This is a genomic window from Arthrobacter sp. CC3, from assembly GCF_039907775.1.
In the GTDB taxonomy this organism is placed as follows: domain Bacteria; phylum Actinomycetota; class Actinomycetes; order Actinomycetales; family Micrococcaceae; genus Arthrobacter.
In genome coordinates this window covers 1-82,187 of the sequence record NZ_JARCCY010000021.1, presented here as the reverse complement: position 1 = coordinate 82,187, position 82,187 = coordinate 1, and the positions used below count along the sequence as shown (strand labels likewise).

The following is an 82,187-nucleotide window of genomic DNA, read 5'->3' as shown; positions in this document are numbered from 1 at the left end:
GGATGTTTCATCGCACATCACCCGCGCGTGCTGCCATGAAATGGTCCCTGCCCCCAGCGCAGCGAGCGTCAGCGGCAAGCCCTCGGTCAGGGTGGCTGAATCCGCCAGGAGCGCGGCCGCCGACCGTTCACTCACCGTCAGGACACACGCCACCTCTGCCGTCACCGCCATGTCCCGGGCGGTGCACTCCCGCGGGGAACCGGCCGGGGCCGCCAAGGCCGCAGCAGCGTGCGCGTACCCGGCAGCAAAATGCACCTTCAGCGCGGCAAGCATGGCCTCCAGGCCACCCACCTCAGCCATACCGTCCAGGCACGCGTCCGCCTCATCCTGGAGCGGGTCAGCACCGGCCGGGGCCACGTTCCCGGCAGCGTTTCCGTCCACGCGACCGGCACAGGCAGCCAGCGCAACAAAGGAGGCCCCCATGGCCTCCAACGTCGCCGCAACCGCACCGCTTTCCACACCCACAGCATGACAGCAGCCACCGACATTTAGGGGCCGGCATCAGGGTGCAAAGTCAGCCTTCCAGGATCTGGCTGATCCCGAACTCTCCCACGGCGAACATCCGCGGATTGTCGTCGGAGTTGCTCAGCATGGCCGTGGACAGGACCAGCGCCCAGCCGCGGGCCCTCATCCAGGTGTCCCCGTCGACTGCGGGGCCAAAGGCGCCCATGAAGCGGCGGCGGGCGCCGGCGTCGAACATCAGCCACGCCACTGCGAGGTCAACGGCGGGGTCCCCTGCCCCGACGTCGCCGAAATCGATGACGCCGGCCAGCGAGCCGCCGTCCGCCAGCAGGATATTGCCCGGGTGAAGGTCGCCGTGGAGCATCATCGCCGGACCAGCCCAGGCTTTAGCGGCACTGGCCTCCGCCCACACCGCACCCAGCGGTGCTGCCTGGGGGTAGCGTTCGCGGTCCCTGAGCCGTTCCACCACCGCTGACTCACGGTCCGTCAGCGGCACACCGCGGAAAGGATTCACCGGGACGCCGGATTCGGCGGGCACGTGCAGGGACAGGAGGAAATCGGCCAAGCCTTCAGCTGCCCGGCCGCGATCTGCCGGGCCGACGTCCGCCGCGGCGTCTCCGGGCACCCACCGCACGATGCTCCACGGCCAGGGAAAGTCCGACGTCGGCCGGCCGGCATGGACGGGGACAGGAACCGCAACCGGGGAGCGGCGGGCGATGTCCGGAAGGTAGCGCTGCTCGTGCAGTATCAGCGGAACGGCCTCGGCCCGGCGCGGCAGCCGGACGGCCAGGTCGTCGCCGAGCCGGAAGGTCGCGTTGTCCCAGCCGTTCTCAATCCGCACCAAAGGGCGATCGCCAAGATCGGGCCGCTGTTCCCTCACGAGACGTTGGACGGCGGCGTTACTCACTTCCAGCGTGGCGGGTGGCATTGACGCCATTCAGAGATCCGCCTCCCTTGATCCTGCGATGCGACCGGGTCGTTTCCTTGTCCGAATATACTTCAGATTCCGCCCGGCAAACCCCTGCGGGGACCTGGCCCTGGCGGGGTACGGCGATCCGGACTGGTTCGAAATCTGGGGACCCGGCATCACCACCTTCCCTCCGCCGCTGGCCGAAATGGGAGCGAGAGCGGCCGAAATCCTGTTGGACCTGATCAACGGCAACCACCCGGCAGCCTCTGTCCACCGGATCCCTTGAGAACTTCGCCTCCGCGGGACATTGGCCCAGGCAGATCCCGGCCACAAGCCCGGTCAGGCAGCCTCGGCTAGCGGCCGGTAGTCCCCGGCTGAACCGTCACGGCACGGCGGGAACGCGGTGGTCAGCGGATGCGGTGCGTATCCGGCTCAATGGCCCACGCAAGCCGGTGGAGCAGGCTGGCGATCCGGCCCCGCATGGCGGACCACCGCGACAACTCAAGCTTGGTTTTCCGGTGCACCCGCGGGGCATTCGGGAGCGCGCTCGTGGCGGTGTCGTCTGTCCCGGCAAGGAAAAGTGCCATGAAACCTGAACTGTCCATAGAGGTATATCCCTGAATTATTTGAAGGTGTTGCCTGCGAGCGAGGACCAGCGGCTCCGAGGCGAGCGGATTCTTGGGGCGGATGAACCGGCACACGCGGCCCAAGCCTTACTTTGATTATCAGACAACGTCGCCGGAATCCGCCAACCAGTTGACCAATTGTTACCGCCCGCGAAACGGCAGCGGACGACGGCGGAACCTCCCGCCGTCGTCCGCTCAACAGTCGCTCTGCTTGAGTTTCGGCCTAAGTGAAGCTGGGTGCCCGGGGCGCTTCAACGATGGCCATCTGGCCGGTTTCGGGAACGCCGGGAAACTGCACGTGCGGGACCTCGACGGCTGGGACCGGCGCCGCCTGCGTGGACCGCATGCGAAGAAGGGCCACTGCGGAAATGAGGAACCAGGCGATGTTCGTGACCACCGACGGCCATGCCTCGTGGAAGGCGCCGTTGACGATGAAGGCGCAGGAACCGAGGAGATTCGCGATCTGGAAGCCCTTTCCGGCCTTCAGCCACCCCATGGACACAGCCAGGTACGCACTGAGGATGGCGACAGCGCCTGCCCAGCCGGCAATTTCCCAGAGCAGTTCCATGATGTCCTTTCGGGGGTGATGCCCGGCTGCCCTCCGCAGGGCGGAGTGGACAGCTGGCGGGCTGAATTTTTGTGTTTGGGGCTGGTTCCGATTGGATCAGGCATCCCTGGATTTGGCTTTCAACTGCAATTATGAGGTCGACATGCCTGTAGATCAATTGCATTCCTCTGAAGATGTGGTTTAGAACTACTTAACATGGATATCGATCCGCGCCGGCTGCGAATTCTCCTTGCGGTTGCCCGCACCGGCGGAGTGCTCGCCGCGGCTGACGAACTGGGGATCACGGCGTCGGCCGTGTCCCAGCAGCTCAACAAACTGGAGGACGAGACGGGGCATGCGCTGGTGGTGCGCACACCCAAAGGCTCCGTTCTGACACCCGCAGGCCTGGCCTTTGCCGAAGCCGGCGAGGAGATCGAACGCGCACTCAGTGTCGCCCGCGCCCGGATGGAGAGCGGGGCCAAGGTCGCAGGGGTGGTGCGGGTGGGAGGATTCACCAGCTTTGTCCGCACGGTGGTGATCCCGCGCCTGCCCGAGTGGCGCACCCGCTACCCGCAATTGCAGATCCGGATAGTTGAAGACGACTTCCCCGACCTGGTCCGGATGCTCCGCCAGCGCGCGCTCGACGCCGTGGTGGTGGAGCTCGATTCGACGACGGCCGCCCAGGGCTCGCTGTCCGCCGGAATGATCGAGGAGCCCCTCCTGGACGAGCCGTGGAAACTGGTGGTTCCCGCCGGCGCCCTGCTCACCACCGAGAACATCGACCTTGGCAACCTGCCGATTCCCTGGCTCGGCGTCGACGCCTCCGCCGCCAACGCTTCGGTCCTCGGCCGGCTCCGTCAGGCAACGGGCGCCCGGATGGAGACGGTTCATCAGTACCAGGAGACGCTGACCGCGCTGGCACTGGTCGCGGCGGGCGAGGGCGTTGCGATCGTACCCACCCTCGCATTGAGCGGCGTCAGCCACGACGGGGTGGACGTCCTGGACGTCCCCGGCCTGGGCACGCGGCGCATCGTCCTGCGGCGGTTCGACCGGCGGCGGGCAGCCAGCACGCCCGTGGACACCGTCGCACGCCTTCTGCGGGAATCGGCGGCGGCATTCGACACACGGTCCACCTCCTGACCGCCTACACGCAAGGTCACGCGGCCCCTCAAAGTGCACTCGTGACGGGTTAGGCAATAGTCTGGCCAGATGGGGACCAAGGCCGTGAACTCCGGCGAACAGATGGACAGGCAGTCGCGCATTCTCGAGGCGGCGCTGGACCTGCTGTCCCGCCACGGGATCTCGGGGGTGAGCATGCGGGCCGTGGCCCGCGAAGCCGGCGTCGCGCTGGGCCTGGTGAACTACTACTACGACGACAAGACGAGCCTCATACGGGCAGCCCTCCGCCGGGTGGACGAGCACGACCTCCTGCTGGTGGCACCCGACCCCTCGTCAGACCCCGAGGAACAGCTGCGCAAGGCCCTGCGGCGAGTGGCGGCCGCTGATCTGCTGACCACCCGCTACCTGTCCCTGCGCCTCCACCTTTGGGCCCTCGCCCAGGCGGACGAGGGCTATGCGCAGATCAACGCCGAGGCCTTCGACCGCTATCTCGACGGCCTCGCGGCACTCGTTTCCAACGCGCAACCCGACCTGTCCTGGGAGGCCTGCCGGGACAGGGCAGCTGACATTGTGGTCATTCAAAACGGCATGTGGCTGACGGCGCTGCTCGGCGTTGATCCGGCCGCCATCCAGCGAAGCATCGCCCGCACGGAGGAAATCGCCTTCGCGCCGCTTCACGACCACACCGTCTAGGACCACACAAGGACCGCACCGTCCAGGACCCCGGGCAGCACAAGCCCTGAACTACCGGCACGGGCAGCGCGACCTCCCTACGTAGCATTGAACGAGTGTTCAAAAAACTATTGAACACTCGTTCAATCTGCATTACTGTCCTTCCTATGACTTACGCCACACCAGCCCATGACGTCATTCGAACCGCAACAACCGAGACAGCATCCACCCTGTTCATCAACGGTGCCTGGGAGCCGGCCGCCTCCGGCGCCGTGCGTGCAATCCGCAACCCCGCCGACGGCGAACTGGTGGCCACCGTGTCCGAGGCCGGCCGGGAGGACGCCGAACGCGCCATCGCCGCAGCCCGTGCAGCTTTCGACTCCGGAATCTGGTCGAATGTCCCGGCACCCGAGCGCGGCACCTTCCTGCTTAAGGTCGCAGCCGGACTGCGCGAACGCCGGGAAAAGTTCGCCCGCGCCGAGTCGCTGGACACGGGCAAGCGCATGGTCGAGAGCCGCATCGACATGGACGACATTGCCGCCTGCTTCGAGTACTTCGGCAGGCTCGCCGGGCAGCAGGCGGGCCGCATCGTCGACGCCGGAAACACCGCCGTCGTCAGCAAAATCGTCTACGAACCCGTGGGTGTCTGCGGCCTGATCACCCCGTGGAACTACCCCCTGCTCCAGGCGGCGTGGAAGATCGCGCCCGCGCTGGCCGCAGGCTGCACGTTCGTGCTCAAGCCCTCCGAACTGACCCCGTCCACCGCCATCCTGGCCATGCAGCTGCTGCAGGACCTCGGCCTGCCGGACGGCGTCGCCAATCTCGTGACCGGCGCCGGCGCGGAGGCGGGGGCCCCGCTCTCGGAACACCCCGCCGTCGACCTCGTCTCCTTCACGGGCGGGCTGGAAACCGGCAAGCGGATCGCGGCGGCCGCCGCCGGCACCGTCAAGAAGGTGGCACTGGAGCTTGGCGGGAAGAACCCCAACGTGGTGTTCGCGGACGCGGACTTCGACGCCGCCGTGGACAACGCCCTGAACGGCGCCTTCGTCCACTCCGGGCAGGTCTGCTCCGCCGGGGCCCGGCTGGTGGTGGAGGAATCGATCGCCGAACGGTTTGTGGACGAGCTGGTCCGCCGTGCCCGGGAGATCCGGATCGGCGGGCCGTTCGATGACGCCGCCGAAACCGGCCCGCTGATTTCCGCGGCCCACCGCGACAAGGTCCACGCCTACGTCCAGCGCGGCGTCCAGGAGGGTGCGCGGCTGCGGACCGGCGGTGCGGCGCCGGAAGGAGAAAAGTACGACGCCGGGTTCTACTACCAGCCCACTGTCCTGGACCGCGTCCGGCGGGGGATGTCCGTGGTCACCGACGAGGCGTTCGGCCCGGTGGTCACCGTGGAAACGTTCCGCACCGAGGACGAAGCGGTTGCCACCGCCAACGACACCATTTACGGCTTGGCCGGCGCGGTCTGGACCCAGGACGCCGGCAAGGCGCAGCGCGTGGCATCCCGGCTGCGGCACGGCACCATCTGGATCAACGACTACCACCCCTACCTCCCCCAGGCCGAGTGGGGCGGCTTCGGCCAGTCCGGCGTCGGCCGCGAGCTGGGTCCCACGGGCCTGGCCGAATACCAGGAAGCCAAGCACATCTACCAGAACACCAGCCCGCAGGTCACCGGCTGGTTTGCTGACCACGGCAAGGAGAACTAGATGCACTACGACAACATTGAGGACCTCACCGAGCGCGGGTTCGACTACGTCGTCATCGGCGGCGGATCCGCCGGTGCCGCAGTCGCCGCCCGGCTGAGCGAGGATCCGGACGTGACCGTGGCCCTCGTGGAGGCCGGCCCGGATGACCGCAACCTGCCCGAAATCCTGCAGCTGGACCGCTGGATGGAGCTGCTCGAATCCGGCTACGACTGGGACTACCCGGTGGAGCCGCAGGAAAACGGCAACTCCTTCATGCGCCACGCCCGTGCCAAGGTGATGGGCGGATGCTCGAGCCACAACTCGTGCATCGCCTTCTGGGCACCCCGCGAGGACCTGGACGAGTGGGAGTCCAAGTATGGAGCCGCCGGCTGGAACGCCGACGCCGCCTGGCCGCTCTACCAGCGGCTGGAAACCAATGAGGACGCCGGCCCGGACGCACCCCACCACGGGGACTCGGGCCCGGTGCACCTGATGAACGTCCCCCCGGTGGATCCTGCCGGCGTCGCCCTCCTGGACGCCTGTGAACAGACGGGTATTCCCCGGGCGAAGTTCAACTCCGGCACCACCGTGGTCAACGGCGCCAACTTCTTCCAGATCAACCGCCGCGCGGACGGCACCCGGGCCTCCAGCTCGGTCTCCTACATCCACCCCATCATCGACCGCCCCAACTTCACCCTGCTCACAGGCCTCCGCGCCCGCCAGCTGGTGTTCGACGCGGGCAAGCGCTGCACCGGCGTGGACGTGGTGGACTCCGCGTTCGGCCGGACCCACCGGCTCTCCGCGCACCGCGAGGTCATCCTGTCCACCGGCGCCATCGACTCCCCCAAGCTGCTGATGCTCTCCGGCATCGGCCCGGCAGCGCACCTGGCCCAGCACGGCATCGAGGTGCTGGCGGACTCCCCCGGCGTGGGCGAAAACCTCCAGGACCACCCCGAAGGCGTGGTCCAGTTTGAGGCCAGGCAACCCATGGTGCAGGCCTCCACCCAGTGGTGGGAGATCGGCATCTTCACTCCCACCGAGGACGGACTGGACCGCCCGGACCTGATGATGCACTACGGCTCCGTCCCGTTCGACATGAACACCCTGCGGCACGGCTACCCCACCACCGAGAACGGCTTCAGCCTCACCCCGAACGTCACGCACGCCCGGTCCCGCGGCACCGTCCGGCTGCGCAGCCGCGACTTCCGCGACAAGCCCATGGTGGACCCGCGCTACTTCACGGATCCCGAAGGCCACGACATGCGCGTTATGGTGGCCGGCATCCGCAAGGCCCGCGAAATCGCGGCCCAGCCGGCCATGGCCGAATGGACCGGCCGCGAGCTATCGCCCGGCGTCGAGGCGCAGACGGACGAGGAACTGCGGGAGTACATCCGCAAGACCCACAACACCGTGTACCACCCGGTGGGCACCGTCCGGATGGGCCCGGCCGACGACGATCTGTCACCGCTGGATCCCGAGCTGCGGGTCAAGGGCGTCACCGGCCTGCGCGTCGCGGATGCGTCCGTGATGCCGGAACACGTCACCGTCAACCCCAACATCACCGTCATGATGATCGGCGAGCGCTGCGCGGATTTGATCCGGGCGGACCTCATCCGCGCCGGACACACCGATGGCGCTGAGAGGGCCGCTGAAGAGAAAGAGGTGGAGCTCAGCCCGTCCTTCGCCTGAGAGGCAAGTTCCGGAGGCTAGTTGATTTCACCCGCGTCCAATGGCGGCCGCGGGGTGCATCGTGCGTACTTTTCTGACTTAGGAGTTCACGTCTTGGAACCCAGCAAGAGTATTGATTCAAGCGGCATGGATGAATTTGGCTACACCCAGACCCTGGACCGGAGCATCGGCAAGTTTGCCAGCTTCGCCGCAGGCGTCAGCTACATCTCCATCCTGACCGGCGTCTTCCAACTGTTCTACTTTGGTTTTTCCATGGCCGGCCCGGCGTACGCCTGGTCCTGGCCGATCGTCTTCGTCGGCCAGCTGATGGTGGCGCTCTGTTTCGCCGAGCTGGCCGGCCGCTACCCCGTGGCGGGATCGGTCTACAACTGGGCCAAGCGGCTCTCGTCGGGGACCTCGTCCTGGCTGGCGGGCTGGCTGCTGCTGCTCTCCTCCATCGTGGCGCTGGGCTCCGTGGCGCTGGCCCTGCAGCTCACCCTGCCGCAGCTCTGGTCCGGTTTCCAGTTCGTCGGTGACGGCACCGGACCCTACGACTTCGCCATGAACGGCGTGGTGCTGGCCACCATCATGATCACCATCTCCACCCTCATCAACGCCTTCGGTGTGAAGCTGATGACCAGGATCAACAGCATCGGCGTCTTCGTGGAGCTGACCGCGGCCGTGCTGCTGATCCTCGCGCTGGGCTGGCACGTGGTGCGGGGGCCCGAGGTCTTCTTCGACACTGCCGGCTTCGGCGAAGGGCACGACCTTGGCTTCTTCGGCGTCTTCCTCATCGGCGCCATGGCGTCCGGCTACGTCATGTACGGCTTCGACACCGCCAGCTCCCTCGGCGAGGAAACGAAGGATCCCAAGCGCACGGCACCCAAAGCCATCCTGCGGGCCATTACGGCCTCGTTCCTGCTGGGCGGCCTGATCCTGCTGTTTGGCATCCTGGCCGCACCGGACCTGGCCGATCCCAAGGTGGGAGCTGCCGACGGCGGCCTGCAGTACATTGTGCTCTCCGTCCTGGGCGGACCGTTCGGCAAGGCCTTCCTGGCCTGCATCGTGGTGGCCGTGGTGGTCTGCACCCTGGCTGTCCATGCCGCCGCCATCCGCATGATGTTCGCGATGGCCCGGGACAACAACCTGCCGCTCAGCCGGCAGCTCAGCAAGGTGGATCCGGTCCGCAGGACCCCCAAGATCGCGGCGATCGTGATCGGCGTTATGGCCGTCATTCCGCTGCTGGTCAACGTGATGCAGCCGGCCATCTTCACCATCATGTCCAGCATCAGCATCGTCCTGATCTACCTGTCCTACCTCCTGGTGACTGTTCCGTTGCTGCGCAACCGGCTCCTGAAGAAGTGGCCGCTCGCCGCAGACGGCACCGAGCCCGGATTCAGCCTTGGCAAATGGGGCCTGCCGGTGAACATCCTGGCGGTCTTCTGGGGCGGTGCCATGACACTGAATCTGGTCTGGCCCCGGCCGGAGATCTACAACTCGGTGCCGCCGTTCGAGTGGTACCTGCAGTGGGGCGGCGTGATCTTCGTGGCCGCTGTGATCATTGGCGGGACCCTGCTCTACCGCCTGAAGATCCGCCACCAGACCGGGGTGCTGGCCGAGCACGCCGCGGCGGTCGCCGCACATCCGTCGTCGGCTGGTGCCGCTCAGTACCGCGCAGCGCAGGACGAAGCAGCGCAGCACGAGGCAGCGCAGCGCAAAGCTCCGGAGGATGCGCTGGTAACCGCGTCGGAAGCGTCGTAACGCCCCCGGAAGGGTCGACGACGGCACTCACCTGAGCGCCGTCGTCGGCCCTTTTGCGTTGGTGACTCCCGCGCAGGTGAGTGACTTAACGTCACACAACGCGACGGCCTCCGGATCCGGACAAGCACGTCCTACCCTTGACAGGTGACTTTGACTAAGATCCGCACCGCCGCCGCGAGCTCCCTCGCCGCCGCCGGTCTCCTGTTTGCCCTTGCCGCCTGTTCCGCGCCGGCCGCCACCCAGCCCACCACCTCTGCCCCTGCCTCCACGGCAGCGGCTTCATCCAGCGCCGCCGCCGGGCCCTGCACCGGCGTGAAGGTCATCGTCGATTCCGGCTCCCTCAAGCAGGCTGCCGCTGACACGTCCGTTTGCGTGCCCGTGGACGCGCCGACTGCCGCCTCCAAGGTGCTGGACGAGGCAAAGGTGAAAACCGAGGGCACCGCGCAGTACCCCAAGGAACTGGTATGCCGGGTGAACGGCGTGCCCGCCGCCGACCTCGACATCACCCACAAGGGCGGCACGTACCGGGAAGACTGCAGCAAGATGCCCGCAGCCTTCGCCTACTGGGCCCTCTGGGTCAAGCCGGCCACCGGCGACTGGGCCTACGCACAGGAAGGCCTCGCCACCCTGCAGGTAAGCCCGGGCCAGAGCCTGGAACTGCTCTTCACGGTCGACGGCGAACCGGCCGCCCCCAAGGCATGACCTTTCGACCCGCGCCGTTACGAGCTGGGGCGGCCCTCGCCGTCGTCTTCATCGCGGCGCGGGTCATCTACCGCATCCTTTTCAATGGGGCGGGCCTCGGCGGACCGGTCCTGCTCGACCTGCCGGCAGTGCCGCTGCCTGCCCCGTACGCCCATGTGGTCCTCCTCGGTCCGGTCACGGCGCAGGGGCTGTGGGCGGCGGTCCTGTCCGCCCTGCCGATTGCCGGGATGATCCTCGCTTTCGGCATTCTCAACGCCTGGGTGGATGTGGCCCGCGGCTTTGTGCACCTGGCCCGCGGCGGCCCCATGCAGGGCCTGGCCCGGACCCTTGTGGTGGCCTGGGCGGCGCTCCCGGCACTTTCCGACGCCGTGACCTCCGTCCGCCTGGCCTTCCGGTTGCGGGGCGAACGGTTCGGGCCCCGGGCCCTGGTGCCCGTGTTGGAGCGCACCCTCGAGCATGCCAGCCGGGTGGCCGCAGCCCTGGAGCTGCGCGGTTTCGGGAGCCGGGCACCCCATTCATCCATCGGCGGTACCGACGCACCGCTTCTGGTCCGGGACGCACTGTTCCGCATTGGTGACGCGCAGGTGCGCATCACCGGGTTCACGCCGTCGAGCGGGTCCGTTACGGTGATCACCGGGCCGACGGGCTCCGGCAAATCCACCATCCTGCGGGGCGTCGCCGGCCTCCTCTCGCACGTTGACGGCGGAGAAATCTCCGGCACCGTGCGGGTCGCCGGAACGGACCGTGCCACCACACCCCCGCGCGATACCGCGCGCCTCATCGGCGTCGTCCTGCAGAATCCCCGCGCCGCCTTCGCCACCACCCGGGTCCGGGACGAAATCGGCCTCGCACTGGAGCTGCGCGGCATGGCATCCGGAACCGCCAAGGCCCGGGTGCTGGAGGTCGCTGAGCATATCGGAGTGTCGGCCCTGCTGGACCGGAACGTCAGCACCCTGTCCGCGGGTGAGGCAACGCTGGTAGCCATCGCCGCGGCAGTGGTGGAGCATCCGGCCCTGCTCCTGGTCGATGAGCCGCTGGCCGACCTTGACACCGCCGCGCGCGGACACGTGATCGCCGTGCTCAACGTCCTCGCCCGCCAAGACCGTGTCTGCGTCATCGCGGCGGAGCACCGGGCGGAACAGTTCGTCCCGGTTGCCGACTCGTGGTGGACCATCGACGACGGCGCCCTGGTGCCGGGTGCCTCACCCTCCGCGCCTCTGCCTCGTGTTCACGGCCCAGCCCCGGCCTCCTACGATGAGCACGCGCCGGTGCTGACCGCGCCGGTGCTGACCGCGGCAAATCTTGCGGTGCACCGCAAAGGCAAGACGCTGGTGCGCGACGCGTCCCTGACCCTGCACCGCGGCGAAGTGGTGGCCCTGGTGGGGCCGAACGGGGCCGGGAAGTCGTCCGTCCTCGTGGCGCTGGCCCTCGGTGAAGGCACGTTGGAAGGCAGGGACCGTCAAGGAACGGTCGACGGCGGCCGCGTCGCCCTTGTCCCGGACGCCTCGGACGACCTCTTCACCAGGGATACGGTGGCGGGAGAGCTCCGCGCGGCCGAGCGGCGCCAGGCGCGGGCTGCGCGTCAGGCCCGCACCGCGCGCCGCCCAAGCAATGCCCAACTTCCCCCAATGCCTGCGGCGTCACGCCTGGCCCGTTTGCGGGGAGACGTCCGGATCCCCATTGGGCATGAGCACCCCCGGGACCTCTCCGCGGGAGAGCGCCGGATCCTTGCCATCGCGCTGCAGACCATGGACGACCCCCAGGTCCTCCTGATCGATGAGCCCACCCGCGGGCTGGATCCCGCGGCCCGCACGGCAGTTTCGGCGGCGTTGCGGGCGGCGGCGGACTCCGGTGCTGCGGTCCTGATCGCCACGCACGACCTCGATTTTGCCCACGGCCTCGGGGCCCGGATCCTGCCGATGCGTGACGGCGTCGCGCCCTCTTCCGTGCCGGAAGCCGCGGCGGCCGCTGCACCTGAACCGCCCCTGCCGTTTTCCCGGCCAGCGGGTGCCGGACCGCGGCAACGGGTCATCGAACCAACGGATACCCAGGGCGCGGCAAAACAGCGCCACATCCGGATGCCGCGGGGCGTCGAACTGGCAGTGCTCACGGCCGCAAACCTTCTGGCCCTCGCAGCATTCTGCTGGCCGCTGCTCGCCGCGGCCTTCCCGGAGGATGCCGCCGCGGCCCTCCCCTACGCGGCGCTGGCCATCGCACCGATTGCCGCCGTCGCCGTCGTTGTGTCCGTGGACGGCTCGGTCCGCTCCGCTCATACGGTCGCGTTGCTCGGCGTCCTGGCCGCCGTCGGTTCGGCGGTGCGGGTGGCGAGCACCGGCGTCGGGGGCGTGGAGGCAGTCTTTATCCTGCTGATCCTGGCCGGCCGGGCCTTCGGTGCGCGTTTCGGCATGCTTCTCGGTGCCGCCACCATTGCCCTCTCCAGCGCCTTGTGGGGTGGGATCGGGCCGTGGACGCCGTTCCAGATCTTCGCCTGCGCATGGGTGGGCGCCGGGGCCGGCCTGCTCCCCCGCCGGGTGCGGGGCAAGGCCGAGCTGTGGATGCTGTGCGGCTACGGGGTTGTGGCGTCCTACCTGTTCGGCCTGCTGACCAACCTGTGGTTCTGGCCCTTCGCCGTGGGCGCCGGCACCGGCATCTCCTACATACCGGGCGCCCCGCTGGGCACCAACCTCAGCAGCTTCCTGCTCTACTCGCTGGTGACGTCGACGGCGGGCTGGGACACCCTGCGTGCCGTCACCACGATCGTCGGAATCGCCGTGGTGGGGCGGGCCATCCTCGCCGCACTGCGGCGGGTGAAGCCGGTGTACAACAACGGCGGGCAGGCCACCAAGGACCCACCCGCCGTCGTATCTGATCTGGAAGAGATCAGGCGTTAGTTTTCCGCTTGAACCAGCCCCACACGGCCGTGGCCACGAACAGGATCAGGCCGATGAATGCCAGCCACAGCAGGCCCTTCACCACGAAGCCGAGGATCGACAGGACAAGCCAGATGATAAGCAGTGTGATGATAATTCCCATAGGGGAAGCTTAGGCCTTTGTTCCTGCTGAAACCGGCTCCAACTCACACCTTGAAGTACTTCGCCTCCGGGTGGTGGAACACGAACGCGTCGGTGGACTGCTCGGGGTGCAGCATCAGCTCATCGCTGAGCACCACGCCCATCCGTTCGGGTTTCAGGAGCTCGGTGACCTTGCGGCGGTCCTCCATGTCCGGGCACGCGGGGTAGCCGAGCGAGAACCGGGCACCGCGGTAGTCGAGCTTGAACAGGCCGGCTTTGTCCTTCGGCTCCTCGGAAGCGAAGCCCAGCTCGGAGCGGATGCGCGCATGCCAGAATTCCGCGAGCGCCTCGGTGAGCTGCATGACCAGGCCGTTGAGCTCGTAGTAGTCGCGGTAGTGGTTTCCCTTGAACAGCTCGCCGGTCACCTCGTCGATCTTCGAGCCGGCGGTGACCAGCTGCACCGGCAGGACATCCACCTGCCCGGATTCGCGCGAGCGCACAAAGTCGGCAAGGCACAGGTGCCGGTCGCGGCGCTGGCGCGGGAAGTCGAAGCGGAGCCGCTCGGTGCCGATCGGGCCGCCTGAGCCGCCGTCGGGGGCGAGCAGGCCCGCGGTGCCGAGAACGCCGTCGGAATCCGTACCGTGGTGGAGCACCACCACCTGTTCCCCCTCGGAGACCACCGGGAAGTAGCCGTACGCCACGGACGCGTCGAGCATTCCCTCGCCGAGGATGCGGTCCAGCCAGTACCGCAGGCGCGGCCGGCCCTCGCGTTCCACGAGTTCCTCGTAGGAGGCGCCGTCCTCGCCACGGCCGGGCTTGAGTCCCCACTGCCCCATGAAGGTGGCTCGTTCGTCGAGGAAGGTGGCGTAGTCGTGGAGGGCGACACCGCGAACGATGCGGGTGCCCCAGAACGGCGGCGACGGCACGTGGTTGTCGGACGCGACGTCGGACCGGCCGGGCATCGCTTCCGGCTCGGTCACCGTAAACTTCGGGCCGCCTTTATGGATCCGCTTCTTCAGCGGCGGGAGGCCGACGGCGTCGGGGTCGGCGCCGCGGGCCACCTGCACCAGCGGTTCCATGAGTGAGAGGCCCTCGAACGCGTCCTTGGCGTACCGGACGGTTCCTTCAAACTGCTCCGCCAGGTCCTGCTCCACGTAGGCGCGGGTCAGGGCTGCGCCGCCGAGGATGATGGGCCACTTCTTCGCGAGGCCGCGGGACTGGAGTTCGGCGAGGTTCTCCTTCATCACCACGGTGGACTTCACCAGCAGGCCGGACATGCCGATCACGTCGGCGTTGTGTTCTTCGGCTGCGGCCATGATCTCGGCGATCCCCTGCTTGATGCCGATGTTGACCACTTTGTAGCCGTTGTTGGTGAGGATGATGTCCACCAGGTTCTTGCCGATGTCGTGCACGTCGCCGCGGACGGTGGCGATCACCATGGTGCCCTTGCCGGACGAATCCGACTTCTCCATGTGCGGCTCGAGCAGGGCCACCGCGTTCTTCATCACCTCGGCGGACTGCAGCACGAACGGCAGCTGCATCTCGCCGGCGCCGAAGCGCTCACCGACGACCTTCATGCCTTCGAGCAGCTGGTCGTTGATGATGCCGAGCGGGGTCATGCCCTCGCTGCGTGCGAGGTCGAGGTCCTCTTCGAGGCCTTTGCCTTCGCCGTCGATGATGCGCCGTTGCAGGCGTTCGCCCGTGGGCAGCGCCGCGAGTTCCGCGGCGCGCTGGTCCTTCAGTGCTGCTGTGTCGACGCCGGCGAACATGTCCAGCATGATGTTGAGGGGGTCGTAGGTGACGTTGCCGTCGGCGTCGTATTCGCGACGGTCCCAAACGAGGTCCAGGGCCACCTTGCGCTGCTCCTCCGGCAGGGAAGCGAGCGGCACGATCTTGGCGGCGTCGATGATGCCGCTGGTCAGGCCGGCCTGCACGGCCTCGTGCAGGAACACCGAGTTGAGGGCCATGCGCGCTGCCGGGTTCAGCCCGAAGGACACGTTGGAGACGCCGAGGGTGGTGTTGATGCCGGGGTACTTGGCGGTGATCTGGCGGATGGCCTCGATGGTTTCGATGCCGTCCCGGCGGGTTTCTTCCTGGCCGGTGGCGATCGGAAAGGTCAGGGCGTCGACGATGATGTCCTCGACGCGCATCCCCCATTCGCCCACCAGGGCGTCGACGAGGCGCGAGGCGATGGCCACTTTGCCCTCGGTGGTGCGTGCCTGGCCCTGCTCGTCGATGGTCAGGGCGATCACGGCGGTGCCGTGTTCCTTCACGAGCGGCATGATGCGCGCGAAGCGGCTGTCCGGGCCGTCGCCGTCCTCGTAGTTGACGGAGTTGACCACCGGGCGTCCGCCGATGAGTTCGAGCCCGGCCCGGAGGACGGGCGGTTCGGTGGAGTCGATGACGAGCGGGAGGGTGGAGGCCGACGCGAAACGTGAGACGACCTCCTTGATGTCGGCCACGCCGTCGCGCCCCACGTAGTCGATGCAGACGTCGAGCAGGTGCGCACCGACGCGGACCTGCTCGCGGGCGATGTCCACGCAGTCGTCCCAGCGCTCGTCCAGCATCGCCTGGCGGAACGCCTTGGAACCGTTCGCGTTGGTCCGCTCGCCGATGGCGAGGTAGGCGGACTCCTGGTCGAAGTTCACGTGGTGGTAGAGGGAAGCGATGCCGGCTTCACGCTCGGTGGGAAGGCGGCTGCCGTCGGCGCCCCTCCCGCCGCTGGTGACCGCGGCACTCTCGCGCAACGGCGCAAGGCGCTCGACGACGGCGGCCATGTGCTCCGGCGTCGTACCGCAGCAGCCGCCCACCAGGCCCAGGCCGAATTCGCGCACGAACTGCTCGTGCGCGGTGGCGAGTTCGGTAGGTGAGAGCGGATAGTGCGCGCCGTTGGGGCCAAGGACCGGGAGGCCGGCGTTGGGCATGCAGGCGATGGCGACGGAGGACTGCTTGGAGAGGTGGCGGAGGTGCTCGCTCATCTCGTCCGGCCCGGTGGCGCAGTTCAGGCCGATGGCGTCGACGCCGAGCGGCTCGAGGGCGGTGAGCGCGGCGCCGATCTCGGAGCCCATCAGCATGGTTCCGGTCGTTTCAACGGTCACCTCAACGAAGATGGGGAGCCTGACGCCGCGGGTGACGATGGCCTGCTTGCAGCCGTTGACTGCGGCTTTGGTCTGCAGGAGGTCCTGGCTGGTTTCGATGAGGAAGGCATCCGCTCCCCCGTCGATGAGGCCCTCGGCCTGCAGGGCGAAGGTCTGCTTGAGGTAGTCGTAGCTGGTGTGCCCGAGGCTGGGGAGCTTGGTGCCCGGCCCCATGGAGCCCAGGACCCAGCGCATGCGGCCGTCAGTTTTTTCTGCCGCTTCGGCGCGCTCCCGGGCGATCTCCGCGCCCTTGCGGGCGAGCTCTTCGATCCGGTCGTCGATGCCGTAGTCGGAGAGGTTGGACCAGTTCGCACCGAAGGTGTTGGTCTCGACGGCGTCGATGCCTGTGGCGAAGTACGCGTCGTGGATGTCCGCGAGGACATCCGGCCGGGTGTGGTTGAGGATCTCGTTGCAGCCCTCCAGGCCGAGGAAGTCGTCCTCGAGCGAAAGGTCCCTGCCCTGCAGCATGGTTCCCATCGCCCCGTCGGCGATAACGACCCGGTGGTTCACTGCGTCCAGCAGGGCCTGGGCACGGGCGGGGCGGGGGACGGACTCAATATCAAGCGCAAAACGAGGCATCTAAACAGACTACGGCGGGGGCCCGTGCAGTGCACTGTGTGTCTGTGTACTACGGCGGGGGGTGGGCGGTGCTGCCCTGCACCAGTTGCAGGGAAAGCGGACGACGGCGGACCGTCCGCCTTCGTGGGAGCCGTTGCCACTCGTTCCGCCGTCGCTGAGCGGGAATGCGCTTGAACGGTGCGGGTGTAGTCGAGGTGTCGAGCCGGGTTTTGGGATCGGGACAGCGTTGCTGGCGGGTCGGACGGCGACGGCCTGGCAGGGCTGCTACGCAGCTAAAACGCCGGAGTTGCTTTGCCTGACCACTGGGCGATGGACTATCGATCCCGGAGCCGCAAAGTGGGCCGTGAGCTGAATGCAATGAGCCTCAGTGAACTCCAGTGACACGATCTGAGCCGAGCATTGACAGCGCCTCATTCGTCCACCAATAGCGTAGCCTTACCCCAGCCAATCAAAGGGGGAGTTTTGGCCAACACCAGTGAGCTGCGAATGAGTCGGGCGCGCCTGTACGTCCTGATCGATGGGTTCGAGCAGGATATGCGCAGTGTTGTGGAGAGATATCTCTTGGATCATCAGGAAGAGAACCTTCTTCTCACAGCGGACGAATTCTCCAACGCAAAGCGGCGTCAAGAAGTCGATCCGAACGGCGAAGACGTTAGCGTGATTCACTATCTAGACATCCAAACTTGCTTCGACGTGATGGTTCGCAACAAGGGTGAACTACCCTACGAGCTGACGAGCGAACTGAGCTTGAACGCTGCCTCATTCTCACAGCTTGTGCCTATACGCCACCGCGTTATGCACGGTCGACCGCTTGGGTCAGACGACCCCAGCAAGACCATATCCCTGCTTAGCGCATTCGGCTCGCGACACTGGCAATCAACCCGCCAAACGTTGGGGCGCCTTAAGGATGACCCAACTTGGGAGCCTTATTTCGAAAAGCTACCTGCCCCATTTGAGAGAACCCTCCACAATTTGCCAGAACCCGATTGGGATGAGACAACATTCATTGGTCGGAAAGCGGAGGCCCAAAAACTCTTGGATAGTCTGCGAAACCGCAGAAATTCAGTGATTACAGTTACTGGCGAAGGTGGAATAGGAAAGACTGCATTAGCTCTTGACGTTGCGTACACCCTCGTCGATAGCGACGAGAATCCTTACGAAGCCGTTCTGTGGGTCTCCCTCAAAACCGAAAAGCTGACCGCCTACGGAGTTCAGGAACTCAAAGACGCCATCCAGGGTTTTGATCATACGATTGTTGCTCTAGGGCGGGGACTCGACTCGACTTTTTCGGGCAGTCTCACGGAACTGGCATCTGCCCTTACAGGCATTGAATGCCTAATTATTGTTGATAATCTCGAATCGGCTCAGGGGCAAGAAATCGTCGAGATGTATGATGCTTTACCTAACTCCGTGAACTACCTCTTCACAAGTCGACTCGGCATAGGCCAACTTGAGCGACGTTTTCCTCTCCCGCCACTGAGTGAGCAAGAAGCCAAACTACTACTCAGAAAATTTGCGGTTGCCCGACAGCAAAAACGCTTGGCAGGCTTGTCAGAGGTCACCATAACCAACGTCGTCCAACAACTACGAAACAGCCCACTGGCAATCCGGTGGTATGTGCTCGCTAGTGAAGCAGGACGCGTCCCGCTGGATACGCTGCGCGATCAAAGGGAGCTGCTCGATTTCTGCGTCAAGAACGTTTACGACAGCTTAAGTGAAAATTCCAAGGCCGTGCTCACCGTACTCCGAGCGCTGGACCGCGCGATTGGGTTCGATGAATTCGCCATCCTTACAGAGATGATGATCGACGAACTTAGGGTTGTCACTCAAGAACTCACGCGCGGGTCCCTTGTGGTAGTCGAGGCTGAAGCTGCCGGCGCGATAGCTGGCAGGCTTGCGCTTACACCAACCGCAAGATCCTTCTTAGCACGCCCAGACCATACGGGGAGTTTTATCGCAGCCGTCCTTCTGCGAGAACGTCAGTTTAAGGCGTCCATTGAAGAGGGCTACTCCCAAAAGCGAATGATCAGTCCACTACGCGTGAGGCCGCGTGATGCCAATGACTACCCAGCTATGTATCTTCTGCAAATGGCGTTGACGCTGGCAAAATCCAATAAGTTTGCCAAGGCATACGAACATCTCGAACGAGCAAAAAGCTTCAACCCAGAGTTCTCAGAGGTATATCGCGTCTCGGGTTATGTGCGGGCCCTTGAGGACCATAACGAGACCGCTGTTTCGGAATATCAAACTGCGCTTTCGTATGCCTCTGACCCACCATCGATTGCTTCAGCCAGCCATGCTCTAGCCGACGTCCTAGCGCGTCGCCTCCACAACGCAACACTGGCGCTCCCACACGCAAGAAGGGCCCATGAGTCTTATCCCTGCGGTGACACTGCGCTCCTCCTGGGCAAGGTCCTCATTTGGACAAGCCAGTATAAAGAAGGGCAAGAGTACCTCGAGGAAGCCCAGGATTCGGCGACGGGCAAGCACCATTTCATCATCTCCACGGTCCTAATAGACTCTTGGGCACGGTGGGCTGACGATGAGTACAAAGCGCGAAACTTCAGGGGCGCCTACGAAAAGGCAAAAACAGGCTTCTACAGCGGTCAGGTTCTTCTTAGCACTCCGCACCACGACAATAAACTGGTCAATGCCTTGGCAGAATGCACAATCAACTGTATTCGGGGGTGGGTGAAGGGTGATAGCGTGCTATCCGAACATGATCATCGATTGTTTCAACAAATCTCAGAATTCCTGCATACTCACTCAAGTGGAATTTCGTCACGGAAGAAGCACTACGTCCATGAGGCTTTAGGCACTATTCAGAGTCTTGATCGCATTCCCGACTTGCTAAAAACTGAGTTCAATAAAAGTTATGCCTTATTGAGCCTCTAGCTAGTGAATCAATCCATCTCTCTTTGCCACGCTAATCTTCAGTCTTCATAGATCTCGTCGGCGAGATGGCAACTGAATTATGCATGCTTTGCAAGCTTCAAGCATATTACAAAGTATCATCGCTGTTGACAAATATCCAATTTGAAACACTCATTCCGATCCAAATGATGTCTTGGGAGATACGACCCGCAGGGAAAGTTTATGACTGCGGCAGAACTTGCACAAATCATCTCGGCACTGGAGGTTGATTAGTTACCGAGAACGCTCGGTTGATAATTCCACTTCAAAAATAGATAAAACAGAATTATTGGGGGAAACTTGTGTCACAAAAGAAGAGTCGTTCACGTCAATGTGAAGTTGAACGATGAGCTCGACAGGATTTTGTATCCAGGGTCACATCTTGGAACGTATGACATTGGGGGAACATATTTCAAAGTTTCGTTCGATCCTGTCGATTTCAAGTATTCACGCCCCATTCACCACCATGTACGGAATAGGCTCACGGCCAGCACGCAGAAACGTCTAGACATCAAAGTGTGGCGTAACGAAGAAACGAAACCTGCCTCGCCGAACGAACGCAGAACTCCATTCATACTCGCGGCAGTGATTATCGTCTTGGTGGCATTTCTGTCGTGGCAGATACTTTCGTTGCAGCTGGCCCTAGGTACTCTGGAAGAATCAGTGCCGATAGCGCTATTGCTGAGCACCGCTGTGACCGGGGCCACAGCGGCGGGCCTTATCGGCTACAGGGGGCTAAGCCGGAGTGATCCCTTTGAGCCGGAGCTTCGTTGGCAGGCCCTTCATCTGGGAACCGTAATCATCATACTCGCCGGGAATTGCCTGCAACTCTGGATTGGGGACTGGTTCGCTGAGGTCCTTGCCACGCTTTGGGCTGATTGGGCCGATGCTAGAGCATTCGTCAAAGTCTCTATGGCGACCCTCAGTGTCACCGCCACCGTGGGGGTCGCCTTCTTCTCAGGCGTCCGAACAATCTGGTGGTGGACGGTCTTAGAGGAATTACAGCGGAAACGTCCAGCTTTGAGGAAGTGGGGCGATCGCCTCAATCGACGACGAGAAGCCACGGCTGCAGACTTAGTCTCAGGAGCCGCGTCGCTTTAGGTGGGGGGATGGAAATAGGTAGCAACGGGCTCGGGGAGCGCCTGACTGGCTTTTCCTGGTTTCGATGGCTTCTAAGACCGGGACTTTGCGGAAGTAGAACCAGCCATCAAACCTCCGCCACAGGAGCCGCGAACTGGGCCTCGTACAGCTGCTCGTAAGTCCCGCCCGCAGCCAGCAACAATGCAGGCACCATGCCCTTCCGCGAGCGCAGCTCGCGCCGGGAAACCGAGGTGACATCCACGCCGTCGAGCGCTATCCGCCCCGCATCAATCTCTTAGAACCGCATCACCACCAGCGTCCTCTTCCCGGCCCAGCTGGGAACCTAATCGCCGCGATCTTCTGCCGTACGCGGCGACGGTGAGCGACGCCGGGGACCTCCCGCCGTCGTCCGCCTGCGTTTCGGTGAGGTGCCTACTCACCGCTGCACAAGCGTCACGTCGAAGGTGTACGAGTCGGCCCGGTAGAGATGCCGGCCGGTTTCGATGGCGCGGCCGTTGTCGTCGGACGCTGTTCGCTGCATGGTGACGAGGGCGCTACCCGGGGTGACACCGAGGAGCCCGGCCTGCCGCGCGTCCGAGGTGGTGGCGCCGATGCTCTGGCTCGCGACTCGCAGGTTGATGCCGGCCCCGCGCAGCAGTCCGTACAGTCCATTCACCTCGAGGAGCGCCGGGGTGATGCCGGGGATGGTGCCGGCGATCCAGTTCTCCATCAGGGAAAGCGGCTCCCCGCCAACGGAGCGGAGCCTGATGACGTGGTAGACGGTGGACCGGGGCGGAAGCTGGAGGGTGTCCTGGATCTGTGGTGCGGCCGGTCCGTGCGAGAAGGAAGTGACTTCCGTCGCCGGTGTGCGCCCGCTGCCGGTAAGGTCATCGAAAAGGCTCGTGAGATCGATGGCGCGGCGGATGGGACCGGCAACCACCTGCGTTCCTACGCCGCGTTTGCGGACCAGCAGTCCCTGGCGGACAAGCTCGTCCATGGCCTGTCGCATGGTGGGCCGGGAAAGCCGCAGCGTTGCGGCGAGGGCGAGTTCGCTCTCCAGCCGCTGACCCCGGGCCAGGCGCCCGTCATGGATGGCGGCTTCTATGCCCGATGCCACCTGCCGGTAGAGCGGGACGGGCGAATTTCGGTCGACACGCAGGTCCAGGGACGGCATTGGGTGGCTCCTTGGTCCAGCGTTCCGGTGGGTTGGGAGAGGTGGCGCCGGCGGCCGTGCGGCCGCCGGCACCAGCGTGTTTAGTTCCGTTTGTTGAAGATGACGTCGACGGCGACCGCAAGGATGATGACTGCACCCTTGACCATGCCCTGCCAGTATGCCGCGACGCCGAGCAGCACCAGGCCGCTGGACAGCGACGCGAGGATGAGAACTCCGACGATGGTCCGCGGGACCGATCCGAAGCCTCCGCTGAGCCGGGTGCCGCCGATGATAACCGCAGCGATCGCATCCAGTTCGGCTCCCGGCAGGGCCACCGGGGAGGCAGTCTGGAGCCGGGCGGTCAGGAGGATGCCGGCGATTCCGGCGCACAAGGCGCAGACAATGTAGGCGATGGTCAGGACCTTGTTGACCTTGATGCCCGCCAGTCGGCTGGCCTCGAAGTTTCCGCCCACTGCGTAGATGTGGCGTCCGAAGCGCGTGTGGGCGAGGACGATGTGGGCTGCGATGGCGATGCCGATGAACCAGAACACTATGCTGGAAACGCCCATGATCTTCAGCGACGTCAAGCCGGCGAGCCAGCCCGGAAGCTTGCTGACGGAGCCGCCGTCGTTGATCAGCAGTGCCACGGACGTCAGGATCGTGTACATGCCCAGGGTGACGACGAACGGGTTGACCTTGGCCCTGGAGATCAGGGTGCCGCTGACCAGTCCGACAATGATGGAGGACAGTACGGCGAGGGCGATGGCCGGGAACATCCCGAGGGGGCTCACCAGACCAACCACCATTCCGGCGACGACGGCGGTGCGGGCGACGGCGAGGTCGAACCCGCCGGTGAGCATCACCACGGTCTGGCCGATGGCCAGGATGCCGATCACGGACGCGCTGAGGAGGATGTTGCGGATGTTGCCCTCGGACAGGAACTCCGGACGGACCGCTGCAAAGACCAGCAGCAGGACCCCGAAGAAGATGATGAGGCCGTTGCGGCGGAGAACGGGACGAAGCTGCTTGGTCCAGTTCGGCCGGGAGGACGACTTCGGCAGCTGCGCCCCGGTTGGTGTGGCAGCTGGTGCCGTGGATTGGATGGTCATTGGTTTGCTCCCTGCTTGAGGTGTTCCTCGGCCGCCATGCGGGCCCGGAGAACGGCTTCTTCCGTGGCGTCCTTGCCACTCATTTCCGCCACGACGCGGCCTTCGTCAAAGACGAGGACCCGGTGGCTCATGCCCTGCAGCTCGGCCTGATCCGCCGAGACGATGATGACGGCCATGCCCGTTGCGGTCAGCTCCACGATCTGGTCATAGATTTCCCGGCGGGCACCGACGTCGACGCCGAGCGTGGGCTCGTCCAGGATCAGCAGCTTCGGCGAGATGGCGGCCCAGCGTGCAAGTAGGGCCTTTTGCTGATTGCCGCCGCTGAGGGTGACGATCTCCTGGTTGGGGCTGGCCGACCGTACGTCGAATTTGCGGATCAGGTCCAGGCCGATCCTTTTCTCCGCCCGGGGGTTGATGATCCCCAGACGGCCGAGCCCGTGGGCCTTGACCAGGGTGGCGTTCCGCCAGACAGACAGGGACGGGATCAGTCCGTCCGTTTTGCGGTCTCCGGACACGTACCCGATCCCGGCCGCCGTCGCGAGGTCGGGCCGCCCGTGCGGGAGCGCCTTGCCCTTCAGCGTCATGGTTCCGCGGCCGTTGTCCGCACCGAAGATGATGCGTGCAATGTTCCGCTGGCCAGCGCCGATGGCGCCGGTAATGCCGAGGATTTCACCGGCGTGGACGGTGAAGCTGACATCGCGGGCCCGCTTCCCGGAAACACCCTTAACTTCCAGGACCGGCTCGGGACGGACTGCCGGCAGCTCGGGGAACAGGTCGGTGATCTGGCGGCCCACCAGCAGCGGGATGATTTCGTCCGGCACGGAGTGTTCCTTGTCCAGTTCACCGGCGTAGGACCCGTCACGCAGCACCACCACGCGGTCACAGATCCTGGGGATTTCATCAAGCCGGTGGCTCACATAAAGCACGGGGATCCCCTGGGCTTTGAGCTTGCGGATGACGTCGAACAGTTCGTCCACTTCGTCCGGGTTCAGGGCCGCCGTGGGCTCATCCAAGATGATCAGGGTTCCCGCTTCGCTGGAGGCCTTGAGGATCTCGACCCGCTGGCGCTGGGCAACGGTGAGGTCACCGGCCAGGGTTTTGAGGGGCAGCTCGATGCCGGAGCGGTCCACGAGTTCCTGGGCACGGCGCAGGGTTTCGCGCTTGCGGATCCAGAAGTTCGCGCCCTTGGTGCCGGGTTCCTTGCCCAGCACCAGGTTCTCGGCGACGGTGAGGTTGTCCGCCAGCATGGAGTGCTGGTGAACGGTGGCGATGCCGGCGGCGAGGGCCTCGGAGGGTTCCTTAAAGTGGGTGTCCGTGCCGTTGATGACGATAGTGCCGCCGTCGGGACGGTAGACGCCGGAGAGAACCTTGATGAGCGTCGACTTGCCTGCGCCGTTTTCGCCGAGCAGGCCGACTACTTCACCGGCGTACAGGTCAAGATCGATTCCCTTGAGGGCCGGCACGCCGGCGAAGAGCTTGCGGATGCCCTTCGCCGACACACGGGGTGTTTCTGTTGTGGCAGGCACTGGTGTCACCACTCGCCCGGGTACTGGCCGACGTTTTCCTTCGTCACCTTGACGGCGGAAACCTCAACGGTGGGGCGGTCGCCAAGGGTCGCCGTCGTGACCTGTTCCTTGCGGAGGATCTTCACCAGCGTTTCGACGGCGGCAGTGGCGTCCTGCTTCGCGGACACCCAGACGGTGCCGTACAGTTCACCGGCCTGCACTGCTGCGGTGCCTTCGATGCTTCCGCCGATGCCGATCACCTTGATGCCGTCCTGGCGGCCCTGTTCCTTGATGACGCGGGCGGCGGCGACGGCCTCCGGGTCAGTCTGGGCCAGCATGATGTCCACCTTGGGGTGCTTCTGCAGGAGGGTCTGGGTGACTTCGACCGCTTTGGTGGGGTCGAAGTCGTTGGACTGCTTGTCGATGATCTTGACGTTGGCTGCCCCCTTGATGCCTTCCATGAGGCCCGCCGACCGTTCGATCTGCGGGGTGGACCCCAGGGTTCCTTCCTGCAGCACTACCTGGCAGGGGTTGATGTCCTTGCAGGCCTGGACCACCAGTTCGCCCTGCATCTTGCCGATGGCGACGTCGTTGAAGCCGACGTGGACGCGGGGGTTGGCGCCCTCCAGCCCGCCGTACGGAACTTCCAGGGTGCGGTTGCCGGTGATCAGGACGGCGTCGGCGTCGGAGGCCGCCTGGGCCACCGAGGCGTTGGCCTTGGGGTCCACGGAAGCGATGATGATGCCCTTCGCGCCGCCGACGAGCAGGCTGTTGACCTGGTCGTTCTGGGTGTTGGCGTCACCCTTCGCGTCGGAGAAGGAGGCTTCCACCCCGAGCTTCGCGGCGGCGTCGCGGGCTGCGTTCTGCCATCCCGTCCAGAAGGTCTGGTTGCCGGCCGGGAGGGCAATGCCGATCTTTTCCTTGCCTCCGCTGGCCGATTCCGTGCCGGCCCCTGCTGCCGAGCAACCGGCGAGTGCGAGGGCGGCGACGGCGCTGATGGCGGCGGTCTTGGCGAGTTTGTTCATGTGCTTCTCCTGAAAGTTCTTCGTTGGACTGATGCAGGTGGAGTGACCAGAAATCCCTCATGTTCTGACGTACATATGTCAGTACAAACTAGGGCTGAGGAAAACTGTAGCGCTCCAATGACGCAGGTCACAAGCGTTTTGGACAAAAAATTGTTGCGCTACAATTTTGGGCGCGCTGATGTCGTCGCGGTCGTTGGAACCGGCCCGGGCCACGTGGATGGGCCCGCCAAGGGCCCGGGCAACCCGCGGGCGGCGGCGGGTGACAAGGCCCCGGGGGCGGGGGCGAAGAGGCTTAGACGTCCAGCACCAGGAGCGGGCACTTCGAGCGCGACACGCAGACCATCATGCAGTCATTGCGGCCTTGCTCCTCCTTGGTGAGCACGGAATCACGGTGGTCCACCTCGCCCTCGAGCACTGGCGTTTCGCACGTGCCGCAGGTGCCCTCGCCGCAGGACGAGAGGATGTGGATGCCGTTTTCCCCGAGGGTTTGGAGCGTGCTCTTGTCTGCGGGGACGGTAATCCGGCGCCCGCTCTTGGCGAGCTCGATCTCGAACGCTGTGTCAGTAGCGCCCTCGATCACCTTTGGCGCGAACCGCTCGTAGTGGAGGGCGCCTTCCGGCCAGGTGGCGTTGCAGATTCTTTCGACCGCGGCGAGCAACGGCTCGGGGCCGCAGGTGTAAACGACGGACCCATCATCGGGCGATCCGAGGATGGCGGCCAGGTCCATGAAGCCGTTCGTGTCCTCCGGCCAGACGGACACGTGCTCGCCGAGCGTCTCAAGTTCCTCGCGGAGCGCCATGGATCCGGCCGTGCGGCCGCCGTAGTACAGCTTCCACGGCTTGCCCTTCTTCTTGACCTCGCGGATCATCGCTGCGATCGGGGTGATTCCGATGCCGCCCGCGATGAACACGTACCGTGCCGCATCGACGAGCCCGAAGTGGTTCCGGGGTTCCCGGATGGTCAGGGCCGCTCCGATGTGTAGCGATTCGTGAACATAGCGGGATCCGCCGCGGCTGGCGGGTGCGTTGAGGATGCCGATTGTGTACGAGCTCAGGTCGCCGGGGTCGCCGCAGAGCGAGTACTGGCGCGTGATGCCGTTGCCGAGGAGCACATCGATGTGGGCACCCGGCGCCCAGGCAGGCAGTTCGGATCCATCGGCGGCCGCCAGGGTGAGGAGGACGACGTCGGTCGCGGCGTCGGTGCGCGCCACAACCGTTGTTTTGATCTCGCGCTCATCCTCCTCGAGGGCGGGCGTGGTGCTGTTGAGGGTCATGAGTCCGGTGGACATGTGGCTTCTTCTCTCTTCCTTGAGCTAGGCGAATCGTTGAGTTACGCGAACGCGACCGGGACACTGTCGAGGACGTAGGCGTTCGGGGTGGTGGTGTAGCGGCGTGGCTCAGCCGTCAGCTCGAAGGTGCCCTTGCGGGCCACGAGCTGTTCCAGGGCCACTGTCGTTTCGAGCCGGGCCAGCGGGTTGCCGAGGCAGCCGTGGAGGCCCTCCCCGAAGCCAAGGTGCGGCTTCGGCGTGCGCAGGATGTCGAACTTGTCCGCGTCTTCAAAGACGGATTCGTCGCGGTTGGCCGAGCCGAGGATCAGGAACACGCGCTTCCCTTCGGGTATCTCCACGCCGTTCACCTCGACGGGACGGGACGTGGTGCGGGCGGTGACCTGGAAAATGGTGCGGTACCGTAGCGACTCCTCGACCGCGCGCGGGATGAGTGCGGGGTCGTTGTGCAGTGCCTGCTGCTGCTCGGGGTTCAAAGCAAGCTGCTCGAAGAGGGTGGACATCGTGCCGGCGGTGGTTTCCACTCCCCCGAGATACAAAGCGAAGGCCAGGCCCGTGGCTTCCGCAGCGTAATCTATGTCCTCCGGAGCGAGCGGTGCGCCGTCGATCTCGGCTTGGACGATCGCCGTCAGAACGTCGTTTCGAGGATTCTCCCGGCGCTCACGCAGCAAATGGGCGAGGTATTCGCGAAGTTCCCGCGACGACTCGCGGGCAAAGTCAGTCAGGTCCGCGGAGCCGAGCTTCCGGTCCTTGATGCCATGCGTCCAGCGCACGAACTTATCGCGGATGTCCCCTTCCGGCATGCCGAGGAAGTTGTAGAACACCTCGAACGGGATGGGCCATGAGTAATCGGCGGAGATGTCCACGTTCCTCTGGTCGGCGAACTTGTCGATCAGCTGGTCGCAGACCTGGCGGACCTCGTCAGTCAGCGCCCTGATGCTGCGGGGCATGAAGGAGCGTTGCACGGCGGCGCGAAGCTGATCGTGGCGGGGATTGTCGATATTCGGCAGCATGCCGGGGTAGCCGCTCTGCTCCTGCTCGAAATCATCGATATCCACGCCTTGGAAGTTGAGGTACGTTCCGTGATCCTTCAGGGCAGCTCGCACATCATCGAAACGGCTAAGGGCGAAGAAGCCCCACTTCTCGTTGTAGTAGACCGGCGCTTCGCTGCGCAGCCGGCGATAGGAGGCAAACGGGTCGTTCTGAAACTCCGCCGTGAACGGATCGTAGAGGGGCGCGTACTCGCTCTCAACGTACGGCTTCTCAATGCTGGTGGACATCGGTGTCCCTTCCTCAAGTAGTGTTGGCGCGCGCTAATGTTGACGATATTAGCGCGCGCTAATATTCGCGTCAATAGGTCTCGGCGCGTCTGGCACGGGGCTCGGCGCTACTTTGCGCAGCCACCGGCCCGCCGCCGCGGCTACATCGATGGCGCGCGCCAAGATTGAGGTATTCTGCATCTATGCCAGCAGCTTCCGTGGGTGATGTCCGATCAGTGACGATGGCGGACGTCGCCCGCGAGGCCGGAGTTTCCCGGCAGCTCGTCTCGCTCGTCCTGCGAGAGGTGGGCTACGTTTCCGAAGAGAAGCGTGAGCTCGTACTGCGCACGGCTGAGCAGCTCGGCTATCGAAGGAACGCTCTCGCCACAAGCCTCGCGTCGCGCCGCACCAATTCGATCGGCCTGGCCATCTTTGACCTGCACAACCAGGTCTACGCCGACTTCGCAGATGGCGTTCTCGATGTCATCCAGCCAGCCGGATTCCAGCTTCTGCTCTCCACGAACACCCGGGACCAGAAGAGCGTCGCCGCTGCGGTCGAGTCCCTCATCGGCCTCCGCGCAGACGGCCTCCTGCTGGCGACCCACATTCCCGGCGAGCTTAATCTGGCCCGACTGCTGGCCGGCACACCGACCGTGACCATCGGCGAAGATCCGGACATCGAACGCGTCGACGCGGTGCACGGCGATGACCGCCTCGGTGCCTACCAGGCCACCAGGCACCTGCTCGGACAAGGGCATCGCGATATCGTCTATATCGCCGGTCCGCCCACCCAGCAGAACACAGGCCGCAGCTCCGGCTACGCCGAGGCCATGGCGGAAGCGTCGCTGCCGACGCGCGTCGTCGAAGGCGACGCGACGGAGGCCGGAGGAGAACGCGCCCTGCTGGAGATGCGACGCTCGGGAACCCTCCCCACAGCAGTGCTCTGCTACAACGATTCGACCGCATTCGGCGCACTGAGCTGCGCCCAGCGTGAGCGCCTGCATGTTCCCAACGACCTTGCCATTGTGGGCTACGACAACACCCGCGCCGCTTCCTACCCCGGCGTCGACCTCACCTCCATCGATCAACAGGCCCGGGCCATGGGCGCACACGCAGCAGAACTCCTGCTGGAGCGGATCGCCGACCCTGCGCGCGCCGTGGAAAAACTGACCCTCGCACCGCAACTGATCCTCCGCGGCTCCTCCAGCTTTTACCGAGGCACGTAACCCTTTCAACGAGTCGGAACGGAACCCTTTACAGCAATGTTGGCGCGCGCTAATATCAAACCTTAGAGCGCGCCAACACTGGCGTGCGGGACCACCCGATACCAATGGAGGTACCGTGTACAACCCGACCGAAGACGTTGTGGGCATCATCGCGTCCTACATGAATGAGAACCAGGCCGAGGCGCTCGATGACATCGCCCGGGCGCACGGTTTCACCGCCGACAACGCGAAGATCATCGATCTCACCAGCACCGAACTCGTGCTGCGCGTCTCTGACGCCGCCGATGCGGATACCGCCCGCATCGCCTGGCCCGCGCCGCTCACCCGGCGCGAGGACATCCGCTCCCACCTGCTCGAGATGCAGGAAGCTGCCCGATGGTCCTGAACGTCCACACGAACGCCGGGCCGCAGAGCCGGGCGGTCGACGGCTGGGAGGATCTGACCCATTCCCTGCCGGCGACGCAGGGCTGGATGCACTCCGGGATCGCCGTCGATGCCACCGGGACCATCTACTGCGCACACCCCGAGGGACACGCCCTCCTCGAAATCGCACCTGACCGTTCCACGCGGACTGTGCCGGTGCCCTTCCCTGAACTCCACGGCATCGCGCTGAGCGGCGTCAACGGACTGCTCGCGGTTGCGGACCCCGGATACCGGATGACCCGATTGGATGCCGCCGGCCACTACAAGGAGGAGTTCACGCCAGGGCACGCGGCCCTCATCGACATCGCCGATGGCCACGTTGTGGTCGAGTTCGCACAGCCGGACATCGAGGCCTACCGCCACGATGTGTGGCGTCCGACATCGATCACCACCGCGCTAACCGCCGCCGGCGATCATGACGTCTGGATCGCGGACGGCTACGGCGCCAACCTCGTCCACCGTTTTGCCGGCGACGGTACTTACCGGAGCACGGTCGACGGCTCCGAATCGGGGCGGGCGTTCGATTGCCCTCACGGGATCCTGCTGCGCCCGGCTGCCCAGGGCCTCGAGATCGTCGTCGCCGACCGCGGCAACCATCGGCTCGTGCGCCTGGACCGGGACGGCACCTATAAAGGCGCGTTCGGCGAGGACGACCTCGACAGTCCCTCATCCCTTGCCATGCTCGGCGGCCACCTTTACGTGACCGAACTCTTCGGCGGCATCGCCGAGTTCGACTCCGCCAACCACTTCGTCCGAACCCTCGAACCCCGTAGGGCCCGTTCAAACGAGGAACCGGGCTGGCCCAACGCAGTCGGTCCGGACGACACCCTGGCTTCCCCCGCCCTGGAGTCCGCGGTCCTCAACAGCCCCCACGGACTCGCCGCCCACGAGGATCACCTCTTCGTCACGGAGTGGTTCATCGGCGGCCGCCTCGCGCGCATCGCCCCGCGCCACATTAGGGAACGAGCGTGATGCGCAACGACAGCGTCGGCACGAGCACGGCCGCGCTGCCGGCACTCGGGAGCGGCGGCCACACGCGGCGGCTTCTGTGGATCACGTCCATCGCTACGATCGGCGGGCTGCTCTTCGGGTACGACACCGGCGTCACCAACGGCGCCCTCGCCTACATCGTCGATTACTTCCATCTCGACAGCTTCCAAGAGGGCTACATCACCTTCTTCCTCCTCATCGGCGCCGCGATCGGCGCCATGCTCGGCGGAAGGGCGGCCGACGCCGTCGGACGGAAGCGGCTCATCATGGTGATGGCCGCGGTGTTCATCATCGGCGCGGCCGGCTGCGTCACTGCGTTCAACCTCGAATCGCTCCTGTTCTTCCGCTTCACCCTCGGCCTCGCCGTCGGTGCCTCGTCCGTCGTCGTACCCACTTACCTCGCCGAGGTGGCCCCGCACGAGAAACGCGGAAGCCTCGTCTCCCGCAACGAGTTCATGCTCGTCGTCGGCCAGTTCCTGGCGTTCCTGCTCAACGCGATCATCGGAAACGTCTGGGGCTCCAACGAGCACGTCTGGCGGTACATGCTCGCCATCGCGGTCGTCCCCGCGGTCCTGCTCTTCCTGGGCATGCTCCCCCTGCCCGAAAGTCCCCGCTGGCTCGCCGGCCGCGGCCGTCACGAGGAAGCCCTCACCGTCCTCAAGACCATCCGCTCCGACGAGCGCGCACGCGCCGAGATCGCCGTCGTCGAGCACCTCGAAAGCATCCGAGCCCACGAACCCCGCACCAGCCTCCTCGACATTGTCCGCGAGACGTGGCTGCGCCGGCTGCTGCTCCTCGGCATCGGCATCGCCTGCTTCCAGCAGCTCACCGGCGTCAACTCCGTCATGTACTACGGCACTCAGGTCCTCGAGCAGGCCGGCTTCACGCGCAACACCGCCCTCACCTTCAACGTGCTCTCAGGCGTGATGGCGGTGATCGCCGTGGGGGTAGCCATGACGCTCGTCAACCGTTTCAACCGCCGGGCCTTCATGCTCACCGGCTACATCGGCACCACCACAGCGCACATCCTCATCGGCTGCGTCGGCATCATCCTGCCCCAGGACAACCCGCTCCGCCCCTGGCTTCTGCTCATCCTCATCCTCGGATTCATCGGCATCATGCAGGGCTGCCTCGGACCCATCCTGTTCGTGCTGCTCTCCGAGATCTTCCCCCTCAAAGTGCGTGGACTCATGGTAGGCGTAACCATGTTGGCCCTCTGGGTCACCAACGCGATCATCGCCCTGGTGTTCCCGACGCTCATCAACGCGCTCGGATTCGGCACCTTCTGGCTCTTCGCCGCCATCGGATTCTTCGCCATCTGGTTCGTCGCCGTCGCGCTGCCCGAGACGCGGGGCCGCAGTCTGGAAGAGATCGAGGACTCGTTCCGCACCCGCTTCGGACGCTAGGGGGCTACGGTTCGCTGAGAAGCTGCCCCCGAAGCGGAAGGGCTACGGTTCGCTCAGTTCGCCGGCTTGGCGTTTCTACCGATTCTGTATCCGGCCCAGAACGCCAGGACGAGCAGTCCGGTGACTGCGACCGCCAAGCCGATCTGCGTCCCTTGACTGACAAATGCGATGCCGTTCCCGGTGAAGACCTCGTTGCTCAGCGGAGCGTAGGCGAACCAGCCGAAAGTGGCATTGGCGTTGTTCCATGCGAGGAAGCAACCCACCAGCACCGCAACAAGCCCCACCAAGGGCAGGATGGCAGCAGAGACTCCGGCCGGCTTCGGTGTTTCGTGGTCCCCGGACGTGTTGTTTTCCCCCATGCAGGCGAGTCTAACGGGGCTTCTCCCTGCGGCACGAGACTGAGCGTACGACGGCGGGATGTCCCGCCGTCGTACGCTGGCGCTTGGGTGCCACTCCCCTACAGCGCCGACCAGCCGCCGTCGGACGCGAGGATGGCGCCGTTGACGTTGGTGCCGTCGTCACTGAGGAGGAAAGTGATGGAGGCGGCGAGCTGCGCCGCTGTGGCGGGCGTGGGGACGGTGGCCTGCATCAGCGGGCCGAGGCGTTCGGCCGCGAGCTGGGATCCCCAGTTCGCCACGATGTTGGTGATGGTGGGGCCGGGGGCCACGGCGTTGAAGCGCAGGCCTTTGGGCCCGTACATCACGGCCGAGTTCTTGGTCAGGCCGACGACGGCGTGCTTGGACGCGGTGTAGGCGGCACCGGCTGCGGAACCACGCAGGCCTGCCTCGGAGGCGACGTTGACCACGGAGCCGGTGCCGGCGTCGAGCATCAGCGGCACCACGGCGCGGGTGAGGCGCATGAGGGCGGTGACGTTGATCCGGAAGACGCGGTCCCAGAGGTCGTCGTCGATTTCGTGGATGGGGGCGAAGTTGTCCATGATGCCGGCGACGTTCGCCAGGGCGTCCACGCGTCGGCCGGCGGCAGCGACGACGGCGGCCACGGTCTCCTCGGTGGAGATGTCGCCGGCGACGGGAACCAGGTCCAGTCCGGCGTTCTCGGCCACCAGGGCGTCCAGGCGTTCCTTGCTGATGTCGGCGGCGATGACGCGGCCACCTTCCTTGGCGATGCGCAGGGCGGTGGCCTGGCCAATGCCCGAGGCTGCGCCGGTGACAATGACGGTTTTGCCGGCGAACCTGCCGCCGGTGGTGGCTTCCTGCCATGTAGCTTCGTTGCCCATGATGTCCTTCCAGACGTTGCTTGTTGAGGTGGAATCCACCTTATGACACTCTGTGTCATTATGTAAGGGTGAATACTGGTGGGATGCCTTCGGATGATGTGAAGACCGCCGTTCCTCGCTCCACCGGTCGCCCCGTAACGATTGATCCCGACGCCGTCGCCGCGATCGCGCTGCGGCTGTTCGCCGAGCGCGGCTACGAGCAGACCTCCATGGAGGACATCGCGCGCGAGGCCGGAATCGGACGCAAGAGCCTGTATCGCTACTTCTCCAGCAAGGCCGAGCTCATCTGGGGCGGCATGGAGCCGGTGGTTGAGGCTTCGGGGCGCGTTCTGGATTCAGCGCACGCTGGGAGCGCGTCCGCGGGCGCCACTGGCGGCGACGTCCTGGCCGGGCTACGCGAGGCGGCTGTCGCCGGGGTTGCTGTACTGCCAGACCTGGCGGTGACGCGCGGCCGACTGCGGCTGATTGCTGAACATCCCGAACTGGCGAGCCGGAGCTACGAGTCGCTGGCGCCGCAGCGGGAACGGGCACGGGCATATTTGGTTTCAGCCGGTCTTGGCGAGGACGTTGCCGGGTATCTGTGCGCCGCGTTCATGGGCACCACGTTCGAGGCCTGGATGCAGTGGGCCGCGGGGACGGATCCGGATCCCGTGCCGTATTTGGTGGCCGCGGTTGGGGTGCTGCGGGTGCCGGGCTCATAATCCTTCCCGGCGAAGACGGGAGCCGGGTGCTGCTCTCACCCGGCTCCCCTCATTCTGGCCTCGTTAGTGGGTGGCGACCCTGGGTTCGTCCTCGACGTCCTTTGGTGCCGTGAGATCCATCTCGAGCAGCGGCACTACTTTGGACTTGGTGATGTAGCGGTGACCCAGCCATAGAACGATGAAGACCGGCAACCCGATGTAGGAAGAAAGCACCTCCACGGACCGTCCGGCAAGCACAGCCTCGTAGTTCTGTCCCGCGATGACCAGTATGAGCAGGGCGAAGGCCAGCAGCGGGCCAATGGGGAACAGGGATGCCTTGTACGGCAGGTCACTGACTTTGTTTCCCTGGGCCAGGAAGCCGCGCCTGAAACGGTAGTGGGAGACCGCGATTCCCGCCCAGACGATGAAGCCGCATAGGCCCGACATGTTCAGCAGCCAGGAGTAGGCTGCACCCTGCCCGACGATCGCGGAGAGGAATCCGAAGAGTCCCACGGCCGCCGTCGCGAGCAACGCCGCGATCGGCACGCCACGCGTATTGGTTCGGCCGAAGATCTTCGGGGCCATGCCGTCATGGGCCATGGCGTAAAGCATCCGGGTGGAGGCATATAGTCCGGAGTTGCCCGCGGACAGGATTGCGGTCAGGATCACGGCGTTCATCAAGGCCGCCGCGAAGGCAATTCCGGCACGAGAGAAGACCAGGGTAAAGGGCGATGATGCAATATCGGACTCACCGGAGGCCAGCAGGCTCGGATCGGTGAACGGGATGAGGCAGCCGATGATAAAGATGGCGCCAATGTAGAAAAGCATGATGCGCCAGAAGACAGTGCGGATAGCTTTCGGCACCTCGCGGCGCGGGTCCTTCGCTTCGCCTGCGGCGACTCCTACGAGCTCGGTGCCCTGGAAGGAGAACCCGGCAACCATGAAGACCGAGATGATCGAGACCCAGCCCCCGTGGAACACGTCGTCGCGGTTTTCCCAGTTGCTCAGTCCCGGAGAGTTATCCCCGAGGATGCCGAAAATCATCAGCACGCCGGCGATCAGGAAGAGCACCACGGCGCTGACCTTGATCAGTGAGAGCCAGAACTCCGACTCACCAAAGGCCTTGGCCGAGAGGGCATTGAGCCCGGTCAGCACCAGCAGGAAGAACCCTGCCCACACCCACCCTGGTACCCCCGGGAACCAGAAGTCCATGATGATTCCGGCCGCGACCAGCTCTGCGGCCACCGTGATGGCCCAGTTGAACCAATAGTTCCAGCCGATCGCGAACCCAAAGGACGGGGAGACGAAACGGGTGGCAAAGGACTGGAACGAACCGGCAACCGGAATTTTGGCGGACATCTCGCCCAGTGACTGCATCAACAGGAATACCATCAGCCCAACCAGCGCGTAGCCGGCCAACGCCCCGCCGGGACCCGCCTGGGAAATGGTGCTGCCCGAGGCCACAAACAGCCCGGTACCGATCGCACCGCCGATGGCGATCATCTGCAGGTGGCGGTGGTTTAGCCCGCGCTTGAGTTCGTTGGTGGATTCGCCGGAACCGTGATCTGCCGCTATCGCAAGGGAAGACCCCTCTGTTCCATCGGGCTTGATTTCTTCTTCGAAATCAATAGCCCGATCACTTAATTGCGTTTGGGAGCCAAGTCCCATGGTGCCTCCGAAAAGGGTAGCTGCGGTGAATTTTGGGCCTTCCGAAGCCCTCGGGCCGGAAGGATGGTGATCAAGCTAACACAGGCAAAGGAGGCGCCATTTGGCGTCGCGAATGTTGCACGTCCGACGGGTCAAGTCCTTACGCATGGGCGGTGGCAACCCAATCTGAGCACAAGAGTTGCTGATTTGGCATCGCTCAGTGACTAAGCAGCCCTGATGATCTGCTATGGCGCGTCGATAAGCCGAGGACAGCCAATGCCACTGCTGGGACAAGTGGCCGGAGCCGAACCTCCGCTCGCCCCGATATCGCTACCTCGCCATCGTGATGCGCGGTATCTAGGATGCCGTAAAACAGCCCGAGCCAAAGGTCGGGCGGAGGCATAGCACTGAAGAACAATCGACAAGCAAAAGTATTTCTTATTCATACGGGAAGAATCCTTCACGGATGCTTACGCACTGCTAGCTTCTTCAGGAATCCCCTCAACGGAAGGAACGAGCATGTCTGTATTAGCAAACCCTGAAGTGACAACCATCCAGGCAGAAGACCTCAAGGCGCTCCCCGCATGGCAGGCCCTGAAGGCAGCCGTCGTCGGGCTGCAGCAAATTCAAGTGCAGGACGGTTCCGTTCCGGAATCCGCTGACCATGACCACGCCCGCCGGAATGTCTGCATCATCACGGACTCAATCAACGATCTGCGCCGCCACCTCCCCCACGATGCGGACTACCTTGAACTGCTCGTGCAGGACTTCCAGCGGTGGGCCTCCGAGGGCTTCGCCGTACCGGATTTCCTCGACTCATTGGTAGCCTTCCACCCCGAGCAGTGGCGCATCGACGGGCTGCCGCACCTGGTTCTGTTTCCCATGTACACGCAGAACGGCAGCACCAACCGCTACTTCGAGACTGTCCTCATCGAGGTCATTTGGCCTGCATTCGTGGCTGACCTGGAGGCAACAAACTACTCCAATAAGCTGTTCGTCCCCATCAGCTTCATTGATTTCACGCCCGGCTATGACACGAACTCCGCAGTTCTCTTCCCCGAGAGCGTAGCGGTCCGGAGCACCCCTTCCTTCACGTGGGGAGGCATCTTCGCGGACCGCGAAGCTGCCCGTTTCCGTCGCGTCCTCAAAGCCGCTGCCGACATCACTTCCCTGGACCTGCCGGCTGACGCCGCTGAACTGCTGGAGGACCAGCACCTCACGGAGAAGACCTTCGTGATGTGGGATCTGATCCATGACCGGACCCACATGCGCGGAGACCTGCCCTTTGACCCGTTCATGATCAAACAGCGCATGCCGTATTTCCTGTACTCCCTGGAGGAGCTCCGCTGCGACCTGACCGCCTTCCGCGAATCAGTCCTCATCGAGCGGGACGAAACGGCATCCGAGGACGCCCGCAAACACGCCAAGCTGGTCCAGTACGCCGTGATCTTCGACCGGGTTTTCCGCTTCGCGATCACCGGGAACCGGGTCCGTAACTACGACGCCGTGGGCGGCCAATTACTGTTCGCATGGATGCACCAGCACCGGGTCCTGCACTGGACTGATGGAAAGTTGAGCATCGACTGGAAGGACGTCGCCGGCGTGGTCGTCGAGCTGGGTGTCCGCATCGAGGAACTCTACTGGCGTTCAATCGACCGGCCGAAGACCGCACACTGGCTGGCTGCCTACGAGCTCGTCGCCGAAACACTCACCCCCCACCCCGCCTCCGTGTGGGCCAAGGGACCGGAGGCCCTTAGGCTCGACGGCCCGCCCCGGGATCTGACGGACCAGATCCTTGATGACGAATTCCCCCTGTCGATGTTCTACGAAGCACTGGAGAAGAAGATGCGCCCTGTTATTGACTCAACTGCAGGAATCACGGGTAAGAGCCCTGTCAAGACTGAGGGCGAGGCGGGCGCATGAGCCAGAACCTCTCGGGGCGTACGGTCGTCGTCGCCGGTTCCACAAGCGCAGCCGGCGTCGCAGTAGTCCGCACCCTCTCGCAGGCAGGGGCACGCGTAGCCGCCGTGGACATTCTTGAGGACCGGGTGCAGGAGCTCGCGGTAGCGTACGACAACGTCACGGGCTATGTGTGCAACCTCGCGGACCTGCAAGCCGTTGAGGACCTGGCGACGTCTGTCCGGACCGATCTGGGCCCCGTGGACGGCCTTATCCATCTTGTCGGAGGGTGGCGAGGCGGTACCGAAATTACAGACCAGACGGATGACGACTGGGAGTTCCTGCACACCAGCGTCCTTACCACGCTGAGGAACACCAGCCGCGCCTTTTACGACGATTTGGCGGCCTCCCCTGCGGGTCGCCTGGCCGTCGTTTCCGCACAGTCCGCCTCCTCGCCGACAGCGGGCGGCGCCGCCTATGCCGCCGTCAAGTCCGCCGCCGAGGCATGGACCCTGGCCGTGGCCGACGGATTCCGTCGGGTGCAGGGAGAAAACGAAAGCCCCCACTCCGCCCAGCACTCAGCCGCCTTGGTTTTCGTCGTCAAGGCTCTGGTCGATGACCGGATGCGCGCAGCCCAGCCGGAACGGAAATTTCCGGGCTACACCGATGTCAGTGTCCTTGCCGACGCTGTACAGCGAATCTTCGGCCTGGAGGCAGAACAGATCAACGGGCAGCGCTTGCCCCTCACGGCCGGCCACCTCGCGGGTGCACCGGTATAACGCCAACTGCCTTAGAACTACGGCTACCGGCTACCGGCTGATCTTGTGGAGCGTCCGGTGCACCTCAGCGGCGCTGGGTCGCCGGGCAGGGTCCGCGTCTGTCATGGCGAGGAGGAGCCGGGACCAGCGCCGCTGGACGGTGGCGGGAAGCCGCGGCGAGCGCAGGGTTCGGGCGACCATCGATTCCAGGGCGGGCCCGGGAAAAGCCTTGATGCCGGTGAGGCTTTCGAAGATCACCAGGCCAAGGGCATAGATGTCGCTGGCGCTGGTGGTGTGCTGTCCGTGGACTGCCTCGGGGCTCAGGTAGTGCGGGGTGCCCGATACGTCCGTGTTCGGGCGGTGCCAGGAGCTGGTGGCAATTCCGAAGTCGATGAGTTTGGCTTCGGCTTTGGAGGAGACGCCATCAGTCCGGCTCACCATGATGTTGGCGGGTTTGACGTCGTTGTGCACGATGCCTTTGCGGTGGATGTAGGACAGGGCCGAAGCGACTCCGCCCATCCACGCCGTCACGTCGGCGGGGTCCAACGGCCCGTCGTGGATTGCCTTTCGGAGATCGGTCCCCGCGGCGAGTTCAGCCGCGACGTAGTTCCGGCCCGAGCCTGTGCCGCCGTCGGCCGGCATACGGCCATACCTTTTGATCCGCACGATGTTGTTGTGGTGCAGGCGTGCGTGGAGCTCAATCTCGCGGTTGAACGGCGAGTCGGGATGGACGGTCCCGGTCCGGAAGATCTTGAGAGCCGCAGATCCGCCGCTCAGCAGGTCCGTCGCCTCATAGACGTCAGCTTCCGCGCCGCGCCCCAGCAGTGCTCCAACCCGGTATCCCCGCTCCAGCGCGCGGCGCCCGCCCCCGGCAACGCCCAGCCGGGCAGCTGCCGCCGGCCGGATCAGGGTTGCCGTCACTGGAGCAGTTCGAGAAGCTCGGCATGCGTGAGTCCGGCTTCGGCGGCGATGGCAGTGGACTCGGCCCCGGCAGCCATGGCGCTTTTCACTGCGGAGGCAAATGCGGCCTCCGCGGCATCCATTTCCCATTGGAGGGTCTCAAGGCGTGCCCCCGCTGCGTGAACCGCGGCCAAGGGGTCGACTGCCAACTCGAGTCCAAAGCTGTCCTGCCGGAAGCCGCAGGCGCAGACCCATTCCCCCATGTCCGTGTGGGTCTGCGCCCAGGGCACCGAGGGAGACGGAGCCAGCGATGGCGTCATTCTGGTGCCACAGTGCAACGGCGCCCCGTGTGCTGTCTCGTGGCTTGCCGGCGCTTCCGGGCCGGCTGGGAGCTGATCGCTGAACTCCCCCGTGAAGCTGACGGCCCGCCCGGGAAGGGCGCGGGGTTGAAGGGGAAAGCTGGAGGTTGTCCGTTCTGCCACAGCGGTCATGTGATCCATCCCTAAATAGCTAGCCAAGTACCTAGCTAGACTACCTAGTTTTATTTGGATGTCCAGCAGGGGGTTGACCCGACTCGCTGTCGAGCGTGTCCACCGCGTCCCGCATCGCCAGAAGGAAGTGCGTGACAGCGGCAGCCTGTTCGGGCGTGAGGGATTCGGCAACCTCGATCATGCGCTGGTGCATCTTGCCGAGGGTCTGGCGGACTTCCGCGTCCGCGCCCGGGGTGGGGCGGAGAAGGATGGCCCGACGGTCCGACGGGTGAGTTTCGCGGGTGACATATCCCCCGGTCACCATTCGATCAATCAGGGATGTCATGGATGCCGAGGTCATGCCCAGGCGGGCCGCAAGCTCTTTGGGTTGAATGCCGACGCCGGCCTTGTCAGCCTCCAGCAGGTAGCGCAGGGCGAGAAGGTCGGACTCTCCCATTTCCATGGAGGAACGCGTCCGGCGCCTCATGGCGGTTTCAGAGGCCCTGTACTCACGAAGGGCGTTCAGGACCGCAACCGCAGCAGCTCTATGCTCCTGCTCCGAGGGATACCAATAGCCGTCGCCTGCACCATATGCATTCATCAGGATTTCCTTCGACCGCCTAGTTACACGCTGAACTAACCAATAGATGGTAGCCCAACCGACTCATCCCGGCGGCATGCGAGGGCGGGGGTATCCCTAAACCTCCGCTACCGGAGCCGCGAACTGCGCCTCGTAGAGCCGCGCGTAGGCCCCGCCCGCCGCCAACAGTGAAGCGTGCGTCCCCTGCTCCACAATCTGCCCGGCCTCCATCACCAGGATGAGGTCGGCGTCGCGGATGGTGGACAACCGGTGCGCAATCACAAAAGAAGTCCGGTCGCTCCTCAAAGCACTCATCGCCTTCTGCACCAGCACCTCGGTCCGGGTGTCCACGGAAGAAGTCGCTTCGTCCAAAATCAAAACAGACGGCCGCGCCAGGAACGCCCGGGCAATGGTCAGCAGCTGCTTCTCACCCGCAGAGACATTCCCGCCTTCGTCCTCCAGCACCGTGTCGTAACCCTCCGGCAGGGAGTGCACGAACCGGTCCACGTACGTCGCCTTCGCCGCCTCCAGGATTTCGGCTTCGGTCGCATCAGGCCGCCCGTACGCGATGTTGTCCCGGATGGTCCCGCCGAACAACCACGTATCCTGCAGCACCATGCCCATCCGCGAGCGCAGCTCGCGCCGGGAAACCGAGGTGACATCCACGCCGTCGAGCGTTATCCGCCCCGCATCAATCTCGTAGAACCGCATCATCAGGTTCACCAGCGTCGTCTTCCCGGCCCCGGTGGGGCCGACAATCGCCACCGTCTGCCCCGGCTCCGCGACCAACGAAAGGTCTGAGATGAGCGGCTTGTCCGGCGAGTAGGAGAACGAGACGTTCTCGAACACCAGCCGCCCCCGCCCGCCGGCAGGAACAGAGCCGGCAGCTTCCGGCGACTCCTCCGGCTCATCCAGCAACGCGAACACCCGCTCGGCGGACGCCACCCCGGACTGCAGCAGGTTGGCCATGGAGCCCAGCTGGGCCAGCGGCTGGGTGAACTGCCGCGAGTACTGGATGAACGCCTGCACATCGCCCAGCTGCATCGCCCCGGACGCCACCTGCAGGCCGCCCACCACGGCGATCCCCACGTACACCAGGTTCCCGATGAACGTCATGGCAGGCATGATCAGGCCGGAGATGAACTGCGCGCCGAAGCTCGCCTCATACAGCTCCGCGTTCTTCTGCCGGAACCGCTCCCCCACCTCCTGCTGCCGGCCGAACACCTTCACCAGCGCATGCCCGGTGTAGGTCTCCTCGATCTGGCCGTTCAGCTCGCCGGTGTGCTTCCACTGCGCCACGAACAGCTTCTGCGAGCGCTTGGCGATCATCGCCGTCGTCACCAGCGTCAGCGGAACGGTCACCAGCGCGATCAGCGCCAGCGTGGGCGAAAGCAGGAACATCATCAGCAGCACACCCAGCACGGTCAGCAGCGACATCACCGCCTGGCTGATGGACTGCTGCAGGCTCTGCGAAATGTTGTCCACGTCGTTCGTCACCCGGCTGAGCAGCTCGCCGCGCTGGATCGAATCGAAATACCGGAGCGGCAGCCGGTTGATCTTCGCCTCGATCCGCTCGCGCAGCCGGAACACCGTCCGCTGCACCACCCCGTTCAGAATGTACGCCTGCACCCACATGAACGCAGACGCCAGCACATACAGCACCAGCGCCCACAGCAGCACACTGGCCAGCGCCGTGAAGTCGATCCCCGTCCCCGGCGTCAGCGCCATGGCACTGAGCATGTCCGCCTTCTGGTTCTCCCCCGCCGCCCGCAGCTGCGCGATCAGCTGCGCCTTGGTCATCCCCGCCGGAAGCTGCTTGGACACGATGCCGGCGAAGATGATGTTGGTGCCCTCGCCCAGCAGCCGCGGCCCGATCACGGACAACGTCACCCCGGCGACGCTCAGCGCGATCACCAGCACCAGCCAGAGCCGCTCCGGCTGCAGCGTGCCCAGCAGCCGCCTGGCCGACGGCCAGAAGTTCATCGCCTTCTCCGCCGGGATGTTCATCCCCGCGAACGGTCCTCCGCGGCCTGGCCCCATCGGCGGACGCGGCGGACGTCCGACGGCGGTGGTCCCGGTTTCGGGGGCCGGTTCCGTCCGGCTCGGGGTGCTTCGCCCGCTCATACCGCCTCCTCCGCTGCCAGCTGCGAGGACACGATCTCGCGGTACGTTTCCGAAGTCCCCAGCAGCTCATCGTGCGTTCCGTGCCCCACGATCCTGCCGTCGTCGAGCACCAGGATCTGGTCCGCGTCGGCGATGCTGGACACCCGCTGGGCGATGATCACCAGGGTGGCGCCGGAGGTGTCGTGCTTGAGCGCCTGCCGCAGCCGGGCGTCCGTGGCGGTGTCCAGCGAGGAGAACGAATCGTCAAAGATGTAGAGCTCGGGCCGTTTCACCAGCGCCCGGGCGATCGCGATCCGCTGCCGCTGCCCGCCGGACACGTTGGTGCCGCCCTGCGAAATGGGCGCATCCAGGCCGCCCTCCATCTCGCGGACAAAGTCCTGCGCCTGCGCGGTGGTGAGCGCCCGCCACAGCTCATCCTCGGTGGCGTCCGGCTTGCCGTAGAGCAGGTTGCTCCGCACCGTGCCGGAGAACAGGTACGGCTTCTGCGGCACCAGGCCGATGTGCCCCCACAGCTGGTCCGGGTGCAGCTCGCGGACGTCCACGCCGTCGAACTGCACCGAACCGCTGGTGGCGTCGAAAAGCCGCGGCAGCAGGTTCACCAGGGTGGTCTTCCCGGACCCGGTGCTGCCGATGATCGCCGTCGTCTGCCCCGACCGGGCAGTGAAACTGATGCCGGACAGAACCGGCTGCTCGGCACCCGGGTAGGCAAACCCGACGTCGCGCATTTCCATCTCGCCGCTGCCCGCACCGCCCCGGCCGGCGGCGGCGGTGACCGGATGCTCCGGCGGCCGCACGCTCGACTCCGTGGTCAGCACCTCGCCGATCCGGTCCGCCGAGACCGCGGCGCGAGGGATCATCACGGCCATGAACGTGGCCATCATGACGGACATCAGGATCTGCAGCAGGTAGCTGAGGAAGGCGATCAGCGTGCCCACCTGCATGGAGCCGTCCTCGATCCGGAACGAGCCGAACCAGATCACCGCCACGCTGGAGACGTTCAGCACCAGCATCACCACGGGGAAGGCGAGCGCCATCAGCCGGCCGGCCCGGAGGGCGGTGTCCGTGACGTCCTCGTTCGCGCGGCCGAAGCGGGCGGTCTCAATGTCCTCGCGCACGAACGCCCGCACCACCCGGATACCGGTGAGCTGCTCGCGGAGCACCCGGTTCACGGTGTCGATCCGCACCTGCATCTTCCGGAACAGCGGCACCATCCGGGTGATGATCAGCGCGACGGCCACCAGCAGCACCGGGACGCTGACGGCGATCAGCCAGGACAGCTGCGCATCCTGCCGGACCGCCATGATCACCCCGCCGATGCTGAGCATGGGCGCTGCCACCATCATCGTGGCGGACATCAGGACCAGCTGCTGCACCTGCTGGACGTCGTTGGTGGAGCGGGTGATGAGGCTCGGCGCCCCGAAGCGGGTGACCTCCTGCTCGGAGAACTCCCCCACCCGGCTGAAGATGGCCCCGCGCAGGTCCCGGCCCAGGGCCATGGCCGCCTTCGCGCCGAAATACACGGCCACCACCGCGCAGGCGATCTGCAGCAGGGTGATGAACAGCATGAGGCTGCCCACCCGGAGAATATACCCGGTATCCCCCTTGGCCACTCCCTCATCGATAATGTCCGCGTTCAGCGTGGGCAGGTACAGGGACGCGATGGACTGCGCCAGCTGGAAAATCACGACGGCGATCAGCAGCCGCCGCTGCGGCCGCAGGTATTCAACGAGCAGTTTCCAGAGCATCCGGACTCCACTTCACGCCGCGAGGGCTCCTCCGGAGCCCGCGCAATCAGATTCGAAGGCCAGTTTACGACCGGAAGCTGCGAGCGGACCGGGTTCCTCTCAGGGCGAAGCGTGTCACGTGCGATTCATGGCCGCTGGCCGGTAAGCCCCTTCCGTGCACTGCTGGGGCGTGCCATCGTTGCAGCATGCAAACGGTCTATGAGGCTGCGGGCGGCGCCGGCTTTTTCCTGACGCTGGCCAACGCCTGGCATGCCCGGGTCATGGCCGACGACGTGGTCAGCCATGCGTTCAGCCACGGGTTCCATCCCGAGCACAGCCAGCGGCTCGCCGCATATTGGGCGGAAGCTTTGGGCGGGCCGCCGAGCTATTCGGTCTCGTACGGCGACGAGACATCGGTGGTGCGGATCCACAGCGGCAACGGGCCTCACGAGGAGATGGACCGCAGGGCCATCGCCTGCTTCGACCAAGCACTGACCGACGTCGGGCTCACCGGCGGCAACACCCTCCGCAAGGTGCTGCACGACTACTTCGCGTGGGCGACGACCACCACGATGTCCCGGTACGAGCGGTCCCCGGACGACGTGCCCGACGGGCTCCGCATCCCGCAATGGTCCTGGGACGGGCTGGTGGGCCAGGACTGAACAAGGCCACTTTCCGGAATTGGCTATGGTGCCGCTGCACGGCGGCCACCTACGGTTGGTTGCTATGACCAGCATGACCACCGCAGTGAACGAATATCCCTTCTCCCAGGTTGACGTCTTTGCCCCGGGGCCCAAGGCAGGCAACCCGGTCGCCGTCGTCCATGACGCCCATGGCCTGTCCACCGAACAGATGCAGAGCTTCGCGAACTGGACCAATCTCTCGGAGACCACATTCCTTCTGGAGCCCTCGCACCCGGAGGCCGACTACCGGCTGCGTATTTTCACGCCCGCGGCCGAACTGCCGTTTGCCGGGCACCCCACCCTGGGCTCGGCGCACGCGTGGCTCGAGAACGGCGGGCAGCCCCGCCGTGACGGGGAGCTGGTGCAGGAATGCGAGGCAGGGCTGGTGAAAATCCGCCGCACGGGCACCGATCTCGCCTTCGCGGCGCCGCCGCTTGCCCGCTCCGGCCCGGTTGAACCGGCGGTGCTGGAACAGGCCCTCGCCAGCCTGGGCATCGATGCGAGCCAGGTCCTGGGCAGCAACTGGGTGGACAACGGCCCGGGCTGGCTGGGAATCCGGCTGGAATCAGCCGAGGCCGTGCTCCGGCTGCAGCCCGACTTCGCCCTGATGGACCAGCTCTGCGTAGGCGTCATCGGCAGCTACCCGGAGGGAGGACCTGCGGACTTTGAGGTCAGGGCGTTCGTTCCCGGTCTGAGCGTTCCCGAGGACCCCGTAACCGGCAGCCTCAACGCCGGCCTGGCGCAATGGCTCCTGGGCGAGGGAGTGGTGGACGGCAACTACACCGTCCAGCAAGGCACAGCGCTGGGACGCGGCGGCCTGCTGACCGTCACGGCGGACGACGACGGCATCTGGGTCGGCGGGGTCAGCCGCTCAGTGGTGAGCGGCCGGGTCTCGCTGTAGGCGCCGACGCGGCCGCGGCGCGGCCGCGGCCCGCGAGGCCGTCGCGGCTCGCGTCAGCGGCTGGCGCTGCTCAGCCGTGCCCGCTCCCGCTGAGAGTGCAGGCTGTGGGCTCCCCGGGCCTGGAAGGCATGGGTTCCGCTGTGGACCTGTGCCGGCTGGGAGGGCCTGATCCGGTGGGATGGTTCGCTCCGGCGGCTGGTGCTCAGGTCATGGATCAGGCCGGTCCCGGCGATCTCGCGAACGCGGTAGATCCCCGCCGCGGCGGCCTTCTTCGTCGGGAACTTTACTGAGATCGCCACAAGTTCCCCGGACTTGTCCAGCAGCTTAAACCTGTACCCGCCGTCGGGCGCGCTGATCAATTCGAAGTGTCCGGACATCGTCGTCAGCCTCCACTCGTCTGGTTCATCGCTTAGGCTTCCAGCTTACTTTCGGCCCCGCGCGAATGTCAGCCCGCAGCTGGGCAACGGCCGTCCGGCGGGACTGCTATTCGTCTCCGGGCGGGTCGGCCTGTTCATCCGGCCCCGGCCTGCCGTGGGTGTCGTGATCGCCGGCGGCGTCGGCGTCGGCGTCCTGGCCCGATCCAGGCGCGGATTCCCGGCCGGGCTCCGGACGGCGTTCTGCGAGGTCGGGGTCATCGGAGTACGGCGCATAGAGGCGGGGGATGGCCTCGATGAGTTCGTTGGCGGCCATTGCCAGCAGGTCCCGCTGGATCGGCGGCAGGGAGAGCAGCCCCTGCAGGTACGCTTCGACTTCGTATTCGCCCACGCCGCCGCCAATGCTGAAGTAGTTCAGCCAGAGTTCCCCCGGCGTGAGGTCCGAGGCCTTCAGGGCAGCCCGGAGCTTCCGCCGTTGTTCGGGTTCGTTCAGATCGAAGCCCATAATGGCGCCTCTAGTTCCTGCCGGCCTGTAGCGCGGCGATGATTTCGGCACCGGCCCCGGCGAGGGTCGTCCTGCGTTGCCGGGCGTGGTGCATGAGGTCCTCCAAAGCACGCTCGTACGTGACCCCGTGCCGCTGCATCAATATCCCGCAGGCCCGGTTCACCACGTCCCTGCTCTCCAGGGCTGCATGAAGCTCCTCGCTGATCTGCTGCGGCAATTCGTTGGCTTGCACGTGTGAAAGCAGCGTCGCGGCCGGGGCGGCGAACAGCTCCAGGAGCCGCGCAGTCGCCGGGGTGTAGGCGGACGGAAGCGCGGCGTAAACCTTGATGGCACCGATGCATTCCTTGTTCGCTCCAAGGGCTGCGCTCACCACCGAGCGGACGGGTAGCCCCCTGACAGCCTCACTCCAGCGCGGCCAGCGGCTGTCCGTGCGGATATCGTCCACGAGTATGGTTTCCTCGGCGGCCCACGCCGTCAGGCACGGCCCTTCCCCGAGCTCATACTGCAGCGCATCCGCCTCGGCAACCACCTTGTCCGTGGATCCGTGACTGGTCCTGCGGCCCTGCAAGTCCAGGACGGACACCCCCGCCCCGATGGTGCCCGGCACGGAGTCCTTGATGGCCCTCGCCAAAAGTTCGACGGCGGTGCTTACCTTCTCCTCGGTCAGAAGCAGCCGGCGGATCCTGCCGATGACACCGGAGAGCTCATCCAGTGGAAGTTTCTTAGCCATGGATCGTCCTCCGGCCAGTCACCGGACAATCGAAGAGGAGGGACCGTCCGGAGAAATCGTGCGCGCGCAACGCCTCCTACCCCAGACATTACGCCTGCCCGAAGCCGCGGAACATGCCCCGCTGCGCGAGGCACAGTAACGGCTAGCCGGGCCACTCTGCTGTTCGACGGCGAGTTCGGCGGCGGCTATTCGCGCGTGATGGGAAGTTTCTTCCCCGTGGACTCGGACAACTCTTTTTCCGGAACCGGTGTGCGTACTTCGAGGACGCCGTCCTTGTAGGAGGCCTTGATGTCCTCCTCTTTTACGTCCGGCGGCAGCGGGAGGGACCGGAAGAAGGAGCCGTAGCGGAACTCCGACCGGTAGCTGTCCTTTTCCTTCTCTTCCTTTTCCTCCCGGCGTTCGGCGCGGATCTGGAGGGAACCGTTAACAACAGAGACGTCGATGTCTTTGTCCGGATCCAGCCCCGGCGCTTCGGCCCGGACCACGAGGGTGTTGCCGTCGAGGTACTCCTCGACGCGGATCGGCATTGGCTGGCTGCCCTGCTGGAAGACCCTGTCCATGGCGTCCATCATTTCGGACGGGGATCGGCGCAGCAGATCGAACGGGCCGCTGCGGAACGTATCCAGCCAGCGGTTGGTGTGGAACGGTGACCACCTGAACAGATCAGACATGACGGTACCTCCCGTGCGTTGCGGTGTAGTGCCCAAAGCGGGCTGACACTTCAAGTACACGCCTGCACACATGGGCCGGGCAGGGGCAAAAGACCCGCCTCGCGGGGCCGGAGCTGCGGCGGGGACGGAGCTACTGCGGGGTCAGCCGGTATCCCACTCCCCGGACGGTCTGCACCCACCGCGGCGACCGCGGGCTGTCGCCCAGCCGCTTACGCAGGTTGCCCATGTGCACTTCCAGCACGCGTTCGTCCCGGGCTGTCACGGGGCTCCCGGGAACAGGGGCTTCGTGCCGCAGATGACGGGCAAGGTCCCCCTTGGTCAGCACCGCCCCCTTGCTTTGGAGCAGTGCGCGCAGCAGTTCGAACTGGGTGCGGGTGAGATCAATGGCTCGTCCGTCTGCCGAAACTGCGCGCGTACTGTCCATAAGGGCGAGGCCGCGGTGTTCAAAATCCCACCCGGACCCCGCCGCGCGTTCCTCGGCTGCGGCAACGTCGCGGGGAGCGGCGGCAGCCGGATCGGGCAGTTCGGCACCTGCGGGCCTGGCGACGAAATGTCCTGCCGCGCACTGCGCAGCGTCCACCAGCGCGTGGCGCCTCGGCCGGCGCAGCAACGCAGCAACCCTTGCCCGGAGCTCGCGCGGACGGAACGGCTTGGCCAAATAGTCGTCAGCGCCGGCTTCGAGTCCCAGCAGCGCATCGGCTTCGCTCGCCAAGGCGCCCACCAGGATCACGTAGGCATGGCTGAAGGTCCGGATCCGGCGGGAGGCTTCGATGCCGTCAAAGTCGGGAAGCCCCAGGTCCACGGTGACCAGGACCGGATCATGCCGCCGCACGGCAGCCACCCCCTCGGCACCGGACGCTGCGGCCACCACTTCAAATCCCGACTGGACCAGCAACTCCGCCAGGGATGCCCTACTACGACCGTCGCCGTTAACCACCACAGCCAAGCCGCGCGTAACCATCAATCCCCCAAGAAATTCTCGTTCGTTTCCAGATGTAGAAATATCACTAATCCCTCAACTCGGAATTGCGTAAAAATTGTGTATTTATTGAGCGTCATCAAAAATAAATATCGGCATTCATCTATTGCCAACCAAACCGGCCTGAATGATGATCATCTTGTGCTCACTGGGGGCGCGGCGCTGCATTGATCAGCGCAAATGTAGGGGGCGTTAATGGTTTCCTCGAGGTCTCGCATCGCAAAAGCAGTTTGGCTCAACCGGCCGCTTGCAATGCTGGCAGCTGCCAGCCTGGTCATGTTGTGCGCAACAACTCCGGCCCACGCCGCCGACACCACCCCCATGGACCCGAACCCTGGGCCCGTGGGCAGCTTTGCCTGGAAGGGGTTCAACTGGGAAAAGCGGTTCTGGGGCGGCGCGCCACAGTTCAACAAGGCTTTCGCCGCGGCCAACGTCAGTAATCCCGACGGCGACGGATACGTCACGCTCTCCCTCACCAATCCAACCGGCAGCGCACCCGTCGGGGCTGAATTCCAGTCCACCCGGCAGGGATTCGGCTACGGCACCTACACCACCACAGTGGCGAAAAACGTCAACAGCCTCCAGAAGGAAGTGGTGTGGGGATGCCTATTCACGTATGACCCGCTGGCCTCCCCGGGCTACAACGAAATAGACCTGTGCGAAGCATCCGCCTGGGGCGGCGGCGCAAGCTACGGCGAATCCTGGCCCGTCACGCAGGCGCACGGCTATTGGTTTGATGCGTCCAAGCCGCCGGGGCAGGGCAACAACACCGTGGTGTTCGATACGACGAATGACCTGGTCCTCACTCACAGAATGGTCTGGGAGCCGGGCAAGATCACGTTCGAGACCTTCGCCGGAGAGGGGTACGGCGGCACGCTGCTCAAGCGAACGGTCCTTCAGGGAAGCACCGTTCCCCTGCCGGCCAAAGAAGCCATCCACTTCAACCTGTGGGTCACAGGCGGGGGTGGCGGAGATCCCGAGCATGTGAAACCCGAGTCCGTGGTGATCCGCGACTTCTCGTTCACGCCGGCCGTTGGCACGCCGCCTGTCGTGGCGTCGCCCATCAAGCTGTCTGCAGCCACCACCAAGGCCAAGGGCGTCAATTCCACCACCCTGACGTGGACCGGGGCCACGGGGGCCAGCGTCACACTCTGGATCAACGGCACCCAGAAAACCGTCCCCAACACGGGAAGCTACGTGAACAAGTTCAAGGGCGGAGCCACCACAAGCTACAAGGTCTGCGATGCGGCAGCCTGTTCCAATGCGGTCAGCGTGGTCACCTGAGGCGAACGCGGGCGGGTGGCCGGGGATGTTGGTGAATCCCGGCCACCCGCCCGGTCAGCTCAGGCAGGAGTTACTTCGCCCTGACCGGCACGATGCGCTTGATGGCGAGCCCGAGCGCCACGAGGGCGAAGGCTGCCAGGGCAAACCAGAAGAGGTCACCGGCTCCGGTTGCCGCGAGGGTTCCGGCTCCGACACCAGCGGCTGCAGGAGCAGCAGGATTGTTGTACATAGGTTTACCAAGCTTTCTTTTTGTTGAAGACTGCATCCACGTAGGCCTTCGCGTGGACTACCTGAAGGAACAGGTCGATCAGAAGTTCGTACATCGTTGCGGCGGCCAGCATGTACTTCCAGCCACGCAGCCGCACAGTCACTACCCGTTCGATCACGAAGACACCGGTCACGGCCAGCCAGAACGGCTGAATGTGCAGCCCTTCTCCCGTGCCCAGTGCAAAAGCCACCGTTCCGACGTAGGCCAACGACACCAGAATTCCCGTCACGGAGAGGGCCTGCCGCCCCCAATACGGCCGGGTGACCCTGGTCCAGCCGTACTGGACGCAGTTCTCCACCGCGCCGCGTTTCCACCTCAGCCGCTGCGCCCAGAGTTCACGCCAGGAGGGCATGATCTCCGTGACAAGCGTGCAGTCGGCCGGTGATTTAATGCGGTACTTGAGGGTCAGCAGCGCGAAGGACAGCTCGTTGTCCTCTGTCAGCACGGAAGTGTCGTAAACGCCTCCCCGGCCGTTGCCGGGAGGCAGTGTGCCCTCGAGCCGCGCAGCAATCACGTCCCTCAAAGTCCGGACACGGAAGAGCGCCGCCGTTCCCGTCACCACCAGGCACTTGCCGTGGAGCCGCTTCACATCCCGCGCGTACCGCGCATACTCGTTCCGCTGCAGGTGACCCACGAAGCCGCCGCCCTTCGCACCGCGGAAGACCCCTCCCACGGCACCAAGCCGCCGGTCGGCCGCCAGATGGCCGGTTGCCCGCTCGATGAAGTCGTGGCTCAACTGCGAATCTGCGTCCTGGACCAGGACCATGTCTTCCGGCTCTGCTCCGGCCAGGAGCCCCTCCAGAGCGAAATTCAGGGCACCCGCCTTCTTGTCCGTGTTTCCCACGGTGCGGATCACCTCGGCCCCGAGTGCCAGGGCAATCGCCTCGGTGGCATCGGTGCAGTTGTCAGCGACAACCACCACCCTGTCCGGCGGGAGAGTCTGGGATTTGAGGGATTCAAGCGTGTCAGAAATACCTGCGGCTTCGTTATGCGCAGGGATGAGGACCGTAATCACAGAAGACCGGCACCCGCAGTTCCGGGCACGGAATTCGAACTGTCACACACTGGCTTGTTGCTCCAACCCGAATTAGTCAATTTGTTTGTTGACTCGAGTTTTTCAACCGGAACGCAAGCAGCCGGAAAATATTCGAAAAGGAATACGCAATCTTCCGTCAGGAAAATTGGTTCTCAACGGAACCTCAATTTCTCACCGTACTGAGGCCGCTTAAAAGCGAAAGTCGGGGTGCTGTCCTGGGACAGCACCCCGACTCCCGTTAGTCAGCCAAGTTCATGGCCGGAGACTGACTTGCGTGGTTATAGGAGGCTGCTGTGACCCTCGTTCACAGCAGAACCCTCAGTCACCGCCGAAGCCGCAGCATCCAGGCTCGCATCAGCGTCCAGGTTCAGGCCCGCGTTCAGATCCGACACAACACTGCCCTCGGCGGAACCTTCTCTCCAGGAGGAGGACCCGCCGTCGTTCACAACAGAACCCTCAGACACCGCCGAAGCCGCAGCATCCACGTTCACATCAGCGTCCAGGTTCAGGCCCGCGCTCAGATCCGACACAACACTGCCCTCGGCGGAGTCTTCGCTCCAAGAAGAGGACCCGGCGTCGTTCACTACAGACCCGTCGTTAACAACAGACCCGTCCGTCACCGTGTAGGTGGCCGTGTGCAGGTTCGCGTCGGCGTCCAGGTTCAGGCCCAGGCCTGCGCTCAGATCCGATACGACGCTGCCGTCGGTGGTGCCGTGCCCCGAGGTGGAGGACCCGCCGTCGTTCACTACCGAACCCTCAGACGCTGCGGAAGCCGCGGCATCCAGGCTGGCGCCCAGGTTCAGGCCAATGTGGGTTCCCGAGCCGAGGCCAAGGTCCGACGTCGTGGTGGTGGAATCGGAGGCGGAGGCTGCGCCTGCGCCGAGGATGAGCACTCCGCCGGCGAACACGGCGCTGCACAGGGTGGTGCGTACGAAAGATTTCATGAGAATTGATTTCCTTACTAGTGAGATGAGCCAGGCACAGTGAGTGCGCAGCTGATTGCCGTCCGCGCGAAAGGGCGCGGTGCCGGCCCCACTAGTCGGGGGAAAAGCCGTGTTCCAGGCTGACCGAGCCGGGCAGCTCGTCGGAGGAGTTGCGGACATCCTTGAGCGGGATCTGCGTCAAGGAAAACTGGAGGGCCGGAACATCGGCTGCGACGCCGGATCCGCCGTCGCCGCCCGTCCTGAGCAACGAGCCGGAACCCGTCGGGACTGTCGCCGGCGACGCGGGAGCCGGCGTTGCGGGACGCTCGGGAGCAGGAGTCGGCGCTGCCACGACAACGGTGCTGCCGCCGTCGGACATTGCCGGCCGGAAGGCTGCACGGTCCTGCGTAACAGTCAGCAGGACGCCGGAAGCTGTACCCGCTGACGGTGCGGGGTTCTGCGGTTCGGACCCCGGGGCGGGCGGCGGTGCGGAAACTCCGACAACGGCGGGGTCCGCGGCAACGTCACCGGCAGCCGACCCGACCGGAACCAGCACGGGCGCCGTGATATCAGCCGCCAGGCCTGTGACCGGGGCCGTGATTTCGGCGACCGTTTGCGTTACGGGGGCGACGGCGGCGGAAGTGAGCGCCGTGACCGGAGCCACCGCGCTGGTGACCTGCTCGACGACGGCGGTCACCGGCGCCGCGGCCGGAGCCAGCGCGGCATCCACGGGAGCCAGAACCGGTTCGGTGACGGCCTGGACCTGGGGCGCCAGCGGCGCTGCCACGACGGCAACGGGCTCTGCGAGCGCAGCCAGCGGACCTTGCTCAACCGCGGCAGTGTCAGAGACGGCATCAGACGTGACGGTGTCCGTGACAGGCGGCAACAGGCTGGAAGCCTGCGCCGAGACGGCTCCGAAGATGACCCAGGCCGCCGCGAGCAGCACACCCAGGAGAAGTGACCGCAGGGCGGAGGAAAGCCGGGATGCACCATCGCGCATTGCTCCACCTCCCCATCGTGGCCGGACGTCATCGATTACTGCAGGACTTACCAGCCATTCGCTGCCGCCGGGGTGGCGGATGGGTGCGCGGATCGAAAATGGAGCCCGCACTTTTCGCCTACGGCGCACACGCCCAGTCCGTGAACCGGCGACCCGTAGACTGAACGGCATTATGGATGACCCTCCTTCACATATGCCCAAGCCCCTCCACCTTCTGACCGGTTCGCCGGCCACCACGGGAGAGGGGCGCCCGAATGTATGAATGGATCATGCTCGGTATCGGCCTTGTCCTTACGGTCGGCACCGGATTTTTCGTTGCCTCCGAGTTCGCGCTGGTCAACCTGGACCGCAACGACCTTGAGAACCGCCAGGCCCGCGGCGAGAAGCGCCTTGCGCCCACCATCAAGGCCCTCAAGATCACCTCGACACATCTCTCCGGGGCACAGCTCGGCATTACGCTGACCACGCTCCTCACCGGCTACACCTTTGAACCGGCCATCAGCAGCATGCTCAGCGGACCTTTGCTGGCAGCCGGCCTGCCTGCGGCAGTGGTCCCGGGGATCGGCGCCGTCGCGGGCATCTTCCTGGCCACGATCTTTTCCATGGTGATCGGCGAACTGGTCCCGAAGAACTTCGCCTTGGCCCTCCCCCTGGCCACCGCCAAAGTGGTGGTTCCGTTCCAAGCCCTGTTCACCGCCGTCTTCAAGCCCGTGATCCTGCTGTTCAACAACACGGCCAACGGCATCATCCGGTCCTTCGGCATCGAGCCGAAGGAAGAGCTGTCCGGCGCCCGCAGCGCCGAGGAACTCAGCTCGCTCGTCCGGCGCTCGGCGCTGGAAGGCGTGCTCGACGTCGACCATGCAGTGCTGCTGCACCGCACCCTGCGTTTCTCCGAGCACTCCGCGGCGGACGTCATGACGCCCCGCGTCCGCATGACGGCGGTCAGCGCCGATGACACGGCGGAGCAGATCGTCACGCTGGCCAGCTCCACGGGGTACTCGCGTTTTCCGGTGATCGGCAGGGACCGCGACGACGTCCTGGGCGTTCTGCACGTCAAGCAGGCCTTCGCCGTGGCCCTGGCCGAGCGGGCCAGCGTCAGCGCCGCGGAGCTCATGATCGAACCGCTCCGCGTCCCGGAGTCCATGGGCGTGGACACCCTGCTGGTCCTGCTGCGCAAGCAGGGCCTCCAGGTGGCGATCGTTTCCGACGAGCACGGCGGAACGGCCGGCATCGTGACCCTCGAAGACCTTGTGGAGGAGATCGTCGGCGAGCTCGAGGACGAACACGACCGCGCCAAGGTCGGTGTGGTGCGCACGGGCCTGTCCACCACCTTTGATGCCTCGCTGCGCCCGGACGAACTGCTGGACCGGACCGGCATCACGGTTCCCGACGGGGAAGAATACGACACCATCGCCGGCTTCGTTACCGACGAACTGGACCGCATCCCGGAACTCGGCGACGAAGTCACTATCGACGGGGGCACACTGCGCGTGGAACGCGTGGCGGGCACCCAGGTGCAGCGTCTCCGCTTCACCCCGGACGATCCGCAGGAAGCCCCCAAAAGTCCGCATGACCGCCTCGTCGACAACCTCACCCCCGGAGCTGAGCAATGAGTGAATACCTTCCCGGCATTATCTGGCTGGTGGTGCTCCTGGTGGTCAACGCCTTCTTCGTGGGCGCCGAGTTCGCGGTCATTTCCGCCCGCCGCTCGCAGATCGAGCCCAAGGCCGAGGCCGGCAGCAAGGCCGCCAAAACCACGCTGTGGGCCATGGAACATGCCACGCTCATGCTGGCCACCAGCCAACTGGGCATCACCGTCTGCTCGCTGGTGATCCTCAACGTCTCTGAACCGGCCATCCACCACCTGCTTGAGATACCGCTGGGCCTGACCTCCCTGTCCGGCGAAGCCATCGGCATCATCGCCTTCGTGGCGGCGCTGCTCCTGGTGACGTTCCTGCACGTGGTCCTGGGCGAAATGGTGCCCAAGAACATCTCGTTCTCGGTTCCTACCCGGGCGGCGCTCATCCTCGCCCCGCCGCTGGTGATGGTGGCTCGCGTGTTCAAGCCGGTGATCTGGACGCTCAACGGGATCGCCAACGCCATCCTGCGGCTCTTCAAGGTCCAGCCCAAGGACGAGGCCACCAGCGCCTACACGCTGGACGAAGTGGCCAACATCGTGGAGCAGTCCACCCGCGACGGCATGCTCACGGACACCACCGGTACGCTCACGGCGGCATTCGAGTTCACCGCCAAAACTGTTGCGGACGTGGAGGTGCCGATCAACGAGATGGTGCTCCTGCCGGCGTCGTCCACTCCCGCGGACATCCAGCGCGCGGTGGCGGAACACGGCTACTCCCGCTACATTCTCACCGACGACGACGGCGTGCCGTCCGGCTACCTGCACCTCAAGGACGTCATGGACCTGACGTCCCCGGAGAAGTTCGCCCGGCCGGTGCCGGCCAAGCGGATCCGCAAGCTCGCGTCCGCCTTCGGCGGCGGCGAACTCGAGGATGCCCTGGCCACCATGCGCCGGACGGGCGCCCACGTGGCCCGGGTCTTCGACGCTTACGGGAACACTACGGGCGTGCTGTTCCTGGAGGACATCATCGAGGAACTGGTGGGCGAAGTGCAGGACGCCACCAGCGCCTGACGCGGAGGCCAATTAACTCATTTGTGATTCGCCGCGTCTTAGGATGCTGGAATGGGGGAGCATCAAGGCGGGAAATTTTCGCGCACGCGCGGGCAGATCTATGTTGAAATCGGCATTCGTGCGTCCATGGAGCGGCTGTGGACGCTCAGCCAGGATCCGGACCTGCATCCGCGGTGGGACCTGCGGTTTTCCCGGATCGTCCCGAGGGACGGTGACGACGGCGGACCTGTCAGCTTTCGTTATGAGTTCCGGCTGCCGTTCCACACCATCAGCGGCACCGGGACGTCCCTGGGCCACCGGCGGCGCGCCGACGGGCAGGCGACTTCGGTACTGAAGTTCACCACCCGCGACGCGCTCTCCCCCATTGGTCCGGGCTCGGGCTACTGGCGGTACATCCCCACGGCTGAAGGCGTCCGCTTCATCACCGGCTACAACTATCAGCCGGGGATGGGCACCCTTGGAAAGCTGCTGGACGGCCGGGTGATCCGGCCCGCGCTGGGCTGGGCAACAGCCATCAGTTTTGACCGCCTGCGGTTGTGGGCGGAGCGGGACCTTGACCCCGGAGACTCCCGGAACCGGTGGATCATCGACGCCGCGGCCAGGTCGGGCGGTTTCCTGGCGTCCGCCCTGCTACTCCGGCGGGCGTTGACCGGACCATTCGCCGGGGCGGCTGCCGCCGTCGGCGTCGCGGCGGCAATGGCCTCATGCTTCCTTCCGGCGCACCGGACGGTGCCCCGGGCCGGGCGGTGCCTGCGGCTCGCGCCGGATGAGCGGGCCGGACGTGCCCCGTCCGCGCTTGTGGCGCTTCCGTCGCCGGGTGGCGGCGGCCTGCCGGCGGGTGAGGAGTAGCCGTGGCCTCCATCTTTGAGCAGGCGCTCGGGCGGGACTTCGGCCGCCTCCACCCGATGCTGCAGAAACGCTTCGGCGTCGATACCGCGGCCGGTTACGCCTGCGTTGGCCGGGGAGTCTTTTCGGAAGTGCGCCGCGGGGCGTGGTGGACGGTTCCGTTTTTGCGGCTCGGCGCGTACCGCAACATCCTCTTTCCCGACCAGGGCGAGAACGTCCCGTTCACCATCGAAAACTACCCTTATGTGGATGGTCTCGGCCGGCCTACGGTCACCTTCGTGCGCACCCTGGAGCTGCCGGGGTCCAAACGCCGACGCTTCGATGCCACCATGGTTTACAGTCCGGAGACCGGGGGCATCATCGACTACCTCGGCACCCACCAGCACCTGGCCACGGGCCTCATCCTGGAGGTGCTGCCGGACGGGTCACTGCATCTCCGGTCGACGGGCCAGCGGTTCTACGAAGGCTTCATCGGATTCGCCTTCCCCGCAGCCTTCACGGGCACGGCGGATCTCTACGAGAGCTTCGACGACGCCCGCGGGGTTTTCACCATTCAGATGCAGGTGCGGAATCCGTTCTTGGGGTTCCTGTTTGGCTACCGGGGCGAGTTCACCTGCACCTTCCCCGCCACGCCTCCCGAGGGTGCGCCGCACCGGCTCAGACCAGTCCGCGAAGAAAGGCGGCAGTAATGGGACGCACGTGGGGATTCCGGAAGCGGCGGGGGCCGCATGACGTCTGGTCAGAGTGGAAGGCTGCGGCGCAGCAGTTTTCGCAACCTCAAAGGGCTTACGCTCAGTCGCATGCATGAGCTAAATAGCCGGGTGGTACAGGGGAGCTTTAGAGGCAGCGACATATCCCTAACGCGGCCCATGAAGCGGCCCGCGCTGGCAAGCTGTTGAGCGCTGCGTCGGGCACACCGGTCGAGGTCGCGGGCGTTGTAGTGGTCGTCGCTCCCAAGAACCTAACCATCAGGAAAGTACCGGATGGCGCCAAGGTCCTGACCGACCGACAACTCCTGCGTTGGCTCCAGAGCCTGCGGCCGGTACTCGCCGTCGATCAGGTTTACCGGATCGCCTCCGTGGCTGGCATGCCCCGAACATGGCACCGGAATCCCGGGCAGCAAACTGACCCGGTCGAATTGCAGCACCGTTTCAGCGCTCTCCGGGACCAGGTGGACCGGGCGCGACAGCGGCGCCTCCTTTGGGTGCTCGCTGCGTTCCTGGGCTTCTTTTCCATGATTTTCCTCGGCCCCTTCTTTTAGCGACGCCTAGCTGCAGCGCCGCCTGGCTGCTCAGCCGCCCAGCATCACGTTCACCGGTGGCTCCCCCGCCAGCATCAGGTCGATCTGGCGCTGCAGCAGCCGGCCCATCCTCGGCCGCATCGCGGAACTGGCTCCGCCCACGTGCGGGGTGATGATGACGCCGGGCGTGCCCCACAGCGGGTGGTCCTGCGGCAGCGGTTCGGGATCCGTAACGTCCAGCGCGGCGCGGATCCGGCCGGATGCCGTGTGGCGGACCAATGCCTCCGTGTCCGCAACTGGGCCCCGGGCCACGTTGACCAGCAGCGCGCCGTCGGGCATTGCCGCCAGGAAATCGTCGTCGATGAGGTGACGGGTGGCGTCGCCAAGCGGAACGCCGACCACCACAATGTCGTGCTCCGGCAGCAGCTCCGGCAACTCGTCGATTCCGTGGATAACGCCGCTCTCATCGGTGCGCTGGCGGCTGGCAACCCTCGTGACGCTCGTTTCGAACGGAAGGAGACGCTGCTCGATCGCCTTGCCCACACCGCCGTAGCCCACGATGAGGACGCGGCGGTCCGCCAGGCTGGCGGTGGGCCGGGCGTCCCAGACACCGTCCCGCTGGCTTTTCATGAGCCGTGGGAACTCGCGCTGGCTGGCCAGGATCATGGCCAGCGTCAGTTCTGCAGTGGAGGTCTCGTGCACGCCTGCTGCGTTGGCGAACACCCGGCCCGCCGGGAGCGAGTCCGCCACGCCGTCGTACCCGATCGACTGGCTCTGCACCAGGGCGGTCTCTACCGCCTCAAGATTCTTCAGGACCTTCGTGCCGCCCATGTACGGCGGGACAACAATATCGATCTGCGGCTGCGGCGGCTCGCCCGTGAAGTCCCACTCAAGCACGGTGACGTCCGGATGCGGCGTCAGGTACTCACGAAGTACGGCATCGGGCAGGCTGACAGTGATCTTCCGCGTCATGGTTGCCAGCCTAGTGGAGGGAGGCTGGCAGTCAGTTATCGGCGCGGGTCGGGGCACCGGGGTGGAGGTAGTCCCGCAGCAAGGGGAACTCCGTGCGGACGTGGGCATCCAGTTCCGTGATGAACCTGGACGTAAAATACATCCGGAGCAACGGATCCAGCACCCGGCCGATCCCGGGCCATCCGGCTCTGACTGTGTGACGCACCGACACCCCGCCCGGTACCGGGGTGAGCTCCAGGGAGAGGCTGGCCGGAAGCGGCACGATCTTCCGGAAGCGCCACACGAGCCTGCATCCCGGTTCGACCGCTTCCACGACTCCGTGCAGGCGCAACCGGCGCCGGCCGACGAACTCGTCCATGACCATCACATCTCCTACTCCGGCGCTGGCCCGCCCCAGCACGTGGAGCTGCAGGTGGGTTCCCGGCCACCAGTTCCGGTACTGCTCATCGGTGCAGGCCATCATGAAGTCGGTGACGTCACGGCCCGTCAATCCCGCAACATCCACTCTCGATTCGGTCACCAGCACCGGTGCAACCTGTGCTGCCGCGCAGCCGGGAGTTCCGCCGGGAAAGCCGCCAGGTCCTGGCTGTCAGAATTGATTCCCATTGGGCCAACGCTACGCACGCTGCGGGCAGGGTCAAGAGCCTCCTCCGGCGGCAGCGGATAGATTCCCCAGTGCGTTGCCGGGGCTCTTTGAGTCGGTGTACCTTGGCCGGATGCTGAGCATTGGCTCGATCGTGATCCGCGTTGACGACCTCCAGGCCCAGATGGCCTTCTGGCAGGCCGCACTCGGCTTCGAACCGCGGCATGAACCCGAGGACGACTTTGTGATCCTGCAGCCACCGGGCGGCGCGGGCACCTGCATCTCGCTGGACCGTGTCCCGTCGTCGGTCCACCTGCCGCCCCGCATCCACCTGGACCTCTACACGGAGGACCAGGCCGGCGAAGTGCAGCGGCTCCTCAGCCTCGGCGCCACCCGCATCGAATGGAGCAAACAGCCCGCCGATGCGGACTACGTGATCATGGCAGATCCCGAAGGCAACCGCTTCTGCGTCATCGACACGGCCGGCCGCAGCCAGGCGGACTAGCCACCCGGAGGAGGAGCCGCGATTCAGTGTCCGGCGTTGACGCTTCCTGCCGCGATTGTGGCGACGTCCTGGCGGAACCTTTCGGGCTAACGGCATCGGCCACGGCGTAGCGGCCGATGCCGTCGTGTTCACCCACCATCAGGACAGTCGAGGGACGGTGGGTCATTTATTCTCCTTGACCGAGGCCTTTGTTGTTTCACGCTGGGTTGCTGCCCAACTGGCGAGGACTTTCAAAGCGTCCTCTGAGGGTGTTTCGGGATCTGCTGTGTACACGTTGATGCGCAGTCCCGGGTCTGCAGGAAGTTCCAGCGCCTCAAAGCTCAAGTCGAGGTCGCCAACGATCGGGTGGTGGAGCCGCTTCCGGCCGGCGCGGTGGTACTTCACGTCGTGCCGGGCCCACCGGGTGCGGAACTCCTCGCTGCGGGTTGAGAGTTCACCGATCAGGTCCGTGAGGTCCTTGTCATACGGGTTTTTCCCGGCCGTGGACCGCAGGACCGCGACGATGTCATCGGCCGCCCGTTCCCAATCGGCGAAGAACTCCCGCGCTTTCGGGTTCAGGAAGGTGAACCGCGCACTGTTCGGCGGGGTGGTCTGTTCGGCCATCAGGTCCTGATACAGCGCACGGCCCAGCTCATTGGCGGCGAGGACATCCCCGCGGTCGTTGCGGACCCAGGCCGGCGCCGTCGTGATCGCATCGATGACGCGCTGCACGCTCGGCCGCACCGTCTGCGGGCTGCGCTTGCGGCGCACCCGGGGAGCGGCGGTGGCGGCGCGGGCCAGGTCGAAAAGGTGGGCCGTTTCGGCGTCGTCGAGCTTCAGGGCGCGGGCGAGTGCTTCAAGGACGCTGTCCGAGGCGCCGGAGAGGTTTCCGCGCTCAAGGCGGATGTAGTAATCGATGCTCATCCCGGCCAGCATGGCGACTTCCTCGCGGCGCAGCCCGGCAACGCGGCGGTTGCCGCCATAGACCGGCAGGCCGGCCTCTTCGGGCGTAATCCTTGCACGGCGGGAGGTCAGGAATTTCCGCACGTCGTCGCTGTGTGTCATGGCATCCACGCTACGCGGGGTCGGTGGAACGAGGGAGGGACTGGCATTACCCGGAAGGACAGTGACTCCCGGCCTGCAGTGAATCACTGTTGCATTGAAAGCATGAAACCTGAACCCACAGCCGCTCCCCGCCGGGCAGCGATCCTGGCGATCATCCTCGTCAGCTACTTCATGATCCTGCTGGACAACTCGGTGATCTTCACGGCCCTGCCGAGCCTGCAGGAGGACCTTCAGCTGAGCACCGGTGAGCTCTCCTGGGTTCAGGATGCGTACACGCTGGTCTTCGGCGGCCTGCTGCTCCTCGGCGCCCGGGCAGGAGACCTGCTTGGACGCCGGCGGGTTTTCGTGTTCGGGCTGGTGGTGTTCTCGGTGGCGTCGCTGCTGATCGGGCTGGCGCCGGCGGGCTGGTGGGCGATCGCCGGCCGCGCCGTTCAGGGCATCGGGGCTGCGATCGTCGCGCCCGCCTCGCTGTCCCTGCTCACGGCGAGCTTCCCGGAGGGCCGTGAGCGCACCCGGGCCGTCGCCCTGTACGGTGCCACCGCAGGAATCGGCGCCAGCCTGGGGCTGGTCATCGGCGGGGCGCTGGCCCACTGGATCTCCTGGCGGGCCGGGTTCTTCGTCAACGTACCCATCGGCGCCGCGATGATCCTTCTCGCTCCGCGGTTCATCCCGGAAACGGGCCGGTCCCGCGGCCGCTTCGACGTGTTCGGCGCGCTCAGCGCCACACTGGGTGTCGGCGCTCTCGTGTTCGGCATCATCAACACCGTCGATGCGGGATGGACGTCCCCGGCTACGTTCACAGCCGTCGGCGCCGGCGCCGTACTCCTGGTGACGTTCGTTCTGATCGAGCGCAGGGCGGCCCAGCCGATCATGCCGCTGCGGCTGTTCGCGAGCCGCCGCCGCACCGGCGCCTACGTCGCCCGCTTCCTGTACCTGGGGGCGATGATCGGGTTCTTCTTCTTTACCACCCAGTTCATGCAGGAAGTGCTGGGCTTCGACCCGCTGCAGGCCGGCCTCGGCTTCCTCCCCATGACGGCGGTCAACTTCGCCGTCGCGATGGCCATCCCGCGGCTGCTGGGGCGGATGCCGGCTTCCATTCCACTCGCGGCAGGAATCCTGGTCACTCTCGCCGGAATGTTCTGGCTCAGCAGGGTGGGAGTCGACTCCGCATACCTGACGGCGGTGGCACTGCCCATGATCCTCATCGGCGCCGGTCAAGGCCTGGCGTTCGCACCGCTGACCTCGTTCGGCATCATCGGCGCCCCAGCCGCCGACGCCGGCGCGGCATCGGGCCTGGTGAACACATTCCACCAGGTGGGCACCTGCCTCGGGCTTGGCATCGCGGTCGCGGCCGCAGCGACCGTCCCTGCCACGGGTTCTGCTGTAGCGCGCCTGGCCGCAGAGGTCAGCACCGCCCTCACCACAGGCAGTGTCCTCCTGTTCCTTGCCCTGGCCGTGACGGCCGTCCTCATCCTGCCCGCCGATCTTGCCGCCCGCCGGACCACGAAACTGCCGACGGCGGGGCGTGCCCCGCAGTTCGAGACCGCCCGGTAAGGGCGCTCGAAGGGAGGTAACGGCGTGCCCTCCCACAATCCCGAACGCCTGAATACCGTGAAAGCAGCTTAAGACAGAGAGAAGGAACCACCATGGAATACCGTCCCCTCGGCCGCACAGGCGTGCAGGTCAGCCCCCTATGCCTGGGTGCGATGATGTTCGGGCCCTGGGGCAACAAGGACACCGCCGACTCCATCCGCATCATCCACCACGCCCTCGACGCGGGCATCAACTTCATCGACACTGCCGACGTCTACTCCGGCGGGGCATCAGAAGAAATCGTCGGCCGGGCACTTGAAGGCCGGCGCGACGACGTCTTCCTGGCCACCAAGTTCTTCATGCCCATGAATGAAGGCGACCCCAACCAGCGCGGCGGATCCCGCCGCTGGATCATCCGCGAAGTCGAAAACTCCCTCCGCCGCCTGAACACCGACTACATCGACCTCTACCAGGTACACCGGCCCAGCCCCGATACGGACGTTGAGGAAACCCTCGGCGCCCTCACCGACCTGGTCCGCCAAGGGAAGGTCCGTTACATCGGCTCCTCGTCCTACTCCGGATCCCAGATCGTCGAAGCCCAGTGGGCATCCCGGGAACGCAACCTGGAGCGGTTCGTCACCGAGCAGCCGCCCTACTCGATCCTGGTCCGCGGCATCGAGGAAGACATCCTCCCCGCGGTGCAGCGCCACGGCATGGGCACCCTCACTTATAGCCCGCTCAGCGGCGGCTGGCTGTCCGGTCGCTGGCGCAAAGACTCAGCGTCCGCCCCCGCCTCTTCCGCGCGTCCGAGCGCCCGGTTCGACATGACAAGCCCGGCCAACCAGCGAAAACTCGACATCGTCGAGGAACTCGCCGGGCTCGCGGAACACGCCGGACTGACGCTCATCGAGCTGGCCATCGCGTTCGTGATCAACCACCCGGGGGTCACGTCCGCCATCGTCGGACCACGCACCATGGAGCAGTTGGAGTCCTACCTGCCGGCCGCCGATGTCACACTGTCCACCGAGGTACTGGACCGCATTGAAGAGCTTGTGGCGCCCGGAGTCACCGTCAACCCGGACGACAACAGCTATGGCGCCAACGAACTCACGCCGGCGGCACGACGACGGTGACAGAGCGTTGACTTGTACCGTCGATGACTGTTAGACATGATGGGAAAGCGTTTTCTGCTCACCACCCAACCCGCCCCCGCTTCTTTGAGGGGTGGGTTGGGTGGTCTGATTGAAACGATACAACGCATGTCTAAGGAGACGGACAACGATGACCGACGCCACACTCAACTGGCTCGAGGGCGAAGTCCCCGCGGGGCTTTCCGGCGGCACCACCTGGGGCATGCCGTTCACCCGGGGTGCCCTTGCCGGCGCCGACGGGATCACGGTCTCGGACGCGGACGGGCGGCCTGTCCCCGCGCAGGCCTGGCCCCTCGCCACCTGGCCGGACGGCTCGCTGAAATGGGCCGGCATCGCGCTGCCGGCAACCGCTGCGCCGTCCGCGCAGTACCGGGTGACGTCCGACGGCGGCACCCCGCCGGTGCCCGAACCGTCACCGCTGGTTGCGGTGACGGAGTCCGACGACCTCGTCACTGTGTCCACCGGCACGTTGGAAATGGTGATCAGCCGAAGCGGTCCGTCCCTGTTCACGTCCCTCTCCCGCGGCGGCACAGTCGTCGCTGAAGACGCCCGGCTGGTCAGCCTGCTTCAGGACGGCGTCCCGGACGGCCCCGGCAGCGTCAGCCGGCAGGCCTTCACCGGCGAGGTAACCGCCGTCGTGCTTGAACAACACGGACCGGTCCGTGCAGTGGTCCGGCTGGAGGGCACCCATCGGCAGGACCACGCGGACGCAGACGGGCAGCGGCGCAGCTGGCTGCCGTTCGTGGTCCGGTTCTACTTCCACGCCGGCGCCCGCAGCGTGCGGATGGTCCACTCGTTCATCTGGGACGGCGACGCGGACCGCGACTTCCTTGCCGGGCTGGGCGTCCGCTTCACGGTGCCGCTGGAATCCGAGCTGCACGACCGGCATGTGCGCATCGCAGGGGCCGACGGCGGCTTCCTCACCGAGGCGGTGCGCGGCCTGACCGGCCTGCGCCGCGATCCCGGCGAGGACGTCCGGCACGCCCAGCTCGCAGGACGGCCGACGCCACCCCTGGAGGAGTGGAGCGAGCTGGTGTCCAAGCGGCTGCACCTCATCCCGGCGTGGAACGACTTCACGCTCACCCAGCTCAGCGCCGACGGCTTCGAGCTCCGCAAGCGGACCGGCGAGGGCCACGGCTGGGTGGGGATCTCCGGCGGTACGCGGGCCTCCGGGTTCTGTTCCCTCAGCGATCCGCGCGGCGGTTTCGGCATCGGCATCCGTGATTTCTGGCAGTCCCACCCGGGCCAGCTGGACATCCGCGGCGCCGCCACGGCCCGGGCCTCGGTGACCGCGTGGCTCTACTCCCCCGAGGCGCAGCCCATGGACCTGCGTTTCTACCACGACGGCCTGGGCCAGGACACCTTCGAGGACCAGCTCGAGGGCCTGGAAATCACCTACGAGGACTACGAACCCGGCTTCGGGAACCCGCACGGCATCGCCCGCACCCACGAACTGACGCTCTTTGCCTACGACGCCACGCCGGACACCGCGTCCCTCGCCGCCGATGCCGCCGCCGCGTCGACTCCGGCAATGCTGCAGGCCACGCCCGGGTACCTGCACTCGGCCGGCGTGTTCGGCGACTGGGCGCCCGCGGACCGCAGCACCCCGGAGCGGGCCGCGCTCGAGGACAAGCTGGACTTCCTCGTCGACTTCTACCAGGGCCAGGTGGAACAGCGCCGCTGGTACGGTTTCTGGAACTACGGCGACGTAATGCACACCTACGACTTCGACCGGCACGCCTGGCGGTACGACGTGGGCGGCTACGCCTGGGACAACTCGGAGCTCTCCCCCGACCTGTGGCTCTGGTACACATACCTCCGCACCGGCAGCGCCGACGTCTTCCGCCTCGCGGAGGCCATGACCCGGCACACCGGCGAAGTGGACGTCTACCACCTGGGCGAGTGGCGCGGCCTGGGCTCCCGGCACAACGTGCAGCACTGGGGCTGCAGCGCCAAGCAGCTGCGGATCAGCACCCCGGCCTACCGGCGCTTCTACTACTACCTGACGGCGGATGAACGCACCGGTGACCTTCTCACCGAGCTCGTGGACAGCGACCGGAACTTCCTGGGCCTGGATCCCACCCGGAAAGTCCGCACGGACAGCGCCACGTACCGCCCGGACCGGCGCGCCCTGGCCGTAGGGCTGGGGACGGACTGGGGATCGCTGGCCGCCACCTGGCTGACCGACTGGGAACGCACCGGAAACCCGCGGTCACGGGACAGGCTGCTGGGCACCATGGCGGACATCGGCGCGCTGAAGTACGGCTTCCTCACGGGCGAGGCGCTGTACAACCTGGACACCGGACGGTTCGACGCCAGCCGGGACATGATCCTGGTTTCGCACCTATCCGCGGTGTTCGGGCTGGTGGAAATCTGCAGCGAGCTCATCGACCTGGTGCCGGACGCCGGCTTTGAACGCGCCTGGCTGCAGTACTGCCGGCTCTTCCTGGCCACGCCGGAAGAACAAGTTGCCGAGGTGGGCCAGCCGCTGGACGGAATCCACCTGACGCAGGCCCACAGCCGGCTCAGCGCCCATGCAGCGTCGCGGCTGGGGGACGCTGAACTGGCGAGGCGGGCCTGGACCAGCTTCGCGGAAGGCGGGGAGCACCTCAACCACGCGGAAGCCTTCACGTTGCGGCGGATCGAACCTCCTTATGTCCTCACGGCCGTGGACGAGGCCCCCACGGTGTCCACCAACGACACAGCCCAGTTCGGCCTGGCGGTGATCCAGAATCTGGCGCTGATCGGGGATCAGTTGCCGGCACTCCAGCGGGATTGAGTCTTACGAGGCCAGCCGCTCCCGTTCACCGTGACGGGGGCGGGCTGGTTCAACGCCGCGTTCGGGCTGGTTGATCTCGGCCCAGACCGCGTCAAGGGAGAGGCCCAGGACATCGGCGATCGCCGCGATGGTCGGGAAGGCCGGAGTGGCTATGCGGCCCGTTTCGATCTTCCGGAGTGTCTCCGGCGAGACGCCAGCATGGAGCGCGGTATCGAGCATCGGGCGCTCTCCCCTGGCGAGGCGCAGCAGGGCGCCAAGACGCTGTCCGCGCTCGACTTCTCCGGATGTGAGGGGCAACCTGACCATGGCTCCAATTCTAATACCGGGATAATATGGCCGGTATAGTTATTGGTTTCCAGAGAAAGGCGCCGCATGATCGAGATCCTGAACCCCGCCGAACTGCACCGCGCAAAGGAGTCAGGCGCCCTGGTGGCCCACATCCTGCAGACGCTCAAAAGCCGCAGCACGGTGGGCACAAACCTCCTGGACATCGACCGGTGGGCCAAGGACATGATCGCCGAAGCCGGCGCGCAGTCCTGCTACGTCGACTACGAGCCGTCCTTCGGCCGCGGGCCGTTCGGCCACTACATCTGCACGGCCGTCAACGACGCCGTGCTGCACGGACTGCCGCACCGGTACACGCTTGCCGACGGCGACCTTCTGACACTCGACCTCGCCGTCTCCAAAGACGGAGTCGCCGCAGATTCAGCCATCAGCTTCCTCGTGGGTGACTCACAACCCGCGGAGAGCGTCGCGATGATCAGCGCCACCGAACGGGCACTGAGCGCAGGGATAGCCGCCGCCCGCCCCGGTGCCCGGATCGGCGACATCTCCCATGCCATCGGCACCGTCCTCAGCGAGGCCGGCTACCCGATCAACACCGAATTCGGGGGCCATGGCATCGGATCAACGATGCACCAGGACCCGCACGTTCCGAACACCGGACGGCCCGGCCGCGGATTCCAGCTGCGCCCCGGGTTGCTGCTCGCCTTGGAGCCGTGGGTCATGGCGGACACCGCCGAGCTCGTGACAGATGCCGACGGGTGGACGCTCCGGAGTGCCACGGGCTGCCGGACAGCCCACAGCGAGCACACCATCGCCATCACCGAGGACGGCGCCGAAATCCTTACCTTGCCGAAGCAGCCGCAGCCGTAAGGTCCGCCGTCGTGCTTTCAGTGCTTTCCGTTACTTCCGTGTTCTCGGGTACTTCCGGGAGCTCACCGCGGAAGGCGCGGAGCATGGCGTCGCGGTCGAACTGGCCCTCCCACTTGGCCACCACGAACGTGGCCACGCAGTTTCCCAGCAGGTTGACGGAGACGCGCATGGAGTCCATCAGGCGGTCGGCGCCCAGGAGCAGGGCCACTCCGGCTACCGGGAAGATGCCCAGTGCGGCCGCGGTTGCCGAAAGCGCCAGGAAGGCCGAGCCAGGAACGCCCGCCATGCCCTTCGACGTCAGCATCAGGATGCCAAGGGCAGCGAGCTGCTGGCCCAGGTCGAGGTTGTGCCCGAAGGCCTGGGCCAGGAACAGCAGGGAGATGGACAGATACAGCGCGGCGCCGTCCAAATTGAACGAGTAGCCGGTGGGAACCACCAGCCCCGTGGTGGCCCGCGAGCAGCCCGCGTTGGTCAGCTTGGTCATGATGCGCGGGAGCACCGACTCGGTGGACGCTGTGCCCAGCGCCAGCAGGAACTCTTCGCGGCTGTACTTGATGAACTGCCACAGCGGCACGCGCGGATACACCCAGGCCACCACAAAAAGCAGCACGATGAAGATGATGGCGGCCCCGTAGCATGCCGCAATCAGCAACGCGTACGTGCTCAGCGAGCCGAGGCCGTACTGGCCGATGATGAAGGCCATGGCGCCGAACGCGCCCACGGGGGCAACACGCATCACCCAGCCCATGATCTTGAAGAACAGCTCCAGCACCGTCTCCAGAAGCGTCACCACTGGCAGGCAGCGTTCCCGCCCCACCACCACGATGGCCGCTCCGAAGAACACCGAGAAGCAGAGCACCTGCAGCAGGCTGTTGGAGGCGAAGGCGCCCACCACACTGTTGGGAATGATGCCCAGCAGGAACGCGCCGGCGTCCTTCGGCGGGGCCGTGCCGGTCTTGGCGTTGAGGGCATCCTGGGACAGCGTATTCGGATCGATGTTCAGGCCGGCACCGGGCTGCACGATGTTGCCCACCACCAGCCCGAACACCAGGGCGAACAGCGTGGCCCCGGTAAAGTACAGCAGCGCCTTCACGCCCACCCTCCCCACGGCCTTCACGTCGCCCACGGCGGAGATGCCCGTGACAATCACCAGGAAGATCAGTGGGGCGATGATCATCTTGATCAGCTGGATAAAGCCGTCGCCCAGCGGCCGCAGGGCGGAGCCGAGATCAGGCCAGAAGTGGCCGATCCCGATGCCCAGGCACACGGCCACGAGGATCTGGAAGAAGAGCGACGTGTAGAGCGGCTTCTTCGCGGGCGTGCCGGCTTTGTCCGGCACCAGGGGCGAGGGGAGTTTCATCAGGGCTGCCAATCAACAGGGAAAAGGCGCTGGACGCCTTTAGGTCACGGGCAACGCTAGGGACCTCGTGTTTCCGGAATGCTAAATCCGTACTGCGGAATTGTTTAACCGCAGCATGGAAAATCCATAGTGTATGGTTCCATGTTCATTCGTGCGGCATATCCGGATACTGGACATCTCGAATAAACCCGACTTTTCCCCGTCAATTCGCGGAAAAAAGGTGCGCTAGGGCACTGGCGCCGCGGCAAAAGCAGGCGGACGATTGTACTACCGGGCCACGAATTCACGTGGGAAGAGCCCGGAGTCAAGCCCCCGCGGAGGCCGGGTGTGCTGTTTGAAAGCGGACTGAACTGGTAACCGCTTCACAGGGGAGTGATCACGCGGCTGGCTAGTCCTGTCCGGAAATAATCACTCGCATCCTTGTGTAGGAGCAAGAGAAATGTCCATCACCCCATCAACCAAAACCCGCCCCTTCGGAACCCGATTTGCCTTGATTTCGGCTGTTTCCCTAGGACTTGTCGGCGGACCTGTTGCGCTGGCTGCACCGGCGGACGCTTCGACGTCGCTCCGCGGCTGTACCGTTGATCCACTGAAGCCCACGGACCTGCGCTACAACAGGGCGGACTTCAGGATCAGCGTCGACTGCAACGGCAACAAGACCGTGGAAGTCCGCCAGCGGCGCTTTGAGCAGGATTCACGCCGCCACGAAACGTTCCTGGGCCGCAGCATCTTCACCGAGCATTTCGACAGGCGCGATGGCCGAGTCGTTATCCACAGCAGGGACAGCGTGAAGAGGGACCCTGCTCGCGACAGGGTGTTCCAGGAAGTTTCCTTCCGAGTGAAGTCCGGCAACAACTGGTCTGACTGGACCCGGTGGGAGAAGAGCGACGTAGCCGTCATCCGCTGACAGTTAAGCAGTTCCACGAGCCAGGGGCGAGCCCGCCCCTGGCTCTTTCCGCCCAACGGCCGCAACGGTCAGGGGATTGACGTTTGCCGGGGGCGCTGGAAGGGTGGGTCGAACTTAGCCGGCTGCCGCCGTTGTCCCGCTTTCGCCCACGGACCGGGGGTAAATCTAAGTACATCTGAGTACTCCGGCACTGGACGCCCTCCCTAAATGAGTAATCACCACTCGTGTATTTTTTGCCGACAAGTGGTGAAATACGGGGGTCCGTAAAATGCCCGCAGTATCGGCGGATCGGCCACCCCGCTCCCCGGACCCTCCAAGAATTACGCGGAGATCCCCCGTATTCTCGAACGTCGAATTCCCCGGAATATCGTCAGGAGCGTACACATGCGATTCCACGAGCCGGCACAGGCCCGGATGCCACGTCTCTAAAGGTGAGCCGTGATCCGAATACTGGTTGCCGAAGACGAAGAGCGCATCGCCAGGTTCATCGAAAAGGGCCTGCGCGCGGCCGGCTACGCCCCAACTGTGGTTTCTGACGGGGTCACCGCCGTCGACTACGCCTCCAGCGGACAATACGACCTGTTGCTTCTCGACGTCGGGCTTCCCCGCCTGGACGGATTCACGGTGCTCAGCGTGCTCCGGCGCGACCACCTGAGCATTCCGGTCATCTTCCTGACCGCGCGCGACTCGGCCGCGGACACGGTCGCAGGCCTGGAGGGCGGTGCCGATGACTACATGGCCAAACCGTTCGGGTTTGATGAGCTCCTCGCCCGCATCCGGCTCCGCCTTCGCCCGTCCGACATCACCGACGCGTTGGCGGGAAACACGATGCGCTACGGATCCCTGGAGTTGAACCTCCACACCCACACACTCAGGGTGGGCGATAAGACAGTGGAACTTTCGGCCCGCGAGTTCGCTTTGGTGGAAATGTTCCTGCACCACCCCGGCCAGATCCTGAGCCGTCAACAGCTCCTCAGCCAGGTGTGGGGTTATGACTTCGACGGCACCTCCAACGTGGTGGATGTGTACGTTCGCCAGCTACGCCAGAAGATCGGGGCCGAAAGAATTGTCACCGCCCGTGGTGCCGGGTACCGTCTGGCAACGTCATGAGCGATCCCCGGGCCCGGAGGCCGGGCGAAGGCGCCACAGTGAATGATCCCGGCACTTCCAGCTGGAAGGCCAAAATCTCCTCTGTGAGGTTCCGCGTTGTGGCCGCCATGCTGGCCATGATGGCCGCAGGGCTGAGCGTTGCCGGCTTCATTACCTTTGCCGTCCAGTTCCAGGAGGCGGACGCCCGGGTGGACCAGGCGCTTCTGGACAAAGCCGAGGCTGTCATCAAGCTGGCAAAGACGAGTGACGCTGCAGCCACAAAGACATTCACGAAGCAGCTACGCGATGCCGCGGACGACATCGAGCCCCGAAGCAACGAAGTCATGGGAACCATCAGGGAGGGGAAAGTTACGTGGACACTCGAAGGCGCAGCGGACGAAAGGCTCCTGGCAAAGGACATGTACCCGGCGGCCGCAGCGCTAGCGAATGCCTCCGGTACCACCTTCGGCGACCTGAACTTTGAAGGGCGACGGCTCCGTACCGTGGTCCTTCCGGTTCCGGCAGCCAACGAACCCACCCTGACTTACTTCCTGGTGGGCAAGGAGACCGCCGACCAGCGCGAGCACACCTTCTCATCCGTGCACACGTACACCCTGGTGGGCGCCGGCACGCTCCTGGGCGCTGCAGCACTGGGAAGCCTGGTGGCCGGGCGTCTCCTGAACCCGCTCCGCCGCCTCCGCGAGGCCACCCAGGTGGTCAGCCACGAGGACCTCACCCAGCGTGTCGAAGTGCGGGACGGATCCGACGACGTGACCCTGCTCGCCAAGACGTTCAATACCATGCTCGAGCGTCTGGATGAAGGCGCGAGGCAACAGCAGCAGTTCCTGGATGACGCCGGTCACGAGTTGCGCACGCCACTGACGATTCTGCGCGGGCACCTGGAACTGGTCTCCATCGATGACCCGGAAGACGTCGCCACCACCAGGGATGTGCTGCTCGAAGAGGTGGACCGCATGCAGCGATTGGTGGATGACCTCCTCATGCTCGCCAACGCCAGCCACCCGGATTTTGTCCGGAAAGAGCCCGTCAGGGTACCGGAATTCCTGCACCACGTGATGGAGAAAGTCCACGTGCTGGCGGACCGCGCGTGGGTCATTGACGAAACCGCGGACTGCACCGTGGAGGCAGACCCCCAGCGACTGACGCAAGCGTTGGCGCAACTCGCCGCAAACGCCGTCAGGTACACCGGCAGTTCGTCAACGATCGCACTCGGCAGCAGAGTTGACCTCGCCCAGGAATCCGATGAGGTAGCCGCCCCGGAATCCAACACGCTCGTGCTGTGGGTGCGGGATACCGGCAGCGGCATAGCGGTCGAGGACCAGCAGCGGATCTTTGAGCGGTTCGGCCGCGCGGCCCACGGCCGGGGCGACAAGGGGTCGGGACTGGGGCTGGCCATCGTGTCGGCCATCGCCCAGGCCCACGGCGGCGCAGCAACGGTGCACTCCACAGTCGGACAGGGGTCCTCCTTCATCATCAGGATTCCGCTGCAGACTGCCGACGCCCGGCTTTGAACATCGCGAAGATGCACCGCAGTTCCTACAATTTAAGTGGCGGGAATTGCGGCAACCAGCCGCATCGGCCGCACCACAAGGAGGACCGCAATGGGTTTGGGTGACAGGATCCACAACGCCGCGGAGCGACTTCACGGCAAGGGAAAGAAAGCCGCCGGCGAAGTCAGCGGCGACCGCCGGATGAGGGCCGAAGGCAAAGGCCGCGCCATCAGGGCCGACCTCAAGCAGGCCGGCGAAAAGTTCAGGCACGCCTTCAAACGGCACTAATCCGCTAGCTAGTCCACATGGGCGGCCCCGGCAGGGACCGCCCATTCATTATGCCCCGCCATGCCCGGGCCGGCGCGCCGCAGGGTGACTGCCGTCGACGGCGGCTATGGAGTTGAGGTGACAGTGGGCGAGGGAGTGGTGCCGCCTTCCGTCTCAGTTTCGGTCGGCGTCGCCGATTCCGAAGGGGTCACGGTGGCCGTGCCCGTGGACGACGCCGTGCCTGAGGAGGTGGGGCTGGCCGTTCCCGTACCGCCTTCAGCCTTTTGCAGGACCCGGTTGATTACGTCTTCCAGCTCCTTCTGATCACTGTCTCCAAGGTCCGCACCGCCCTTCGTGGCAACAATCAGGAGCCTGCCCTCGGCGGCGGAGACCTGCATTAGCATGTCTGCTGCGCCGGCTCCGCGCGTGCTGACCGTGGCGAACGTTTCCTCGGCGTCCGTCTCTGCCTGCAGTTCCTTGCTGGCGACTTCGTATTTCTGGCCCAGCACGTCAAGGGTGAAGGTGGCACACTGGTCCATCTTGCCGCTCACGTCCTGGAGGAGGCCGACGGCGTCGGGACCTTCGCCGCCGGACTGGGCTGACACTGTGCGCGGCTCCTTGCCCTCAGAAATGGCCACTGCCACTTCGCCATTGTCCACCGTGTCCAGCAAGCCGGCGGTGGCGATGGATTTGCAGACCTCGGGGTCAGTCTTCGCCGCACTCATGAGCAGGTTTGCAATGCGCCCGCCCTGGTCCACCTGGTCCTTGGAATAGAGCTTAAGTTCGTTGCCGTCGGCGTCCTTCATGCCGGAGATCAATTGGCGGAGTTCGTCCTCGGTGTACACCTTGTCCTGGGCCGCCTCGGTGGTGGAGGTCGTCGCCGTGGGGCCCGCGGTACCGCCTCCGCCCGTACACGCTGCCAATGCGAGGACCGCTGCTGCCGTGAATCCGAGAACCGGTACTTTGCCCACCTGAACCACCCCTTCGAGATAAGAAGCATGCTTATGATTTACAGCTTAGGACTTTCGGGCCGCCTGCGGTAGCCGCATTCCGCGGACGGCGCCAGTGCCGCCGCCCCTTGACTCGCACCCCCACCCTTCCCTACACTTTTCATAAAGCAGAATCTAATTTCCACAAAGCGGAATCTTGAAGCGAAATCGCGAAGAGACAAGAAGCATAGGAAGCTAGATCAAAGCCCCCTCCTCGGAAGGACCTACGATGACGTACACAGTGAACTGCTCCATCCTGCTGACAGAGCTGCCCCTGCTCGAGCGGCCCGCTGCCGCGAAGGCCGCCGGCTTTGACGCCGTCGAGTTCTGGTGGCCCTTTGACACTTCCGTCCCCACCGACGCCGAGACCACGGCTTTCGAGCGCGCCATCACCGACGCCGGCGTGCAGCTCACCGGCCTGAACTTCAACGCCGGCAACATGCCCGGCGGCGACCGCGGCCTGGTCTCCTGGAAGAGACGCTGCTCCGAGTTCAAGGACAACATCGACGTCGTCGCCGGCATCGGCGAGCGCCTCGGCTGCAAAGCGTTCAACGCCCTCTACGGCAACCGCCAGGACGAATTCACCCCGGAGGAACAGGACGAACTGGGCGCCAGCAACCTGGCCGCCGCAGCCGCAGGAGTGGCCCGCATCGGCGGCACCGTCCTCCTCGAACCGGTCAGCGGCGCCCCCAGGTACCCGCTCCTCAAAGCCCAGGACGCACTCAACGTCATTGCCCGGGTCAAGGAGGAATCCGGCGCGGAGAACATCAAGCTCCTCGCCGACTTCTACCACCTGGCCGTCAACGGAGACGACGTCGCCGCCGTCATCGAAAAGCACGCAAAAGACTTCGGCCACATCCAGATCGCCGACAACCCCGGCCGCGGGGCTCCCGGAACCGGCGGGCTTCCCCTCGGCGAATGGATCGCCCGCAGCCGCGAACTCGGCTACGAGGGCTACATCGGCCTCGAATACAAGGAACCGCAGGAAACCGCCTTCAGCTGGGCCATCCGCCAGCGCGTCTCCCAGTAGGTTCCGTTCCCACCCGCCCAACTGAGTAGCAGCAGATGTCGTTTTGAGCCCCCAAAACGACATCAACTGCGACCTAGTTGGGACCGCCGCCCTCCACCACCACAGACTTCAGAAAGAGAACCACAATGAGCAACGTTTCAGTCATCGGACTCGGAATCATGGGCCTGCCCATGGCCATCAACCTCGTCAAGGCCGGCCACACCGTCACCGGCTTCAACCGCAGCCAGGACAAGATCGACAAGCTGGTCTCCGAAGGCGGCAAGGGCGCCACGAGCATCGCGGACGCCGTCAAGGACGCCGACGTCGTCATCACCATGGTGCCGGACTCCCCCGACGTTGAGGGTGTTGTCAGCGGCCCCGACGGAGTCTTCGCCAACGCCAAGCAGGGCACCCTCTGGATCGACGCCTCCAGCATCCGCCCGGACGTCGCCAAGCGTTTGGCCGAGGACGCAATCGCCGCAGGCATCCGCCCGCTCGACGCCCCGGTCTCCGGCGGCGAACAGGGCGCCATCGACGCCGCACTCTCCATCATGGTGGGCGGCGACGCAGCCGACTTCGAGGCAGCACAGGACGTCCTCAACGCCGTCGGCAAGACCATCGTCCACGTCGGCCCCGCAGGCTCCGGCCAGACCGTCAAGGCAGCCAACCAGCTGATCGTCGCCGTCAACATCGAGGTCCTGGCCGAAGCCATCGCCTTCCTCGAGGCCTACGGCGTGGACACCGACGCCGCCCTCAAGGTCCTCGGCGGCGGCCTGGCCGGCTCCAAGGTCCTGGACCAGAAGGGCCAGAAGATGCTGGACCGCAACTTCGACCCCGGCTTCCGCCTGGCCCTGCACCACAAGGACCTCGGCATCGTCACCTCCGCCGCCCGCGAAGCCAACGTCGCCGTCCCCCTCGGCGCCGTCGTCGCACAGCTCATCGCCGCCACCGTCAACCAGGGCGACGGCGGACTCGACCACTCGGGCCTCTTCAAGCAGGTCCTCCAGCTCAGCGGCCGGAAGTAACGCACCTCCGGCGGTAGCCGGCCACAAAAGCAACAACCAGGGCAACCGCCGTCGTACATCAACGACGGCGGCTCCCTCAGCACACCCAAAAACAGGCTTTTCCACAGACTTTCAAGGAGTACACCATGACCAAGATGCGCACCGTAGACGCTGCCGTCGCGATCCTGGAAAAGGAGGGCGCCACCGAGGCGTTCGGCCTGCCAGGCGCGGCAATCAACCCCTTCTATTCCGCGATGCGGGCCCACGGCGGCATCCGCCACACGCTGGCCCGCCACGTTGAAGGCGCCAGCCACATGGCGGACGGCTACTCCCGTGCCGCGGACGGCAACATCGGCATCTGCATCGGCACCTCCGGCCCCGCCGGCACCGACATGATCACCGGCCTGTACGCGGCCTGGGCCGATTCCATCCCCATGCTCTGCATCACCGGCCAGGCCCCCGTGGCCAAGCTGCACAAGGAAGACTTCCAGGCCGTGGACATCGAATCCATCGCCAAGCCCGTCACCAAGATGGCCATGACCATCCTGGAACCCGGCCAGGTTCCGGGCGCCTTCCAGAAGGCGTTCCAGCTGATGCGCTCCGGCCGCCCCGGCCCCGTGCTGCTGGACCTGCCCATCGACGTGCAGATGGCCGAGATCGAATTCGACATCGATACCTACGAGCCCCTGCCCGTGGAAAAGCCGAAGGCCTCCCGGAAGCAGCTGGAAAAGGCCCTGGACATGCTGACCGCAGGCGAGCGCCCGCTGATCGTGGCCGGCGGCGGCATCATCAACGCCGGCGCCTCCGCCGAACTGGTGGAACTGGCCGAGCTGCTGGGTGTTCCCGTGATCCCCACCCTGATGGGCTGGGGCGCCATCTCGGACGACCACCCGCTGATGGCCGGCATGGTGGGCCTGCAGACCAGCCACCGCTACGGCAACGAGAACTACCTGCGCAGCGACTTCGTGATCGGCATCGGCAACCGCTGGGCCAACCGCCACACCGGCGGACTGGACACCTACACGGCCGGCCGCACGTTCGTGCACATCGACATCGAGCCCACGCAGATCGGCCGCGTGTTCTCCCCGGACTTCGGCATCGCGTCCGACGCCGGTGCGGCATTGGCCGGGCTGATTGAACTGGCCCGTGAGCGCCGGGCCGCCAACACCCTGCCGGACTACTCCGCCTGGGCCGCCGAATGCGCCGAACGCAAGGCCACCCTGCACCGCAAGACGCACTTCGAGAACATCCCGATCAAGCCGCAGCGCGTGTACGAGGAGATGAACAAGTCCTTCGGCAAGGACACCACGTACGTTTCCACCATCGGCCTGTCCCAGATCGCCGGCGCCCAGATGCTGCACGTGTTCGGCCCGCGCAAGTGGATCAACGCCGGCCAGGCCGGTCCCCTGGGCTGGACCGCTCCGGCCGCCCTGGGCGTTGTCCGCGGCAAGCCGGACGAGACGGTTGTGGCCCTGTCCGGCGACTATGACTTCCAGTTCATGATCGAGGAACTGGCCGTGGGCGCGCAGTTCAACCTGCCGTACATCCACGTGGTGGTCAACAACTCGTACCTGGGCCTGATCCGCCAGTCCCAGCGCGGCTTCAACATGGAGCAGAACGTGTCCCTGGCGTTCGAGAACATCAACAGCACCGATCTCTCGGCAACGGCGGCGGGCTACGGCGTGGACCACATCAAGGTGGCTGAGGGCCTGGGCTGCAAGGCCATCCGTGTGGAGGACCCCAGCGACCTGGGTTCCGCATTCGACAAGGCCAAGGCGCTGGCCGGCGAGTTCAAGGTTCCCGTGGTGGTGGAAGTGATCCTGGAGAAGATCACCAACATCTCCATGGGCGTGGAAATCAACGCGGTCAACGAGTTCGAGGAACTGGCAGAGACCAGCGCCGACGCCCCCACCGCCATCCTGGCGATGCAGGCCTAACCATGCGGATCGTGATCGCCCCGGACAAGTTCAAGGGCTCGCTGTCCGCCCCGGACGTGGCCCGGCACCTGGCTGCCGGGCTGCAGTCCGCCACGGGCCACAACCTTGAGGTACTCCGGATTCCGGTGGCCGACGGCGGCGAGGGCACCCTCGATGCCGCCGTCGGCTCCGGCTTCTCCCGCCGGAGCGCCACGGTCAGCGGCCCTACCGGGCAGCCGCTACGGGCGGACTTTGCCGTCCGCGGCCGCGAAGCGGTCATCGAAATGGCAGCTGCTTCCGGCCTCGCCGTCCTCCCCGGCGGCACCCTGGACGCCAAGGGAGCCACCAGCCTGGGAACCGGTGAACTGATCCGGGCGGCGCTCGACGCCGGATGCCGGCAGGTCATCCTCGGCGTCGGCGGGAGCGCCAACACCGACGGCGGCGCCGGCGTACTGCAGGGACTCGGCGCGCAGCTCCTCGACGCCGGCGGCAACGAACTGCCGCCGGGCGGCGCGGCCCTCGCCAGGCTGGACCGGATCGACTTCTCGGGCTTCGATTCCCGGCTGGACGAGACGCGCTTTGTCCTGGCCAGCGACGTGGACAACCCCCTGCTCGGGGCGGAGGGCGCTCCCGCGATCTTCGGCCCGCAGAAGGGTGCCAGCCCGCAGGACGTGGAAGAGCTGGATGCCGCCCTGGCGCACTTTGTGGACGTGCTCGCCGCCGAGATCGGGCCCCGCGCGCTGAAGGCCGCGGACGCACCGGGCGCCGGAGCAGCCGGCGGCGTGGGCTACGCCGCCATCGCCGTCCTGGCGGCGACGCGCAGGCCGGGCATCGACGTCGTACTTGAATTCACCGGGCTGGCCGACCGCTTGGCCGGCGCCGACCTGGTGATCACCGGCGAAGGCAGCCTGGACGAACAGAGCCTGCTCGGCAAGACGCCCATGGGTGTGGCGCGGGCGGCTGAACGGGCCGGCGTTCCGGCGGTGGCCGTCTGCGGCCGGACCACCCTGACACCGGCGCAGCAAAAGGATTCCGGATTCCGGCAGGTCTACCCGCTGACCGCGTTGGAGGCCAAGGTAGAAATATGTATAGCCGAAGCAGGACCCCTGCTTGAACAATTGGGAAAGCACATCGGCGCGGAACTGGCGGACCTGACCCAGGCCCCCGCCCCGGCCGGTTCCACCACGCCGGTGAACAGCGCCCGCACTAAGGAGCCCCTCAATGTCTGAAGAACGCTTTGACCTCGTTATCCGGGGGCAGCGCATCCTCACCACGGCCGGCATCGCGCCCCGTGAGGTGGGCGTGCGCGGCGGCAAGATCGTGGCCATCGAGCCCCTCGGCAACGGCCTGGCCGGCGACGCCGTGATCGACCTCGCCGACGACGAAACCCTGATCCCCGGCCTGGTGGACACCCACGTCCACGTCAACGAGCCCGGCCGCACCGAGTGGGAGGGCTTCGCGTCCGCCACCCGTGCCGCCGCGGCCGGCGGTGTCACCACCATCATCGACATGCCGCTGAACTCCATCCCGCCCACCACCACCGTGGAAGGCCTCAAGCTCAAGCGCGAGGTGGCCGAGGACCAGGCGTTCGTGGACGTCGGGTTCTGGGGCGGCGCGGTTCCCGGCAACAAGGCGGACCTGCGCCCGCTGCACGACGAGGGCGTGTTCGGTTTCAAGTGCTTCCTGCTGCACTCCGGCGTGGACGAGTTCCCGCACCTGGAGGCGGACGAGATGGAAGAGGACATGGCCGAACTCAAGTCCTTCGACTCGCTCATGATCGTCCACGCCGAGGACTCGCACGCCATTGACCGCGCACCCCACCCGGGCGGCGACCACTACTCCACCTTCCTGGCCTCCCGTCCCCGGGGCGCCGAGAACAAGGCCATCGCCGAGGTGATCGAACGTGCCCGGTGGACCGGCGCCCGCGCCCACATCCTGCACCTCTCCTCCTCGGACGCGCTCCCGATGATCGCCTCCGCCAAGCGCGACGGCGTGCACCTCACCGTGGAGACCTGCCCGCACTACCTCACGCTCATGGCCGAGGAAATCCCGGACGGCGCCACCGCCTACAAGTGCTGCCCGCCGATCCGCGAGGCCTCCAACCGAGAGCTGCTCTGGAAGGGCCTGCAGGACGGCACCATCGACTGCATCGTGTCCGACCACTCCCCGTCGACGCTGGATCTGAAGGACCTGGAAAACGGCGACTTCGCCGTGGCCTGGGGCGGGGTTTCCTCGCTGCAGCTGGGCCTCTCGCTCATCTGGACCGAAGCCCGGCACCGCGGCATCCCGCTGGAGCAGGTGGTGTCCTGGATGGCCGAGAAGCCGGCCGCCTTGGCACGCCTATCCAACAAGGGCCAGCTGGCGCTCGGTTTCGACGCGGACTTCTCGGTCTTCGCCCCGGACGAGGCCTTCGTGGTGGACGTTTCCAAGCTCAAGCACAAGAACCCCATCACTCCGTACGACGGCAAGGCGCTCTCCGGCGTGGTCCGGAAGACATTCCTGCGCGGACATGAGATCGACGGCCAGACCCCCAGCGGCAAGCTCATCCGCCGCGGCGGCGTCTGAGGAACCACGCCGTGGCAGTCCAGGTACATTCCCCGCGCGGCATATGTGCGTCCGCTCCGGCGCCCGCTGGCCCGGCGAAAGCCGGGCCGGCGACGCGGGGTCCGCAGCTCAAAGCCCATGGCCTGGCCGTCTGGGTGACCCCGGACGGCGAACAGGACATTGACGATGCCGTCATGGCGCGCGCCGCGGAACTGTTGCTGGCCCGAGCCCTGAAGATTGCTCCGGAGGCGGAAGTCCACGTCTGGCCCGCCGCCGGAGCTGCAACTTCCGCTGCCGAGGCTGCCCTGCCGGGGGAACCGCACGGGGCAGCCGGCAGCGGAACCCGGGTGCCGTCGTCGGCCCTTCCGGAGGACTCCCCGGAAGTGGACGACGACGGCGCCACTCCCCTCCCGCCGTCGGCCGGTCCCGCGAGCCTGGTGTCCGTGGACCTTGCCGCAGGCGAGGTCCTGCTGGACGGGAAGCTCGTGGCGCTGACCGGCGTCGAATTCAAGCTGCTGCGCTACCTCGTGGAAAACTGTTCGCGGGCCATCAGCCGGGAAGAGCTGCGGCTGTTCCTGGAATCGTTCGATTCCCCCGCGGCGGCCTCCCGTTCCATCGATGTGTATGTGGGCCGGGTGCGGCGGAAGCTGCGCCGCGGCCGGCACGCGATCGCCACCGTGCGCGGCGGCGGCTACCAGTTCGTCCCGGGACCGCACACCAAAGTTCGCGGCCCCGCGGAATACTGCATCTGAAACCGTGGTTGTGCCTGTAGAACCCAGCGCAGCCAGCCCGTTCAGTACGCACGCTTTGTCAGTAATCAGACTCCCGAAGGATCATCATGAGCCCCACTCTGACCACCAAGCTCCAGCCCGGAACCCAGGCACCGGACTTCACCCTCCCGGACGCTGAGGGCAAGCCGACGTCACTGGCCGATTACCGCGGCAAGAACGTCATTGTGTACTTCTACCCGGAAGCCGCCACCCCGGGCTGCACCACCGAGGCCTGCGACTTCCGCGACAGCCTCGAGTCCCTCCAGGGCTCCGGCTACGAGGTCCTCGGCGTCTCCCCCGACGCCCCCGAGAAGCTGGCGCACTTCACCGGCGACTTCGCACTGACCTTCCCGCTCCTGGCAGACGAGGACCACGCCGTGGCATTGGCCTACGGCGCCTGGGGTGAAAAGCTCCGCGACGGGGAAGTCACTGAAGGAATCGTCCGGTCCACAGTGGTGCTCGACCCCGAAGGAAAAGTGAAGCTGGCCCAGTACCAGGTCAAGGCCCAGGGCCACGTCGCAGCGCTGAAGGAAGCCCTGGGCGTCTAGCCCCCGGGACCCTCTCTCACTTCCACTGCCTTTTCGGCGGACCCTCTCTCACTTGTTGCGCCAACGCAGATTGTCAAGCTGTGTGGAGTCATTGGGTTTGTTGTGTGGGTGTTTTTGTTGGAGGAAGGTTGATTCCTGCATGGCGGGCGGGCGCGGGTGTGCTGGGGCGCTGGTGGAATCGTGCGGGGT

75 protein-coding genes and 1 pseudogene are annotated in these 82,187 nt (G+C 65.6%); 40 read left to right on the top strand and 36 right to left on the bottom strand.

Features of this window, described 5'->3' with window-relative positions; all coding sequences use genetic code 11:
• The 4 genes and pseudogenes from PV761_RS14090 to PV761_RS14075 form a co-directional block, all read right to left on the bottom strand.
• Positions 1-423 (bottom strand): annotated as a pseudogene (locus tag PV761_RS14090) (endonuclease); the annotation flags it as partial.
• Between the two features lie 91 nt (positions 424-514).
• A complete protein-coding gene (locus tag PV761_RS14085) occupies positions 515-1,399 on the bottom strand; it encodes an aminoglycoside phosphotransferase family protein (protein ID WP_347897619.1) in 885 nt (294 codons plus the stop codon).
• A 380-nt stretch (positions 1,400-1,779) separates the two neighbouring features.
• A complete protein-coding gene (locus PV761_RS14080) occupies positions 1,780-1,959 on the bottom strand; it encodes a hypothetical protein (RefSeq protein ID WP_347897617.1) in 180 nt (59 codons plus the stop codon).
• Positions 1,960-2,221: 262 nt separating this feature from the next.
• Positions 2,222-2,566: a YgjV family protein gene (locus tag PV761_RS14075; RefSeq protein WP_051628728.1), complete on the bottom strand. Its 345-nt coding sequence runs from the start codon at positions 2,564-2,566 to the stop codon at positions 2,222-2,224.
• A gap of 195 nt (positions 2,567-2,761) precedes the next feature.
• On the opposite strand from PV761_RS14075, the gene PV761_RS14070 reads away from it, so the two are divergent.
• The 7 genes from PV761_RS14070 to PV761_RS14040 all read left to right on the top strand — a co-directional run bounded on the left by PV761_RS14070 (position 2,762) and on the right by PV761_RS14040 (position 13,043).
• The gene (locus PV761_RS14070; protein ID WP_347897615.1) at positions 2,762-3,685 is read left to right on the top strand and encodes a LysR family transcriptional regulator; all 924 of its coding nucleotides are present in this window, start codon (positions 2,762-2,764) and stop codon (positions 3,683-3,685) included.
• Between the two features lie 69 nt (positions 3,686-3,754).
• Positions 3,755-4,357, top strand: coding sequence for a TetR/AcrR family transcriptional regulator (locus PV761_RS14065; protein ID WP_028269746.1), 603 nt, complete (start codon positions 3,755-3,757; stop codon positions 4,355-4,357).
• A 146-nt stretch (positions 4,358-4,503) separates the two neighbouring features.
• Complete coding sequence (locus tag PV761_RS14060; protein WP_347897612.1) at positions 4,504-6,042, top strand: aldehyde dehydrogenase family protein; 1,539 nt, start codon at positions 4,504-4,506, stop codon at positions 6,040-6,042.
• Complete coding sequence (locus tag PV761_RS14055) at positions 6,043-7,710, top strand: GMC oxidoreductase (protein WP_347897610.1); 1,668 nt, start codon at positions 6,043-6,045, stop codon at positions 7,708-7,710.
• A gap of 126 nt (positions 7,711-7,836) precedes the next feature.
• The gene (locus PV761_RS14050) at positions 7,837-9,450 is read left to right on the top strand and encodes an APC family permease (RefSeq protein ID WP_347897608.1); all 1,614 of its coding nucleotides are present in this window, start codon (positions 7,837-7,839) and stop codon (positions 9,448-9,450) included.
• 144 nt (positions 9,451-9,594) lie between these two features.
• Positions 9,595-10,152 carry a hypothetical protein gene (locus PV761_RS14045; RefSeq protein ID WP_347897606.1) on the top strand — a complete coding sequence of 186 codons (558 nt, stop codon included), beginning with the start codon at positions 9,595-9,597 and terminating at the stop codon, positions 10,150-10,152.
• A complete protein-coding gene (locus PV761_RS14040) occupies positions 10,149-13,043 on the top strand; it encodes an ATP-binding cassette domain-containing protein (protein ID WP_347897604.1) in 2,895 nt (964 codons plus the stop codon). Before PV761_RS14045 ends, PV761_RS14040 begins: the two co-directional genes overlap by 4 nt.
• Here PV761_RS14040 and PV761_RS14035 read toward each other — a convergent pair.
• Positions 13,033-13,185 carry an LPXTG cell wall anchor domain-containing protein gene (locus PV761_RS14035; protein WP_028269736.1) on the bottom strand — a complete coding sequence of 51 codons (153 nt, stop codon included), beginning with the start codon at positions 13,183-13,185 and terminating at the stop codon, positions 13,033-13,035. The two genes, PV761_RS14040 and PV761_RS14035, sit on opposite strands and share 11 nt — an antisense overlap.
• 43 nt (positions 13,186-13,228) lie before the next feature.
• Positions 13,229-16,879 (bottom strand): methionine synthase, encoded by a 3,651-nt coding sequence (gene metH / locus PV761_RS14030; protein ID WP_347897601.1) that lies wholly within the window; start codon positions 16,877-16,879, stop codon positions 13,229-13,231.
• Positions 16,880-17,341: 462 nt separating this feature from the next.
• On the opposite strand from metH, the gene PV761_RS14025 reads away from it, so the two are divergent.
• Positions 17,342-19,774, top strand: coding sequence for an ATP-binding protein (locus PV761_RS14025; RefSeq protein WP_347897599.1), 2,433 nt, complete (start codon positions 17,342-17,344; stop codon positions 19,772-19,774).
• A gap of 603 nt (positions 19,775-20,377) precedes the next feature.
• Positions 20,378-20,893 (top strand): hypothetical protein, encoded by a 516-nt coding sequence (locus PV761_RS14020; protein WP_347897597.1) that lies wholly within the window; start codon positions 20,378-20,380, stop codon positions 20,891-20,893.
• A 106-nt stretch (positions 20,894-20,999) separates the two neighbouring features.
• Here the strand turns inward: PV761_RS14020 and PV761_RS14015 are convergent, their stop codons facing one another.
• The 7 genes from PV761_RS14015 to PV761_RS13985 all read right to left on the bottom strand — a co-directional run bounded on the left by PV761_RS14015 (position 21,000) and on the right by PV761_RS13985 (position 28,229).
• Positions 21,000-21,134 (bottom strand): hypothetical protein, encoded by a 135-nt coding sequence (locus PV761_RS14015; RefSeq protein ID WP_347897595.1) that lies wholly within the window; start codon positions 21,132-21,134, stop codon positions 21,000-21,002.
• 174 nt (positions 21,135-21,308) lie between these two features.
• Positions 21,309-22,046, bottom strand: a complete 738-nt coding sequence (locus PV761_RS14010) for a GntR family transcriptional regulator (RefSeq protein ID WP_347897590.1) — start codon at positions 22,044-22,046, stop codon at positions 21,309-21,311.
• Between the two features lie 80 nt (positions 22,047-22,126).
• Positions 22,127-23,134, bottom strand: a complete 1,008-nt coding sequence (locus PV761_RS14005) for an ABC transporter permease (RefSeq protein ID WP_347897588.1) — start codon at positions 23,132-23,134, stop codon at positions 22,127-22,129.
• The gene (locus PV761_RS14000; protein WP_347897586.1) at positions 23,131-24,660 is read right to left on the bottom strand and encodes a sugar ABC transporter ATP-binding protein; all 1,530 of its coding nucleotides are present in this window, start codon (positions 24,658-24,660) and stop codon (positions 23,131-23,133) included. The genes PV761_RS14005 and PV761_RS14000 overlap by 4 nt, the downstream gene beginning before the upstream one ends.
• 5 nt (positions 24,661-24,665) lie before the next feature.
• Positions 24,666-25,664 carry a sugar ABC transporter substrate-binding protein gene (locus PV761_RS13995; protein WP_347897584.1) on the bottom strand — a complete coding sequence of 333 codons (999 nt, stop codon included), beginning with the start codon at positions 25,662-25,664 and terminating at the stop codon, positions 24,666-24,668.
• 292 nt (positions 25,665-25,956) lie between these two features.
• Complete coding sequence (locus tag PV761_RS13990; RefSeq protein WP_347897582.1) at positions 25,957-26,952, bottom strand: PDR/VanB family oxidoreductase; 996 nt, start codon at positions 26,950-26,952, stop codon at positions 25,957-25,959.
• A gap of 41 nt (positions 26,953-26,993) precedes the next feature.
• A complete protein-coding gene (locus PV761_RS13985; protein WP_347897580.1) occupies positions 26,994-28,229 on the bottom strand; it encodes a cytochrome P450 in 1,236 nt (411 codons plus the stop codon).
• 182 nt (positions 28,230-28,411) lie between these two features.
• Here PV761_RS13985 and PV761_RS13980 point away from each other — a divergent pair, with 182 nt between their 5' ends.
• The 4 genes from PV761_RS13980 to PV761_RS13965 all read left to right on the top strand — a co-directional run bounded on the left by PV761_RS13980 (position 28,412) and on the right by PV761_RS13965 (position 32,253).
• Positions 28,412-29,434, top strand: a complete 1,023-nt coding sequence (locus PV761_RS13980) for a LacI family DNA-binding transcriptional regulator (RefSeq protein WP_347897578.1) — start codon at positions 28,412-28,414, stop codon at positions 29,432-29,434.
• Positions 29,435-29,549: 115 nt separating this feature from the next.
• Positions 29,550-29,819, top strand: a complete 270-nt coding sequence (locus PV761_RS13975) for a DUF2470 domain-containing protein (RefSeq protein ID WP_347897576.1) — start codon at positions 29,550-29,552, stop codon at positions 29,817-29,819.
• Positions 29,810-30,829: a hypothetical protein gene (locus tag PV761_RS13970; RefSeq protein ID WP_347897574.1), complete on the top strand. Its 1,020-nt coding sequence runs from the start codon at positions 29,810-29,812 to the stop codon at positions 30,827-30,829. Before PV761_RS13975 ends, PV761_RS13970 begins: the two co-directional genes overlap by 10 nt.
• Positions 30,829-32,253, top strand: a complete 1,425-nt coding sequence (locus tag PV761_RS13965; protein ID WP_347897623.1) for a sugar porter family MFS transporter — start codon at positions 30,829-30,831, stop codon at positions 32,251-32,253. Before PV761_RS13970 ends, PV761_RS13965 begins: the two co-directional genes overlap by 1 nt.
• A 53-nt stretch (positions 32,254-32,306) precedes the next feature.
• On the opposite strand, the gene PV761_RS13960 is transcribed toward PV761_RS13965, so the two are convergent.
• Entirely contained in the window at positions 32,307-32,612 is a 306-nt protein-coding gene (locus PV761_RS13960) for a hypothetical protein (protein WP_347897572.1), read from the bottom strand.
• Between the two features lie 98 nt (positions 32,613-32,710).
• The gene (locus tag PV761_RS13955; protein ID WP_347897621.1) at positions 32,711-33,490 is read right to left on the bottom strand and encodes an SDR family NAD(P)-dependent oxidoreductase; all 780 of its coding nucleotides are present in this window, start codon (positions 33,488-33,490) and stop codon (positions 32,711-32,713) included.
• 83 nt (positions 33,491-33,573) lie between these two features.
• Here PV761_RS13955 and PV761_RS13950 point away from each other — a divergent pair, with 83 nt between their 5' ends.
• Complete coding sequence (locus tag PV761_RS13950; protein WP_347897570.1) at positions 33,574-34,191, top strand: helix-turn-helix domain-containing protein; 618 nt, start codon at positions 33,574-33,576, stop codon at positions 34,189-34,191.
• A gap of 63 nt (positions 34,192-34,254) precedes the next feature.
• On the opposite strand, the gene PV761_RS13945 is transcribed toward PV761_RS13950, so the two are convergent.
• Entirely contained in the window at positions 34,255-35,838 is a 1,584-nt protein-coding gene (locus tag PV761_RS13945; protein ID WP_028269725.1) for an amino acid permease, read from the bottom strand.
• A 498-nt stretch (positions 35,839-36,336) separates the two neighbouring features.
• Between PV761_RS13945 and PV761_RS13940 the strand changes: the two genes are divergently transcribed.
• Positions 36,337-37,740: a DUF6421 family protein gene (locus tag PV761_RS13940; protein WP_347897567.1), complete on the top strand. Its 1,404-nt coding sequence runs from the start codon at positions 36,337-36,339 to the stop codon at positions 37,738-37,740.
• Positions 37,737-38,495: an SDR family NAD(P)-dependent oxidoreductase gene (locus PV761_RS13935; protein WP_347897565.1), complete on the top strand. Its 759-nt coding sequence runs from the start codon at positions 37,737-37,739 to the stop codon at positions 38,493-38,495. The genes PV761_RS13940 and PV761_RS13935 overlap by 4 nt, the downstream gene beginning before the upstream one ends.
• Positions 38,496-38,525: 30 nt before the next feature.
• On the opposite strand, the gene PV761_RS13930 is transcribed toward PV761_RS13935, so the two are convergent.
• The 5 genes from PV761_RS13930 to PV761_RS13910 form a co-directional block, all read right to left on the bottom strand.
• Positions 38,526-39,395, bottom strand: coding sequence for a serine/threonine-protein kinase (locus PV761_RS13930; protein ID WP_347897562.1), 870 nt, complete (start codon positions 39,393-39,395; stop codon positions 38,526-38,528).
• The gene (locus tag PV761_RS13925; RefSeq protein ID WP_051628742.1) at positions 39,392-39,694 is read right to left on the bottom strand and encodes a hypothetical protein; all 303 of its coding nucleotides are present in this window, start codon (positions 39,692-39,694) and stop codon (positions 39,392-39,394) included. Before PV761_RS13925 ends, PV761_RS13930 begins: the two co-directional genes overlap by 4 nt.
• Before the next feature lie 211 nt (positions 39,695-39,905).
• Entirely contained in the window at positions 39,906-40,445 is a 540-nt protein-coding gene (locus PV761_RS13920; protein WP_051628724.1) for a MarR family transcriptional regulator, read from the bottom strand.
• 96 nt (positions 40,446-40,541) lie between these two features.
• The gene (locus PV761_RS13915) at positions 40,542-42,548 is read right to left on the bottom strand and encodes an ABC transporter ATP-binding protein (protein WP_347897559.1); all 2,007 of its coding nucleotides are present in this window, start codon (positions 42,546-42,548) and stop codon (positions 40,542-40,544) included.
• Positions 42,545-44,293 (bottom strand): ABC transporter ATP-binding protein, encoded by a 1,749-nt coding sequence (locus PV761_RS13910; RefSeq protein ID WP_347897557.1) that lies wholly within the window; start codon positions 44,291-44,293, stop codon positions 42,545-42,547. Before PV761_RS13910 ends, PV761_RS13915 begins: the two co-directional genes overlap by 4 nt.
• 185 nt (positions 44,294-44,478) lie before the next feature.
• On the opposite strand from PV761_RS13910, the gene PV761_RS13905 reads away from it, so the two are divergent.
• Both PV761_RS13905 and PV761_RS13900 read left to right on the top strand, forming a co-directional pair.
• Positions 44,479-44,934 (top strand): group II truncated hemoglobin, encoded by a 456-nt coding sequence (locus tag PV761_RS13905; protein ID WP_347897555.1) that lies wholly within the window; start codon positions 44,479-44,481, stop codon positions 44,932-44,934.
• A gap of 64 nt (positions 44,935-44,998) precedes the next feature.
• On the top strand, positions 44,999-45,856 hold the full coding sequence (locus tag PV761_RS13900; protein ID WP_347897553.1) for a PhzF family phenazine biosynthesis protein: 858 nt from the start codon (positions 44,999-45,001) through the stop codon (positions 45,854-45,856).
• A gap of 53 nt (positions 45,857-45,909) precedes the next feature.
• Here the strand turns inward: PV761_RS13900 and PV761_RS13895 are convergent, their stop codons facing one another.
• The 5 genes from PV761_RS13895 to PV761_RS13875 form a co-directional block, all read right to left on the bottom strand.
• A complete protein-coding gene (locus PV761_RS13895) occupies positions 45,910-46,233 on the bottom strand; it encodes a YegP family protein (protein WP_347897551.1) in 324 nt (107 codons plus the stop codon).
• A gap of 106 nt (positions 46,234-46,339) precedes the next feature.
• The gene (locus tag PV761_RS13890) at positions 46,340-46,735 is read right to left on the bottom strand and encodes a hypothetical protein (RefSeq protein ID WP_347897549.1); all 396 of its coding nucleotides are present in this window, start codon (positions 46,733-46,735) and stop codon (positions 46,340-46,342) included.
• A 10-nt stretch (positions 46,736-46,745) separates the two neighbouring features.
• On the bottom strand, positions 46,746-47,465 hold the full coding sequence (locus PV761_RS13885) for a GAF and ANTAR domain-containing protein (protein WP_347897547.1): 720 nt from the start codon (positions 47,463-47,465) through the stop codon (positions 46,746-46,748).
• A 185-nt stretch (positions 47,466-47,650) separates the two neighbouring features.
• Positions 47,651-48,136: an Hsp20/alpha crystallin family protein gene (locus PV761_RS13880; protein WP_081818809.1), complete on the bottom strand. Its 486-nt coding sequence runs from the start codon at positions 48,134-48,136 to the stop codon at positions 47,651-47,653.
• A 130-nt stretch (positions 48,137-48,266) separates the two neighbouring features.
• Positions 48,267-49,097, bottom strand: a complete 831-nt coding sequence (locus PV761_RS13875; protein ID WP_347897545.1) for a response regulator transcription factor — start codon at positions 49,095-49,097, stop codon at positions 48,267-48,269.
• 294 nt (positions 49,098-49,391) lie between these two features.
• On the opposite strand from PV761_RS13875, the gene PV761_RS13870 reads away from it, so the two are divergent.
• Positions 49,392-50,399 (top strand): hypothetical protein, encoded by a 1,008-nt coding sequence (locus tag PV761_RS13870; RefSeq protein ID WP_347897543.1) that lies wholly within the window; start codon positions 49,392-49,394, stop codon positions 50,397-50,399.
• 70 nt (positions 50,400-50,469) lie between these two features.
• On the opposite strand, the gene PV761_RS13865 is transcribed toward PV761_RS13870, so the two are convergent.
• From PV761_RS13865 to PV761_RS13850, 4 genes are all read right to left on the bottom strand, one after another.
• A complete protein-coding gene (locus PV761_RS13865; RefSeq protein ID WP_197024897.1) occupies positions 50,470-50,628 on the bottom strand; it encodes a hypothetical protein in 159 nt (52 codons plus the stop codon).
• 4 nt (positions 50,629-50,632) lie between these two features.
• Entirely contained in the window at positions 50,633-51,682 is a 1,050-nt protein-coding gene (locus PV761_RS13860; protein ID WP_347897541.1) for a glycosyltransferase family 2 protein, read from the bottom strand.
• Positions 51,683-51,981: 299 nt separating this feature from the next.
• The gene (locus tag PV761_RS13855) at positions 51,982-52,647 is read right to left on the bottom strand and encodes a hypothetical protein (protein WP_347897539.1); all 666 of its coding nucleotides are present in this window, start codon (positions 52,645-52,647) and stop codon (positions 51,982-51,984) included.
• Between the two features lie 91 nt (positions 52,648-52,738).
• Positions 52,739-53,626 (bottom strand): hypothetical protein, encoded by an 888-nt coding sequence (locus tag PV761_RS13850; protein WP_347897537.1) that lies wholly within the window; start codon positions 53,624-53,626, stop codon positions 52,739-52,741.
• A gap of 254 nt (positions 53,627-53,880) precedes the next feature.
• Between PV761_RS13850 and PV761_RS13845 the strand changes: the two genes are divergently transcribed.
• The 5 genes from PV761_RS13845 (at position 53,881) to PV761_RS13825 (ending at position 58,383) form a co-directional block, all read left to right on the top strand.
• Positions 53,881-55,239: a hemolysin family protein gene (locus tag PV761_RS13845; protein WP_347897535.1), complete on the top strand. Its 1,359-nt coding sequence runs from the start codon at positions 53,881-53,883 to the stop codon at positions 55,237-55,239.
• The gene (locus PV761_RS13840) at positions 55,236-56,276 is read left to right on the top strand and encodes a hemolysin family protein (RefSeq protein WP_347897533.1); all 1,041 of its coding nucleotides are present in this window, start codon (positions 55,236-55,238) and stop codon (positions 56,274-56,276) included. Before PV761_RS13845 ends, PV761_RS13840 begins: the two co-directional genes overlap by 4 nt.
• 51 nt (positions 56,277-56,327) lie before the next feature.
• Positions 56,328-57,125 (top strand): SRPBCC family protein, encoded by a 798-nt coding sequence (locus PV761_RS13835; RefSeq protein ID WP_347897531.1) that lies wholly within the window; start codon positions 56,328-56,330, stop codon positions 57,123-57,125.
• 2 nt (positions 57,126-57,127) lie between these two features.
• Entirely contained in the window at positions 57,128-57,811 is a 684-nt protein-coding gene (locus PV761_RS13830; RefSeq protein WP_347897529.1) for a DUF4166 domain-containing protein, read from the top strand.
• 206 nt (positions 57,812-58,017) lie between these two features.
• The gene (locus tag PV761_RS13825; RefSeq protein ID WP_347897527.1) at positions 58,018-58,383 is read left to right on the top strand and encodes a hypothetical protein; all 366 of its coding nucleotides are present in this window, start codon (positions 58,018-58,020) and stop codon (positions 58,381-58,383) included.
• Positions 58,384-58,413: 30 nt separating this feature from the next.
• Here PV761_RS13825 and PV761_RS13820 read toward each other — a convergent pair whose 3' ends face one another.
• Both PV761_RS13820 and PV761_RS13815 read right to left on the bottom strand, forming a co-directional pair.
• Complete coding sequence (locus PV761_RS13820; protein ID WP_347897525.1) at positions 58,414-59,334, bottom strand: 2-hydroxyacid dehydrogenase; 921 nt, start codon at positions 59,332-59,334, stop codon at positions 58,414-58,416.
• A 31-nt stretch (positions 59,335-59,365) separates the two neighbouring features.
• Positions 59,366-59,854, bottom strand: a complete 489-nt coding sequence (locus tag PV761_RS13815; RefSeq protein ID WP_347897523.1) for a hypothetical protein — start codon at positions 59,852-59,854, stop codon at positions 59,366-59,368.
• Between the two features lie 196 nt (positions 59,855-60,050).
• On the opposite strand from PV761_RS13815, the gene PV761_RS13810 reads away from it, so the two are divergent.
• Positions 60,051-60,422 (top strand): VOC family protein, encoded by a 372-nt coding sequence (locus tag PV761_RS13810; protein WP_028269708.1) that lies wholly within the window; start codon positions 60,051-60,053, stop codon positions 60,420-60,422.
• 162 nt (positions 60,423-60,584) lie between these two features.
• Here PV761_RS13810 and PV761_RS13805 read toward each other — a convergent pair whose 3' ends face one another.
• Entirely contained in the window at positions 60,585-61,466 is an 882-nt protein-coding gene (locus tag PV761_RS13805) for a helix-turn-helix transcriptional regulator (RefSeq protein WP_347897521.1), read from the bottom strand.
• Between the two features lie 102 nt (positions 61,467-61,568).
• Between PV761_RS13805 and PV761_RS13800 the strand changes: the two genes are divergently transcribed.
• From PV761_RS13800 to PV761_RS13790, 3 genes are all read left to right on the top strand, one after another.
• Positions 61,569-63,020, top strand: coding sequence for an MFS transporter (locus PV761_RS13800; RefSeq protein ID WP_347897519.1), 1,452 nt, complete (start codon positions 61,569-61,571; stop codon positions 63,018-63,020).
• 92 nt (positions 63,021-63,112) lie between these two features.
• Positions 63,113-64,132: an aldo/keto reductase gene (locus tag PV761_RS13795; protein ID WP_347897517.1), complete on the top strand. Its 1,020-nt coding sequence runs from the start codon at positions 63,113-63,115 to the stop codon at positions 64,130-64,132.
• A 148-nt stretch (positions 64,133-64,280) separates the two neighbouring features.
• Positions 64,281-66,929 (top strand): Tat pathway signal sequence domain protein, encoded by a 2,649-nt coding sequence (locus PV761_RS13790; protein ID WP_347897515.1) that lies wholly within the window; start codon positions 64,281-64,283, stop codon positions 66,927-66,929.
• A 3-nt stretch (positions 66,930-66,932) separates the two neighbouring features.
• Here PV761_RS13790 and PV761_RS13785 read toward each other — a convergent pair whose 3' ends face one another.
• Positions 66,933-67,235: a helix-turn-helix transcriptional regulator gene (locus PV761_RS13785; protein WP_347897513.1), complete on the bottom strand. Its 303-nt coding sequence runs from the start codon at positions 67,233-67,235 to the stop codon at positions 66,933-66,935.
• Between the two features lie 66 nt (positions 67,236-67,301).
• On the opposite strand from PV761_RS13785, the gene map reads away from it, so the two are divergent.
• On the top strand, positions 67,302-68,084 hold the full coding sequence (map, locus tag PV761_RS13780) for a type I methionyl aminopeptidase (protein WP_347897511.1): 783 nt from the start codon (positions 67,302-67,304) through the stop codon (positions 68,082-68,084).
• Here map and PV761_RS13775 read toward each other — a convergent pair.
• Positions 68,056-69,444 carry a cation:dicarboxylase symporter family transporter gene (locus PV761_RS13775; protein ID WP_347897509.1) on the bottom strand — a complete coding sequence of 463 codons (1,389 nt, stop codon included), beginning with the start codon at positions 69,442-69,444 and terminating at the stop codon, positions 68,056-68,058. The two genes, map and PV761_RS13775, sit on opposite strands and share 29 nt — an antisense overlap.
• 439 nt (positions 69,445-69,883) lie before the next feature.
• On the opposite strand from PV761_RS13775, the gene PV761_RS13770 reads away from it, so the two are divergent.
• From PV761_RS13770 to PV761_RS13755, 4 genes are all read left to right on the top strand, one after another.
• Positions 69,884-70,351 (top strand): hypothetical protein, encoded by a 468-nt coding sequence (locus PV761_RS13770; RefSeq protein WP_347897507.1) that lies wholly within the window; start codon positions 69,884-69,886, stop codon positions 70,349-70,351.
• A 438-nt stretch (positions 70,352-70,789) separates the two neighbouring features.
• A complete protein-coding gene (locus tag PV761_RS13765) occupies positions 70,790-71,461 on the top strand; it encodes a response regulator transcription factor (RefSeq protein WP_347897505.1) in 672 nt (223 codons plus the stop codon).
• The gene (locus tag PV761_RS13760; RefSeq protein WP_347897503.1) at positions 71,458-72,972 is read left to right on the top strand and encodes a HAMP domain-containing sensor histidine kinase; all 1,515 of its coding nucleotides are present in this window, start codon (positions 71,458-71,460) and stop codon (positions 72,970-72,972) included. The genes PV761_RS13765 and PV761_RS13760 overlap by 4 nt, the downstream gene beginning before the upstream one ends.
• A gap of 90 nt (positions 72,973-73,062) precedes the next feature.
• Positions 73,063-73,239 (top strand): CsbD family protein, encoded by a 177-nt coding sequence (locus PV761_RS13755; protein ID WP_043437655.1) that lies wholly within the window; start codon positions 73,063-73,065, stop codon positions 73,237-73,239.
• A gap of 104 nt (positions 73,240-73,343) precedes the next feature.
• On the opposite strand, the gene PV761_RS13750 is transcribed toward PV761_RS13755, so the two are convergent.
• Entirely contained in the window at positions 73,344-74,189 is an 846-nt protein-coding gene (locus PV761_RS13750; RefSeq protein WP_347897501.1) for a hypothetical protein, read from the bottom strand.
• Between the two features lie 247 nt (positions 74,190-74,436).
• On the opposite strand from PV761_RS13750, the gene PV761_RS13745 reads away from it, so the two are divergent.
• From PV761_RS13745 to bcp, 7 genes are all read left to right on the top strand, one after another.
• Positions 74,437-75,237, top strand: coding sequence for a TIM barrel protein (locus tag PV761_RS13745; RefSeq protein WP_347897499.1), 801 nt, complete (start codon positions 74,437-74,439; stop codon positions 75,235-75,237).
• A 125-nt stretch (positions 75,238-75,362) separates the two neighbouring features.
• Positions 75,363-76,241, top strand: coding sequence for a 2-hydroxy-3-oxopropionate reductase (locus PV761_RS13740; RefSeq protein ID WP_347897497.1), 879 nt, complete (start codon positions 75,363-75,365; stop codon positions 76,239-76,241).
• Between the two features lie 125 nt (positions 76,242-76,366).
• Positions 76,367-78,157 carry a glyoxylate carboligase gene (gene gcl / locus PV761_RS13735; protein WP_347897495.1) on the top strand — a complete coding sequence of 597 codons (1,791 nt, stop codon included), beginning with the start codon at positions 76,367-76,369 and terminating at the stop codon, positions 78,155-78,157.
• 2 nt (positions 78,158-78,159) lie between these two features.
• A complete protein-coding gene (locus tag PV761_RS13730; RefSeq protein ID WP_347897493.1) occupies positions 78,160-79,365 on the top strand; it encodes a glycerate kinase in 1,206 nt (401 codons plus the stop codon).
• Positions 79,358-80,701, top strand: a complete 1,344-nt coding sequence (gene allB / locus PV761_RS13725) for an allantoinase AllB (protein ID WP_028269686.1) — start codon at positions 79,358-79,360, stop codon at positions 80,699-80,701. Before PV761_RS13730 ends, allB begins: the two co-directional genes overlap by 8 nt.
• A gap of 11 nt (positions 80,702-80,712) precedes the next feature.
• Positions 80,713-81,432: a winged helix-turn-helix domain-containing protein gene (locus PV761_RS13720; RefSeq protein ID WP_347897491.1), complete on the top strand. Its 720-nt coding sequence runs from the start codon at positions 80,713-80,715 to the stop codon at positions 81,430-81,432.
• 86 nt (positions 81,433-81,518) lie between these two features.
• Positions 81,519-81,998: a thioredoxin-dependent thiol peroxidase gene (gene bcp / locus PV761_RS13715; RefSeq protein ID WP_028269684.1), complete on the top strand. Its 480-nt coding sequence runs from the start codon at positions 81,519-81,521 to the stop codon at positions 81,996-81,998.
• Positions 81,999-82,187: the final 189 nt, after the last annotated feature.

Coding starts and splice junctions, on each gene's coding strand:
- PV761_RS13920 (WP_051628724.1), bottom strand. CDS start 40,445: ATGAATGCATATGGTGCAGGCGACGGCTATTGGTATCCCTCGGAGCAG.
- PV761_RS13820 (WP_347897525.1), bottom strand. CDS start 59,334: ATGACGCGGAAGATCACTGTCAGCCTGCCCGATGCCGTACTTCGTGAG.
- PV761_RS14075 (WP_051628728.1), bottom strand. CDS start 2,566: ATGGAACTGCTCTGGGAAATTGCCGGCTGGGCAGGCGCTGTCGCCATC.
- PV761_RS13840 (WP_347897533.1), top strand. CDS start 55,236: ATGAGTGAATACCTTCCCGGCATTATCTGGCTGGTGGTGCTCCTGGTG.
- PV761_RS13885 (WP_347897547.1), bottom strand. CDS start 47,465: ATGGCTAAGAAACTTCCACTGGATGAGCTCTCCGGTGTCATCGGCAGG.
- PV761_RS13810 (WP_028269708.1), top strand. CDS start 60,051: ATGCTGAGCATTGGCTCGATCGTGATCCGCGTTGACGACCTCCAGGCC.
- PV761_RS13795 (WP_347897517.1), top strand. CDS start 63,113: ATGGAATACCGTCCCCTCGGCCGCACAGGCGTGCAGGTCAGCCCCCTA.
- PV761_RS13835 (WP_347897531.1), top strand. CDS start 56,328: ATGGGGGAGCATCAAGGCGGGAAATTTTCGCGCACGCGCGGGCAGATC.
- PV761_RS13745 (WP_347897499.1), top strand. CDS start 74,437: ATGACGTACACAGTGAACTGCTCCATCCTGCTGACAGAGCTGCCCCTG.
- PV761_RS13755 (WP_043437655.1), top strand. CDS start 73,063: ATGGGTTTGGGTGACAGGATCCACAACGCCGCGGAGCGACTTCACGGC.
- PV761_RS13910 (WP_347897557.1), bottom strand. CDS start 44,293: ATGCTCTGGAAACTGCTCGTTGAATACCTGCGGCCGCAGCGGCGGCTG.
- PV761_RS14005 (WP_347897588.1), bottom strand. CDS start 23,134: ATGACCATCCAATCCACGGCACCAGCTGCCACACCAACCGGGGCGCAG.
- PV761_RS13760 (WP_347897503.1), top strand. CDS start 71,458: ATGAGCGATCCCCGGGCCCGGAGGCCGGGCGAAGGCGCCACAGTGAAT.
- PV761_RS13800 (WP_347897519.1), top strand. CDS start 61,569: ATGAAACCTGAACCCACAGCCGCTCCCCGCCGGGCAGCGATCCTGGCG.
- PV761_RS14035 (WP_028269736.1), bottom strand. CDS start 13,185: ATGGGAATTATCATCACACTGCTTATCATCTGGCTTGTCCTGTCGATC.
- PV761_RS13740 (WP_347897497.1), top strand. CDS start 75,363: ATGAGCAACGTTTCAGTCATCGGACTCGGAATCATGGGCCTGCCCATG.
- PV761_RS13895 (WP_347897551.1), bottom strand. CDS start 46,233: ATGTCCGGACACTTCGAATTGATCAGCGCGCCCGACGGCGGGTACAGG.
- PV761_RS13850 (WP_347897537.1), bottom strand. CDS start 53,626: ATGCGCGATGGTGCATCCCGGCTTTCCTCCGCCCTGCGGTCACTTCTC.
- PV761_RS13970 (WP_347897574.1), top strand. CDS start 29,810: ATGGTCCTGAACGTCCACACGAACGCCGGGCCGCAGAGCCGGGCGGTC.
- gcl (WP_347897495.1), top strand. CDS start 76,367: ATGACCAAGATGCGCACCGTAGACGCTGCCGTCGCGATCCTGGAAAAG.
- PV761_RS14085 (WP_347897619.1), bottom strand. CDS start 1,399: ATGGCGTCAATGCCACCCGCCACGCTGGAAGTGAGTAACGCCGCCGTC.
- PV761_RS14065 (WP_028269746.1), top strand. CDS start 3,755: ATGGGGACCAAGGCCGTGAACTCCGGCGAACAGATGGACAGGCAGTCG.
- PV761_RS13900 (WP_347897553.1), top strand. CDS start 44,999: ATGACCAGCATGACCACCGCAGTGAACGAATATCCCTTCTCCCAGGTT.
- PV761_RS13955 (WP_347897621.1), bottom strand. CDS start 33,490: ATGGGCAACGAAGCTACATGGCAGGAAGCCACCACCGGCGGCAGGTTC.
- metH (WP_347897601.1), bottom strand. CDS start 16,879: ATGCCTCGTTTTGCGCTTGATATTGAGTCCGTCCCCCGCCCCGCCCGT.
- PV761_RS13990 (WP_347897582.1), bottom strand. CDS start 26,952: ATGTCCACCGGACTCATGACCCTCAACAGCACCACGCCCGCCCTCGAG.
- PV761_RS13950 (WP_347897570.1), top strand. CDS start 33,574: ATGCCTTCGGATGATGTGAAGACCGCCGTTCCTCGCTCCACCGGTCGC.
- PV761_RS13875 (WP_347897545.1), bottom strand. CDS start 49,097: ATGGTTACGCGCGGCTTGGCTGTGGTGGTTAACGGCGACGGTCGTAGT.
- PV761_RS13870 (WP_347897543.1), top strand. CDS start 49,392: ATGTTGTGCGCAACAACTCCGGCCCACGCCGCCGACACCACCCCCATG.
- bcp (WP_028269684.1), top strand. CDS start 81,519: ATGAGCCCCACTCTGACCACCAAGCTCCAGCCCGGAACCCAGGCACCG.
- PV761_RS13730 (WP_347897493.1), top strand. CDS start 78,160: ATGCGGATCGTGATCGCCCCGGACAAGTTCAAGGGCTCGCTGTCCGCC.
- PV761_RS13960 (WP_347897572.1), bottom strand. CDS start 32,612: ATGGGGGAAAACAACACGTCCGGGGACCACGAAACACCGAAGCCGGCC.
- PV761_RS13995 (WP_347897584.1), bottom strand. CDS start 25,664: ATGAACAAACTCGCCAAGACCGCCGCCATCAGCGCCGTCGCCGCCCTC.
- PV761_RS14080 (WP_347897617.1), bottom strand. CDS start 1,959: ATGGCACTTTTCCTTGCCGGGACAGACGACACCGCCACGAGCGCGCTC.
- PV761_RS13770 (WP_347897507.1), top strand. CDS start 69,884: ATGTCCATCACCCCATCAACCAAAACCCGCCCCTTCGGAACCCGATTT.
- PV761_RS14060 (WP_347897612.1), top strand. CDS start 4,504: ATGACTTACGCCACACCAGCCCATGACGTCATTCGAACCGCAACAACC.
- PV761_RS13965 (WP_347897623.1), top strand. CDS start 30,829: ATGCGCAACGACAGCGTCGGCACGAGCACGGCCGCGCTGCCGGCACTC.
- PV761_RS13890 (WP_347897549.1), bottom strand. CDS start 46,735: ATGGGCTTCGATCTGAACGAACCCGAACAACGGCGGAAGCTCCGGGCT.
- PV761_RS13915 (WP_347897559.1), bottom strand. CDS start 42,548: ATGAGCGGGCGAAGCACCCCGAGCCGGACGGAACCGGCCCCCGAAACC.
- PV761_RS13925 (WP_051628742.1), bottom strand. CDS start 39,694: ATGACGCCATCGCTGGCTCCGTCTCCCTCGGTGCCCTGGGCGCAGACC.
- PV761_RS13790 (WP_347897515.1), top strand. CDS start 64,281: ATGACCGACGCCACACTCAACTGGCTCGAGGGCGAAGTCCCCGCGGGG.
- PV761_RS13880 (WP_081818809.1), bottom strand. CDS start 48,136: ATGTCTGATCTGTTCAGGTGGTCACCGTTCCACACCAACCGCTGGCTG.
- PV761_RS13980 (WP_347897578.1), top strand. CDS start 28,412: ATGCCAGCAGCTTCCGTGGGTGATGTCCGATCAGTGACGATGGCGGAC.
- PV761_RS13940 (WP_347897567.1), top strand. CDS start 36,337: ATGTCTGTATTAGCAAACCCTGAAGTGACAACCATCCAGGCAGAAGAC.
- PV761_RS13775 (WP_347897509.1), bottom strand. CDS start 69,444: ATGAAACTCCCCTCGCCCCTGGTGCCGGACAAAGCCGGCACGCCCGCG.
- PV761_RS13935 (WP_347897565.1), top strand. CDS start 37,737: ATGAGCCAGAACCTCTCGGGGCGTACGGTCGTCGTCGCCGGTTCCACA.
- PV761_RS14070 (WP_347897615.1), top strand. CDS start 2,762: ATGGATATCGATCCGCGCCGGCTGCGAATTCTCCTTGCGGTTGCCCGC.
- PV761_RS14010 (WP_347897590.1), bottom strand. CDS start 22,046: ATGCCGTCCCTGGACCTGCGTGTCGACCGAAATTCGCCCGTCCCGCTC.
- PV761_RS13805 (WP_347897521.1), bottom strand. CDS start 61,466: ATGACACACAGCGACGACGTGCGGAAATTCCTGACCTCCCGCCGTGCA.
- PV761_RS13865 (WP_197024897.1), bottom strand. CDS start 50,628: ATGTACAACAATCCTGCTGCTCCTGCAGCCGCTGGTGTCGGAGCCGGA.
- PV761_RS14055 (WP_347897610.1), top strand. CDS start 6,043: ATGCACTACGACAACATTGAGGACCTCACCGAGCGCGGGTTCGACTAC.
- allB (WP_028269686.1), top strand. CDS start 79,358: ATGTCTGAAGAACGCTTTGACCTCGTTATCCGGGGGCAGCGCATCCTC.
- PV761_RS13945 (WP_028269725.1), bottom strand. CDS start 35,838: ATGGGACTTGGCTCCCAAACGCAATTAAGTGATCGGGCTATTGATTTC.
- PV761_RS13905 (WP_347897555.1), top strand. CDS start 44,479: ATGCAAACGGTCTATGAGGCTGCGGGCGGCGCCGGCTTTTTCCTGACG.
- PV761_RS13845 (WP_347897535.1), top strand. CDS start 53,881: ATGTATGAATGGATCATGCTCGGTATCGGCCTTGTCCTTACGGTCGGC.
- PV761_RS14050 (WP_347897608.1), top strand. CDS start 7,837: ATGGATGAATTTGGCTACACCCAGACCCTGGACCGGAGCATCGGCAAG.
- PV761_RS13785 (WP_347897513.1), bottom strand. CDS start 67,235: ATGGTCAGGTTGCCCCTCACATCCGGAGAAGTCGAGCGCGGACAGCGT.
- PV761_RS13985 (WP_347897580.1), bottom strand. CDS start 28,229: ATGTCCACCAGCATTGAGAAGCCGTACGTTGAGAGCGAGTACGCGCCC.
- PV761_RS14040 (WP_347897604.1), top strand. CDS start 10,149: ATGACCTTTCGACCCGCGCCGTTACGAGCTGGGGCGGCCCTCGCCGTC.
- map (WP_347897511.1), top strand. CDS start 67,302: ATGATCGAGATCCTGAACCCCGCCGAACTGCACCGCGCAAAGGAGTCA.
- PV761_RS13855 (WP_347897539.1), bottom strand. CDS start 52,647: ATGAAATCTTTCGTACGCACCACCCTGTGCAGCGCCGTGTTCGCCGGC.